Here is a 115,343-nt window from a genome sequence, read left to right as displayed (position 1 = left end):
CATCCGCTGCAGGGCATTGTGCTTCCCTTGCCGCGGATGCTCCCGTTCGAGCCAGAGGTAGAAGCGGACCATCGCCCAGGCGTCGCGCAGGGTGCCGCGCCTCGGGACGAGGTCGCGCCACTCCCCGTGCAGATAGATGAATGCCAGGTAGACGAAGGCGTTGGCGACGAGCACCCACATCATCGCGAAGTGCCAGTGGCGCGCCCCGCCCAGCCAGGCGCCGAAGGTGAGCCAAGACGGGATCGGCGTCCCCTCCCACGGATTGAGCGGGAAGCTCTCGCCGCGCCGGGCGAAGGCCGGGTAGGCATTGAAGATGCGCAACCCCGAGCCGACCATCGCCAGGAACGCGACGGCATTCACCCAGTGGGTCGCGCGCACGATCCAATGATGTCGATGCGAGATGGTGGTCACGTCGGCAGTATCGACGAGCCGGTCCGATTGTTCCCGGATCCGCTCGAGGAACTTCCGGCGGGGGGGAACGCTACTGGCGGCGTGATCGCACCCGGCGATCGTGACCTACACTCCGTCCGAGGCCTTGCCCATGTCCCCGCTCCGTCTCACTCTCGTCGTGATCGCCCTCTCACTCTCGGCCAGCGCACTCGAGGCGCAGGCCGCGCCGCGCGCCCAGCGTGCGATGATGCAGGACACCACCATGATGCCGTGCCCCAAGCCGACGCCACGCGACACCGCAACGGCGCGCGGCGGAGCCATGGGCGGGAACATGGCGGCACCGGGCGAAAGGATGGCGGCACCGACCGGCAACATGGCCGCGACCGGCGGGAACATGGCGGCACCGGGTGGCGCGATGGCGCGCCCCGCCGCCGACTCGGCCAAGAAGCCCTGCACGCCGGCGCCCGGCACGACGGATCGCGGAGGACAAATGAAGAAGCCCGATGCGATGGGCCGTCCGCCGCGTCGCTGAAATCGCGCGGTGGTGCAGGAGGTGTGACTACCGCTCCGCCTCCTGCACCGCCGCGCGCACGCGGGCCGCGAAGTCCGGGATGAAGCGCACGAAGCGGGCGGGAGCGACCGGCAGGATCTGCGCATAGAGGATCCCACCGTCATGCGTGCGCCGGTTCGACCATCCGGGCGTGTCGAGGAACTGCGGGTCGATGGCCCACTGGCGCGGCGGCGCGGTGATTTCGCCCGTGCGCGCGTCGAAGCGGGCCAGATACCAGGTGACGCCCGAGCGATAGACCAGCTCCGTGTCGGAGAGCCACTGCGGCTCGAGGCCGATCGACGCGACCTGCAGCTTGTCCGTGCGCTCCGGATAGCCGCCCACGAAGAGACCGCTCGACGAGGACGGATGCCAGGCGAGCCGGCGTCCGTTCGGAGAGACGGTCGCGAACACCGCGTCGTTGAACAGGGTGTCGATCGCCACCGGTCGCTTCGAGACGTCGATGCGATAGATGTTCGAACTGAGCGCGTCGCGCGCGATGAGCGTGCGGGCATCGGCGAAGTCGAGTGCGTCGTACGCGTCCCCTGGCTCCGTACCGCGCATCAGGGTGTCGGGCGCCGTCGCGGACATCGGCGATCCCGAGAGGAGCATGATCCCGTCCGCGGTCTGCACGTTGACGACCAGTCGCTCGCCATCCGGGCTCCAGAGCGGGAACTTGATGCTCTGCGCGCGCAGCCAGACCTGCCGTTGCCCCGTCCGCAGGTCGTGCACGCGCAGCTCGTTCCCTTCGGGTGTCGCGACCACGGCCGCGAGCCGCCGACCGTCGCGGCTCAGGTCGAAGCGGAGGTACGAGGCACGCTCCACATCGAGCGGCACGGGTGAGCCGCCGGCCCTGAGCGTCACCATCCGCGCATCGAGCGACCCCGAGGCCGGCACGAAGGCGAGCAGTCCGCTCGGCGTCAGCTCGAGCGTGGCGGCGCCCACCGCATCGCGATCGATGCCGGTCGCCATCGTCACCGCACGCCCGAGCAGGTGCGACTTTCCATCGTACCGAGCAGCGCGCAGCTCCCCGTCGAGGGAGACGTACATGATGTGCTCGCGGTCGACGAGCTGGAACGAGACACCGGACACTGGCGCCCCCGGCGACCCATCCGTCGCCCGCGTCCGGAGCGCCCACGACGCGCCCGTCCGCGGATCGACGACGACGGCGGTCTCGTTGAAGCTGCAGAGCAGGCGCTCATCCGCCGCCAGCCACTGGCCGAAGACGCATCGCGCGGAGCGCCCGAGCGACCGATCGTCCGTCTTCCCCACTTCGGGATCCAGCCAGGTCATGCTGAAGCCGCCACCGGTGATCGCGAACAGGCGCGTGGGCGAGACCCACTGGAGCGTGACGGGTTCGTCGCCCTCGAGGAGCCGGCGCGACTCACCTCCGCTCACCGGCACGAGCATGGTGCGGTCGCCGGCGATGTAGGCGATCCGTCTACCGTCGGGCGAGATGCGCGGCCGGGCCGCGCCACTCGTGCCGGGGATCGGCCGCGCACTCGCGTCCACCAGACTGCGGTACCAGAGCTGCGCCGAATCCCCGCGCTGGACCCGATAGACGAGGAACGACCCGTCCGGCGCGACGGACATGTTCATCCCCGTCGTGCCGAACCCGGTCGCCCAGACCGTGATGCGCGTCGCGAGCGGGGCACTGTCCGGGAGCGCCGCGTCGTACATCGCCGGAAGGCTCGCCGACGCGGCGGCGCGCTTGGACGCGACGATCGCCACGCCTTCGAGCAGCGCGACTCCGAGCAGCAGTCCGAACGCGACCTTGCCGCTGTTACTCGAGAGCCACGAGACGGTCGGCGACATCGGCACCGCAGCCGCGCGCGCGGCATTCGTGAACCCGGCCGCGCCCGCGGCCTGCAGCGCATCGGCGAAGGCCTGCGCCGTCGCCGGCCGGTCGGCCGGCAGCTTGGCCAGCGCGCGCAGCACCACCGCCTCCACCCCCGGCGGCACCGTGTCGCGCAACGTCGTGATCGGCGTCGGCCGCTCGGCGAGCAACCGCGCGACGATCGCCTGCACGCTCGATCCCGTGAACGGCGGGTCACCGGCGAGCATCTCGTACGTCACCGCCCCGAGCGCGTACACGTCGGCGCGCGCGTCGAGCGTGCGCTCCCCCATCGCTTGCTCGGGGCTCATGTACTGCGGCGTGCCAAGGCTCAGGCCCGTCTGCGTCATCCGCGCCCCGCCGGCGGACTGCACCGCGAGCGCGATGCCGAAGTCGGCGACGAGCGCGTGCCCGCCCTGCAGGAGGATGTTCTCCGGCTTGATGTCGCGGTGCACGATCCCGAGCGCGTGCGCGGAGTGCAGCGCGTCGGCGACCTCGCGCGCGATGCGCAATGCATCGTCGATCGGCAATTGCCGCTCGCGGGTGAGGCGCGCGCGCAACGTCTCGCCGGTCACGAGCGGCATCGCGTAGAAGAGGAAGCCGTCCGCCGCACCCGAATCGAGCAGCGGCAGGATGTGCGGGTGGCTCAGCTTCGCCGTCGTCTTGATCTCGCTCAGGAACCGTTCGGCGCCGAGCGCCGCACCGAGATCCGGATGCAGCACCTTGATCGCGACCTCCCGCTCATGACGGAGGTCGTGCGCGAGGTAGACCGTGGCCATGCCGCCCGCCCCGAGTTCGCGCTCGAGGCGGTAGCGGTCGGCGAGGGCGGCCGTGAGGCGGACGACGTCGGTCACGCGGTCACCGCGGCGTGCGCGGTGCTGCGGACGGGAGCCCGGCACCCGCCGTGGGCACCACGTACGCCCACGGCTGCGTCGGCAAGGCGCGCTGCCGCGGCCACACCTCGTCGAGCGTGTTGCCGTCGTACAGCCGCCCACCGACCATCACCATCCCCACGCTGTTCGAGTTCCGGATGTTCTCCAGCGGATCCCGATCGAGCACGATGAGGTCGGCCAGCTTCCCCACCTCGAGCGAGCCGAGGTCGGTCGCGAGCCCGATGGCCTCGGCCCCGACGATCGTCGCCGAGCGGAGCGCGTCGTGCGTCGAGAGGCCGCCGCTCTGGAGCAGCCAGAGCTCCCAGTGCATGCCGAGTCCCTGCAGTTGCCCGTGCGACCCGACGCCGATGCGACCGCCCGCCGCCACCGTGCGAGCGACATCCGCGGCGTGCTGCCACATCGCGTACTCCTCGCGGAGCGCGAACCCGGCAGGTCCGGGGGCGTTGCCGTTGCCGCGCCGACGGATCTTCCCCGCCAGGTCGATCGGGTGCGTGAAGCGGCGCAGCTTCGCATCGTTCGCCAGATCCTCCGACTGGTAGAACCACCCCTCACCGAAGGGGCCGCCGTACTCGACGATGAGGGTCGGCGAGTTGTAGGTCCCCGTCGCCCGATACCACTCGAAGACGTCGGCGAACTTCGGCGTGATGGGCAACGTGTGCTCGATGCCAGGGTAGCCGTCGATCCCGTGCGTCATGTTGAGCTTCTGGTCGAGACCGCCTTCGGTGGTCGGCATGATCCCCAGTTCGCGCGCCGCCTGGATGATCCACTGCCGCTGCTGACGGTTCCCGCTCATGTACATCTTCAGCGTCTTCGTGTCGTAGTAGGTCGCGTAGCGCTTCATGACCTGCCGTGCATGCTCGAGGTCGCGGACGGCCTCGCCCGCGAACACGCCCGGACCGGTCGTGTAGATGCGCGGCCCCACCATTTCGCCCATCGCCACGCGGTCGCCGTACGTCAGGAAGTCGGTCGTCGCGGTCTGCGGGTCGCGCGTGGTGGTCGTGCCGTACGCGAGCGTCGTGAGGTACTGCCAGGTCTGCGTGTTGTGCACGCCCGGGGTGAGCCACTGCGGGTGATAGTGCGTGTCCACCATCCCCGGCATCACGATCTTCCCCGAGACGTCGATGATCCGCGCCCCCGCCGGCACCGTCACGCTGCCACGCGGACCGATGGCGACGATCCGCTCGTCGCGCACCACGATGTCGGCGTTCTCGATGATCTCGTGCCCGCGCATCGTGATCGCCTTCGCCCCGCGGAACACGACCACCCCCTGGGGCTTGTCGCGCCCCACGGTGACCGCGATCCGCTGCTCCGCCGGCCTGTAGCCGGGCTTCTCCTTCTTCGTCGTGTCGGCCTTCGCGATCGAGTCGGCGCGCGCGAGGCTGTCCTTCTTCGTCGAATCCGCGCGGAGCAGCGCCACGCGCCGTCCGTCGGCCTTGAGCGAATCCTCGACGGTCTTCGCGCGATCGAGGTCGTAGGTCCAGACCGCGTTGCCGAGCCCCCACATGATGCGCCGCCCGTCGCCGCTCCAGGCGGGGAACTCGCCGCCCACCTCGTTCAGCTTCCGCACCGGCACCATCGCGTTCGCCGGCGCAGCCACGCTCACGGTCGGGGCGGTGGCGCCGGCCTGCGGGATGGTCACCACATAGAAGTCCATGCCGACCGCGGCCAGCGCGAGATCGCCGCGTGGCGAGATGAGGATCAAACCCGCCGACGGCGGCGTGGGATTGTTCTCCATCTCCCCATCGCCCTCGTCGAGATGCGCCGGCATCGCGGCGTTGGCGCGCACGTCGTACGGCGCGGGGTCACGCACGGCGAGCGGACGCGCGAAGCGGCCGCCGCTCATCCGCGCCGCCTGCGCGTCGAGTCCGGCATCGAGCGTCAGACCGCCGCCCGCGCCCGGCGGGAGTGGCCCCGTCACGCGCAGATGCGTCTTGAGATCGGTCCCGTCCCACCGGAACGAGGCGAGCCCCTCGCCGCGGCCGTAGGCGTAGATGCGCTCGCGGTCCATCGTGAAATGCGGCGTCGACAACCCTCCGGTCGGCATGATCGTCGTCGCCGCTCCGCCCGCGGCGGGCACCCACACGAACTCCGCCGCCACCGGACCGTTGAAGGCGCCACCCGCCTCCTGCATCTCGCGCGCGGCCGCACGCGTCACGACGATGCGATCCCCGGCGGGCGACCAGGCCGGATCGGAGAAGTGCGCGCCGCTCGCCAGCGTCGTCGTCACCCAGCCGCGCCGCGCATCGAGCGTCGCCTTCACCAGCGTGCCGCCCTGCGCATCGCTCCACGTGACCCAGGCCAGACTCCTCGAGTCGGGCGACCAGGCCGGGATGAACTCCCCCACGGTCGCCGTGCTCACGCGGCGCGGCGCACCATTCGGGAGATCCATCACGTAGATCCTCCCGACTGAAGAGAACGCGAGCTTGGTGCCATCCGGCGACGGCGCGAGGTCACGCACCTGACGCGCCGTGAAGGACGCCGAGGTGTCCACGCGATACGCGAACTTCACCTCCGGCCCCATCTCCAGCGCGACCTCGGCCTCGAACGGGATGCGCGCCGGCGCCGCCCCATCGACCGGCACACGCCAGATGCCGCCGCCGTACGACACCACCACCGCGCGCGAATCCGGCGTGAACGAGTATCCGGGATACGCATCCATCGGCGCGCGCGACTCGGTCTCGTCGCGCTGCACCGGGAACGCCAGCCACTTCTCGTCGTTGGTCGACAGGTCACGCAGGCGGAGCCCGGTCTGCGTCTCGAATCGCGTCGCGTAGACGAGGTACTTGCCGTCCGGCGAGAGCGCGGGACGGAACGCCGATCCGAACCGCGTCGTCATCTGTGCCGTGCGGCCGTTCTCGCGATCCCAGGTGTAGATCTGGTACTGCGGTCCGAGCGCGTTGTACTGCCAGTCGCCGGTGCGCGCGGCGAACCAGAGGTAGCGCGGATCCTTCCCGTACGCCGCACCCATCATCTTGAGCGCCGCCGGCGGCGCGGGGGTCGCCGACAGCGCGACGCCGTTGCCGCCGTCCACATGGTACATCCAGAGCTTCGCCGCGCCGCCGAGTCCGCCCGACCGCGACGCGACGACGTACTGGCCGTCCGGCGTCCATTCCGGCGAGACGTACAGGTTGTTGTTCCCCTTCGTCACCTGGAGCGTGTCCTTCCCGTCGAGCGACATGATCCAGACGTTGTCCCCGCCGCTACGGTCCGAGACGTAGACGATGCGCTTGCCGTCCGGGGAGAAGCGCGGCTGCACGTCGTACGCCATCCCGCTCGTGAGCCGCGTCGCCTTCCCTCCCTCGATCGGCAGCGAGTAGAGGTCACCCAGGAGATCGAAGACGATCGTCCGTCCGTCGGGCGAGACGTCGAGCGAGAGCCAGGTCCCCTCGGTCGCGGTGAATCGGTGCGTGCGCGCCGTTCGCAGTGAGAGCGTGTTCGCGGCGGGGGCGACGGGCGTCTGTGCGAGCAGCGCATCGAGCGCGGGGACCGAGACCGAGAGGACGGCGAGGAGCAGGGCGAGTGGGCGCATCGTGGGGATCGCGGGAAGGGTGGGGGCGACGGGGGACACGGAGATCGTGGTCCTCACGGTGGCGGTGGCAGGGCGTACACGCGGCCGTGGCCGCCGTGCACCGTGCGTGCCCCGAGGGCGCGCAACCGCGCCCAGCTCGCCGCGACCACGGCGGGATCCTCCTCGCCGATCATCGACTCCCGCGTGAGGTCGCCCGTGAAGCACTCGCCCGAGTCGAGCACCAACGACACGCTGTCGTCCGAATGGCCAGGGGTCGGCACCACCTCGCCCGCGATCCCGAGCGTCGCGAGCCATGCCCGCGACTCCTCGCACCGCTTCACGACATTCCCCGCCGGCATGATCTCCGCGTAGTGGTCCGCCGGCTTGATGTGCCGCTTCATCGCCGCGATCGCGGCGACCTGCGGCTCCCAGACCACGAGCGACATCCCGCGCTCCTTCAGGTCCTGCGCCGCACCGGCATGATCGATGTGATAGTGCGTCGCGAAGCCGTGCCGGACCTCGGCGAGCGGGATGTCGGCGCGCTGCAGGGCGTGCGTCAGTTCGTCGATCATGCCGGGCCAGCCGAGGTCCACCAGCAGGCGCGACCGCCCGGCGCTCACCACCCAGAAGTTGGTGGAGCGGTAGCCGACGTTCACGATCGTGAGCGGGGTGGGGCTCGTACGTGCGGTCAGGATGGGGGGTCGGGAACGGCGTTCGGGAGGAGACGTGCGGCGGCACCCTATGGTAGCCCCCATGCGGGAGCGCGGCTAGACGAACGCGCACGCTGGCGCCGCATCGCGACCCGGCCTATCCTGCGATCATGAAGGCCAAGACCGCCGCCCAGGCGCGCACCCTCGAGCAGATCCCCAACATCGGGAAGTCGATCGCCGGCGACCTGCGGGCGATCGGGATCCACGAGCCGCGCCAACTCGTCGGCCGCGATCCGTACGAGTTGTATGCCGAGAGCAACGCCTGCGCCGGCGTGCGACAGGATCCATGCCTCATCGACTGCTTCATCTCGGCGGTGCGGTTCATGGAAGGCGCGCCGCCGCATCCGTGGTGGCACTACACGCCCGAACGGAAGCGCGCGCTGGAGACCCGGTGAGGGGCTGGCCTTCTCGCGTGACCGTGCGCATCGCCTCCCTCGCGCTCGTCATCGCCACCGTCTGCACCACCGCCTGCAGCGCCGACGGCCCGGACAACGGCGGCCCGATCGGCCCGGGGCCCGTGCTGCCGCCCCTCCTGCTCGGCGGCGACATCTCCGCACTCACGCGGCTCGAGCAGGCTGGCGCGACCTACCGCACGTCAGCCGGCGTCTCGAATGCGATCGCGGCCCTGCGGCTCCACGGCGCGAACCTCTTCCGGCTGCGCCTCTTCCTCTCGCCCAATGGCGACGAGGTGCAGGTCAACGACCTGTCCTACACCATCGCCCTCGCGAAGCGCGTGCAGGCGAGCGGCGCGCAACTCCTGCTCGACTTCCATTACTCCGACACCTGGGCCGATCCCGCGCACCAGGTCACGCCGGCCGCGTGGGCCGGGCTCGGCATCGATTCGCTCGAGGCGCAGGTCGAGCGCTACACGAAGCAGGTGATGGACACGCTCCGCGTCGAAGGCGTCGTTCCACGCATCGTGCAGGTCGGGAACGAGATCGACGCGGGCCTGCTGTGGCCCGTGGGTCGCATCGGTGGCGCGGGGGACAGCGATTCCACTTCGTTCGCCGACTTCGGGCGCCTGGTGCGTGCCGGCGTCCGCGGCGTGCGCACCGCGACCACCGCCGCCGACTCGGTGCGCGTCATGATCCACTACTCGGGGGGCGCGAGCATCGGCGGGACGCAGTGGTTCTACGATCTCGTGCAGGCGCAGAACGTCCCGTTCGACCTCATCGGACTCAGCTACTACCCGTGGTGGCACGGCACCATCCAGCAGCTGCGCGACAACCTCACCGCGACGGCGAACCGCTACGGCAAGGACATCATGGTCGTCGAGACGTCCTATCCGTGGCGCGACGACTGGGTGCCGTCGGGTGCCCTCCCGTCGCCCTGGGCGTGGCCGCGGACCGCCGACGGCCAGGCCACCTTCCTCCGCGACGTGATCGCCGCGGTGGACGCCACGCCCAATGGGCACGGCATCGGCGTCGTCTGGTGGTATCCCGAGGCGATCGTCGTGCCGGGCATCTTCATGTGGGGCGGCGGGTCGCTCGCGCTCTTCGACGTGAATGGCATGATCCTCCCCGCCGCCGCCCGGTTCCAGCTCAGGAACGCCCGGCCCTAGCCTTGAGCGCGCGCCACGCCGCCAGCCGCTCGGTCGCCGCCGCGACCATCGCATCGGTCGGCACCGCATCCGCATCCTGCAGCGCGTCGATCACGGCGGAGTGCGACGCCGCCGCCCGCTCGACCTCCGTCGCGAGCGCCTGCTCGCCCTTCGCCCGCAGCGACTCCGCCAGCGCCCGGCCCTCGAGCATCGCGTCGTAGAGCGCGACCGAGAGGTCGTGCTGCTGCTTGAGCGCGGCCATCGGCGTGCGCACGCGCGGGTCCATCCGCACCGTGAAGGTCTTCGTCTGCACCGCACCGTCCACGGTGAGCCGCGCCGTGTACGTCCCCGGCATCACCCACGGACCCTCGGGTTCGCACTTCGTGTTGAAGGGCGTCGCCGAGATCGGGAGCGAACAGTCGGTCGTCGGCCGGGCGTAGTGCAGGTCCCACACGAACCGCTGGATGCCCGCCCGCTTCGACGGGGCCGCCGCGGGGCGGAACCAGTACCACGGCGCGTTGCCCGCGTCGGCAGGCGCGGGCGTCGGATCCTCGCTCGAGAACGTGCGGAGCACGCGCCCCGCCGCATCGACGATCTCGAGCGTCACCCGCTGCGCATCGCGCGACAGGTGGTAGTCGATCACCGCGCCGTCAGGCGGGTTCTCGGCGCGCGGTTCGTCCGGCGGGATCGGGGTGTCGGTGTACATCGAGTACCGCACGCGCGTCGCCGTGGCCGGCTTGAAGAGCGTGAACGCCGCCGACGCGCTCGCCGCATCCCACTGCCGCAGTGCGCTGATGTCGTCGAGGATCCAGAACCCGCGCCCGTGCGTGCCGACGACGAGGTCGTCGTCCTTGATGATGAGGTCGCGGATGGAGATCGCCGGCATGTTGAGCCGGAGCGGCTGCCAGTGGTCGCCGTCGTCGGTGGAGAACCAGGTGAGGTTCTCGGTGCCGGCGAAGAGCAGCCCGCGCCGCTTCGGGTCCTCCTTGATCGTGTTCGTCGGCGCATCGGTCGCCATGCCGGTGACGATCTCGGTCCAGGTGCGGCCGCCATCGCGCGTGCGAAACAGGTGCGGGCGCAGGTCGTCGAGCCGGAAGGTGTTCACCGCCGCATACGCCGTGTTCGCGTCGAAGTGCGACGCGTCCATGATGGAGACCTTCCACCAGGGCGCGAGTTGCGGCGGCGTGACGTTCGTCCAGGTGCGACCGCCGTTGCGCGTGACGTGGATCAACCCGTCATCGGTCCCCGCCCAGATCGTGTTCGAGTCCACCGGGCTCGGCGCGATGGTGTACACCACGCCGCGGCGCGTGGGTCTCGCGGCGGGCGTGTCGCGGTACTTGCCCACGCTCGCCGGCACCTCCCATGTCTCGCGCGAGAGGTCGTCGCTCAACCGCTTCCAGGTCTTGCCGCCGTTCACCGTCTCCCACACGACGTTGGTGCCGTAGTAGAGCTTGCGCGGGTTGATCGGCGAGAAGAGGATCGGCATCGTGCGGATGCCGCGGAAGTAGTCGGGGCCGGCCCCCGCTGCGCCGCGCCCGCGTCCCGCGTTGGGACTCACGTTCTGCGCCTGTCCCGTGCGGCGATCGAACCGCACGACCGTCCCGCCATAGAGGATGTTGGGGTCGAGCGGATCCGGCGCGACGTAGCTGTACTCGCTCCCGGCCACCGGCCGCCAATCACGATACGTGATGCTGCCGTCGTTGCCCCGGCTCCGCACGCAGGCGGAGCCCGACTCCTGCTGGCCGCCGCACACGTGGTACGGCCAGTCGTTGTCCGCCGTGACGTGATAGAACTGCGCCGTGCCCTGGTTGTACCACGAACTCCAGGTCTCGCCGCCGTTCACCGTCACCACCGCCCCCTGGTCGGCGACGAGGAGCATGATCCCCGGATGGTTCGGGTTGATCCAGAGCCGCTGGTAGTCGTCGCCGCCCGGCGCGCCGCGCAGGCTCTTCCACGTATAGCCGCCGTCGGTGCTCTTCCAAGAGACGACATTCATCGTGTACAGCGTGTTCGCGTCGCGCGGGTCCACCGTGATCGACGCGAAGTCGTCCCCGCGACCGAAGAAGCGGCTGTCCGCCGTGGTGCGCACCCAACTCGCCCCGGCGTCGTCGCTCCGGTAGATGCCACCCTTCGCGCCCGCCGTCGCCGTGATGTAGATGCGGCGCGGATCGCTCGGGCTGATCCCGATGCCGATGCGGCCGAGTCCCTCCGCCGTGGTCGGGAGGCCGCCGGCGAGCTGCGTCCAGGTCGTGCCGCCGTCGGTGCTCTTGAACAGCCCCGAGTTAGGGCCGCTCCACGCCGCGTTCTCCCACGGGCCCTGCCGCGCCTCCCAGAGCACCGCGTAGACGGTGTTCGGGTCGTTCGGGGCGAAGAGCACGTCGGCACCGCCTGTGTTCTCGTCCTTGTAGAGGACCTTCTCGAACGAGCGCCCGCCGTTCACCGACCGGTAGATGCCGCGCTCGGAGTTGGGGCCGTAGGGATGCCCGAGCACCGCGACGAGGATGCGGTCGGGATTGGTCGGGTCGATCGCGATGCGCGGGATCTGCTGCCCGTCGCGGAGGCCGAGGTGCTCCCAGGTCTTCCCCGCGTCGTTCGAGCGGTAGAGCCCGTCGCCTGTCGAGAGGTCGGGCCGCTGGAGCCCTTCGCCGCTGCCGACGTAGATGACGTTCGGGTCGGAGGGCGCCACCTCCACCGCACCGATCGACCCGCTCGCCATCGCGTCGAAGATCGGGTTCCAGGTGCGCCCGTAGTCGTTCGTCTTCCAGACGCCGCCGTTGGTGGGCGCCATGTAGAAGACGTTCGGCTGCTGCGCCACGCCAACGGCGCTCTTGGTGCGGCCGGCCCTGAAGGGACCGATGTGGCGCCACCGCGGACCGTGGATCGCATTGGCCGGGAGCGGCGCCTGCGCGACCAGGGGCGCGACCAGCGGCGCAACGGCCCCGGCGGCCGCGAGGACGACGAGCGCGGAGAGGACCGGAGCGGCGATCCGGCGACGGGGCGCGATGTGGCGGGACATGGGCACTCGGGAAGGGTTCCCCGAGGAATCTCCCGCCGACAGCCGGAAAGTCCAGCGCGCTCGCCCCCGGGAGGGAGCGAGCGCGCCGGATCCATCCACTGACCGGGGACTACGAGGGCGGGAGCTCCGCCGCCGGCGCGGCCGGCTTCGGGTCGGGGCGCTTGCCCCAGTGCGAGCCGCGACGCGTCGGCTGCGTCAGCTGGAAGAGGCGATTCAGATAGAAGGCGACGACGCGCTCCTGCACCGACGAGCGGGTGTCGCTCTTCGCGGCCACGAAAGGCGCGTAGCGCTGCCCGTCGCCCGACACGGCGAACCACCACCACGACTCGCCCGCGCCCTTCCGCTCCTCCACCGTGCACGTATAGGTGCGCCCGGCGTCGTTGAACTCGAATCCCTGGATCATCAGCTGCCCGCGTGAGTGGACTCGAAAGATACTCGGTCCCGGGCCTCAGATGTTGCGCCGACGACACGACTTCGCCCTTGCATTCGCGCCCCGGCTCGCTCCGGGCCGCACTGGGTCGGACCCACGAGGCCGCGCTACCTTTCCGCGATGGCACTCACGGCCACCCTCTATACGTTCGACGTCGCGCTCAATGACGTCGACCGCGGCGTCTATGAACAGATCGCGATCAAGGCGGCCTGCCATCCATCCGAGAGCGAGGAGTATCTCCTCACGCGCGTGCTCGCGTACTGCCTCGAGTACGTGGACGGCATCGCCTTCTCCAAGGGGGGCATCTCCGACCCCGAGGACCCGCCGCTGCTCGTGAAGGACCTGACCGGCGCCTGGCGCAGCTGGATCGAGGTCGGGGCACCCGACGCCGCGCGTCTCCACAAGGCCTCCAAGGCCAGCCCTCGCGTCGCCCTCTACACGCACAAGGAGCCGCGCCTCCTCTTCCTCGGCTACGAGGGGCAGCGGATCCACCGCGCCGAGTCCATCGAGGTCTTCGCCATGGACCGGGCACTGCTCGGCGAGCTCGCCGCTCGCCTCGAGCGCCGCATGGCCTTCTCCCTCACGGTGACCGAGGGGCAGCTCTTCCTCGACCTCGGCGGCGACTCGCTGACCGGCACCGTGGAGCGGCTCCGCCTGCTCCCCTGACCCCGATCCCCCGGGCGGGCGCCGCCGCGCCGCCGGCGCGGTCCTCTCAAGGTTCGGGCAGGGCGGACCGACAATCAGGGAAACCCGTTCACCGGTGGTGCGACCGCCGGTTGGGCCAGGCTGTGGGTCTCACTGCGTGCCAGACTAGCAGTGTGATTCCGTGACAGTGTCGTTTCTCTTTTCGCCGCTCCCCTGCGAATCTGTTGCGCACGGTCGCGCGAGTTGAGGCGCTGCACCGTACTCCCGCTCCGCCGTCGGTGAACCTGATCTCCGGAAAGACCATGCTCCAGCACCTCAAGGTCAGCACGCGCGTCTCGCTCGCATTCGGTGTCCTCATCGCGATGATCGCCGCGATCGGCATCGTGACCCTCACCTCGATGGCCGGCATCCAGGCCCGCGCCGCGACCATCTACGCCGATCGCGTGGTCCCGCTCCAGCAACTCAAGGTCGTCGCCGATGCCTACGCCGTCGCGATCGTGGACAACGTCCACAAGGTCCGCGCCGGAACGGTGACCTACGAGGACGGCGCCAATACCATCCGCAAGGCGCGTACGACGATCGACAGCGCGATGAAGGTGTACTCGTCCACGTGGCTGACGGACGAGGAGAAGGGACTCCTCGCGAAGGCGACCCTCACGACGGAGACGGCGAACCGGGCGATCGACCGGGCGCTCGTCCTGCTCGACACCCGCGACGCCGGCGGGCTCTCGGCGTTCGCCGAGCATGAGCTCTACCCGGCGATCGACCCCGTCTCCTCCGACGTCACCGCGCTCATCGACCTGCAGGTGCGCGTCGCCGGCGAGGAATACGCCGCGGCGACGGCCTCGTACACGAGCCTCCGCCTCCTCTTCCTCGTCGGCATCCCGGTGATCATCCTCCTGTGCATCGGGCTCGCGCGCTGGACCGCGGCCCAACTCACGGCCATGATCGCCCGCGTCCTCGAGTGGATGGGCGACGTGCAGCACCGGCAGATCCCCGCCGTGCGTGACGCCGTGATCGCACTGGCCGAGGGTCGTCTCGACACGCCGATCCGCATCCAGAAGCGGGAGATCGCCGCCGCGGCGCGCAACCAGGCGGGCGAGCTCGCCGATGCGCTCGATCATGTGCAGGATGCGGTCATCGAGACCGCGCAGTCCGCGGAACGGTCGCGCCTCACGCTCCACGCGCTCGTCGATGCGGCGAGCGGCCTCGTCGCGGCGGCCCGGGACGGCCGCCTCGAGCATCGGGTCGATCCGCAGCAGTTCGCCGGCAGCTACCGCACGCTCGCCGAGGGGCTCAACGCGACCCTCGTCGCCGTCGCCGAGCCGCTCCAGGAGACCTCGCGGGTCCTCCAGCGCGTCGCCGACCGGGACCTCTCCGTGCGCATCATGGCCGAGGGGGTCGGGGAGTTCCGCGAGCTCAACGCCGCCGTGAACCTCGCCATCTCGCACCTCGCCGACGCACTCCGCGAAGTGGAGAGCGCGGCCGAGCAGGTCTCGGCGGCCTCGGCGCAGGTCGCCTCGGGCGGCCAGCACCTCGCCGACGGCAGTTCGACCCAGGCCACCGAGCTCGAGCGCGCGGCCTCCGGGTTGCACGAACTCGACGAGCGCACGCGCACCAACGCGACCCACGCCGAGCATGCCCGGACGGCGATGGAGCGTACGCGCGGCGACACGCGCACCGGCGTCGCGCGCATGGAGGAGCTCTCGGGCGCGATCAGCGAGATCCGCCAGTCCGCCGACGCGACGGCGCGCATCCTGAAGTCGATCGAGGAGATCGCCTTCCAGACGAACCTGCTCGCGCTCAATGCCGCGGTCGAGGCCGCTCGTGCGGGCGATGCGGGTCGCGGCTTCGCGGTCGTCGCCGAGGAGGTCCGCGCCCTGGCCCTCCGCAGCAAGGAGTCGGCGCAGCAGACGGCGGTGCTCATCGAGCGTTCGCTCGAGAGCTCGTCGCGCGGCGTCACGCTCAATACCCAGGTCCGCGCCCAGCTCGACACGATCGCCCAGCGTGTGGAGGAGGTCAGCGAGGCCGTGGAGGGGATCGCCGCCGCGACCGCCGAGCAGACGGTCGCCGTCAGCGAGGTGGCCACGGCGATCTCGCGGGTGAACCAGATCACGCAGTCCACCGCGGCGAACGCCGAGGAATCGGCCGCCGCGGCCGAGGAGCTGAGCGGCCAGTCGGCCGTGATGCTCGGACTCGTGCGCCAGTTCTCGATCGACGGGGAGATCCACGGCGTCGGCCGGTCCACCGGCCAGAGCACGCCGCCGTCGATGCAGCGCCGACCGCGCGCGAAGACCCACGCGCACCGCTGAACGGCCGTCGGACCAGGGAGGGACGCAGGGGCGCGGCCGGCGGAGACTCGCCAGCCGCGTCCCTGCGTGCCAGTTTGGTGGGCGCAACGTCCGCGGGTTCCGCGGCGTATCTCCTCCGACTCCCAACCGCTGAGGCCTGCTCGATGCGTCGGTCGTTCCTTCTCGCTGCCGTTGTGACCCTCTCCCTCGCCGCCTGCGCCAAGGCCTCGAGCTCCGCCGCCGCCGCCCAGCCGAGCGGTCCCGTCATGCCGGCCGGCGTCACGCCGGCGAGCATCGCGATGGGCGACTCGATCTTCCACAGCGGTGGGTGCCAGCGCTGCCACGGACAGAAGGGCGTCGGCGGGCAGAACGGCCCGAGCCTCGTCGCCGGCCCGTGGCTCCACAGCACCGGCAAGTACGAGGAGATCGTCGCGACCATCACCACCGGCGTGCCGCGGACCGCGCTGAAGGACCAGGCGCGCCGCTTCCCGATGAACCCGCGCGGCGGCCCGATGAACCTCAACGACGATCAGGTCAAGGCCGTCGCGGCGTACGTCTACTCGGTCTCGCGCGACAAGAAGTGAGGCCTCATCGCGAGGACGGGCGCGCGAGCATCGCGACCGCGCCCGTCACCGCGACGTTGAGCAGGAGGGCGACGACCCCGACGTTGAGGTCCAGCAGCGCCCCGGGCAGTCCCGGCGCGACCCGCGCCAGTGTCATGCCGCTCGCCGTCTGCACCACCACCGTCGCCACCCCGGCGACGATCCCCGCCCCGGCCGCCACCGCCGGCACGCGCCATCGCGGCCCCATGAGCGCGAGCAACAGCGACGGGAAGAGCTGGGTCACGAACGCATAGCCCATCAGCAGCAGCGCCACGATCGTCGCGCCCCCGCGCAACGTGAACCAGAGCGCGACCGCGGCGACCACCGGCACGCACCACTTCGCCACGCGCGCGATCGCCGCATCGTCCGCCGCCGGCCGCAGCGCGCGATATCCCGTGTTCGCCATCGTCGTCGAGGCCGCCATGAGGATCATCGAGCCCGGAACGAGCGCGGTCAGCACGCCGGCGGCCCCGACCGTCCCCACGACCCACGGCGGCAACTCCGCCCGCACCAACCGCAGCAGGGCGAGGTCCACATCCGGACCCTCGAGCCCTGGCACCACCAGCAGCGCCGCGAAGCCCGTGAAGAAGACGAAGAGCAGCACCAGCTGGTAGAGCGGCATGAGGATCGAGTTGCGCCGCAGGGCCCCCGGCCCCTTCGCGGTGAAGATCGACGCGAAGTTCTGCGGCCAGAGATAGAGGCCGAGCGCCGACAGCAGCACCGTGCTCGCGAACCAGCTCGGGCTCTGCCCGCGCGCCGACAGCGTGAGGAACCCCGGCCGTTCGGCCTCGATGCGCGCGAACATCGGGCCGATGCCGCCGAACAGCTTCCACGGCAGGTAGAGGCCGAGCGCCACCACGACCACGAGGATCATCACGTCCTTGGCGAGCGCAGTGAGGGCGCTCCCATGGATCCCGCTCGCGCTCACGTAGGTGACGAGCGCCACGGTCCCGAGCCAGATGGCCGTCGTCGCATCCACCCGACCGTACGAGGCCTCGCTGACGATGAGCCCCAGACCCTTGAGCTGCAGCACGAGGTACGGGATGAGCGCGACGACGCCCACGAGCGCGACGAGCAGCCCGAGGCCGCGGCTCTCGTACTTCCGCGCCCAGAAGTCGGCTTGCGAGAGCAGGCGATGCTCGCTCGCGTAGCGCCAGATGGGCGGGAGCATCCAGTACGCCATCACGTACGAGACGGTCCCGTAGCAGATGATGTAGAACGCCGGCGCGCCCTTCCCGTACGCCCACCCGCTGCCGCCGAGCAGCGTGAAGGTGGTGTAGATCTCGCCCGCCATCAGCAGGAAGACGAAGAGGGTGCCGAAGCGGCGGCCCCCGACGCTCCACTCCTCGAGCTTCATCGTGCGGCCGCGCCGCGCGTACAGTCCGAGCCCGATCGCCAGCGCGAACGACGCACCGATCAGCCAGAGGGCGATCATGCCGCGCCGCCCGTGTCGGTCGGCGCCGACTCCTCGGCCGCGTGCGCATCGCGATCGAGCCGATGGATGACCGCCATCGTCGCCGAGGTGAGGAGCACCGCCCCCACGCACCAGGCGAGGAGGAAGGGAAGACCGAGGATCCGAGGCTCGACGCGGTTGGCGACGAAGGGCGCGCCGAGCAAGGCAGCGAGCGGCACCAGCGCGAGCAGATGATGCGCGCGCATCGCCTCAGTCCCCCGTGCGGACGGTCGTCGCGGGTTCGAACAGCACCACTTCGACCTCCTCGTCCGCGACCGGTCGGTGCTCGGTGCCGCGCGGCACGACGAGGAACTCGCCCGCCGCGAGCTCCACGCTGCGGTCGCGGAACTCCATGCGGAACCGTCCGCGATGCACGAGGAACATCTCGTCCTCGTTCGCGTGCTGGTGCCAATGGAAAGGACCGCGGAACTTCACGGCCTTCACCTGCTGCCCGTTCAACTCGGCGACGACGACCGGCGCCCAGTGGTCGGAGATCGCGGCGAAGGCCTCGTCAAGGGAGATGCGCATGGCGCAACTTCGCCGGTCGATGCCGCTCCTGCCAGAGGACGGCGATCGCGACCGCGTACACGGCGGCGGCGAGCAGCGGGACTGTCAGGTAGAGAGGATCGCGCGCCACCAGCACCGCCGTGGTGAGGAGCACGCTCACGCCGATCGAGAGGACCGCGTATCCGCGGCTGCGATAGAGCCAGGCGTAGCCGAGGAAGTGCGAACCGAAGAGCGTCGCCATCGCGAACGGCACCCAGAGCGGCGCGACGCGCCCGAGGAGGATGATCACCGGCCAGAAGAAGAACTGCGTCGCATTCAGCAGCAGGCCGAGCGGCGTGAGCGTCTCGCTCTTGGCGAAGAGGTCGCCGCCGAAGGCGCGCGTGAGCGCGACCCCGAGCGGGAAGACCGCGCCGGTGGAGACGTACGTCCAGAAGAGGGCCGGCCCGATCGGCAGGGCGCGCAGGAGTGCGGCCACGGCGAGCCAGTACACGAATCCCGCCATCGGCATGCCGATGCCGCGTGCCGTCGCGCGCGCGAGCCGGTCGCGCTCGCCATCGATCGCGGCGGTGATGGGGGAGTGCGACGCGTGGGCGAGCGGCGGGTCGTCGAAGCGGAAGCTCGGAGCGGCCATGGGTCCGGAGTGAAGGTGGAGTGAATACGCTCCGCTCCTCGCCGCTGTTTCGGCGGCCGGACCCCGGTCCCCGCCTCAGAGCTCCGTCAAGCTCATCGTCCCCACCGTCCCGCTCGCCGGGGCGACCATGCGCCGGTGATAGTCCACCTGCCCGAGATGGTACCCCAGGTGCGAGGCGAGATGCGTCAGCCACCGCGCCGTCACGTAGCGGTGGCCGCCCACCTCGACCGGGAACTCCGCCGCCATCCGGTCCGCCGTCAGCAACGGCATCACGCGCTCGAGTTCGGCGATCGCCTCGGTGATCTCCGCCGCGAGCTCGGCGCGCGTCAGGCCGCGCGCACCGAACTCCGCGTCCCGGTCGCGCACGTACGCGCTGCCGCCGAGGACCGCACCGACGAAGTGCCGGATGTTGCCCGCGAGGTGGCGCGCGAGCGTCCCGCCGCCGTTCGCGATGCCCGGGACCGGACGCCAGGGCGCCTCGTCGTCCGGGTAGGCCGCAACTTCACGCGCCAGCGCGCGTAGGTCCCGTACCATCACTGCCCGTAGATCGTCAGCTTGCATGGGGTCGCCTCCGCGGCGTTGGCGTTGCGATGCGTCGCGCGTCCCCAACATAGGTCCCACGCGCGTCGCGCGCGTCTCCCTCCCGAGGGCCGATCGATGCTCGTCACCCCCCGCCCCGTCAGCGTCGTCCGCACGTTGCGCGTCCACGCCTGGATCCTCGGCGTGTCGGTCGCGTCGCTCTGGGCCGTCTTCGCCGTCGATACCGTCCTCGGTGGCGCGCTGCTGCACTTCGGGATCGTCCCGCGTACCACCGACGGACTCTGGGGCATCCTCGCCGCGCCGTTCCTGCACGCCGACCTCGCGCACCTCACCGCCAACACCGCCTCGCTCCTCGTGCTCGGCTGGCTCGTGATGCTGCGCGACCCGCGCCACTTCGGCCTCGTCGCGATCTGTGCGATGGTGGGGGCCGGGCTCGTCGCGTGGCTGCTCGGGGCACCGCGCTCGGTGCACGTCGGCGCGAGCGGCGTGATCTTCGGCTTCCTCGGGTTCCTGATCTTCGCCGGATGGTGGGCACGCAGCTTCGGGAGCATCCTGCTGAGCCTCGGGACCACCGTGCTCTGGGGCGGACTGGTCTGGGGTGTCCTCCCTGGGGCACCGGGCATCTCGTGGCAGGCGCACCTCGGCGGGTTCCTTGGCGGGGTGCTCGCGGCACGGTGGTTCTCGCGCGACACGTCGACGGTCGCCCGCCTGAAGAAGCTCGGTCTGGTTTGAACGCGGGTGGTGATATCGCCCGGGTGATATTGACTTTCGATTTCACCCGGATGTAATTGCACCCCCATGCCACGCCCCGTCATCGCGTTCGCCGGCGCCAAGCGCGTCGCCCAAGGGGATCTCCCCACCGTCGCGCGCGCCATCAAGGAGTTCCTCGCGCGCGAGGACGCGCACGCGCCGTTCGTGTTCGATCTCGAGACGAGCCAGCCGGTGGAGCTCGACCTTCGCGGGAACACGACGACCGTCGTCGCACGCGCACGCGCGCAGCAGGAGGCGATCGATGCCGCGGCGAGCGCCGCCGACGAGGACGATGGCCCGCGCGGCCCGGGGCGCCCGCGCCTCGGGGTGATCGGCCGGGAGGTGACGCTGCTCAAGCGCCACTGGGACTGGCTCGGCGAGCAACCCGGCGGCGCCTCTGCCGCGCTCCGCCGCCTCGTCGACCAGGCGCGCGCCACGAATGCGGGACGCGATCGGCTGCGTCGGGCGCAGGACGTCGCCTATCGATTCGCGTCGCAGATGCTCGGCGACCAGCCGGATTTCGAGGAGGCCACCCGCGCCCTCTTCGCGCATGACCGTGACCGCTTCCTCCTCCTGTCGATGCCCTGGCCTCGGGACCTGCGCGACCACGCGCGCGATCTCGCCGAGCTCGCCTTCTCCGCCGCCCGAGCGATCGATGCATGACCTGACAGAGGGCTCCATCCCGAAGCACATCGTGCGCATGGCCATCCCGATGGCCGTGGGGATGGTGTTCCAGACGCTCTACTACCTCGTCGACCTCTACTTCGTCGGGCGACTCGGCGATGCCGCGCTCGCGGGCGTGAGCGCGGCGGGCAACATCCAGTTCATCGTGATGGCCGCCACGCAGGTGCTCGGCGTGGGCACGATGGTCCTCGTCTCCCACGCCGCGGGCCGCAAGGATCGGACAGACGGCAATCTCGTCTTCAACCAGAGCCTTCTGCTCGCGGCGATCGCCGGCGTGCTCGTGTACCTCGGCGGTCTGGCCTTCGCCGACGACTACCTGCGCACCCTCGCCGCTGACGAGGCGACACTGCAAGCAGGGACCGAGTACCTCGTCTGGTTCCTGCCCGCGCTCGGCCTGCAGTTCGCCATCATCTCGATCGGGTCGGCGCTGCGCGGCACCGGCATCGCCAAGCCGACGATGATCGTGCAGGTCCTCACCGTGTTGCTCAACGCCGTCCTCGCGCCGGTCCTCATCGCCGGCTGGGGCACGGGCCGGCCGATGGGCGTCGCCGGCGCGGCGCTCGCGAGTACCATCTCGGTCGCGTTCGCTGTCGTCGTGCTGATGGTCTACTTCGTCAAGCTCGAGCACTTCGTCGGGTTCGACGCGACGCTGTGGCGGCCGCACTTCCCCACGTGGATGCGCCTGCTGCGCATCGGAGTGCCGGCGGGCGGCGAGTTCGCGCTGATCTTCCTCTCGATGGGCATCAACTACTACATCGTGCGCGACTTCGGCGCGGCCGCGCAGGCCGGCTTCGGCGTCGGATCGCGCATGATGCAGGCGATCTTCCTGCCGGTCATGGCCGTCGCCTTCTCGGCGGCACCGATCGCCGGACAGAACTTCGCCGCGGGGAACTTCGACCGCGCGCGAGAGACCTTCTTCAGTGCGGTCAAGATCGGAAGCGCGCTCATGGTCGGCGCGACGCTCTTCGCGCACTGGCGACCGGAGTGGCTCATCGGGATCTTCGCGAAGGATCCGGCGGTCGTCGACGTCGCGGTGGTCTTCCTGCGCACCATCTCGTGGAACTTCGTCGCCTCGGGGATCGTGTTCACCTGCAGCGGCATGTTCCAGGCGATGGGGAACACCGTCCCGTCGGTCATCTCCAGCTCGGTGCGGTTGGTGCTCTTCGCCATCCCTGCCTTCTGGCTCTCGACGCAGTCGGGGTTCCAGCTGCAGACGCTCTGGTACGTCTCGGTCGCAGCCTCGACCGTCGCCGCCGCGCTCACCGTCTGGCTCCTGCACCGCGAGGCGGAGCGCCGCGTGGCGCGCGGCCTCGCGGGCGGTCCGCGCCCCGCGATGGCGACCGACCCCGCCGCCGAGGGCGCCGCGGGCTGAGAACCGGCACGGCCGTCGCGGCGTTGAGGCTCCATGCCGCACGCCGCGCCGTCCGCACGCCGCCACCTCGTCCTCGTCCTCGGGGACCAGCTCGATCCCGCCTCGAGCGCGCTCGACGGCTTCGACCCGGCGCGCGATGCGCTGTGGATGGCCGAGGTCGCGGAGGAATCGACGCACGTCTGGTCGTCCAAGCCGCGCATCGCGCTCTTCCTCGCGGCGATGCGCCACTTCCGCGACGCGCAGCGCGCGCTGGGACGGACGGTCCTCTACACGGCACTCGACGACCCGGACAACGTGGGCACGCTCGCCGGTGAGCTCGCGCGGGCGATCGCGACGCATCGCCCGGGATCACTCATCGTGACCGAGGCGGGGGACTGGCGCGTGCAGCAGGCGCTGGCTGCCGTCGCGCAGGGCGCCGGACTCCTCCTCGAGGTCCGCACCGACCGGCACTTCCTCTCGACGCGCGCGGAGTTCGACGCGCACGCGTCCGGACGCAAGCAGTTGCGTCTCGAGTACTTCTACCGCGAAATCAGGCGGAAGCACGGCATCCTGCTCGACGCCCGCGGGGCGCCCGAAGGGGGCGAGTGGAACTACGACGCCGAGAACCGCGGCGCGTTCGGCAAGGGTGGCCCGCCACCGCACGCGGCCCCGGTCGCCTTCCCGCCCGATGCGCTCACGCGCGACGTGCTCGCACTCGTGCAGGCGCGATTCGCCTCGCACCCAGGCGACCTCGCCGCGTTCGACTGGCCGGTGACACCGGTGGAAGCCACGCGCGCGCTCGACGATTTCGTCGTGCACCGCCTCCCGCGATTCGGCGAGTACCAGGACGCGATGTGGCACGACGAGCCCTGGCTCTTCCACTCGCGGCTCGCTGCGGCGATGAACCTCAAGCTGCTCGACCCGCGCGCGGTCATCGCCGCGACCGAGTCGGCATACCGCGACGGGCGCGTGCCGCTCGCCGCCGCCGAAGGGTTCATCCGCCAGGTCCTCGGCTGGCGCGAGTACGTCCGCGGGATCTACTGGCGCTTCATGCCGGGGTACCTCGAGCGCAATGCGCTCGACGCGCAGGAGGCGCTGCCGCGATTCTACTGGGACGGCGACACCGAGATGGCCTGCCTCCGCGACGCGGTCGGCCAGACCCTGCGGCTCGGCTACGCGCACCACATCCAGCGCCTCATGGTCACCGGGCTCTATGCGATGCTGCTCGGCGTGCACCCCGCGCGCGTGCACGAGTGGTACCTCGCGGTCTACGTCGACGCGGTGGAGTGGGTGGAGCTCCCCAACACGCTGGGCATGTCGCAGTACGGCGATGGCGGGGTGATGGCCTCCAAGCCGTACGCCGCCACGGGGAAGTACATCCAGCGGATGAGCGACCACTGCTCCCGGTGCCGGTTCGACCCGGCGAAGTCGGTCGGCGAGGATGCCTGTCCGTTCACGACGCTCTACTGGGACTTCCTCATGCGGCACGAACCCACCCTGCGAGGCAACCAACGGATGGCCTTGCAGGTACGGAACATCGAGCGGATCGATGCGGACGAGCGGGCGGCCATCCGCGTGCGCGCTGCGGCGATCCGATCCGATGGCGGTGCGCCGCCCCGTGCGCTCACCCTGCTCTGACCGGCCCCGCATGGCGAAGATGCGGAAGAAGTCCGAGCTTCCCGTGAAGGACTGCGTCGCGTGTGGCCGGCCGTTCACCTGGAGGAAGAAGTGGGAACGAGACTGGGATTCCGTGCTGTACTGCTCCGATGCCTGCCGCTCGCGGGGGTCCTCCTCGTCGCGGCCGCACAGCCCCGCACGCCCGACGCGGCGCTCGCCGAACTGATGAACGCCGACCGCACCTTCGGCTTCCTCGGCGAGGTGACGGGCGCGATGGCCCCCGAGGTCACCGTCCCGATGCCGGGACGCGGCCTGGTCGAGGGACTGGTCGCTGTCCGTGCCGAGTGGATGCGCGACACCCTCGAGGGCCGCGCGACGGTGAAGTGGTCGCCGATCGGCGGTGGCCTCTCCGCGGACGGGTTGCACGGCTTCACCTACGGCTACAGCACCGCGCGACGGTCGGACGGCACGGCGGTGGCGGGCAAGTACCTCGCCTACTGGGTGAAGGACGCGCGCGGCTGGCGGATGATGGCCTACCGACGCATCCGTCGCGCGGCCGGCGCGATCGACTCGACGGCGCGGCCGACGGTGCGTCCTGCGGCGCTGGTGCCACCGGTCACCGATGCCGCGGTGGTGGAGCGCCACCGCGCCTCGCTCCTCTTCGCCGAGCGCGCCTTCGCGCGCGAGTCGCAGATCATCGGACTCCAGGCAGGCTTCGAGACCTTCGGCGACCCGCGCGCGATCAACCTGGGCGGCCCGGCCACGGCGGGCTTCACGGTCGGCAACACGGCGATCGCCGCACTTGTCTCGGACGGCTCCACCGAGGCGAGGAGCCCCGTGGATTGGTGGCCCGAGCGGGCGCTCGTCGCGTCGAGCGGCGACCTGGGGATCACCTTCGGCTACATCACGCCCAACGGGGCGGCGCCGGCCGGGCAGGCGAAGCCCCGGATCCCGTTCTTCACCATCTGGCATCGCGCGTCACCGGACGCGCCCTGGCGCTACGTCGCCGAGTGAATCGCCCCTGACTCAGCGCGGCGCGCAATAACGCGTCGCGGCCTCGACGAACACCCGCACGCCGGTCGCGAACGCCCGCTCGTCCACGTCGAACTTGGGATGGTGGTGCGGATGCACCGCGCCGTCGATCGGGCGCGCCGCCCCCACGAAGAAGAAGGTCCCCGGCGCCTTCTGCTGGAACGCGGAGAAGTCCTCGCCCACCATCACGGGGCGCATCGGCACGAGCGCATCGGCGCCGCAGGTGTCCGCGACGACCTGCGCGAGCTCCGCCGTGACCGTCGCGTCGTTCACCACCGGCCGATACCCGCGCTCGTAGGTGAACTCGTAGGTCGCCCCATGCGCCTCGGTGACGCCACGGATCACACGCTCCATCCGCGCGGCGATCTCGGTCCGTACCTGCGTGTCGAGGGTTCGCACGGTGCCGTTGAGCTCGGCGACCTCGGGGATGACGTTGTGCGCGGTGCCGGAGTGGAACTGCGTCACGCTCACCACCGCGCTGTCGAGCGGATCGACGCCGCGCGCGACGAGGTGCTGGAGGTTCACCACCACCTGGGCGGCGACCGCGACGGGATCGACGGTGAGATGCGGCATGGCGGCGTGTCCGCCCTTGCCGCGGATGGTGATCCAGAAGGTGTCGGGAGCGGCACTCACCGCGCCGCTCGGCACGCCCACCGTCCCCACCGCGAGCGGCGCCCAGAGATGCGCCCCGATCACCCGCGTCACGCCATCCATCGCGCCGCGCTGCACCATCTCCTCCGCTCCGCCGGGAAAGACCTCCTCCGCGTGCTGGAAGAGGAACCGGACCTCACCCACCAATGCGTCGCGCCGCGCGAGGAGCTCACGGACCGCACCCAGCAGCATGGCGGTGTGGCCGTCGTGGCCGCAGGCATGCATGACGCCGGCGTTGGTCGACGCGAACTCGAGCCGCGTCTCCTCCGTGATGGGGAGCGCATCCATGTCGGCGCGCAACGCGAGCACCGGGCCGGGACGGCCGGTGAGGAGCCGCGCGACGACGCTCGTCGGCGTGGGCTTGGAGACCTCGAGGCCGCCCATCTCGCGCAGTGTGCGCTCGACGAACGCCGAGGTCGCGTTCTCGTGGAACGAGAGCTCGGGATTGGCGTGCAGGTGACGGCGCCAGCCGACGACGAGCTGGAGCGTCTCGGCGAGCGAGGCGGGAGCGGGGATGGTCATGGGCGCGGATCCTCTCCGTAGCATACGCCGCGTCCGCGGCAGGTCAACCGTGGGCGTCCCGCCTGCGTATGTTCCGGGCGCACCCACATCACCCTCAGTCGGTCCATGCCTACCACATCCTCGGTCCGTTGGATCGCCGGGCTCGCCGTCGCGGCGCTCGGCACGATCCCTCTCGGTGCCCAGGCGCGCACGGCGGGGTACCACACCGCCGCACGCCTCGCCGCCGTCCTCGACTCCGTCGCGCGGGCCAAGCCCGGCGTCGTGACCGTCTCCACCATCGCCACCTCGCCGGGCGGGCGCCCCGTCCACCTCGTGCGGATCGGGACCGCCGACGATCAGCCGGCGCTCCTCGTGCTCGCCGGCGCGTACGGGCCGCAGGTCGCCTCGAGCGAGGTCGCGTTGCGACTCATCCGCGAACTCGCCGGACGCGCCGGCACGGCCGACGGCCGCGGCGCCGCTCGTACGGTCTACGTCGTGCCGCGCCTCAATCCCGACGCCGCCGAGGCGTTCTTCGCGCCGGTGCGCGCCGAGCGTCGCGGCAACGACGGCAAGGACGACGACGACCGCGATGGCACGCTCGACGAGGATGCGCCCGACGACCTCAACGGCGACGGCCTCATCACCATGATGCGCGTGAAGGTCGAGGCGGGCGGGGAGTGGATGGTCGACCCGGTCGACCCCGCCCTCATGCGCCGCGCCGACGCCACCAAGGGCGAGCGCGGCACGCACCGCCTGTTCGTCGAGGGCAAGGACGACGACGGCGACGAGGCGTACAACGAGGACGGGCCCGGCGGCACCGACCTCGCGATCAACTTCGCGCACAACTACACCTTCTTCGCGCCGGGCGCGGGGCAGCACGCCTTCTCGGCTCCCGAGTCACGGGCGATCGCCGAGCTGGTGACCGCGCGCCTGAACATCGCGGCCGTGTACGTGCTCGGGATGCAGGACAACCTCGTGAAGCCGTGGGAGGGACGGACCGTCCCCGGGATCGGCGGCAATCCGCAGGGCACGAGCGCCGGTGGGCCGCTCTCGGCCACACTGCCAGCCGACAACGCGTGGTTCGCCGAGATCGCCAAGCGCGCGCCACGGCCGGTCGTGGGGCAGGATCCGGTGAGCGCCGCCGAGTCCGGCGATCCGCTCTCCTGGTCCTACTTCCATATGGGACGCTTCGCGTTCGGCTCGCGCGTCTGGTGGCCGGGGAAGGCCCCGGCCGACACCGCCGCCGGCCGTCGCGCCCCGACGCCGGATCCGCTCGCCGCCGAGCGCAACGACTATCGCTGGCTCAAGGCGAACGACCCGGCCGGATTCGTCGAGTGGAAGGTGGTCCCCGGGTTCACGATCGACGGCAAGCCGGTCGAGGTCGGCGGCATGGCCCCCGGCGCCGCGCTCAACCCCGCCGCGTCGACGCTCGATTCGCTCGGACGCAAGCAGGCGGATTGGGTGGTGGATCTCGTCAAGATGCTCCCGTCGGTCGCGCTCACCGGCCCGGCGAAGGTCGAGGCGGTCGGGCCGCGCACCTGGCGCATCAGCGCCGAGGTGACCAATGGCGGGTACCTGCCGACGAATGCCGCGATCGGCGTGCGGTCGCGACTCCCGCGTCGCGTGAAGGTCGAGATCGCGCTCGGCGCCGGGCAGTCGCTCGCCGGTGGACGGAAGGTGCAATACATCGACGCGCTCCGCGGGAGCGGCTCGGTGCAGCGGTTCGAGTGGCTGGTCGTCGGTGATGCCGGCGCCACCGTCACCCTCACCGTGGGCGCGCCGAATGCCGGCAGCGCGACCGAGACCATCACCCTTCGGGCGAGGTAAGCGAAGATGCGCAAGACGCTGTTCCTTCTCGCGGTGACGAGCCTCGCGCCGCTGGCGCTGCAGGCCCAGGCACCGACCGCGCGCGCGACGCAGGCGCCGATCGCGGGTGCGCTCGCCGCGCTCGGGTCACCGCCGGACCCCAAGGTCGCGGTCGCGTGGGATCGCTTCTACGACCACGCCGGGATCGTCGAGATCGCCCGTCGGCTCGGCGCGGCGCATCCCGGCCGCATCAAGGTCGGGTCGATCGGCAAGAGCACGCTCGGCCGCGACATGGTGCTCCTCACGGTGACGAACTTCGCCGTCGGTGACGCGGACCGGAAACCCGCGATGTGGATCGACGGCAACATCCACTCCAACGAGATCCAGGGCGCCGAGTTCTCGCTCTACACGGCCTGGTATCTCGCCGAGATGGCGGAGCGCGTGCCGGCGGTCGACTCGCTGCTCGACCAGTACACGCTCTACATCGTGCCGACGATCAACCCCGACGCGCGCGACCACTTCATGCACAAGCCGAACACGGCGAGCTCGCCCCGCACCGGGCTCTCCCCGCGCGACAGCGACGGCGACGGGCGGGTGGACGAGGACAACCTCGACGACCTGAACGGCGACGGGCACATCACGCAGATGCGGCGGCGCAACGTGAACGGGCGCTTCCGGGTCTCGCCAGAGGATCCGCGCCTGATGGTGCCGGTGCGGCCGGGCGAGCGCGGCGAGTACGACCTGCTCGGGCAGGAGGGCTTCGACAACGACGGCGACGGCTTCGTGAACGAAGACGCCGACGGCGGTTACGACCCCAACCGCAACTGGCCGTGGCGCTGGGCGCCGCAGTACGTGCAGGGCGGGTCCGACCCGTACCCGACCTCGCTCGTCGAGACGCAGCACATCATCCGGTTCGTGACCGCGCACCCGAACATCGCCGGGGCGCAGAGCTATCACAACTCGGGCGGCATGCTGCTGCGCGGCCCCGGCGTCCCGCAGGACGAGTACCGTCCGCAGGACGTGCAGGTGTTCGACGTGATCGGGCGCACCGGCGAGGAGATCCTCCCGGGCTATCGCTACATGATCGTCTGGAAGGACCTCTACACGGTGTGGGGCGGCGAGCTCGACTGGTTCTACGGCGCGCGCGGCATCCTGACGTTCAGCAACGAGCTGTTCACGCCGTTCCTCTACTTCAACCGGACCAACGCCGCCGACGACGGGCCGTTCGATCCGAACGCGCGCCGCTACCAGACCACCGAGTCGCGCTTCAATCGCCTGCTGCTGATGGGCGAGGCGTTCGTCGAGTGGACCACCGTCGACCACCCACAGTACGGGCGCGTCGAGGTCGGCGGGACGAAGAAGAACTTCGGCCGCGTCGAGCCGGGATTCCTCCTCCAGAGCGATGCGCATCGCAACATGATGTTCACGCTCTTCCAGACCTCGCAGATGCCGCTCGTCGCGGTCGACTCGGTGACCACGCGCGCGCTCGGCGGCGGGGTGACGGAGGTGACCGCCGTGGTGCTCAACACCAAACTCGCCCCGACGCACACCCAGCAGGACCTCGAGAACCGCATCTCGCGTCCCGACCGCGTGACGCTGACGGGGGGGCGCGTGATCGCCGGGTTCCTCGTGGACAATCCACTCAACGGCGACGCCACCGAGCAGAAGCGCGACCCGTCCACCCTGCTCGTGCGGAACATCCCGGGCAACGGGCTCGTGCGCGTGAAGTGGCTCGTGCAGGGGACGGGGCCGTTCACCGTCAGCGTGGTGTCGGAGAAGGGCGGGTCGGCGAGCCGGAGTTCGCGATAGGGTTCGGCGGCGCCCCGGCGTGGGCGCCGTGCACGGCGGAACGGATGAGGGGCTCGCACCTGGACGGTGCGAGCCCCTCGTCGCGATCGCGGGAGTGGCGGGTTCTCAGACGACGACGTTGAGCAACCGGCCCGGCACCAGGATCACCTTCTTCGGCTCCCCGGTGATGAACTTCCCGATCGCCGGATCCGCCTTCGCCGCCGCGAGCGCCTCGTCCTGCGTCACGGTCTTGGCGACGACGAGCTTCCCGCGGGTCTTGCCACCCACCTGCACGACGAGCTCGATCGTGTCGCTCACCAGCAGCGCGGGGTCGAAGGCGGGCCAGCGGGCGTCGAACACGCTCTCCGAGTGCCCGAGCATCTCCCACAGCTCGGCCGCGATGTGCGGCGCGAACGGCGAGACGAGCTGCACCACCGGCTCCACCTCGGCGCGATGGCAGCTGCGCTCACCCTTCCGCAGCGTGTTCATGTACTCCATCATCGCGGCGATCGCCGTGTTGTAGCTCAGCGCCGGTACGTCCTCGCCGACCTTCTTGATGGTCGCGTGGAGCTTCTTCATCACCTCGGGGTCGGGCGCGCCGTCGGACGTGCAGTCGCGCACCGAGGCCCAGAGGCGGTCGAGGAACCGCTTCACGCCGCTGATGCCCGCATCGCGGAAGTCGCCGCCCTCCTCGAAGGGTCCGAGGAACATCAGGTAGGTGCGGAACGAGTCCGCGCCCCACTGGTCGATGTAGTCGTCGGGGTTGACCACGTTCCCCTTCGACTTGGACATCTTCGCGCCTTCGCGGATGATGAGCCCGTGCGCGCGGAACTTGGTGAACGGCTCCTCGAAGTGGAGCATCCCCATGTCGTGCAGGACCATCGTGATGAAGCGCGAGTAGAGCAGGTGCAGCACGGCGTGCTCGTTGCCGCCGATGTACGTCGTCACCGGCAGCCACTTCCGCGTCGTCGCGGCATCGAAGGCGACATCATCGCGCCCCACGCTCGGATAGCGCAGGAAGTACCAGGCGCTGTCGAGGAAGGTGTCGCTCACGTCGGTCTCGCGCCGCGCCCGCTTGCCGCAGGTGGGGCACGGGACGTGGAACCACTCCTCGTGGCGCGCGAGCGGCGAGATGCCGGAATCGTCCGGCTTGAAGTCGGGGATGTTGGGGAGCACGACCGGCAGCTGCGACTCGGGCACCGGCACGGTGCCGCAGGCGTCGCAGTAGATGATCGGGATCGGCGGCCCCCAGTAGCGCTGCCGCGAGATGCACCAGTCGTGCAGGCGGTAGTTCGTCACCGACTGCCCCGCGTGCATCCCCTCGAGCCACTCGGTGAGGGTGCGCTTGGCGGTGTCGACGGGCATGCCGTCGAACTGCCCCGAGTTGACGAGCTTTCCGTCGCCGACATAGGCCTCGCCCGCGAACGGCGTGCGGGCGTCCTGCCCCTCGCCCGCGACGACGCGCACGATCGGCAGGTCGAACTTCGTCGCGAACTCGAAGTCGCGCTCGTCGTGCCCCGGCACCGCCATGATCGCGCCGGTGCCGTACTCCATCAGCACATAGTCCGCGACCCAGATGGGGATGAGCTGGCCGGTCGCGGGGTTCGCCGCGTACGCCCCGGTGAACTCGCCCGTCTTCTCCTTCGTCGTCTTGCGGCTCACGATGTCCTGCTTGGCCGCGCGCGCGCGATACTCCGCGACGACGCCCTGCTGCTGCGGCGTCGTGATCGCGTCGACCAGCGGATGCTCGGGCGCGAGGACCAGGTAGGTCGCCCCGAAGATCGTGTCGGGGCGCGTCGTGAAGACCTCGATCACGGGCTCGTCGACGCGCGTCTCCGACGTGACCGAGACGGCCGCGCTGCCGGCGTCGGCGAGGGCGTCGAGCACGCGGAAGCGGAGCCGCGCGCCATCGGAGCGACCGATCCAGTTCCGCTGCGCCTGCTTCGTCGTCTCCGACCAGTCGAGCCGCTCGAGGTTGCCGAGGAGCCGCGCCGAGTAGTCGGAGATCTTGAAGAACCACTGCTCGAGGAACCGCTGCTCGACCACCGTGCCGCAACGCTCGCAGGTGCCGCCCTCGACCTGCTCGTTGGCGAGCACGGTCTTGCACGAGGGGCACCAGTTCACGGCCGCCGCCTTCTTGTACGCCAGCCCCTGCTTGTAGAGCTGCAGGAAGACCCACTGCGTCCACTTGTAGTAGGACGGGTCGGTCGTGTCGACCGACTTGGTCCAGTCCACCATGAGGCCGGCGCGGTCGAGCTGGCGGCGGAAGTTGGCGATGTTGCTCGGGATGAGCTGCATCGGGTGCTTCCCGACCTTCAGCGCGAAGTTCTCCGAGTGGATGCCGAACGCATCGTAGCCCAGCGGCTCGAAGACCGTATGGCCTTGCAGGCGCTGGAACCTCGCGTAGATATCACAGCCAGTGAAGGCGAAGAGGTTCCCGACGTGCAGCCCTTCCGCGGAAGGGTACGGGAACATCATCAGCGCGTAGAACGGACGCTCGCCGGTGGCGATGTCCGTCTGGTGGGTGCGGCGCTCGGCCCAACGCTGGCGCCAGCGTGCTTCGACGGCCGACGGCTCGTAGCCGATCGGTTCAACGGGAGCGGTCATCGTCTGTGAGTGGGAATCTGAGCAATCTATCCGCGGCGGCACCCGGCACCAAACTGCGAGACCCCGCCACCCAGGCGCCGGTACGGGATCACATCCTCGACCGGCTCTCGGGGTGGGCGGCGATCGGCGGACTGGCCGCCTTCACGCTGCTCCTGATCGTCTTCTGGACCCGCGTCGCCGCGATGGCCCAGAGCGGTGGCTTCCTGCTGCTCCTCGCCCTCGGCCTCACGCTCGCCCTCGGCCTCTCAGCGGGCATCTTCCGCTGGTTCATCTCGCCGGCGATCGGCCGCCAGAACAAGGACCTGGCCGACGTCGCCGAGGCGATCACCGCCGGTGACCTCACGCGCACGCCCTCGGCGATCGATGCGGGCGGCCAGCTCGGACGGCTCGCCCGGGCGATGGTCGTGATGTCCGGGGAGTTGCGGCAGATGGGGACGCTCCTGCGCGACAACGCCTCGGAGACGGCGCGCCGCTCGAACGAGATCACCGGCGGTACCGAGCACATGGCCGCTGCGGCGTCGGGGATCGCCGAGACGGCGAGCGCGCTCAGCATGCAGGCGACGGACATGGCGGACACCATCCGCCTCCTCTCGCTGGACGCGGGTCGCCTCAACTCGCTCGCGTCGACCGTGTCGGAGGGCGCGGCCGACGGCATCGCCCGCAACCAGCGGCTCAAGGCCCTGGCCCAGGAGAGCCACGAGCGTCTCGACGAGAGCGCCCGGCGCCTCGATGCCCTCTTGATGGATGTGCAGGCGAGCGCCAACGCGACCGAGTCGCTCGCCACGGCCTCCGACCAGATCCGCGGCTTCGTGGTGCTGGTGCAGAAGATCGCCCGCCAGTCCAAGCTCCTCGCGCTCAACGCCGCGATGGAGGCGGCCCGCGCCGGCGAACAGGGAGAGGGCTTCACGGTGGTCGCCAACGAGGTCCGGCGACTCGCGCAGGGCAGCGCCGAGGCGGCGGAGCACACGGATCAGCTGATGCAGGAGCTGATCGCGCAGATGGAGGTCGCGCGCGAGACGAGCGCGCGGTCGCTGACGACGGTCGAGACGGTGCGCGCGGCGACGGCGCACGGGCGTCAGGCCTTCACGCAGGTGGAGGTCGCGGTGGACGGTGCCGACAAGTGGGTCGGCACGATGGCGGGCACGGCAGCGTCAGGGAAGGCGCTCGCGGCCGAGATCACGGCGAAGCTCGACTCGCTCTCGGCGGGCACCCAGAGCTTCGCGAACGCGATGCACGACGTCGCGGCGGCGAGCCAGGAGCAGAGCGCGAGCACGCAGGAGATCGCCGCGGCGGCGAATGCGCTGGTGAGCGCGGCGGACCGGGTGACGGGGACGGCGGCGGCGTTCGGGGGATGACCTCGGGATGAAGGTTGAAGGAGGAAAGGGGCGAGGCCGTTCGGCCTCGCCTTCTGCATTCCCGGGTCCCTGGATGCAAGAAGGGCAGGCCGAACGGCCTGCCCCCCTTCATCCTTCAGCCTTCATCCGCCGCCGCGCCACGATTCACCGCGCCGGCCTCGGATACAGGTGCACGCACTTCTCCAACCGCGCCCCCTTCTCGTCGCACACCGCGAACTGCGCGCCTTCGTACAGCGTCCCGGCCGCGTAGCGGCCGTCCTTGGCGACGGCGTAGAACTGGATGTCGAAGTTCGGGCGCCCGTCGGCCCGCAGCAGCCGGCTCTCGGTCATCGCGACGAGCCGCTCGAGCGTCTTGAGCACGGCGACCTCGGGCGCGAGCCCCTGCCGCATGAACTCGACGGTGAGGAAGCCGCCGCAGACCTTGATGTTCGCCTCGCCGCGTCCGGTCGAGCCCGCCGCGCCGACGGTGTTGTCGCAGTACTGTCCCGCGCCGATCACCGGCGAGTCGCCGATGCGCCCGGGGATCTTCCACGCCATCCCGCTGGTGGTGGTGACCGAGGAGATGTCCCCGGTGGCGTTGACGGCGTTCATGTTGATGGTGCCGGTGGTGAACTTGATCGCGACGTCATCATCGTGATCGAGCCAGGCATCGTCCTTGTTGAGCCGCGCCTTCCACCGCAGCCAATCCTGCCGGGTCTTCTCGGTGAGGAGCTCCTGCTCCTTGAAGCCCATCTCGAGCGCGAAGCGCTTGGCGCCTTCGCCGACGAGCATGATGTGGTCGGTGTAGTCCATCACGGCCTTGGCGACGAGACTCGGCGTCGCGATGCCCTCGATGGCCCCGACGGAACCGGCGCGCTTGGTCGGACCGTGCATGCAGCTCGCGTCGAGCTGGACGACTCCATCGGCGTTGGGGAGGCCCCCGATGCCGACGGACTGGTCGTCGGGATCGAGCTCCTGGATGTTCACGCCGGCGATGATGGCGTCGAGGGTGTCCGCGCCCTTGGTGATCCGGTCGTAGGCGACCTTCACGCCGCGGAGGCCGTTCGCGCTCGAGATGACGACCGGTCTCGGGGCCGCAGGAGTGCGGGGAGCGGACGCCTGGGCCTGGCTCGGCTTGAGGGAGAGGGCGGCGGCGGCGGCCGCGGAGGTGGTCAGAAAATCGCGACGGGTGGACATGCGATGCGGGGTTGGGGACACGGCGAAGCTATCCTCGTGGCTCTCGATGCGGAATGCGGGGGGAACGGCGATGCGGGGTGCACGGGCGGTACGGAGTACGGGATGGGGACGGGATGCGGGGCCCCTCCGCATCGTCCCTGAACGGGCGGGCATCCCTGATGCTGGATGCGGGGTGCGGAGGGGGACTACTTCTGGAAGCGCATCTGGTCGGCTCTCACGCTCGCGCGTGCGGTGCGGATCATCGTCAGCAGCAGTCGACGGATCGAGGTCAAGCGCTCGAGGCGCTCCGCGCGATCAGGATGCTCGGAGGTCTCGTACCAGACGACGCACTCGCGTGCGGAGCCGAGGGCGTATTCGAGGAACGTGCGTCGCTCGGGCGTGGTGCCTCGCGATTACCCTTCCGCGATGTTCGCGGGGATCGACGCGGCAGCGCGCAGCAGTTGAGCGGCCACCTCCCGCATCGTCGCCTGAGCCGCGATATCCCCCGCGTCGATCCGCGCCACCCGCATCGCCTCCAACCCGAGCCGGTACGCCGAAAGGCGCTCGAGCGGATCCCGGTACTCCGTATCGCTGTTGGTCATGCGCTAGGATACCGTGCGTCCGCCGGCGCCGTGTCATCGTTCGCACGCCCCCGCATCCCGCATCCCGCATCAGGGATGCCCGCCCGTCCAGGGACGATGTGGCAGGTCCCCGTATCCCGCCCCCACCCCGTACCCCGTACCGCCCGTACGCCCCGCATCGCCGTTCACACCCCCGCATCCCGCACTACCTTGATAGGATGACGATACCGGACCTCTCCCGCATCCCGTTCTTCGAAGCGATCGGAGAACAGCTGCTCTGGCACCTCACCCGCGCCGGCGAACAGCTCGACTACGCCCCCAACGAGACCCTCTTCGAATCCGGCGCCCCGCGCCGCGCCTTCTGGGTCCTCCTCGAGGGCAACATCGCCATCGAGTCCACGGTCGACGGCATCCCGCATCGCCTCTCCACCCTCGGCCCCGGCGACGTCATCGGCGAGAGCATCCTCCTCGACGAGCACACCCACAGCACCACCGGCCGCGCCACCGTCCCCACCCGCGCCATGCGCTTCTCCAAGGAAGCGCTCGAGCCGCTCCTCAAGGACCGCCCCCAGCTCTACGCCGCCCTCGTGAGCCGCAGCGCACGCGCCATCCGCGACCGCCTCCGCCAGGCCGATGCGTCCCTCACCGGGCAGGGACGCCTCCTCGGATTCGCCGCCTCCGGCGCCACCCGCCGCGAGCACGACCTCCTTGGCGAGCGCGACGTGCCCGACGCCGCCCTCTATGGCGTCCAGACGATGCGCGCCATCGAGAACTTCCCCATCACCGGCGTCACGCTCCGCGACTTCCCCGAGCTCATCGTCGCGCTCGCGCAGGTGAAGGAAGCCGCCGCGCGCGCGAATCACGGCCACCCCGACCTCCCCGAGGACGTCTTCGACGCCATCGTGCGCGCCTGCAAGGAGATCCAGGGCGGGCGCCATCACGAGCACTTCCGCGTCGACATGATCCAGGGCGGCGCCGGCACCTCGTCCAACATGAACGCCAACGAGGTCATCGCGAATCGCGCCCTCGAGCTCCTCGGCGAACCGCGCGGGACCTACACGCGCGTGCACCCCAACGAGCACGTGAACCTCGCGCAGTCCACCAACGACGTCTATCCGACCGCCATCCGCATCGCGCTGCACACGGCGATCGGCGGGCTCCAGGAACAGATGCGCCTGCTCGTGGACGCCTTCCTCGCGAAGGGCACCGAGTTCGCGCCGCACATCAAGATGGGGCGCACCCAGCTGCAGGACGCCGTCCCCATGACCCTCGGCCAGGAGTTCAACGCGTACGGGCATACGATCGCCGAGGACGTGGAACGGCTCGAGGAGGCGAAGGCCCTCATGCGCGAGATGAACATGGGGGCGACGGCGATCGGCACGGGCATCACCGCGCCGCGCGGCTACACCGAGCGCGTGCGCGCCGAGCTCTCGGCGGTGACCGGCCTCGTCATGATCACCGCCCCCGACCTCGTCGAGGCGACCAGCGACACCGGCGCCTTCGTGCAGGTCTCGGGCGTGCTCAAGCGCTGCGCCGTGAAGCTCTCGAAGGTCTGCAACGACCTCCGCCTGCTCTCCAGCGGCCCGCGCACCGGCCTCGGCGAGATCCGCCTCCCCGCCATGCAGCCCGGCTCGAGCATCATGCCCGGGAAGGTGAATCCTGTCATCCCCGAGGCGGTCAATCAGGTCTGCTTCGACGTGATCGGTGGCGACGTGACCGTCACCATGGCGGCCGAGGCGGGGCAGCTCCAGCTGAACGTCTTCGAGCCGATCATCGCCTTCCGGCTGCTGCGCAACATCAGCGCCCTCCGGAACGCCTGCCAGGTGCTCCGCGAGAAGTGCGTCACGGGGATCGTCGCCAACCCCAAGGTCATGCGCGACGCCGTGGAGCGGTCGATCGGCCTCGTCACCGCCCTCCTCCCCGAACTGGGGTACGAGGTCTGCACGCAGGTCGCGAAGGAAGCGCTCGAGAGCGGCCGGGGCGTCGTCGAGCTCCTGCTCGAGAAGCGCCTGCTCACGCGCGAACAGATCGACGAGATCCTCGACCCGTCCCGCATGACCGGGACCAGGAGCTGACCATGGCCGGCACGAAGCTCGACGGCGCAGGCGCCCAGAAGATGAAGACGCTGGAAGAGGCCCTCTCGACCATCCAGACCATCCACGGCCACGTGGAGCGGATGGCGATCGACGTGAAGAACCAGCGCGGGGCTGGGGTCATCCCCCAGCAGATCAAGCGCATCGCGACCCCTCTCCAGGGTCAGCTGAAGGGACAATTCGGCATGATCGCCGATCAGGTCTCGGCCATGATCCTCGCCGCCGGGCGCGGGGGCGGCGAGCAGACCAAGGTCCGGGCGATGCGCGAGTACGTCGGGCAGATCCGCCAGGCGCTCGACATCATGTGCACCAAGGTGAAGGAGCAGCACGCGGTGGCCATCGAGGTCTCGCCGGACTGATCGGCGGGGGCGACGGCGGGGGCGACGGCGGGGGCGACGGCGGAGGCGACGGCGGAGGCGAAGGCGGGGCCGCGGCGGGCTGAGGGCCGGGCGACGGATGAACGAAGGCGCCCCGACGGCGGGACGAAGCGTCCGATGGGACTCAAGTCTTTGCCGCACCTACGGATAATACCTGACAGGTGGTCCGCTTTATCCTTGACCCTACCCATTCGGGTGGGGTAGCTTTCCAGCGCTTTTTGTACGGCCGGAGTCAGCGTCGCAGCGGCACTCCGGCACGCCTTCCCCCCAGCCATCCCCAAGATGCCGAAGCTGCGCCTGCGCTCGGCAGCGCCCGCCCTGTTGTCCCTGGCGGTCCTGCTCACGCTCTCCGCGTGTGGATTGACGGAGTATCCGAACTCCACGTTCAACCACACGACCGACTTCAACACCTCGATCGACGCGCTCTTCTCCCGCCTCGTGTTCTGGGGGACGATCGTCTTCGTCGTCGTCGAAGCCGCGCTGATCTTCACGATCATCCGGTACCGCAAGCGCCCGGGTGGCGCGCCGGCCCGGCAGATCCACGGCAATGCGGCCCTCGAGATCACCTGGACCGCCATCCCGGCGATCATCCTCGTGCTCATCGCGGTGCCCACCGTGAAGACCATCTTCGAGACGCAGAAGCCGGCCCCCGCTGGTTCGCTGACGGTCGAGGTCATCGGGCACCAGTGGTGGTGGGAGTTCCGCTACCCGGAGCTCGGCATCGTCACCGCCAACGAGGTCTACGTCCCGGTCGGCCGCACGGTGAACTTCGTGCTCACCACCAAGGACGTGCTGCACTCCTTCTGGATCCCGCAGATGGGCGGCAAGCGCGATCTCATCACGAACCGGACCAACTACCTCTGGTTCACGCCGAGCGACACGCTGAAGAGCTCGGCGTGGAACGGCTTCTGCACCGAGTACTGCGGCGCGAGCCATGCGAACATGCGCATCCGCATGTACACGGTGCAGCCGGACGAGTTCGCGTCGTGGGCGCGGCACCAGGCGAGCCCGGCGGTCTTCAACCCGTCGGCCCCGCCGGCGACGCCGGTCGTGACGGCGTCCAATCCCGGGCAGGCCGCCGCCACGGCGGACACGACGACGGCGCTGCCGAGCGGCTACGTCTTCCCGAGGGAGCAGCTCCCCGCGCACGTCGTCCCGCAGACGCCGATCCCGGCGGGGCTCGCCTACGACGACGCGCTCCTCGCCGGTGGCGACGCGACGCGCGGCGCGACGCAGGGCTTCATGCTCGGCGGCTGCATCGGCTGCCACGCGATCAACGGGCTCCCGGGCGCGGTCTCGAACATCGGACCGAACCTGACGCACGTCGCCTCGCGGCACACGATCGCTGGCGGACTCTACAAGAACGACGGCCCGACGCTGGCGCGCTGGATCAAGAACGCGCGCCACCTGAAGCCGGGCTCGATCATGAACACGATCGGCCGCGGTGAATACGACCCCATCATGAAGATGACCGTCACGGCGGGCCTCGACGACCGGCAGATCGCGGACGTGGTGGCCTACCTGCTGTCACTCAAGTAACCGGAGCCCCCCAACATGGCCACCATCGCAACCCCGACGCATGCCGGCTCCGGCAGCGCTGCCGCGTCCGGCGAGAACACGGGGATCTGGAGCTGGATCACCACCGTCGACCACAAGCGGATCGGCACGCTCTACCTCTGGACCGCGCTCTTCTTCTTCATGGTCGGCGGGCTCGAGGCGGTGCTCATCCGCACGCAGCTCATGCGCCCCAACATGGGGTTCGTCTCGGCCGAGACGTACAACCAGCTGTTCACGATGCACGGCACGACGATGGTGTTCCTCGCCGTCATGCCGCTCTCGGCCGCGTTCTTCAACTACCTGATCCCGCTCCAGATCGGTGCGCGTGACGTCGCCTTCCCGCGGCTCAACGCCTTCTCGTACTGGGTGTACCTGCTCGGCGGCATCTTCATCACGCTGCCCATCCTGTTCCAGATCGCGCCCGACGGCGGCTGGTTCGGTTACGCCCCGCTCACGACCAACCAGTTCTCCGCCGGCCCGAACATCGACTTCTGGGTGATCGGCCTCCAGATCCTCGGCGTCTCGTCGCTCGCGGCGGCGTTCAACTTCATCACGACGATCATCAACCTGCGCGCACCGGGCATGTCGCTCATGCGGCTCCCGATGTTCACCTGGATGTCGTTCGTCGTGCAGTTCCTGCTCGTCCTCGCCTTCCCGCCGATCACCGTCGCGCTCGTCTTCCTGCTGTTCGATCGCTTCTTCGGGACGACGTTCTACTCGATCGCCGCCGGCGCCGACCCGCTGCTCTGGCAGCACCTCTTCTGGGTGTTCGGCCACCCCGAGGTGTACATCCTCATCCTGCCCGCCTTCGGCCTCGTGTCGGAGGTGCTCCCGACCTTCTCGAAGAAGCCGCTCTTCGGCTACAACGTGATGGTCTACTCGGGCATCATGATCGGCTTCCTCGGCTTCGGCGTCTGGGCCCACCACATGTTCGCCGTGGGCATGGGCGCGGTCGCCGACTCGATCTTCGCGACGATGACGATGCTCATCGCCATCCCGACCGGCGTGAAGATCTTCAACTGGATCGCCACGATGTGGGCGGGCGAGATCCGGTTCACCGTCCCGATGAAGTTCGCGATCGCCCTCATCGCGATGTTCACCATCGGCGGCATCTCGGGCGTCATGCACTCGTCGGCCCCGGCCGACCTGCAGCAGACCGACACCTACTTCATCGTCGCGCACTTCCACTACGTGCTCTTCGGTGGGTCGATCATGGGCATCTTCGCGGGCATCTACCACTACTACCCGAAGATGACCGGCCGCTTCATGAACGAAGGGCTCGGCAACGTGCACTTCTGGCTGAATCTCATCGGCATGAACCTCACGTTCTTCCCGATGCACTTCAGCGGGCTCCTCGGCATGCCGCGCCGCGTCTACCAGTACGACGCCGGCCAGGGCTGGGACCTCTTCAACCTGATGTCGACCTACGGCACCTACCTGCTCGTGGTCGCCACCGCGGTCTTCATCTGGAACTTCGTCCGCAGCCGCACCACCGGCGCGGTCGCGAGCGGCGACCCCTGGGGCGCCGCGACGCTTGAGTGGTCGATCCCCTCGCCGCCGCCCGAGTACAACTTCGCCAAGATCCCGACGGTGACCTCGCGCTCGCCGCTCTGGGACCTCAAACACCCGGAGATGTCGGCCGGCGCGGACCACTCGGCGGCGGATTCCGCGGCCATCGAGGCCGCGCATTCGACGCCGATGCATGAGGAGACGGAGACCTACACGGCGAAGGAGCTCGGCATCCCGATGCCGTTCCCGACCGCCAAGCCGCTCTTCACCGCGGTCGGCATGGTCGTGATGTTCAGCGGCCTCCTCTTCCTGCGCAACGGGATGTTCGCCGTCTCGATGACGATCACGCTGACCGGCGCCGCGATGCTCATCGGCGGCCTGTACGCGTGGCTCACCGCCCCCCTCGAGTAACCGGAGACCACGACAGTGTCCTCACACACCGCTGCCGCGCACGCCTCCGGGGCCCATGGGGCCCACGGGCACGACGACGGCCACGCGCACGTGCACTACACCACCACCGGCCTCGACAACCGGAAGATCGCGATCTGGACCTTCATCGGGTCCGAGTGCATGCTGTTCGCCTCGCTGATCTCGACCTACCTCATCTACAAGGGCAAGTCGGTCGTCGGGCCCTTCCCGCATGAGGCGTGGACGTCCGAGACGGGCCAGGTCTTCAAGCCCATCCTCGACATCCCGGTCACGTCGGCCTCGACGTTCGTGCTGCTCATGTCGTCGTTCGCGATGGTGCTCGCCCTCCAGGCCGTCCAACTCAAGGGCAAGCCGCTCGCGACCGGCGCCGGCTGGTGGGAGCGCATCCAGCGCTCGTCGCAGTTCTGGCTCGCCGCGACCGCGCTCATGGGCGCGACCTTCCTCGGCTTCCAGGCGTACGAGTTCACCTCGTTCGTCCACGAGGGGCTGACGATCAAGACGAACCTCTTCGGCTCGTCCTTCTTCACGCTCACCGGCTTCCACGGCGCCCACGTCACCGTCGGCGTGCTCTGGCTGATGACGCTGCTCTGGATCGACCGCACGCGCGGCCTCGCCGGCAAGAACGACGAGCTCCTCGTCGACATCTGCGCCCTCTACTGGCACTTCGTCGACGTCGTCTGGATCGCGATCTTCACGCTCATCTACCTCATCCAGTGACGGCGAGGAACTGACCATGTCCCACGACGCCAAGCACGACGGCCACGCCGAGCATCACCACCCGACGGGCAACCAGTACCTCACGATCGCGATCATCCTCACCGCGATCACCGTCGTCGAGGTCTGGGCCTATTACATCCCGTCCCTCGTCGCCTCGCCGCTCTTCAACCCGGCCCTGCTCTTCATGTCGGCGGTGAAGTTCGCGATCGTCTGCCTGTTCTACATGCACCTCAAGTTCGACCACAAGCTGTTCCGGGTCGTGTTCACCGGCTCGCTGATCATCGCGATGTGCACGCTGATGGCGCTGATGTTCCTGTTCGGGAAGGTGGCGCTGTAGCGCCAATCCCAGGATGAAGGAAGCAGGATGAAGGAAGAACGGGGCCTCCGCATCGGGGCCCCGTTCTTCACTTGATGCGGGATGCGGGGACGAAGTACCCGCGGGTACTATCTTTCAGCCTCACTCCTTCAGTCTCCATCGGCCTCCGTGCACCCCATTCTCTTCCTGCATCCCAAGGTCGACCTCTCCCAGGGGGGCTTCACGCTCCACTGGAGCACGGTCATCGGGCTGCTCGCGCTCTGGGGACTCTACGAGTGGCGCGCGGCGGTCCACGCGCGCACCGACGGGCGACGCCCGACGGCGCTGCAGCGCCTGTGCCTGTTGCTCGGACTCGGCGCGATGTTCGGGACGCTGAACGGGCCCGTCCACGACATCAGCGACTACTACCTCTTCACCGGCCACATGGTGCAGCACCTCGTGCTCACCTTCGTGACGCCACCGCTGCTGCTCCTCGGCGTGCCCGGCTGGATGCTCCGTCCCGCGCTCGCGCAGCGGCACGTCGCCGCCGTCGCGCGGGCCGTCACCACGCCGCGCGCCGCCTTCGCGATCTTCAACCTCACGCTCGCCTTCTGGCACCTCCCACCGAACTACAACTCGGCGATGTACTACCACGAGGTGCACATCCTGCAGCACCTCATGTTCCTCGTCACGGCCGTGCTGGCCTGGTGGCCGCTCCTGAGCCCGCTCCCCGAGCTCCCGCGCCTCAGCTATCCGGGCCAGATGCTCTACAGTTTCCTCATGACCCTGCCGATGACAGTCATATCGATCTTCATCGTCTACTCGGATCATGTGCTCTACCCGGCCTACGCCAGCGCGCCGCGGCTCTGGGGACTCTCGCCGCTCGAGGACCAGCGGCTCGGCGGTCTGATCATGTGGATCCCCGGCGGGCTGTTCTTCTACCTCCTCACGTCGGTGATCTTCCTGAAGTGGGTGCAGTCCCAGCGCGATGATCGGGCGGGCGCGCAGGCGGCTGGCTGAGCGGTCAGACCGACTGCCCGGCAATACCCCGAAGCAGCGTTGCATTCCGCGTCACCCAGGGAGGGGGATGGTCGTCATCCTCCTGCTGTCCCTGTCCCGTCCGGCGCGCTGACCCCGGCGCCACGGGGTAAGGCTTGAGGTGGGCGCGTCCGGCGCTCGCCCCGCTCCTCGAAGCCCGGTAGAATGCCCTTAATGCGTCGGCTCCTCTCCCTCCTGCTCGCTGCCCTGCTCACCGCCACGCCGGCGGGGGGGCACGCGCAGACGCCCACGGGGACGAAGGCGCCGGCCACGGCAGCGACGAAGGCACCGACCAAGGCTCCGAGCACGGCGCCCGCCCGTACGCCGACCGCGACGACCCGATCGAGCACGGCCCGACCGACCGTCGCCGCGGCTGCCAAGCGCCCCGCCCCCCGCGCCACCTCGCGGAGCACCACTGCGCGCGCGACGCTGCGCGCCGCCACGCCCACCAGCACCCCCGACCTGCGCGAGCACCTGGCGTCGCTCGTCCGCGACGCCGCGCGCTCGGGACAGTGGGGCGTCATGGTCGTCTCGCTCTCCCACGGGGACACGCTCTACTCGCACAACGCCGACGAGCTCCTGCTGCCGGCGTCGACGATGAAGCTCTACACCTCGGCGATCGCCCTCGAGCGCTTCGGGCCGGCGCACCAGTTTCGCACCGAGGTCCTGCGCTCCGGGGCCGTGGGCGAAGGGGGCGTCGTCCGCGGCGACCTCATCCTGAAGGGCAACGGCGATCCGTCCCTCGTGCCGCGCTACGTGGAGTGGAATCGCGGGGCGCGGCCACTCGACTCGCTCGCCGACCTCGTGGCGCGGGCCGGCATCACCCGCGTCACGGGCGACATCATCGGCGACGCGAGCGCCTTCGATGGCGAGCGCGTGCCGGCGGGGTGGCGCACACGCTACCTCCAGGCGAGCTACGCCGCGCGCGTCTCGGCCCTCTCCTACAACGAGAACCTCGCGCACATCACCGTGCGCCCGTCGACGCGCGGCGCGCAGGTGGCCTTCGCGCAGCCGGTGAGCGGGCTCTCGCTGCGCTCCACGGTGACGATCCGGCCCAACAGCCGCAGCGCCTCCATCCGCGTCTGGCAGGACACGCTCACGCAGCAGTTCAAGGTGAGCGGCTGGATCGGCGCGCGGAGCGTGGTGCGGACCTACCAGGTGGTCGTGGAGCAGCCCGAGCAGTACGTCGCGGCGGCCTTCCGCGCGGCGCTCGAGGCGCGGGGCGTGACCGTCGAGGGGCGGGTCCGCGGGGGCGCCGCCGCTGCCGGCGCCACGCGCGTCACCGCGTGGGCCTCGCCCCCGCTCGCTCAGCTCGTCGCCAAGATGAACGGCGAGAGCAACAACCATTTCGCCGAGCTGCTCTTCCGGAACGCGGCGCGGTCGGGCGGCGCGGTTGGATCGGCCCACATCGCCAACGAGTCGCTCCGCACCTTCATGACCGACCGCGTCGGCGTCGGCGCCGCCTCGGTCTACGCGGCCGACGGCAGCGGCCTCTCCACGCTCGACCGCGTGACGCCGCGCTCCATGGTCATGCTCCTCGGGTACAGCGCGCAGGCCCCGTGGGCGCAGGTCCTGCAAGCCTCGCTGCCGGTCGCCGGGCGCACCGAGACGCTGCGGTCCCGCATGCGCTACACCGCGGCGCAGGGGAACCTGCGCGCGAAGACCGGCACCACCGGCGAGGTCACCTCGCTCGGCGGCTACGTCACGGCGAAGAACGGCGAGAAGCTCGCGTTCTCGTTCATCTACAACGGCCGCGAACTCTGGCGCGCCCGCGCCGCGATCGACGCGATGGGCGTGACGCTGGCGAACTTCTCGCGCTGAGAGAAGGGCGCGCCGTCGGCGGCGCGCCCCGGCTGGTCAGCTGAGCAGCGGGGGCTTTCCCTTCGGATCGCTCGCCGCCGTCGCATCGAGCAGCCGCACCGCCGTGTCGACGTCGCGATGCCGCACCACCAGCCGCACCGGGTGCAGCACGTCGAGGAACGGGAGCATGCCGCTCGCGTTGTCCTTCAGCAGCATCGAGACGATGCCGTTCGCGTCGAGCACCGCACGGGCGAACTCCGCTTCCACGCTGTTCGGGTAGGTCTTCACGACGAACGCTTGCTCGGGCATCGTGACCTCCTGACGTGGGGATGAGGGACGCATCGGTGCTGGGGGCTGGATGGGTATACTCGCGGGGACACGGTCCCGTTCCCGTACTACCCCGCGGGACCGGCGGTCACCACAGCGCGCCGGACGGTGGTCCACCAAGTATCGGCGCACTTGTCCGCGGGTGAAGCGAAGGGGGCACCGGGGATTCCCCGATGCCCCCGCGCGACGCTGACGGCGTGTCGGCGACTTACGAGACCGTCTGCCGGATGAGGATCCCGCGCTTCCCGAGCTCGGTCACGTACCGCTCGCCGGGCATGCATTCGTCCGGCGTGTGCACGCCGGCCGGCTTCACGGCCCCTTCGGCCTGCAGCTGACCGGTGATCGAGAGCGAGTATCCGGTCGTCCGCATCATCGCACTGATCCCGTGCGCCGCGTCGTAGCGGTCGACGAGCTCGAACGTGTGCGTCTGCGGCTTCCCGCCCTTGGTCCCGCTCACCACCACGCGGAGCGCGACGAGGTCGGGCGAGTTCTTCTTCGTGAGGCGCGGCTGCATCTGCGCGATCGCGAGCTCGCGCGGCACCACCTTCGTGCCCTTCACGTCGACCGGCTCCAGTTCGAGCAGGCCCAGCTCGCGGATCGCTTCCATGATCCGCGCGTGTCCCGGGTACCGGAGCGTCTTGTACTCCATCGTCGGGATCTTTCCCTCGTAGCGGTGCGCCATCGTCGAGAGGCCGCCGGCCGTGTGGAACGCCTCCAGCTCGCCCACCGGCGCCTCGAACTGCACCGGCTCGATCTCGCTGAGCGCCTTCACCGTCACGCGCTTCCCGTCGCGCACGACCCACGAGAGCGTCGTGTAGTAGTCGAGCACGCCCTCGATCGAGTAGACGATCTGGTACTTGAGCGGGCCCTCGGGATGCTGCGGCAGACCGCCGACGAAGATCCGGACGGTGTCGGTCGAGTCCAGGCGGTCGATGCCGAGCTGCGCGAGGATGTTCACCATGCCGGGCGCGAGGCCGCAGTCCGGGATCACGGTCACGCCCGCGGTCGCGGCCCGCTCGTTGAGCTGCTTCTGGTGCTCGACGATCTCGGTGTTCCCGCCGAGGTCGCAGAAGTGCGCGCCGGCCGCGATCGCGGCCTCGCTCATCGGGAGGTTGAAGTAGTACGGGATGGCGCACATGACGGCCTTCACGCCGCGCATGGCGACCGACACGGCCGTGGGGTCCTTCACGTCGAGCGTGATGAGCTTCAGCCGCTCCCCGCCCACGTACGGCTGGAGGAAGGCGGGCAGGTGGTCGACGGACTTGTCCGCGAGCCGCACTTCCGTGCAGTCGGGGTTCTGGAGGAGGTCATACGCACAGGCCGAACCCTGCAGGCCGGCGCCGAGGACGAGCATCTTCATGGAGGATCTCCGAGCGGGTGGAGCCAAGGTGGACAGCCCTTGAATCTACTCGGACCGAGGGCTGATTTCACTCCATGACCACCGACTGGCGCACCCACCTGCTGGAATCCGACGAGGCCGTCGCCGCCCTGCTCGCCCGGGTCCGCTCCGTCGCGGTCCTGGGCATCAAGACGCCCGAAACGGGCGCCCCGGCGCATTTCGTCCCCGCCTTCGCCCAGCGCGCGGGCCTCCGCATCCATCCGGTGCCGGTCTACTACCCGGAGCTCACGGCGATGCTCGGCGAACCGGTCCACCGGACGGTCGCGGGGATCGGCACGCGCGTCGACCTGGTGAACGTCTTCCGGCGCCCGCAGGACATTCCGTCACACCTGGACGACCTGCTCGCGGCGAAGCCGGGGGCAGTCTGGTTCCAGTCGGGGATCCGCCATGACGCGGCGGCCGAAGTGCTGGCCCGCGCGGGGATCGATGTGGTGCAGGACCGATGTTTGATGACGGAGATGGAGAAGAAGGCAGAAGGTAGAAGGTAGAAGGCAGAAGGTAGAAGGCAGAAGGCAGAAGCCCCCACTTTCACCCTTCACCCTTCAGCCTTCAGCCTACTCGGCGCGCAAAGTACGCCCCCACGCCCTTCATCGCATGCCGCGACTCCGGCGTCAGCGGCACCGAGGCGTGCCAGTCGTGCATCATCTCGCGGAAGACGGTGAACTCCACCGCGACCCCCGCCGCGCGCGCCTTCTCCGCGAGTCGACGCGAATCGTCGAAGAGTATCTCGCTGTCGCTCGCGTGGATGAGCAGCGACGGCAGGCCCTTCAGATCGGCATAGAGCGGCGAGATCAACGGGTGCTCCACCGGATGGTCCCCGGCGTACATCCGCGCGAGCGTGAGCCCATGCCGCGGCGAGAGCACGCTGTCGGTCGCGGCGTTCCCGAGGAAGGAGGCGCCGCTGTTCGCGAGGTCGGTCAGCGGCGAGATGAGCGCCGCGGCCGCGGGGAGCGGGTCGCCGGCATCGCGCAGGGCGAGCAACGCGCCGAGGGTGAGCGCGCCACCGGCCGAGTCCCCGATGAGTCCGAGCGACGCGGGCGCGACGCCCAGGGCGTAGAGCGCGCGCACCGCCGCGACCGCGTCGTCGAGCGCCGCGGGGAACGGATGCTCCGGCGCGAGCCGGTAGTCGAGCGAGATCACCCGCGCGCGCGACCGCGCGGCGAGCCACCCCGCGAAGGGACGGAACCCGCGCGGCGAGCCGCCGATGAACGCCCCGCCGTGCAGGTGCAGGATGGTGCGCCGCGGCGCGACGTCCGCCGGCGTGTGCCACTCGCCCGGAAGCTTCGGCTCGCGGGACGCCTCCACGCGCAGTCCGCGCGGCAGGAAGGCCGGGAGCAGGAGCCGCGCGTCCATCGAGCGCCGGAAGGCCGCGACGTCGAACGTCGGGCCATCGGCGACGCGCCGGATCATCAGGCGCGACGTGAACGCGAGGAATCGGGATTCGAGGCTCGACATGCGCTCCGGGGGTCAGCGGTGCACGACGATGGTAGCCTCTGACGCGTCCCACCACCAGCGGCTCGCGCGCATGAGCGACCGCCCACGCACCGACGCGATGGCCACCGGCGGCTCGCCCACGGTCGGCACGAGCCAGACCCCGGGGAAGGCGAGCGCCAGCGGGATCTGGAACGCACCCTCCGGCGCTCGGCGGCGCCCCTCGGGCGTGAAGGAGACGGTCCCCTCGCGCTCGTCGAAGATCGGACGGAGCGGCCAGAGGACGTCGATGCCGATGCGCACCTCCCCCTCCGGCACCTCCCGATCCACGCGCGCCTCCACTCCGCGTAGGCGACGTTCGCCGATCCAGAGCTCGGCGATGAGGAGCGGCGCTCCGTGCGCGGTCGCGCCGAAGCTGCGCGGCTTGAGCGCCGGGTCGTCCGCGCGCGCGAGTCGCACGCCCTGCACGGCGGGATCGAGCACCGCGCGCGCCGTGCCGCCCGCACCGCGGACCTCGAAGCTCCCGATCGCACGCCCGTCGGTGAGGAAGATCATCGGCACCGTCACCGGCGTGCCGCTCACCGGCCCGGCGTCGCCGCGCTCGGCGCGCAACCCGAGCCGCGCGGCCTCGCGCTGCGCCTCGGCGGCCGGCAATCGCACGCCGGGGATGCGGCGGCGATCGACGTCGGGACGGAAGGCCGCGACCGCCATCATCGCCTGCGCGACGCTCGGCGTGTCGGCGCCGAAGCGCAGCGCCTCGCCGAAGAGGATGTCGGCAATCACGAACCGCGCGCGCGATGCGAGGTAGCGGCCGAGCTCCCCGCGGGCCGCCGGGGCACGCGGGGCCGCGTCCACAGCTCCGTAGAGCGCATCCTCGGCCGCGCGCAGGCGCCCGCGCGCGAGGAGCGAGTCGGCGCGGGACGGCGCGGCAACGGGCAGTTCGCGCGAGGTCGTCGGCCGCTCCGGCGAGGCCGTCCGCGGCGCCTGCCCCGCGGCGGTCGGCGCCGTCGTCGCGAGGAGGCCTGCGACGAGGATCGCGATGTGCAGCGCGCGCGCCCTCACGGCGTGCGGAGCACCGCGAGCACGTCACCCCACGGATCGAACGTCACGGTACTCGGCGCGCCGGCGAGTTCGACGCGGGTGCGCACCACCGACTCCTGGGCGGCGGGGACCTCGATGACGACCACGCTGCGCGCACCGTCCGCGGCGCGCACCTCCACCGGCAGGCGGAATCGATACGTGCCGTGGCGGCCCGTCTGCCGCGCCGTGACGACGAGTTCGCCGCGCGCCGCATCCCACGCGTGCGAGAGCGTCACCTCGGCGAAGCCCGGCCGGGTGAGCCACTGGTCGAAGAACCAGGCGAGGTCGCGCCCCGCCTCGCGCTCCAGATGCTGGCGCAGCGCGCCGGTGAGCGCATTGCCGTGCCGGTGGGCGAGCCAGTAGCTCCGCACGCCGCGGAAGAAGGCACTGTCGCCCACCTCGCGCCGCAGCATGTGGAGCACCATCCCGCCCTTCTGGTAGCTGTTGGTGTTGAGGAGCTCGAGTAGCACCGTCTGCGCCGTGTCGAGCACCGGGCGGCGCGCGACCACGTCGTCCTTCACGATCTGCTCGCGGATCCGGTTCATCTCGGCGCGGAAAACGCTGTCCCCGCGCGAGTGCTCGGTGTAGAGCGCGGCGAAGTAGGTCGCGAACCCCTCGGAGAGCCAGACGTGCCCCCACTGCTCCTCCGTCACCGCATCGCCGAACCACTGGTGCGCGGTCTCGTGCGCGATGAGGCCCACCTCGAGGCCATTCGGCCGGCGGAAGAGCCGGTCGGCGTAGAAGATCACGCCGGCGTTCTCCATCCCGCCGAATCGCGTCGACGACTGCACGTGCGCGAGCTGCTCGTACGGGAACGGCGCCACGAGCGCCCCGAAGAAACGCAGGATCGAATCGGCCTCGACGAAGTGGCCGGGCATGAAGCGCGCCTGTTCCGGCGCGGTGTAGACGCGCTGGGGGACGCAGCGTCCGACGGACGCGAGTCCGCAGGCGGTCTCGCCGAGGTCGTGCGCCACGAGCGGCGCGACGCCGACGACCATCAGGTAGGTCGGGATGGGCGTGGCGCTCGCCCAGGTGGTCCGCTTCCGACCCGGCGCGCCGGGAACATCGGTGATGCTGCGACGCGTGCCGTTGGCGACCACGGTGAGGACCGCCGGGGCATCGACGACGAACTCGACGAGCGCCTTGTCCGACGGGTGGTCCACCGTCGCGAGCCAGTGGCGGCCGCGGTCGGGCCAGTTGTCGCCGAAGGCGCGCCAGCGGCCCGCGGTATCGGTGGAGATGATGAGGCCGTCCGCCGGCTCGCCCTCGTAGAACACGGTCACGCAGAGCGTGTCGCGCGCGGGGGCCGGGACCTGGACCGGATTGGCCGGCGCCATGCGTCCCGACGGGGCGACAGCGGGGAGCGCGACACGCACCTGTCGCCCATCGTGCGTGAAGCCCGCGGCGGCCGACGACGCATCGCAGCCGAGGAGGGCGCGGCTGACGCGCATCGGCGCGAGGAGGTCGAGGCGGAGCGTGTCGACGCCCTCGCCGCGCGCGAAGCGCACCGCGGAGGAGAGGCGCACCGCCCTGCCGCGATCGGGCACGCGCAGGTCGAATCGGTAGCGCAGCACGTCGACGTTCGACTGCTGGGCGGACAACGCCGCGCGGCCCACGAGGAGCAGCGCGAGGAGGAGCATCGGGCGCATCGGGATGGTACCCCGGTGAGGGGTGGGTGCGCGGCTAGAGTCCGGCGGCGGCGCGCAGGGCCTGCGCGAACTCGGGAGCGGTCTGGTAGCGGTCCTCGGGGGCGCGGGCCATCGCCTTGAGGAGCGCGGTATCCATCGCCTCCGGCAGATCGGGGCGACGATTGCGCGCCGGGATAGGATCGAGGCGGAGCCGCGCGATCATCATCTCCTGCTGGTTCTTCCCTTCGAAGGGCAGCTTGCTCGTGAGCATCTCGTACGCCATGAGCGCGAGCGAGTAGATGTCGGTGCGCGAGTCGAGCGCCTTGCCGCGGAGCTGCTCGGGGCTCATGAACTCGGGGGTGCCGAGGATGATGCCCGTGGCGGTGAGCTTCTGCAGCTCGCCGCCGGCCTTCCGCTCCTTCGCGAGGCCGAAGTCCATCACGACCGCGTACTCCACGCCGTCGGCCTTCTTGCAGATCATGATGTTCTCGGGCTTCAGGTCACGATGGATGATCGTGAGCTGGTGCGCGACATGGAGCCCGTTGGCGACCTCGTTGATGAACTTCACGCAGTCGGCGATGGTGGTCTTGCCGACGCGATAGTTGCGGTCGCTGAGGATCTCGCCCTCGACGTACGGCATGACGACATAGACGAGGCCATCCTCGGTCTCGCCCATGCGCACGATGTGGCAGACGTTCGGGTGCGCGAGGCGGATGCCGAGCGCGGCCTCGCGCTTGAGGCGGGCCATCGCGTTCTCGTCCTTGCTCAGCGCCGGCGAGAGGATCTTGATGGCGTAGCGTTCCTGCGTCGCGACGTCGTGCGCGAGGTAGACGTAGGACATGCCGCCCTCGCCGACCTTGCGGACGATGTGGTAGCGGCGGTCGAGGACCTTGCCGGCCATGTTGGCGTGGCTCGAGGCCGCGCCGGACTTCGCCGGGTCATTCGCGCGAAGCGCGGTGGGGCGGACGGCGGTGTTGCTGCCCGCCGGAGGCGCTGCGGGAGCCGCGGGCGCCCCGCCCGGCTGGAACGCCATGAGCTTGGTGCCGTCACGCGTGCAGAAGCGCGCTTCGTCACCGTACATCGTCCCGCAGGTCGGGCACCGCATGCTCACGAGCCGGGCTCTCCGTCGAAGGTCAGCGACCGGCCCAACGCTGCACCACCTGCCCGCGCGCCTGGAGCTCCATGTCGACGAGCGAGATCGCGAGGGCACGCTCGCCCTCGGGGCGACCCCCCACCGTGAAGCGCGCGGTCAGCGTGAGCGGCGTGCGGAGCACGTCGAACTGGCGCGCCGTCGCGCGCGGCACCTTCCAGAGGTCGTTCGCGTCGTACGTCATCCCCGAGTCGGGCATGCACCAGAAGACCGGTCGCGTGAAGCAGGCGACGGTGAGCTGGCTGCGGCCCTCGCGCGTGGTCGGCAGGCGGAAGCCGTCGACGTTGAACTCGAGCATCTCGGTGTCGGCGTCGTAGCGCACGTTGCGCACCGGGAGGGAGACGACGAACGAGCGCTTGGTGGTGCGGAAGTACTCGGCCTCCCGCGCCTGGTACTCGGCCATCGCCGCAGCGCGGCGCGCCTCGAACTCCGGCGTGCTCTCGTACGGGTCGCGGCGGACCTGCGGCGGCGGCGCGTCCATCACGGCGATGGCATCGCGCGCCATGCCGTTGAGGATCGTCGTGAACTCCGTCGGCGAGACGCTCTCGACGCGATCGGCGGTGCTGGTCTCGCCGGCGTCGCGGGTGATCATGCGGATGCCGGCGTTCGTCTCACGGGCGGTGCTGGCCGCGGCCGGCGTCGCCGCCGGGGCGACGACGCGGGCACGGCTCGGGGTGTTCGGGGCGGACGCCGGCGTGGTGGCCGGTGTGCTAGCCGGCGTCGTGGCCGGCGTCGTCGCGCGCGTCGGCGCCGGCCGACGCGTCGCCGGCGCGCTCGGGCGCGGCGCCGGGGTACGGATCGGCGTCACGGACGTCGTGTTCGCCACGGCCTTCGTCGGGGTGTCGACCGGCTGCTTCCCGGCATCGGCGACGCGCCCTGCCGCCGTGCCCGGCTCGGCGTCGGTGCAGAACGGCTGCGAGGTCGGGGCATCCACCGCGTCACTCGCCGAGATGATCACGAAGCACTTCACCGGCGAGAGGGCCGGGTGCGAGGCATTCGCCGCCCACGCGTTGGCCGACGCGAACGCGATGCTGACCTCGGCGCCGGAGGTCGGCGTGTAGTTCAGGTCCTTCGGATCGGTCGCGAACGTCTTGGCGCGACCGAGGTAGGTGCGCTGCAGCGCCGCGAGGCGGGTCAGGTCACGCTTGACCGCCTCCGCCACGCGAGCCTTCTCGCCGGCGAGGGCGGGCCGCTGCGCGTCGACCTGAGCCGGTGCGAGCGCGAGGAGGACAGCGGTGGCAAGGAACGCGACAGGCGAGGCGGGGCGAGCCATCTATGCAGGTCTCCGAGGACCAGCCGGCGGGAGTCAGGAGCCGCGCCTCAATTGATGGGCGCGAACGGGGGTAATCTGCCGTCCCGCAGGGACTTCCGCAACGCTCGCCCCACTCTGTCAGGGTCGCCCCGGCATGGTCGCGCAGGGGGCCGTCGGCTCCGGGTTCGGAGGACCGAACCGGGCCTCCACCATTCGCGTCGGTCCCGCGCCGATGATCACCGTGTAAAGGCCGTCATAGTGGTGGTCGCAAAGGTTCGGGCGCTCCGGGCCTCCGAGGGCGGCGATCCACGGCATCACGGTATTGGAGTGCCCGACGATCAGGACGGTCTTCCCCGCGTGCCGGGCCACCATCTCGCGGATCGCCGCGGCGACGACCGGTGCCGGGCCGTTGGGGATGATCTCGGGCGTGAGGCCGAACCGCTCGAACGTCGGACGCGCGGTCTCGCGGGTGCGCGTGGTCGCGGTGTGGAGGACGGCGCCGACGTGCGCGTCCTTGAGGAAGTCCGCGAGCGCGGCGGCACGTGCCACGCCCACCTCGGTGAGCGGCGGGTCGTTCGCCGGCTGCGCGGCCTTGTCGGCGTGACGGACGATGATGACGACCGTGGGCGCGGAGGCCTGCGCGCGCGCTGTGGCTGGAGCGAGCGCGATGGCGCAGGCGAGAAGGAGCGAGGAGCGAGGGAAAGGGAACACGGGGCGAGGGGAAGAGGGAGAGAGCGGAGGGAGGGGGAAGGAGTCCCGGACGATCACCCGGCGACCGGCTGTCCGCGGAATACGAAGTACACCGCGCCGAGCAGGCAGAGTCCGGCCCAGATGAAATCGGACCGGATGGGCTGCTTCATGTAGTACACCGCGAAAGGGATGAACACACCGATTGCGATGATCTCCTGCAGCATCTTCAGCTGGCCGAGCGAGAGTGCCGTGTATCCGATGCGATTGGCGGGCACCTGCAGGAGGTATTCGAAGAGTGCGATCCCCCAACTGACCAGTGCCGCGACGTACCACGCCTTGTTCGCCTGGTGCTTCAGGTGCCCGTACCACGCGAACGTCATGAACAGGTTCGACGCCATGAGCAGGAGCGTCGTCTTGAGGATGGTCGGCATCCCGGGAGCTTAGGCGCGGCGCTTCCACCCCGCCAGCACCGCGGGCATGATGAGCATCGCGCCGATGGTACCGGCCACGGTGCCGCCCGCCGTGGCCAGTGCGATCGAGCCGAACAGGTCATCGGTCCTCGTGCCCACGGCGAGCGGCACCAGCGACGCGATCGTCGTGAGCGTCACCATCATGATCATCCCCGAGCGATCGAGCGCCGCCCGATAGACGCGCCCGGGCGGCAGGCGCCGCGACGCGTGCGCACGCTTCCGCTCGAGCGCGTCGTCGACGAGCAGGATGCTCTGGTTCACCGCGAGCCCCACCACGAGGATCACGCCCACCGCCGCCTCGCGCGTGAAGCTGGCGCCTGCCATCCAGAAGGCGGCCATCACGCCCGCGAGGGCGATGGGGAGCGAGAGGAAGACCATCGCCGCACCCCAGCTCGAATCGAACACCATCGCCACCGAGAGGATCACGAGCGCCACGCCGATGCCGAACACGAGCCAGAGGCCGCGCTGGCTCGTGTCCTGCTCGCGCCGGAAGAGCTGCTCGTCCTGCACCGTGAACCCCGGCGGGACGGTGATGCTCTTCATGAACGCCTCGTGCGTGCGGTTCGCCAGGCGGTTCGGTCCGCGGAACTCGTACGCGACCATGCGGATGTACTGCTGGTCCTCGCGCGTGATCGCGCTCAACTGCTCGCGCTCGCCGACGTCACTCAGGTCGCCCACGCGCACGGTGGAGCCGGTGCGCGTGGGAATGAGCGCCTCGCGCAGCTCCTCGAGCGACCGGTCGCGCGCGCCCTGCGCCTTCACGCTCACCGGGATCTCCTCGCCGCCGATCTCGAGCCGCTGGCCGCCCACCGCGCCGCGCACCTCGCGCCGCACCGCGTCGGTGAACTGCGCCGCCGTCACCCCGTAGCGGGCGAGCGCCTCGCGGTCGGGGTCGAGCGTCACCGCGAACGCCTTGTCCCCGCCGAAGAAGCTCGCGCTCGTCACCGTCGCGTTCCGCACGCGCGTGATCCGCTCGAGTCGCAGCCGGATGTCCTCGGCGAGCTGCTGCACCGCGGCGTACGAGTAGCCGAGCACGCGGATGCGGAAGCTGCTCATGGAGCCCATGCCGCCGCCCGAGCTGAAGCCCTGGCCCTGCCCCTGCACGCTGATGCTCGCGCCGCCGATGTACACGGCGCGCTGCGTGAGCTCCTCCTGCAGCTGCAGGGGCACCGCGCTCAGCTCGTACGCGCGCTTGAAGCTCACGCGCATCCCCGCGCCGAACACGCCCTGGCTCTGCGCGATGACCTCCTCCACCCCTTCGCGTCCCACGACCACCTTCTCCATCTCGGCCATCGCCGCGTCGAGCGCCACCGGATCCGACCCGCGCGGGAAGCTGATGAACACCGAGAGCGTGGTGCGCTGCCCGCCGAAGCCGCCGAACGAGAAGCGCGGCACCTTCTTCACGAAGGCGTAGGTGAGCCCGCCCACCGAGAGCACCGTCACGAGCAGCGTCGCCCAGCGCCAGCGCAGCGCGCCGCGCACCAGCCACGCATAGCCGCGCTGCAGCGCCGGCCAGTGCGTCTCCCGGAGCCCGTGCCCCTTGGCGAGCGCGGGGATCATCACCACGGCGCTGAGGATGGAGCAGAAGAGCGCGAGCGTGAACGCCGCCGCGAACGGGAAGAACGCCGCCCGCGCGTTCCCTTGCAGATAGAGGAACGGGAAGAGCACCACCGCCGTCGTGAGCGTCGAGCCGAGCACCGCCGGCAGCATCCGCTCCGCGACCTCGGCGCGCCCCACCGGTGTGTCGGGGGAGCCGCGCAGCCGCTCCACGATCACGAGCCCGTTCTGCACGAGCACGCCGATGCCCATGCCGAGCCCCGCGAGCGTGAGCATGTTCGCGGGGATCTCGAGCAGGTAGAGGCCCAGCGCGGTGCCGGCGATCGCCACTGCCGCGCTCCCCATCACGAGCGCCACCGCGCGCCAGTTGCGCAGCGCGATGATGAGCACGAGGGTGACCGCCGCGAACGCGATCCCGCCGCGGAGCACGAGGTCGTTGAGCTGGCGCGCGAGCTCGACCGAGTCGTCCGAGGTGATCCGGTACCGTACGCCGGGTGGCAGCTGCTCCCCCATGGCGCGCATCGCTTCACGCACGGCCTTCGCCGTCGCGATCGCGTCGCTGCTCGGCTCGCGCGTGACGGTGAAGCCGAGCGCGGTGTTGCCGTTCACACGGAAGAACATCCCGCGCGAATCCTCCTCCGGCCGCACCCGCGCGAGATCGCCCAGACGGAAAACGCGGTTGCCGCGCCCGCGGATGGGGAGGTCGGCGAGCTCCTCGATCGCCCCCGGCTGGTCGCGCAGCACCACCTCGCGCTTGCTCGCGCCGATCCGCTCGGTGCCGAGCGCCGTCACCACGCGCGCGTTGCGGATCGCCTCGCCGATCAGGTCGGGGCTGATGCCGAGCTGGCGCAGGAGGCTCGCGTCGTACGAGACCGTCGCGCCGAACTCGGTGCCGCCCCCCACGCTCACGCCGGCGACGCCCGGCACGGCGCTGATCCGCGGCGTGAGCTGCTGGTCGGCGATGCGCTGCATCGCGCCCGGCGTATACGGTCCCGACAGGAGCACGCGCAGCAGCGGCGCCTCGCTCAGCTCCTCAGGCACGAAGTTGCTGACCCGCGGCGGGACCACGCCGATCGGATAGGTGGGCCGCAACAGCTCGAGCCGCTCGAGGATCGCGAGGCGCGTGAGCTGCACGTTCGCCGCCGGATCGAGCTCGACGGTGAGCCGCGCCGACCCGTCGCGCGACTCGCTGCTCGTCTTCCGCACATCCTTGACCGACTGCACCGCCGCCTCGATGGGCGACGCGAGGTACATCTCGACGAGTTCCGACGACGCGCCCGGCCAGGAGGCGGCGATCTGCAGTCGCGGGAGCTCCACCTCGGTCGCCGTGGCGAGCGCGAGCCGGGAGAAGCTCACCGCGCCGCCGAGGAGGATCACGCAGGTGATCGCCCAGACGACGGCGGGGCGCGAGACGGCCCAGCGGATCATCTCACGCCTCGGCGGCGCGTGGCGCGGCCGCGTCCCGCGCGGCGGCCTCGCGGGCCTTCCGCTCCGTGCGCCCCTCGAGCTGCGCGTACGCGACCGGGAGCAGGAAGAAGGTCACCACCTGCGCCGAGATCGCACCGCCGATCACCGCGGCGGCGAGCGGCTGGTAGAGCGCGCCGCCAGAGCCGATGCCGAAGACCAGCGGCAGCACGCCGAAGATGGTGGTGAGCGAGGTCATGGTGATCGCCCGCAGCCGCTGCCGCCCACCGAGGAGGACCGCGTCGTGGATCGAGTGCCCCAGCTCACGGAAGCGGCGGATGGCATCGAGCTTCACGACGGCCTCGTTGTCGGCCATGCCGATCATCACGACGATGCCGATGAGCGAGACCGCGTTGATGCTCTGCCCGGTGAGCCAGAGGAGCACGAAGCCGCCGGCCGCCGCGAGCGGCACGGTGATCATCACGACGAGCGGGATGGTGAACGACGCGAACTCGCCGGCGAGCACGAGGAAGACCAGCGCCACTGAGAGGATCGCGACGAGACCGAGTTCGCCGGTGGTGCGACGCTGTTCGATATCGGCGCCGGTGACGCGCCACGTGAGCCCCGCCGGCGGCTGGAGCGCCGCGAGCTGCGCCTCGACGTCGGTCGTCGCGCGCGCCGTCCCACCCTCCTCGATGAGGCCCTCGACGATGCTCACCGGCCGCTGGTCCACGCGCACCACCTCGATCGGCGCGCGAACCTCCTTCCAGGTGACGAGGTTGCTCAGCGGCACGCCGCTCACCGGCGTCTGCAGCGCGGTGAGCAGGTCCTCGTTGGCGTTGCCGGCGAAGCGCACGCGGATCTTGGTGCGCCGGTCGGTCTCGCGGAGCTCGCTCGCCTCGACGCCGCCGAGCCCGCCCTGCAGCGCGCGCTGGACGGCCTGCACCGAGATGCCGCGCTCGGCGAGCCGGTCGCGCTGCAGCTCCACCTCGATCTGCGGCTGGGTGGTGCTGTAGGCATCGCGCACGTCGGCGAGCGTGGTGAGCGCCGCGAGACGGCGGCGCACCGAGTCGGCCCACACCTGCGACTCGGCGAGCGTCCGCGCGCTCACCTCCACGCGCACGAGCCGACCCTCCCGCCCGATGAGCGACCCGAACTCCGATTGTCCCGCGAGGTCGAGCGCGAGCATGCCGTTGGCGAGGTCCGGCACCGCACCGCGCAGCGCACTCGCGAACTCCGCGGCATCCTTGCCGTCCGGCACGGGCACCAGCAGCTGCGCCGTCGCAGACGTGCCCGGCTCCGCTCCGGCGAGCACCTCCTCGTCGGTCGCGATGCCCACGCGCGAGTAGACCCCTGCCGACCCGAGCCCCTTCGCCGCCCCCTCCACGCGCGCCACCTGCCGCGTGGTCTCCTCGATGGACGTGCCTTCCGGCAACGCCACCGACGCCACCACCATCCCTTCATCCACCTGCGGCAGGATCTCCTTCGGCAGCGTGTACAGCAGGAGCACCATCACCCCGAACAGCGCGACCCCGAGCCCGAGCATGGCACGCGGCGAGCGGAGGGCCCACTCCATGCCGCGCTCGTAGACATGCGCGCACTGTTCGCCGAATTCGTCGAGTCTCGCTGCCCATGAAGAGGATGAAGGCTGAAGGTTGAAGGATGAAAGTGAACCACCCTCCCCTCCGCCCTTCTCTGTGTCCTCTGTGCCCTCTGTGGTGAGCGCGGTCGCCGTTCCCTTCTTCCTCCTCCCCACGATCATCACCGGCATCAGCGTCAACGCGAGGATCAGCGACCCTCCGACCGACAGCACCACCGCCAGCGACAGGTCCCGGAAGAGCGCCGCCGCCAACCCCTTCACGAACACGATCGGCCCGAACACCAGCAGCGTCGTCAGCGTCCCCGCGAACAGCGGCCCCGCGACCTCGTCCGTCGCCTCGATCGCCGAGTCCTCCGAGGACTCCCCCGTCTCCTCGCGTCGCCGCCCCGCCGCGTCCGCCACGACGATCGCGTTGTCCACCAGCAGGCCCACGCCGAGCGCGAGCCCGCCGAGCGAGAGCACGTTCACCGTCACGTCGAAGAGCTGCAGGAACACCAGCGCGATGAGCACCGAGAGCGGCAGGATCGTCGCGATCGCGAGGCTCGACCGCCAGTCGCGCAGGAAGACGAGGATCATCAGCAGCGACATCACGCCGCCGATGAGGATCTCCTGCCCGAGGTTGGAGAGCGCATCGACGACGAAGTCCGCCTGTGCCGCGACCATCTTCATGCGGATGTCGGGGAACTCCGCCTCGAGCTGCGTGATCACCTTCCGCAGTTCCGATGTCACCGCGACGGTGTTGGACCCCGCATCCTTGTACACCACGAGCCCCACGGCCTGCCCGCCATCGAGCCGCGTGAGCGTCCGCGGCTCGGCGACGGTGCTCGTGATCGTCGCGATGTCGCGGAGCTTGTAGCCCGCCGTCACTGGCCCGATCGGCGTCTCGGCGATCTCGCTGAGCGCGCGGAACTCGGTCATCGCCCGCACCGAGAAGCGGAACTGCCCGCGGCGGATCGTGCCGCCCGCCCCGTTCGCGTTCGCCGCCTGCACCGCGACCGCGACGTCGTTGGTCGAGAGTCCGAGCGAACGCATCTTCTCCGGATCGACCTCGATGCGCACCTCGTCCTCGGGCGCGCCGGTGACCGCGACGCTCGCGACGCCCTGGATCTGCTCGAGCCGCCGCGCATGCACGTCGGTGGCCGTGCGGCCGAGGAGGCGCAGGTCGTTCAGCCCGGTGAGGCCGATCACCGCGATGGGGCGTTCACCCGGATCGCTCGTGAGGAGCGTCGGACGCTGTGCCGCCTCGGGGAGCTGGCTGCGTGCCTGGTCGAGGCGCTCGCGGACCGTGAGCACCGTCGTCTCCATGTCGGTGCCCCAGGCGAAGCGCGCCGTCGTCACCGCCTCGCCGTTGCGACTCACGCTGCGCAGCTCCACGATCCCCGGCGTGGCGGCGATCGCCTGCTCGATCGGTTCGGCGATGAAGCGCGAGACCTCCTCGGCGGCCGCCCCCGTGTAGCCGGTGCGGATGGTGAGCACCGGGAGCGTGACGTCGGGGAGGAGCGTGACGGGGAGTCGCGTGAGCGAGACGCTGCCGAGCAGGACGATCGCGAGGACGGCCGCGATGGTCGTGACGGGTTTGCGGACCGCCGCGGAGGAGAGCGACATGGGAGTCGGTGGGAGTCGGCGGCTCGGTGCGTCAGTCCTGCGCGCCGGGCGCGCGCTCGCGCGACGCGACCACGCGCACCGGCGCGTCGTGCGTCAGCGTGAGGTGCCCTTCGACGATCACCTGGTCCCCCGCGTTCACGGGGATGATCCCCGTGGTGGTGTCGGGGAGGACCTCGGTCTGCCGGCCGTTGGAGCGGCCGGGCAGGATGTACGTCCACTGCGCGCGCCCGTCCTTGATGACGAAGACGAGCGGCCGGCCGTCGCGTTCGATGATGGCGCGCGTGGGGACGAGGCGGCGGTTGGCGAGGCGCTGCGCCTCGAGCCGCACATCGGCGTACATGCCGGGGCGGAGCGTGCCGTTGCCCTGCGTGCGCACATGGGCGCGCCCGGCGCGCGTGGTGGAATCGACGAGCGGCAGCACCGCCGAGACCTTGCCGGTGAACGACTGCCCCGCGAGCGCGGCCGACGTGATGACCGCCTCGCCGCCGACCTTGATGAGCGGGAGATCGTGTTCGAGGACCGCGGCCTCGATGCGCAGGTTGCGCAGATCCACCACCGAGGTGATCTCGGCGCCCGCCGAGATGCGGTCGCCGACGACGACGGTGACGCGATCGACCGTGCCGTCGAACGGCGCGACGATCGTGGCGCGCTCGCGCTCGAACTTCGCGCGCGCGAGCCGCACGCGCGCCGCCGCGAGCCCCGAGCGCGTGATGCTCGCATCGAGGCGCATCTGGCTCGGCATCTGCCCCGTCGCGACCGAGTCGGGGCGGTAGTTGTCCTGGTGCTGGAGCGTCGAGAGGTCCACCGCGACCTGCGCCTCGTCCACGGCGAGGTCGAAGGGGCGCGGGTCGAGTTCGACGAGGACCTGCCCCTTGGTGACGCGATCGCCGGCGCGGACGCGGACGGTGCGGACCTCGCCCCCGACCTCGGCGCGGAGTCGCCCCTCGGACTCGGAACGGACCTGCCCCGTGGTGTTCACCGAGAGGACGAGGTCGGCATCGGTGACCTCCTCGGCGACGACGGGGAGGTTGACCGTGGAGGAGGAGCCGCCGGTGTTGCCGGAGTCGGCGGCCGCGGCGGAATCCGCGGCGGTCGAGGTGCCGTCGGCGGCGCCGGACTTGCCGCAGGCGAGCGCAACGGCGGCGGCGAGAGCGAGGGTGACGGAACGAGGTGAATGCATCAGCGCGGAGAGGATGGCCGTCGAACGGCAGAGTCAGTCCATTGTGACCCACCGGGCGAAGCAAAGGTTGCCGGTCGGTGATCGTCGTTCACAATCTGGAGTCCAAACTGAGCGCCCACCACCTCCCCGAGCGACCTCCGCGGGCGGGGAGCCTCGACTGGCCGAGCGGCGTCCGCTGAGAGGGCAGGTCCGTCTCGTTCCTGCGGATGATTCAGGAGGGCGCCGCTCGTCGTACCCGAGCGGCGAACACCACTGCCCGTCCCGGTTGACAGCATTCTGCACCACCATTCGATTGAATCGCGATGCGTCGAGAAGCGCTCGTGATTGGCCCCGATGACTTTTCCCGCTCCCTTGCCACGTCCGTGGAACGGAGCGGGAACTGGTGCTTCACACCGGCGCGCCGGACACTTGCCCTTGAGCGGTTGAGACTCACCTCCGGACTTCCGGACTGCATGATTCTTCATGTGCGGGCGATGGATCGCGCCGCCGCGTCGGAGCTCGCTGCAGCGGCAAGCGCAGCGGATGTCCGCATCGCCATTGCCGCGGACCATGAAGTGACCCAGATGCGTACGCTCTTCGCGTTGGCGCAGACCGCCGCACTTGAATTCATCCCGAGCGCGACCAAGCGGGCAGGTGTTCATCACGCGTTCTTTTCCACGTTCCCGCGTACCAGCATCCACTCGCGATTCGTTCACGCACTCAGCCCGCGACTCAGTCAGTTGCCCGATCCGAGCTTTGCGGTAGTTTGTCACGAGCTGATTCCGCATGCTACGGGTCATGATTTCGCAGACCGGTCGCGCAAGGAGAGCTGGGAGGGGGGGGGGCGAAGCCTCTCGCGACACTTGTCCGCTCTCGGCTTGTCCTCAAGTCACCGCCTTCAGCAAGCGGGTCGCCTAGCGCTGGCTCTCGACCTGGCCCAGACGCAGCGCGCGAAGCGAGCCGCACTTGCGTTCGCGGCGGGCTTCCTCTCGGAACGCACAATGACATCTACGCTTCGCCTGGTTCTCGGAGTGTCAATGCGCGACGCGTTGATCGCATACGATGACGTGGCGCTCTCGCACATGCTAACAAGCCATTGCCTGCGAGAAGGCAAGAGACCAACGCTGTCGTAGATGGCCGACGGCGGCCGGACGCTCCGCGCCGGTGAACGGCGCACTTTCTGGCCGACCTTCCGATTGTCCCTCGGTGCATGAACTAAGTCGTTCGACGACGGTGAGGCGCACGGATGGGCACCGACTCGCCGGTTGTGGCCGAATCCTGCCGCAATTGTCCCAATCTCAGGGTGGCGGGGACTGATGCGTGGGTCGAATCTTTGGCGCGCGCACCGATCTCGTGAGCGAGTCTCCCGACAGGGGCGGGCTGGTCCGCAACCGAAGCAGGGAAGGATTTGGAGTCGGCAACGGAAGTGGTCCCGGTCCCGCTACGGTCGTCTCCGCGCACCATTGAGCACCCACCTTTCAGACTGGATGGAGGAGTACATGCTTCCGAGTGTGAAGACGCTGGTGAAGTCGGTTGTTGCTGGCGCGGCCGTCGTGACCGCGATGGCCGTGGCACCCACGCCCGCACTCGCGAATAGCGGATGCTCGGAGCCCTGGCTGAACATCGAGTGCGAGAAGGTCTATTTCACCGTGTGCATAGGTGGCGAGTGCTTCGAGAACTACGTGCAACTCTACGGCAGGAAGCTCGACGAGTAGGAAGTAGAGTCGCTTCGTGAGGGGCGAGCGCCGCTCACGGACGCGCAGGCGCAGGGTCGTTCTGGCCTTGGCCTGCGCGTTCTCAGTGATTGCCGTGAGTTGGATGTTCGGGACTGATTCGGGCATCCTGTGGATGATCGGTGAGTCATCGTCTCCTACTTCATCCGAGCGCTGGGTCATCGTTACTCAGTCCGATGACTGCGCTGGCAACCTGCGCTTGGCATCCGCGCACGCTCGCATTCGCGCGTGGCAGCGACCGAGGCATGTAGTCCACCTCGTCATTCGCGGGGATCCGTCCGGTAGTGAGGTCGAGGGTGTGCTCGAACGGAGGGTGACTCGATTGACATCGCTCCTGATCGAGTCGGCCCTGATCGCGCGTGGCGTTCGCACGACTCCGGTGTTGGTTCGCGTTCCCTCCGATAGACGCGGAGTCGAGTTGCATGACCTCAGCGCACTTCCATCGAGGGAGAGTCCGTGAGTCCTGTCCGCAGCAACTGCTCCGCCGCGGTCCTGTTGCTCGCCCTCGCGGCGTGCGCCGCCCACGTGGATGCCGATTCGGGCGCTGAACCGGACTCGGGCGTCTTCGCGATCGGGTCGGCCGAGGTTGACTCGGAGAGCACGGTGGCCGTCGTCCGCGCCGCCGCACCGAACTCGCCCCCTCCTCGCCTCGCTGCACCGCGCTTTGCATTCGATGGCCGAATCGAGTGGATGGCCGAGACACCATCGTCCCTGGCCGACTCGACGCTTCTGCTCCCGACCGACCTGCAGTTCGCCCGCGCAGGCCTTCTCGTGTTCGATGCGGGTGCATCACGGATCCGGGTGGTGAACTGGTCGCCGCGACTCTCAGTTGCCTCGTATGGTCGGGCCGGCCGAGGACCAGGCGAGCATTCCATCGCGCTTCGGTTCCAGGGGACCTACGACCGCCCGATGGCGTTCGACCGTGACAATCGTCGACACAGCCGGCTTGAGCGCATTGCGGATTCAATCGGCACCGCGCCGGCTCCAAACAGACCGATCAAGTCGAGTTGCCTGCTGGGAGACGGGATCTCACTGGGCACCATCTCCGCTAACGACATGGAGTTCTTCCGGAATCGCTCCTCTTCTGGAGATCCCATCCAGCAAGTGGACCTCGTGGCGTCCCGAGGGAGCGAGGTGATCGACTCGTCCTCGTTGCCATTGCCGGAGCTCCTCAGGATCGCACCGATCGGCCGTCAGGCCGTCACTCAACAGCTCGACGATTCGACGTGCGTCCTCATCGCATACTATCAGTCGCAGTTCGCCGTGACGGGCGCGATCCGCGCGTGGCGGACCGCGGCCTATGTTGAGGCAGTGCCACCGGTGGATCCGCAACCGGTGGTGCAGGACGAGGGGCGGTCGGCTCGGATCGGAATGCCGAGAGGGGCCAAGATCAGCGCGATCGATGCCCGGGCATGGCGAGACATGATCCTTGTGCTTTACGAAGGGAGCACACGACAAGCGGGCAAGCTGCTTGACGTCTACAGACGAAGCGATCTCACCTATCGCGGATCGTTCGTGCTCCCGGATAAGGCAGATCGGATCGCGGTCTCCGGCGACACCCTCGCCGTGATCGCAGAGCGGGGCGACACGCCAATCATCCAACTCTTCCGCTTATCGAGCCAGCACCCCTGACCCGCGGCGACGTCAACGCCCTTCCAGCCTCGATGCCCAGACAAGTGCGAAGGTGTTCCTCAGCTAGTGCGCGCGCCATCCTCGCTCTGTTCACAGTCGCCTGCTCGAGCGAACCAGCGCCTGTCGCGCCGAGCGTCACGCTCGTCTCCATCGACCGCGAGACGTACCTCGCCGCACCGCGCGTTCGGTTCATCGAAGGCGACACGATCTGTGGCGCCCGCCCCGCCTGCCCGAATGAGGAACCGTTGAGGGTAGCGGTGTCGCGCGACGGTGAAGTGGCACTGTTGACCGAACGATCAAGCGTGTTCGTTGTGTCGGCGCAACGCTCCTTGCGACAGATCGTCTTCGACAACAACCCGATCGGAAACCTCCAGTCGGAGGCAGCGATCGAAGCGACCTCGAATGGTGGATGGCGACTGCTCATTCCCGGATCGGCACGATTCATCTCGGTCGACTCGGTCGGGCGGTTGGACAACACCACGCTGATTCCTTTGGACGCGGACTTCTTCGGCGCCGCGGCCTTCGAGGGAAGCCTCGTGAAGATGCACCTGCCGGCAGCGGCGACCGCCGGGGACTCGGTCGAGGCGGAGTTCGTCGGCGTCACTCCGCGCGAGGGCTTCCGCGGTCCATGGGCGCGCCTCCGGACCGCGTCCGTCCGCTCGACGAAGAGTGATCTCATCCCGCTCCCGCCGTTCTTCCGCACGCGTCCCTTATGGACGCCCATTGCTCCTGATACGGTCCTCTACGCGGATCGATCGGCGTATCGCGTTGCCTGGGTCGGCCGCGCCGGTCCGTGGCGTGAACTGCGCGTCGACGCACCGCTTCGCGAGGTCACGCCGGAGGAGCTCAACGCGGAGAGTGCTCGATTCCTCGCGCAGATGCCAAAGAGCCCGCGATTTCGCGAGGCACTCTCGCAGGATGTTGAGCGACGGCGGAACGGCGCTCCGCGAAACCATCCTGCGGTCAGTTCGCTGCTGATCGCTGGCGATCGGCGCATGCTCGTCGCCTCCGGCGTCGACCCCGAGTCCGGGATCGTGCGTTGGGATCTCTTCGACGGGGATGGCTCGATCCTTGGACACTTCGAGATGGCGGACTACGAGCGGGTCCTCAACTTCGAAGGTCGACGCCTCATCCTCGGCTCCCGCGGAGCGGCCGACCGGAGCGTCGTCCGATGGGTCTCACTCGAGATGTGAACATCGCCCATGATCGTGAGGCGGCTCAGCGCGCGACCTGCACCCGCTGAATGACCGTCCCACCGCTCTCCGCATCCGGCTTGGCGAAGAGCAGCTCCCCATTCGGCATCCGCGCCAGCGGGAGCCCGCGCCCCGTCATCGTGCCGACATAGACCCCATGCGGCCCGAAGACATCCACCACCGACGCTGCGGCCGCACTCGGCGTCCGCAGCACCCACATCGTCCCGTCCGACAGCAGCGCCACGTCGAACGCGAACGGATACGTCTCGGCCAGCCCCTGCTGCGCGATGACCTCCTCGATCGGCGTGACGCAGGACGTCATCCGGTCGCCGAAGGAGAACTTCCACTCCATCCCGTTCGGATAGAGCGCGCGCACATCGTCCGCCGTCGGCGCGCGGGGCGTGAGCGGACGGCGCACGCTCCCCACCGCGCGCGGCCCCTCGTAGAGCCAGAGCTCGTAGCCCGAGGGCCCCGGCACGAGGATCCGCGCCCCCGCCACCGCCACCGGCAGCTCCGGCGCGAAGAGCGGCGTCGAAAACGGCATCCCCATGCACTTGAACCGCACCGGCTTGGGACGGAGCCGCACCTGCTGCAGCGGCGGTGTGCCGAGGGTGTCGGCGAAGAGGGCGATGACCACCGCCGAGTCGCTCGAGTCGTGCCGCTTGGTCCAGAGGCCGCCGGTGCGGTAGTAGAGCCCGACGGTCCCGTCGAGCGCGCCATCGAGCCGCTGGTCGGTCGTCGGCGAGAGGTCGGGCAGGAAGCGCACGAGCACACCGCGCACGTTGTCGCGCACCCAGATCGTGTCGCTCTTCGCGCCGATCGCCGTGGGGAACTCGAACTCCCCCGGCCCGCCGCCCTTCCGCCCGAACACCCGCTCCTCCTTGCCGTCGCGCCCGAAGCGCACGATCGACGGGTCGCGCGTGAGGACGTAGGTGCGGCCCGCGCGGTCGGTGAGGACGCGTTGCCGCGAGACGCCGGTGAAGAGGTACGGCTCGCCGAGCGAGTCGCGGAGGACGTCGATCTCGTCGAACGTCCACGGCAGGACCGTGTCGCGCGCACCGGAGGTGATGATCTTCACGCCGGCGGAGTCGGCGCGGGTGATGCCGGCGGCGAGGTCCGCATCGCCGGCACAGGCCATCATGGAAACGACGAACAGGACCGTAGGGAACGCGGCCGCGGAGCGGAGCATCAAGCGCATGTCCGGTAGATGCGTCAGCGGACGGAGCGGGTCAAGACTCCCGTTTACGGCCGGGTCACGGCAAGGGCCGCCGACTCAGCCGTTCGATCCCATCCTCGTCCCGCGCGACCACATAGAGCGCCGCGCGCCCGCTCCCCACCACCCGCTCGTTCGCCGGCAGCCGGAGCCGTCCGACCCGCGCCCCGCGACGATCCACCACGTCCAGCTCCGTCCCGCGGCTCCCGATCCACGGGTGGCGCGCGACGAGCACTCGGCCGTCCGGGAGCGCGAACAGGTCGCCGAAGAACGGCGGCACGGACTCGGCGAACGGAAACGTCGCGAACGCCGGCGGCAACGGCTTCCCCGAGAACTCCTCGGCGCGTCGCCGCCAATCCGCCTGCTCGGCGTCCGTGACCCGCGGCGGGTCCCCTTCGATGGGCGCGCCGAGTCGCGGCGCACCGGTGGGTGGATACCAGTCGATGCGATACGGCTCCTGCCGCCCGACCGCGATCCAGCCGTCCGCGAAGAGCAGCGCCGGGTCCTCCACCGCGAGCACGACCGTCATCGTGCGGTACGACTTCCGCTCAGGCGGCCCCACCGGCGAGACCTCCACTTCCATCCCCTTCCCCACCGCGATGGTGTCGATGGTCATCGTCCGGCGATCGAGCCGCACGAAGGCGGCGCCGTTCCGCATGCGCGGCGCCGTGATCCCCGGCGCCGCCACCTGGCGCTTCGCGAGGACCCGTCCGCGCGCGTCGGCCCCGAGGAGCGCCGAGCCGAGCAACGCGAAGGCGGAGTCGTTGACGGGCGTGACGCGCACGATGCGGTCGCCGTGCAGGAAGAGCAGGCGGCGGTTGCTCGCATCGGCCATCAGCGTCGTGTCGTCGGCGAGCGGGATGAGCGACTGGACGTCGCGATACTCGAGCGGGCCGGAGCCGCTCACGCCGATCCGCCGCACCGCACCCGAGCGCAGGTCGGCGACGAGGATCGCGTCGTCGTCACCGATCAGGAGCCGTCCGTCAGCGAGTTCGCGCACCGAGCCGATGCGCGTGAACTCGTGTGCGAGGGTGGCGGACGCCGGACGAAGCGTGACGTCGGACGTCTGGGCCACGAGGGGCGTGGCGAGCGCAACGGCGCTCAGGACTACAACGACATGGTGCGACCGATTCTTCCCCATGGCAAGGGAAACTACCATCCGCGCACCGAAGATGAGGCCCGAACTGCCGCCTCTGTCGGGTGCTCGATCAGGGATGGTCATCCGCGTCCTTGCCAGACGGCGCGCACGGGAGGGTTGTCCCCTCGCGTCCCCCCGTCGATCTTGCCCTCGCGGGAGTCATTCCTCGGATGGGCTCCCTCAAGCAGCCGACGCAGGGCCGAATCCGACGAGGACCTGGGCGCACATCTCGCCCTCTCACGCTGGAGTCTTGAATGGGCAGCTCGCCGTGCGGATCGGCTTCGTGTGCGCTGTCTCGCGGGGCGGATTCGAACGGCCGGTCGTTGGCCCGAGCGATCCTTGCCGCGACCGTGCTCTTGGTCTTGGCCGTGGCGCAGACCGGACTCGCTGCCCAATCGCGACCGAGACAGGGTATCGGACGAGCCCTCGCCGAGTCACCGGCCGAGTTCAATCGGTTGATCTCGATGCGAGAACTGGCCGACGGCAGAGTCATCGTGCTGGACGAGGGCGACCAGCGGATCGTGCTGCTGTCGAGCGACCTCTTAATCGCTCAGCCGTTGCTCCGGATCGGCGATGGACCAGGGGAGTACCGCCGCGTGGGATCCCTGCACGCGCTTCCCGGGGACACGACACTCTTCGTCGACAGCTTCAACGGCCGGATCACGATCCTGGTCGGCGTCCGGTTCGTGGGCATGCTCTCCGAGCGAGACGCGGCGATCGCGCAGTTCCAGCAGGAGGTGCTGGGCGCCGATCGATACGGACACCTCCTCGGCGCGCCGGCCCTCCTGGGGAGTGGTCGCACCGCCGTACCGCGCGCGGCGGCGGAATCGCTGCAGTTGCTCCTCTCGTCCCGACAGTCCTCTCACGTCGACAGCGTGGGTCGAATGAGGGGACGCGGCAGCGGACGGGTTCAGATGGTGCGCGAGGAAGGACGGGCGCCATTCATGTACGTCGGATCACCGCTGTCCTCCCAAGACGAGGCGATGCTCTTCGCTGACGGGTGGATCGCAATCGCTCACCTGCGACCGTATCGCGTGGACTGGCGGGATCCTCAGGGGCGGTGGCTTCGGGGAAGCCCTCTTGAGGACGCTCCAACGGCGCTGACTCGCGAACACAAGTGCGCGGCGTGGCAGCGCATCTTCTCGGGTACTCGGCCGTGCCGCCCGGAACTACTCACGGAGTGGCCTTCGACCCTGCCTCCCTTCCTGTCCAGCACCTCGAACCTCGGAGTCACGCCGCTGATAGGCGAGCCGAACGGAATGCTCGCGATCCGGCGCACACCCTCGGTGGATGGGGAGCGACCGCGTCTGGACCTTGTCGACCGACGATCCGTTCGCGTCCGACAGCTCACACTCCAACATCAGGAGTCGCTGCTGGGATTCGGCAAGGACGCCGCGTACATCGTCGTTACCGACGACGACGGCGTACAGAGAGTGCGAAGACACGAGTGGAAGTGAAGTCCATCAGGTGCGGCGCCAAGTGCTGCTTTACGGGTACCTGAGCGAAAGAGGGGCGGCCGAACGGCCGCCCCCCTTTCATCCTCCAGCCTTCATCCCGCTCAGGGCAACCGCACCATCCCCACCAGCCTCCCTTCCCCCGCCGGATGCCGCCGGAGCGTCAGCAGGTCATCCTCATCCGCCAGCGTCGTATAGATGGTGTTCGCCCCGAACCCCACGAGCGTGACACGGTCGGGCAGCCGCACCTGGTACATCACCTTCCCCTCGCCGTCGATCACATCGAAGAGCATCCCCTTCGCCCCCGCCGCCTCGGTGCGCCGCACCCAGAGGTCGCCGTTGGGACGCGCCCAGATGCTCGGCGCGCCGGGACGGAACGGCGGCTTCACCGCCGGCCAGTCGGTGAGCGGCTCGAGCGGCGGCGCATTCGCGCCGGGGCCCATCTGTGCCGACCGGCGCGTGCCCTCGGGGCCCTGCGACATCGTGATCATCATCTGGTTCGCCCGCGCCTTGTTGCGGAGCACCTCCTCCTCGCGCCGGTCGGCGTCGCCCATGCGGATGGGCGTGAAGCGGATCGCCGGCGACGACTTCTTCTGGCCGTTGGGAAGGATCCAGTCGACGTGGTAGTCGCTCGCGCGCACGATCGCCACGCGGCCGTCGGGGAAGACGGCCCAGCCGTCGCGCGGGGCCAGCGGATTCGCGCCGCCGATGCGGACGTTCATGTTCCCCTGCCCGCCGGTCACCTGCGAGTTGTTCGACGGCACCTTCACCCACGCGAGCGTGTCGAGCTGCTTGGTGCCGCGATCGAAGCGCGTGATGGCGACCGAGTCGGCCGAGACCGGCTGCCCCTGCGCGTTGATCGCGAGGGGCGAGGACTCGGAGTAGAGCCGCCCGCGCGCATCGGCCGCCTGCGCGACGGTCATCCCGCCGAACCGCACCTGCGGCCCGCGCGTCGCCGCGCCACCCGGCGGCGGCGGCGGGGGAGCGAACTCCACCATGAACGTCGTCACCGGCTTCCCGTCCGGCCCGATGACCAGGTAGCGGGTGTTGAGCGGATCGAAGAGCAGCGTCGTGTCGCGCGGCGCGGCGAAGAGCCGTGCCGGCAGCCCGAACTCGGCCGGGCCACTCCCCTCGCGGCCGATCTTCGTCGCCGAGTTGGCGCCGAAGTCGACGAGAGCGACGACTTTGTCGCGCCCATCGGCGACGATGACCTTGCCGTTCGCCAGCTCACGGAGCCCGGCGATCTGTGAGAAGGGCTCGTCGAAGGTGGCGTTGGGCGCGGGGAGCGCGCGGGGCGCGCCCTGCGCGGCCACGGCGAGCGGAAGAGCGGCGAGGAGCGAGAGGGACGAGCGGATCGGATGGGGCATGGCGAGTCGTGGTGGATGGTCCGACTGGAGTCTAGCACGGTCGGTCAGAGGGTGTGTCACGCGGGGGAGCCCCGGGGTTGCCCGGTGCGCGCCGCGCCGCGCCGGCCGTGGCATCTTTCCGCATGCCACGGCCATCCGTCCGCCCCATGCTCCTCGGCGTCCCCTTCGACGCCGAGTCCTCCTTCGCCCGCGGCGCGGCGCTCGCCCCCGCGGCCGTGCGCGCCGCCTACGCCTCGGCGTCCACCAACACCTGGTCCGAGTCCGGCCTCGACCTCGCGACGCTCCTCGAGGACGCCGGCGACGTCGACTGCACCGGCGACCACGCGGCGATCCGCGACCGCATCTCCGCTCGTGTGGCCGAACTCGTGGCCGAGGGCCGCCGAACCATCGCGCTCGGCGGCGACCACTCGGTGTCGTTCCCGCTCGTGCGCGGCCTCGCGCCGCCGCGCGACGTGACGATCGTGCATGTCGACGCGCACCCGGACCTGTATCCCGACTACGAGGGGAATCGGTTCTCACACGCCTGCCCGTTCGCGCGGATCCTCGAGGCGGGGCTCGCGTCGCGGCTCGTGCAGGTCGGCATCCGCACCATGAGCGGCGCGCAGCGCGCGACCGCCGAGCGCTTCGGCGTGGAGGTCATCGACATGCCAACCTGGGCGCGCGGTGCGCGTCCGGTGGTGCGCGGCCCGGTCTATCTCTCGATCGACCTCGACGGCCTCGACCCTGCGTTCGCGCCCGGCGTCTCGCACCCCGAGCCCGGCGGCCTTAGCACCCGCGAGGTCATCACGCTCATCCAGTCCCTCGACGGGCCGATCCTCGCCGCCGACGTGGTGGAGCTGAACCCGACGTTCGACACGCGGGATCTCACGGCGCGCGTGGCGGCGAAACTGGTGAAGGAGATCGCGGCGAGGATGCTGGACGCGTAGCGATCAGGGTACGAGCACCGTGACCAGACGATAGCCGCCGGCCCCTCGGATGGGTTCGGTGTCCTCGGCGATGGAGATCACGACACGGTAGTCGCCGGTCGATGGCAGCGTGAATGGATCCGAGAGCGAGTGCGTGCCGCCGCCCACGGTCAATCCGTCAGACAGGCGATACACGACCACGTTCCACAGTTGGTCCGTCCGGCCCTCCGAGGACGAGAGGATCGTCCGGATCACCTGCCCCTCGGTTCCGGTGAACATGAACTCGTCGCTGTCGCCAGCAAGTTCGATCCGCTCACCGTTGAGCGTGTCGCCGAAGGCGTGGCCGGTCGCTGGAAGGGATTCCGGCAGCGAATCGAGCAACGCGACGCGGAGCGCGTAGGTCCCCGTCAGTGGGACCAACGAAGTCGACGTCACGCGGAAGCGCCCAGTACCACCCGGCCCGCCCCGGAAGCGTCCAGTGGCCCCGTGGTAGTCGGTGCAGGCATAGACGAGCCAGCTCGGCTCCTCGAGGGTGGCGCACACGCTTCCCGTGCTGCCTGCACCCGAGTCGATGAAGATGTTGTACTCGCGCCCGTCGAGCATCGCGAACTCGAAGTCGTCCTCATCAGCAGCGGGCGCGAGCGGTTCCCCCTCGACCCACGTCCCGATCGGCAGGCTACGGGCGATGGCCTCGGGTGCGCGGTCGATCCGCGACATCTCCAGGCGATACGAGCCGATCGCCGACCCCGTCCCCCGGGACTCGAGCCGGTACACGCCCGGATCCCAAGCCGTGATCGAACGATAGGTCGTGGTCGCGCCTTGCATGAGGAAGTGGTCCCAGAGCTGGTCTCCGTTCGGGGCGAAGGCGCGCACCGCCGTCGATCCCTCGCGGTCGGCGCCAGAGACGATGTTGAGATCGACGACTTCCCGCTCGGCGAGCGAGACGTCGAACCGATCGACGTCCCCCGCTCGCTCGATGCCCTCGGTGACCACGGTGTCGATACCGGAGAGCGTCGCAGCCCGCGACTCCGGCGCGAGCGACACGCGGCGCAACTCCAGCCGGTACGGCGTCGTGATCGAGTCGCGCGGACCTCGCGAGCCCCCGCGCACGATGACGCGTTGACTTGCCCCGCTGGCCATCACGAACGTCGCGCCGCTCCCGTCCACACGCCTCGGCGGCGTGGCGAACGGCGCATTGCTGGGACCATCGACGGCGCCGGTGACCGTCACCAGCATCGGCCGCACCTGCGCACGCGTGAATGAGACGTCGAGGCGAAGCAGTTCTCCGGCGAGCGCTTCGAACTCATAGATGTCCACATCGCCGACATGATCGAGCGCGTCGAGGATCGTATCTCCCAACACGAAGGCCGCTGGACGGGACTCTGGACGCGGGTCGACGCGCTTGCTCCAGAATCGATACCGACCGTCGGCAACGGGCCGGGCGATCGCCGCACCCGTCGCGATGCTCTGGCCGAGGCGTACCGAATAGCCGCCATTGCCGGGAATCCGCACGCGCACGGCGTTGCGCTCGATCTCGCCGACGGTCCATGGATCGTCCGTCCCGGCAAGGACATTGCCGAGGGCGTCGGAGACCGAGAGCGCCACGGAATACGGATTCGTCGCCAGCGGCTGCAGCGCAAAGACGTACTCGACCCCCGAGTCACCGGTGAAGATGAAGCGGTCGACGTCCCACAGGGAGTCGAACTCCTCGTACGCGACGGTGTCCCCGAGCACCAGCGCGGCGGGGCCGTGCTCGACCCCCGTATCGTGCGCGAGAACGACGATCCGGAACGGTCCGCCGTCGCCGCCGGCCGCCGGGCGGGCGCGGAGGAAGTAGCGATGCGCGTCGGCGGTCATCGGGAGATGGAACACTCGCTCCGCGAGGTCCACCTGGGTGCCGATGCTGGACAGCGTTCCGATGACCGGTCCGAGCGAATCGGCGCGGATCTCAAGGATCAAGGAATCACCGGAAGACCCGCTCCGTGCCTGGAACATCACGCGCAGTCGATTGCCTTCGATCGACGTGAGGACGAACTCACGCGCCGCGTCGCCGCTGAGGGTCCCATCGAACGTCATGCCGGGAAAGAGAGAGACCGGCGGCGGCGGCGCGCTGGGCTCCGTAGGTCCTTCGGAGCACGAGCCCAACAGCAGCAGGGCGATCGAGCTCCACAGCAGCGATGACCCATGACGATTCATGGTCGATGACTCCGTCGATTCGCGAAGTGACGTGATGGCGCGCCCTCGATTCTATCCGCGGTTACATGCGGTCGCAACGGGGAAGAATGGTGGCGACATAACGCGCGCGTCCGCCAGGAGCTACCGGCTTGTGACGAGGCCGCCGATCGGTTCGTGCCGGCCCGTGAATGGCGCGACCGGTCGAGTCGAGATGACGACCGGACTACACGAGTTCGTGACCGGACAGATCGAGCTCGCAACCGGACAACTTGAGCTCGCGTTCGGACAACTCAAGCTCGCGGCCGGACAACTCGAGCTCGCGACCGGGGGAGTCGAGCTCGCGACCGGTCGTCTTGAGCTCGCGACCGGACGAGTCAAGCGCACGACCGGACAACTCCAGCGCACGACCGGACGACTCCATCTCGCGCCCGGACGACTGGAGTGAGCGACCGGGAGAGTCGAGCTCGCGACCGATCGACTTGAGTGCGCGACAGGATTGATCGAGCCCGCGACCGGGTGACTCAAGTCCATGACCGGATGGAATAGAGCCGTGGCGGGATGCAATACGGCCCTGACCGGATGGAATCGATCCACGATCGCGCGAAACAGGTCCACGACCGCGAGAGCAACGCGCGCATCGAGCCGCGATTCCCCCAACGAAAGAGGGGCCGAGCTCTCGCCCGACCCCTCCGCCGTTCTCTGTGCCCTCTGTGCCCTCTGTGGTGAAGGCTTCTAGCCGTTCACTCCGAAGGCGCGAGCTCGATCTGCTCATCCGGCCCCGCATCCCCTTCCCCACCCTCCGCATCGTCCTTGTCGTCCTGCACGACGCGCGCGATGGCGGCGACGACATCGCCCATGTCGAGGTTCTTGAGCCGCACGCCCTGCGCCACACGCCCGGTCTCGCGGATGTCCTTCACCGCGCACCGGAGTGATTGCCCACCGCGCGTGATGAGCATCAGCCCGTCCTCCGGCAGCACCTCGAGCAGGCCGACCACATCGCCGGTGCGCTCGGTGCGCTTGACGGTCAGGATGCCCTTCCCGCCGCGGCCCTGCACCCGGTACTCCTCGATGCTCGTGAGCTTGCCGAGCGCGAGTTCGGTGACGACGAGCAGCGACGCGTCGCGCTTGACGACCACCATGCCGACGACCTTGTCGCCGTCGCCGAGCGCGACGCCCTTCACGCCGGTCGTGTCGCGGCCCATCGCGCGGGCCTCCTGCTCATGGAAGCGGATGCTCAGGCCGTGCTTGGTCACCAGCACCACGTCGTTCGTGCCGCTCGTGATCTGCACGTCGATCAGCTCGTCGCCCTCCTCGAGCTTGATGCCCTTGATGCCGGTCGATCGGACGTTCGAGTACTCGCTCAGCGCGGTCTTCTTCACCGTGCCCAGGCGGGTGCAGAACATCAGGTACTCGTTGTCGGTGAACTCCTTCACCGGCACGATCGCCCGCACCGTGGTGTCGGGCGTGACGTTGATGAGGTTCACGATCGGCTTGCCGCGCGTCGCGCGGCCGCCCTCGGGGATCTCGTGCACCTTGAGCCAGAAGCACCGCCCGTCCTGCGTGAAGACGAGCAGGTAGTCGTGCGTCTTGGCGACGAAGAGGTGCTCGACGAAGTCGTCGGTGCGGAGCTCCGCCCCCTTGGTCCCCTGCCCGCCGCGGCGCTGCTTGCGGTACGTCGAGATCGAGGTGCGCTTGATGTAGCCCGCGTGCGAGATGGTGACGACCATCTCCTCGTTGGCGATGAGGTCCTCGATGGAGAACTCGCCCTCGTCGCTGACGATCTCGGTGCGGCGCTCGTCGCCGTAGGTCGTGACCAGCGCGGCGAGCTCGTCCTTCATCACCTGCATGCGCGCCGACTTGGACGCCAGCAGCGCCTCGAGCTCCTTGATCTGCCCGCGCACCTCGGCCAGCTCCTCCTCGAGCTTCTCGATCTCGAGGCCGGTGAGCTTGGCGAGGCGCATGTTGAGCACCGCCTCGGCCTGCCGCTCCGAGAGCTTGAAGCGCCGCTGCAGCTGCTCGCTCGCCTGCGGCGTGTCCTCGGCCGCGCGGATGACCTTGATCACCTCGTCGATGTTGTCGACGCAGATCTTGAGGCCCTCGAGGATGTGCTCGCGCTCCTTCGCCTTGTCGAGGTCGAACTGCGTCCGGCGGACGATGACCTCGTGGCGGTGCGCGATGTAGTGCTGGAGCACCTCGCGCATCCCCATGATCTTCGGCACGAGGCGGCGGGTCGCCGCATCGGGCACCAGCGCGAGCATGATCACGCCGAACGTCGACTGCATCGACGTGTGCTTGTAGAGCTGGTTGAGCACGACCTTCGGGATCGCGTCGCGCTTGAGCTCGATCACGATGCGGGTGTTCGCGTCCGACTCGTCACGCAGGTCGGAGACGCCCTCGACCTTCTTGTCGCGCACCAGCTCGGCGATGCTCAGCACGAGGTTGGCGCGGTTCACCTGGTACGGCAGCTCGGTGACGACGATCTGCGACTTGTTGGAGGACTCCTTCTCCTCGATCACCGCGCGGGCGCGCATGATCACCTTGCCGCGGCCCGTCTCGATGTAGTCCTTGATCCCCGCGCGGCCGTAGATGAACGCGCCGGTGGGGAAGTCGGGGCCCTTCACGATCCCGCGCAGCGCCTCGACCGAGAGCTCCGGGTCGTCGATCATCGCCATCACCGCGGCGGCGACCTCGCGCATGTTGTGCGGCGGGATGTTCGTCGCCATGCCCACCGCGATGCCCGACGAGCCGTTGATCAGCAGGTTCGGCACCGCCGACGGCAGGACGGTCGGCTCCTCGAGGCGGTCGTCGAAGTTCGGCGCGAAATCGACGGTGTTCTTGTCGATGTCGGTGAGCATCTCCACCGCGATCCGCGTGAGGCGCGACTCGGTGTAGCGGTAGGCCGCCGCGGGGTCGCCGTCGACGGAGCCGAAGTTGCCCTGGCCGTCCACCAGCGGATAGCGCAGCGAGAAGTCCTGCACCATGCGCACGAGCGCGTCGTACACCGACTGGTCGCCGTGCGGGTGGTACTTGCCGAGCACGTCGCCGACGACGGTCGCGGACTTCTTGTACGGACGCCCCGGCACCAGCCCGAGCTCGTTCATCGCGTACAGCACGCGCCGGTGCACCGGCTTGAGCCCGTCGCGCACGTCCGGCAGCGCGCGGCTCACGATGACGCTCATCGAGTAGTTGATGAACGACTCCCTGACCTCGTCCTGGATGAGACGCGGGAGGATCCGTTCGCGGTTGTTCGGAGCGGTCATTTGCAGAGGGGAACGAGGAGTCCGTGGGGCGTTCTCGTGCGACCCCCGAATTTACTCCGCGGGAGAGCTGATTTCAATCGAATTTCGCGGGATTCTCGGGGACTTGAACGGCCTCACCACAGAGGGCACAGAGGACACCGAGAACGGCGGAGAGGGGCGTTGGGGAAGGGCGGATCGCCGCGGACGACAGCGCCGCAGCAGTCCTCCGCGGTTCTCTGTGCCCTCTGTGCCCTCTGTGGTGACCGCCGTTGCAGGAGGACTCAGCCCCGCGTCCCGCTCCCCGCATCGAAGTCGTCCCGCTCGTTCTCCGCCGCGATCGCGTCCCGCTCGGCGCGCCACCGCTCGTACCAGGCCCGCGTCACCTCGCCCGCGAGGTCGCGGTTCCCCAGCCCGAACGAGAGCGCCAGCGCCAGCGCGATCGCGCCGAAGATGATCGCGAACGCCGTCGTGACGATGTCCGTCGCCACGCCCAGTTCCTGCAGCGACATGAACACCGCGAGCAGGATCACCCCGCCCTTCCCCGCGCGCGCGAGCATCGGGCCGCCGTCCAGCCGCGGCGTGCTCGCGAGGATGAGCGCCCCCACGAAATCACCGAGCACGATGCCGAGGATCACGATCACGATCGCCGCGATCACGCTCGGGATGTAGCTCACGAGCTCGCTGAACACCTGCCCGAGGTAGTCGATCCCCAGCGCGTCGGCGGCGACGAGCATCGCGGTGAAGAGCACGAACCAGAAGACGAGGTTCGCCACGACACGCGTGGGGTTCACCGGCGCGCCCGTATGGTCGCGCGCGGGGATGCCGCCGCGCTTGAGCACGTCGTTCAGGTGGATCCGCCGCAGGATGCTCCCCACGCCCCGCTGCGCGAGCTTCGCGATGAAGAACCCGATCGCGAGCACCACGCCCGCCGCGAACATCGACGGGATGAACTGCCAGATGCGCTGGAGGCTCTCGAGGAGCCGATCGTAGAACGTCACGGGATCACCGATGGGCGCTAGAAGGTGAAGCTCAGGAGGGAGTGCTTGCCGGGCGCACCCAGCGCGGCCACGGCGAGTCCGGTCGGCGTGACGCGCACGCGCTCGAGCCAGGCGAGGCGTCCCGCATCGCGATCGGGCTGGATGTAGCGCTCGGCCATCGCCACGCCGGCCACGGCGCCGAGCGTCGCGAAGCCGAGCGTGAGCGACTCGCCGCGATCGGCCTCGCCCGCGGCGAGGATGCCCACGCCCATGCCCATGAGCGCACCGGCGACACCGCCGAGCGCGACGAGGTTCGCCTCGCTGCGCGTATGGTCGTAGCGGCGCACGAGCGTGCGCTCGGTGAGGAGGATGCCGAGCCAGCCGCCGGCGAGGAGCGACGTCGCGACGGTCTCGCTGTTGGGCGAGCTGCTCGCGATCGCGGTCCCCGCGGCCATCGCGCCGATCGTCGCGCCGGTCCACAGCGTCTGCAGGTCGCCGACGGTGAGGTTGTGCGGCGCGACGCCGGCGTACCAGCGCCCGGCGAAGTAGCCGCCGAGCCCGGCGGCCGTCCAGAGGAGCGCCGAGCTGGCGCGATCGACACCGGCCGAATCGAAGGGATCGGCATCGCCCGCGAAGGTGAGCGCCACCGCGGTGCCCATCGCGAGGTCGTGCCCCATCACCGTCGCGGCGGCCTCGCCGCCGGTGAGTCCACCGCCGAAGTACAGACCCGAGCCCGCGCCGACGAGTCCGCCGAGCAGCACCGCGGCCGCGCCGGTGCGCATCTCGGTCTCGCCCTGCGTGACGATGAGCAGCGCGCCGCCGGCGCCGCGGAGCGCCATCGCGGGCGACATGAGCGCGCGCGCCTCGGTGATGCGCACGTGACGCGTCATCTCCGCCGCGGCGAAGAAGGTCCCGCCCGCCATCACGAGATAGCCCGCGCTCCCGGTGAGGCCGTCACGCCCGACCATCGTCGCGAACGCGGGCGCGTAGACCGTGAGGCCGAGGACCGTCTGGTCGCGCACGAAGCGGGCGCGCAACTCGCGACTCGAACCCCAGCGGGGCCCGAGCGTATCGGCGGCGGTGGAGCCTTGGACGAACTCGATCCGGCGCGGCGGCTCCTGCTGCGCGCCGACGACGGTCGAGAGGAACGCCAGCGCGACGAGCGCGCGATGGAGGGGTCGCATCGCAGGAAATGTAGCGTGGCGACCGGGCGCTAGTTGCGCGTCCCGCGCTTGAGGTCGAAGAGCACGCTGCGATGGCACTGCGGACAGAGGAGCCACTCGCGCTGCCGCGCGTACCCGAGTCCGAAGCTCCCGCCGCCGATCGAGCGGGGACGCATCCGCACCGCGCAGCGTGGGCAGTCGGCGTGTCCGTCGCGACCATAGGCCTCGCGCACGGACTTCTCCTCCGCCGCGTCGAACTGCGCGCGCTCGGTCATGGTGCGATCCGCACGACGACCTTCCCGAACTGCGCCCCGCTCTCGAGGCGCGCGAAGGCCGCGCGCGCGTCGGCGAGCGGATGCACCGAGTCGATCGGCGGCACGAGCCGCCCCGCCGCGAGCTCCGCGCCGATCGCCGCGAACTCGGCCGCGTTCCCCATCGTCGAGCCCATGATCGTCCACTGGTGCCAGAAGAGGCGACGCACGTCCATCGCGAGCGTGGGCCCCGTGGTGCCGCCGCAGGTGACGAGCCGCCCGCCACGCCCGAGCGCGAGGAGCGACTGGTCCCAGGTGCGCTGCCCGGTGGAGTCGATGATCACGTCCGCGCCCCTGCGGCCCGTGCGCTTCCGCACCTCGAGCCCGAGGTCCTTCATGTGATGGTCGAGGCCGTCGTCGGCCCCGAGCGCGCGGGCCCGCGCGAGCTTCGCCTCGCTCCCCGAGGTCACGATGACGTGCGCGCCGCGCGCCTTGCAGATCTGGAGCGCCGCGAGCGCCACGCCGCCGCCGATCCCCCAGATGAGCACCGTCTCGCCTGGCTGCACCTGCGCGCGCGTGACGCACATCCGCCAGGCGGTGAGCGTCGCGAGCGTGAAGGCCGCCGCGACCTCGTCGCTCACACCGTCCGGCACGGGCTGCACGTTCGTCGCGGGGAGCACGATCTCCTCGGCGAGGGTGCCCGGCGCATGCTCGCCGAGGAGCTGGAAGCGGATGCAGAGCGAGTGCTCGCCGCGGCGGCAGAAGTCGCAGGCGCGGCAGGAGAGCCCCGGATTGATCATCACGCGCGTCCCGACCGCGACCTCGGTCACGTCCGGCGAGACCTCGGCGACGACGCCCATCCCGTCGCCGCCGAGGATCCAGGGTGGCGTGATCGTCACGCCCGGCAGTCCGCCGAGCGTCCAGAGGTCGAGGCGATTGAGGGCCGCCGCGCGGAGACGCACGCGCACATGCCCCGCCTCCGGCAGCACCGGCGCGGCGAGGTCATCGCGGTAGCGGAGCTGGTCCAATCCGCCATGGGCGTCGATGGTGAGTGCCCGCACGCCTGCGTACCCCCGTTATATTCGAGGACGACCGGTCACGCGGACGCGCGACTGATCCACCCCCGACGAACCTGCCGCGATGATCCCCATCAAGGTCCCGCCGCTCGGCGAGAGCATCACTGAAGCGACCATCTCCCGCTGGAACAAGAAGGAGGGCGATGCGGTCGCGATCGGCGAGACGCTGGTCGAACTGGAGACGGATAAGATCACCGTCGAGGTGCCGGCGCTCAATGCCGGCGTCCTCGTGAAGCGCCTGAAGCAGGAAGGCGACGTGGTGCAGCTGGCGGAACTGCTCGCCGAACTCGACGAGACCGCGACGGCCTCCGCCGCCGCCCCCGCTGAAGCGCCCGCGAAGCCCACTGTGTCCCCTGTGCCCCCTGTGGTTCAGGCTGTTACCGTGCCGGCTCCCGCATCCCCCGCCCCCGACCTCCGCACCGCCCCGAGCGCCCAGCGCCTCGCCGCGGAACAGGGCGTGGACCTCCGGACCGTCCAAGGCACCGGCCGCGGCGGCGTGATCAGCAAGCCCGACGTGATCGCCGCGATGGACGCCCCGAAGCCCTCGGCTCCGCCGTCCTCTGTGCCCTCTGTGCCCTCTGTGGTGAAGGCCGTTGCCGTTCCCGCACCCGGCCTCCGCGAGACCCGCGAGAAGATGACGACGCGCCGCAAGCGCATCGCCGACAATCTCCTCAACGCCCAGCACTCCACCGCGCACCTCACGACGTTCAACGAGATCGACATGTCCGCCGTGTCGACCTTCCGCGAGCGGATGAAGGAGCGCGTCGAGAAGGAACATGGCGTGAAGCTCAGCTTCATGCCGTTCTTCGCCAAGGCCGCATGCATGGCGCTCAAGGCCTTCCCGGTGGTCAACGCGCAGATCGACGGCGACTCCGTCATCTACAAGCACTACGTGAACCTCGGCATCGCCGTCGCCAGCGACGCGGGCCTCGTCGTGCCGAACGTGAAGGACGCCGACCGGATGGGGATGATCGGCTTCTCCAAGGCGATGAATGCCGTCGCCAAGCGCGCGCGCGACGGCAAGCTGACGATGGACGACCTCACCGGCGGCACGTTCACGATCACGAACGGCGGCGTGTTCGGCTCGCTCATCTCCACGCCGATCATCAACTTCCCGCAGGTCGCGATCCTCGGGCTCCACAAGACGCAGGACCGCGCGATGGTCGTGAACGGCCAGGTCGTCGTCCGCCCGATGATGTACGTCGCCCTCAGCTACGACCACCGGATCATCGACGGGCAGCAGGCCGTGCTCTTCCTCGTCCGCGTGAAGGAGCTGATGGAGGACCCCGCCGCGATGCTGATCGACGACTGAGTCGGGGCGACGCGCCCGACGCGCCGTCCGCGTCCGGTCAGCGCAGCCCGAGCATCGCCACGGCCGCCCGCAGCCACTCCGGCTCCGGGCGGCCGTCCGCTTGGCAGGCCCCAGCGATGGCACCGAGTCGGCGCGCGAGCTCGAGACGCGCATGGCGCGGCCCGTCGATCACGCCATGCGCCGGCAACGCCGCGAGGGCCGCGCGCGCCGCATCGACGAGCGAGAGGTCGGCCTCGCCGCGCAGGCTCGCCTCGCCCGGGAAGCACTCGGCGCGCGCGATGCGCAGCGAGGCCGAGATCCCGAACTCCATCCGCGCGAGGTAATCGCCGGTGCAGCGCGACGGCGGGATGAGGTGCCGCAGCGCCTGCCGCGCGACCACGCCCACCTGCTCGCCCGCGGCCACCGCGCCGAAGATGATCTGCGCGTCGTCGCCCGCCGAGAGCGCCTCGCCGCGGCGACCGGTGAGGGTGTAGCGGCCGCTCGTCGTAGCCGTCGCCCACCGCTCCGCCGCGGCGCGGCGCGTGACGAGTCCCGACCCGACGGGGAAGTACGGTGCCCAGGTCATCGCGCGGCCGAATTCGTCGTGCCCGTGCGCGCGCTCCTGGAAGAAGGGGCGCATGTCGCGTTCGATCCAGTGCGCGACAGGCCCCGTGTACTCGACGACGATGGTGCCGGCGCCCCAGACGGAGACCTCTGGGTGCGCGGCGGCCGCGGACGCGACTTGGACGAGATAGTCGGGCTCGGGGACGTTGTCGTCGTCGAACCAGACGAGCACCTCGCCGGTCGTCGCGGCGATCCCCGCGCGCCGCGCGACCGAGAGGCCGGGCTCCTCGCAGCGCACGATGCGCGCCCAGGGCTCACGCTCGACGAAGAGCCGCTCCTCCGCCCGCTCGGCGAGGGGATGCGCGCTGGCCGAGTCGACGAGCACGAACTCGCGCGTCCAGCCGGCCGGGACCTTGAGTGCCTCGATGCCGACCAGCACCCGGCGGAGGGTGTCAGGGTCCGGGTTGCGGGTGCAGGTCAGGAGCGAGATCGTCGGCATCGTGTTCGCAAGTTACTGCAACGGCGGTCACCACAGAGGGCACAGAGGACACAGAGAACGGCGGAGTCAGACGACCAGGCGGCTGATGCCCTCCGTCAATCTCAGGACGTTGAAGTTGATGAGGAGGCCACGACGGATGCCAGTCAGTTTGAGATAGGTGATCAACTGCGCACGGTGCACCTCGAGCAGGAGATCGACTGACTTGAGCTCCACGATGAGTTGGCCGTTCACCAGCAAGTCCAAGCGAAAGGAGGCGTCCACGAGCTCGCCGGCGTACCGCACCGGGACCCTGACCTGCCGTGCGAACGGCACGCCGCGCCTTCGCAGTTCGTGGCAGAGGCAGGCAGAGTATACCGATTCCAGCAAGCCTGGCCCGAGCTCCCTGTGCACCGCGATCGCCGCCCCGATCACCGCATGACTGACCTGATCGCGCATCACCACCCTCCGCCGTTCTCTGTGCCCTCTGTGTCCTCTGTGGTGATACGCCGTTCCCCTTGCATCCCGGGACCCCGACCCCGCACCCCGCATCGTTAGATTGCGGGCGTCACCAACCCCGAGCCCATGCCCGACCCGATCCTCTCCCCCGACGTCGTCGTCATCGGCGGCGGCCCCGGCGGCTACGTCGCCTCGATCCGCGCCGCGCAGCTCGGCCTCTCGGTGGTCTGCGTCGAAGCCGACAAGACCCTCGGCGGCACCTGCGTCAACGTCGGCTGCATCCCGTCCAAGGCCCTCCTCGGCTCGTCGGAGCACTACGACTTCGCCCGGCACCACGCCGCCGAGCACGGGATCGACTTCACCGGCGTCTCGTTCGACCTCGCGCGCATGATGAAGCGCAAGGACGACGTCGTCGCGCAGAACACCAAGGGGGTCGAGTTCCTCTTCAAGAAGAACAAGGTCACCTGGGCCAAGGGCTTCGGGACGCTCAAGGCCGGCAACGCCGTCGAGGTGCGCGCCGCCGACGGCGCCGTGACCAGCTACGCCGCGAAGCACGTCATCATCGCCACCGGCTCCGTGCCGATGGAGCTCCCCTTCCTCAAGTTCGACGAAGAGCGGATCCACTCGAACGTCGGAGCGCTGAGGATCCCCGAGGTGCCCAAGCACCTCATCGTGATCGGCGGCGGAGTGATCGGCCTCGAGCTCGGCTCCGTCTGGCGCCGCCTCGGCGCGCAGGTCACCGTGATCGAGTACGCGCCGACCATCCTCCCCGGCAACGACGCCGACGTCATCAAGGACGCGACGCGGATCTTCACCAAGCAGGGGCTCACGCTCCACACCGGCACCAAGGTGACCGGCGGCCACCGCGATGGTGCGCGCGTGGTGATCACCACCGAGAGGGATGGCGCGGCGCAGACGTTCGAGGCCGACCATGTGCTCGTGTCGATCGGCCGCCGCCCGTCACTCTCCGGGATCGACGCCGTCGCCCTCGGCCTGCGGCTCGGCGCGCGCGGCGAGATCGTCGTGGATGACCAGCTGCGGACCAACCTGCCGAACGTCTTCGCCATCGGCGACGCGGTCGGCGGCAAGCTGCTCGCGCACAAGGCCGAGGACGAGGGTGTGATCGCCGCCGAGGTGATCGCCGGCAAGCGGGTGCACATGCACTACCACAACATGCCGGGCGTGGTCTACACCTGGCCCGAGATCGCGACCTGCGGCCAGACCGAGGCCGAGGTGAAGGCGAGCGGACGCGCGTACAAGGTGGGGAAGTTCCCGTTCTCGGCGAACGGCCGTGCGCGCACCATGGGCAACACCGACGGCTTCGTGAAGTTCGTCACCGACGCCGCGACCGACGAGATCCTCGGCTGCCACATGATCGGCCCCAACGTGAGCGACCTGTTGAGCGAGGTCGTGCTGGCGATGGAGTACCGCGGCACGGCGGACGACATCGGCGGGACGGTGCACTCGCACCCGACGCTCAGCGAGGTCGTGAAGGAAGCGGCGCTGGGGGCGCTGGGAAGGGCGTTGCACGTCTGAGATGAAGGCTGAATGATGAAGGATGAAGGTGGAGAGCAACACCGATCACTTCCCCCTTCATCCTTCAGCCTTCATCCTAGATATCGCTCCTGCACGACCCCCAGGTGGTGCAACAGATGCCCCGCCGTGATCCAGGCGATCGCGCGCACCGTGATCGGCTTGCCGTTGGCGGTGCCTGCGCGCGTCCACGCCTCCTCGGGGAGGCCATGAAAGAGCGTGACCGAGGCCTCGCGCACTGACTCGAGCTCGTCCATGATCGAGTCCATCGACCTCGCGCCCGCGCCGCTCATCGGGGCGTAGGTGTTCTCGTCCCAGCCCGGGAGCGGCGTCTGGTCGCCGCGCGCGATGCGGAGCGCGCGGTACACGAAGATCCGCTCGGCGTCGGCGCAGTGGAGGAGGACCTCCTTGAGCGTCCACTTCCCCGGCGCGTAGGCGTGGTCGCCGCGCTCCTCGTCGAGGTCGTGCAGGAGCGCCGCGGCGATCTCGGCGCCGCCGATGAGCGCCTCGACGACGTCGCCGTCCGGGACCTGCGAGACGTATCCGGCATAGAACGACGGGTACTCGTCCGGGGAGGGGCGCTGTGCGCGATGCGAGGTCACTGGGGCTCCTGTCGAGGCGGTGAGGGGCAGAATCTAGCGCGGCGGCACCGGCGCGCGGCGTCCGGCACCGACGCGGGAACAAGAAAGGCTGCCCTCGCGGGCAGCCTTTCGAGAGAGCGGAGCCGGGACGAACTCAATCGTCCGCGAGCTTCGCCAGGATCTGGGAGGGCAGGTACGAGGGCGTCACCATGCGGCGACGGCGACCCGTCTCCGCGCTGATGCGCTTCCAGAGCTCGATCTCGCGCTGGGCGGCGCTGAGCGCGGTCTCGTTCACCTTGTCGCCGTCGAGGTAGGCGTGCACCGCGGACGGGAGTTCCGTCCCCGGCGGCGTGACCTCGCGGTCGGCAGCGGTGGGCTCGGCCTGCTGGGCAGGACGAGCAGCGTCGGTCGCCGGCTGGCGGACCACATCACGGGGGTCGAGCGAATCTTGCATCACGAGTATCGATCCTCCAGGAGCTTCTGCAGCGCCTCACGGGCGCGATGGACACGCATCTTCAGGGCACCGACCGTCGCGTCGAGCAGCTCGGCCATCTCTTCGTACGACCGACCTTCGACGTGCTTCATCACGAACGCTTCCCGCAGTGAGGACGGGAGGGCCTGCAACGCGCCGTCGAGATCCCGGCGCATCTCCCCCCGGTCCAACTCTTCCTCGGGGGTCTCCAATCCAGACGGTTGATCGTCCTCTTCGTAACTGAGGTGCGTGCGCCGGATGTTCTTGAGCCAGTCCTTGCACCCGTTCGCCACGATCCGGAACACCCAGGCATCGAACCGGCCTCGGACCTCACCCAGGTGATGGAACGCCTTGATGAACGAGACCTGCAGGATGTCCTCCGCCACGTCCGCGCTGCCCGTCATCCCGTAGGCGTGGCGATACAGCGGATCGCTGTAGCGCTCGATCAGGATGCCGAAGGCATTGCGGTCACCGGCGAGCACGCGGTCGATGACCGCTTGATCGGCGTCGAACGATTCGTCGGGAGCAGTAGGCTCGGTGCTGGTCTGTGGCACGGTGCTAGTGTAATCCCAACACCGCGCCGCGGACAGGGCCTCCGCTACCGACGGACCGTGCGAACCCGGTTCGTCGCATAGCAGGGACGAGCAATCGTGAGGGAGGTCACAGCTTCAGAAGGCAGAAGGGAGAAGGGCGAAGGGGGACGCGGACCCCGAGGCTCATCCGCTGAACGCGCCCCAACCGGTCGCCCTGACGGCGGCGCCCTGTTCGTCGAGCCGCGGCGGTGGGCGGCGGACGCGCCCGGGGGCTTGGGGGGCGACGCCCGTCAGGGCGGAGGCCTCCACCGCCTTGAGCGCCTCAAGCACCGGCTTCACGACCCCGCAGGGGACGCCGGCGTCCTCGAGCCGCGCGATCCAGTGCGCGGCCGGGGCCGAGCGCACGCGTGCGGCGATCGCGCCCACCACCCGGGCGCGCGCGGCGAGGCGGCCCGCGTTGGTCGCGAGCGACGCGTCGTGCGCGAGCGTGTCGAGCCCGAGCGCCTGCGCGCACGAGACGAACTGCGCGTCGCTCCCCACCGCGATGACGAGCGGGCGGTCCGCCGCCTCGAAGAGCTCGTACGGCACCAGGTTGGGGTGCGCGTTCCCCCAGCGCCGCGCCTCGTCGCCGGAGACAAGCGCGTTCTGCGCCACGTTCACCAGCGCCGCCGTCGCGCTGTGCGCGAGCGAGACCGTCAGGCGCCGGTCCGCACTCGTGTGCGCGGCGCGATGGCCCGCGCCCGTCCGAGCGCGCCCGACCAGCGCCCCGAGGATCGCAAGGGCCGCGTCCTTTCCCGCGAGCACGTCGGCGAGCGCCACCCCGACCTTCATCGGCCCTCCCTCCGCCTCGCCGGTGATCGCCATCCAGCCCGATTCGGCCTGGACGACGAAGTCGTAACCGGGACGAGGACTGTCGAGCCCGAAGCCGGTGATGGTGCACCAGATGAGCTGCGGGTGCCGCCGGAGCATCTCGTCGGCCCCGAGGCCGCGACGCTCGAGGGTGCCGGGCCGGAAGTTCTCGAGCACGACGTCCGTGCCGGCGATGAGGCGCTCGAGAAGGGCCCGATCGGCCGGCAGGGCGAGGTCGGCGGCGACGCTGAGCTTGTTGCGATTGGCGGACAGGTAGTAGGCGCTTTCGCCGCGTTCGTCGAACGGCGGCCCCCAGCCGCGGGTCTCGTCACCGGTGCCGGGCCGCTCGATCTTGATGACATCGGCCCCGAGATCGCCGAGGATCATGCCGGCGAGCGGCCCGGCGAGTACGCGGGAAAGGTCGAGTATTCTGATGCCATCGAGCGGAAGATGCATTATGATGTCGTGGTGATGACTTGTTAACGACAGTACGGGCGATGTAACAGACGCGACGAAAATGCTCGAAATTCACCACTTGTACTACTTGCGTACAAGCTGAAAAATCATATACTTGCGCGCGTTCATATCGCGCAGCACCTCGCAACGGAAGCCAACATGCCTGATACCGAGAAGCCGGCCGAAGCGGCCGCCGCTCCTGTCGTCCCGCCCAAGCGCCACCCCGGCCACCGCGGCCAGGACGTCCGCGACACCGTGGCCGAGATGGCCGCGAAGGCCCACGAGATCTCGCTGGAGGCCGGCAGCAAGATGGCCGCCGCCATGAAGGACGTCGTCGGCGCGGCCGCCGGACTCGTGGCCTTCTCCATCGAATCCGCCCGCGACCTCGTGCAGTACATGGTCCGTCGCGGCCAGATGACGCAGGATGAGGCCGACAAGCTCGTGCGCGACGCCGAGGAGGCGTGGCTCAAGAAGAACAAGGGCAAGACGCTCCCCAAGGTCGCTGTCCCGGCCCCGGTCGCCAAGCCCTTGGTCGTCTCGTCGCCGCCGAAGCCCGCGATCGTCGCGAAGCCCGCGGCCGCGCCCGCCAAGGCCGCCCCGGCTAAGCCGGCCGCCAAGCCTGTCGCCAAGCCGGCCGCCGCCCCGGCGAAGGCTGCGGTCAAGCCCGCGGCCAAGAAGCCCGCGCCGGCCGCCAAGAAGGTCGTCGCCAAGAAGCCGACGCCGCACAAGTAGCGCTCGGCGGTCCCGCTCGACCCCGCGAGAGCGCACCTTTCGGGTGCGCTCTCTGCGTTTCCGCCCTGCGCACGCTCCGCCCGCTCCTCCCGCCATCGCGACCCTCCGACCCGACGTGTCCCTGATCCCCCGCGGCGACGCCCTCGCCCTGACGCGCTCGCTCGTCGCCGTCGACTCCCGCAATCCCTCACTCGCGCCCGACGGACCGGGCGAGGGGGCGGTGGCCGAGTTGCTGGCGCGCGTACTGCGCGAGTGGGGATTCGCGGTGGACCTGCTCGAGGCGCTCCCGGGCCGCCCCAATCTCCTCGCGCGCATCGGCGGCGGACATGGCGGGCGCTCGCTGCTGCTCAACGGCCACCTCGACACGGTGGGCGTGGAGGGCATGACGCACGCGCCGCACGATCCCCTCATCCGCGACGGCCGCCTCTACGGTCGCGGCGCCTGCGACATGAAGGCCGGCATCGCCGCGATGTGCGCCGCCGCCGCGCACGCCGCCGCGGCGATCGACCTCGGCGGCGAGGTGATCATCGCCGCGGTCGCCGACGAGGAGTACGCGAGCGCCGGTACACGCGCGCTGCTGGCGATGGGCATCACCGCGCACGCCGCGGTCGTCACCGAACCCACGCGCCTCGCGCTCTGCCCGGCGCACCGCGGCTTCGCCTGGGCGGACATCACCGTCGCGGGACGCGCGGCGCACGGATCGCGGTACGACGTCGGCGTGGACGCCATCACGCATGCGGGCCTGCTCCTCGCCGAGCTGCACGCCTACGAGCAGGAGGTGCTCACCACGCGCACGCATCCGCTCCTCGGGCGCGCGTCGCTGCATGCGGGCACCATCCAGGGCGGCATCGGCCCCTCGACCTATCCGGACCGGTGCACGTTCACCGTCGAGCGGCGGACGCTCCCCGGCGAGCAAGGAGCCGACCTCGGCCGCGAACTCGACGCGGCGATCGCGCGGGTGCGCGCGCGGGTGCCGGATTTCCAGGCCGAGTACGTGCTCGGCGTGGGACAGGCGCCCAACGACGTCTCGCACGAGGAGCCGCACGTGGTGGCGTTGCGCACCGCCTGCGCGGCCGCGGGCGAGGCCGCGCCGATCGAAGGGCTCTCCTGCTGGACCGATGCGGCGCTCTTCACCGCCGCGGGGATCCCGGCCGTCTGCTTCGGCCCGGGCGACATCGCGCTCGCGCACGCGGCGGAGGAGTACGTGCCGGTGGACGAGATCGCGCGCGCGACGAACGTGCTCACGCGCTTCATCACCGAGTGGTGCGGACCGAAGGGGGTCGCGTGGGGCAGTTGACGGTCAAGCAGTACGATGCGCTCGAGCGGGCGATCGTCGACGCCACGCGCGTCGCGATCCTGCGGCGTGGCACCGAGTATCTCGTGATCCCCGAGCGCCTGATCATGCAGGACGGCGCCGAGGTGATCGTCGCGCGGCACCCGACCACCGGCGCGCGCCTCACGCTGCGGCTCGACGAGGTGGACCGGATGGAGGTGGTGAAGTGAGCGCGCGCTTCCCGCTCGTCGCGATCTACGCCGACGAGTCGTGCCTCGGCAACGGCAAGGAAGGGGACAATCCCGGCGGCGCGGGCGTGCTCGCCGAGTGGCGCCACGCCGACGGCCGCATCTCGCGGCGCGACCTCTGGATCTCGGCGCGCGCGACGACGAACAACCAGATGGCGCTCCGCTCGGTGATCGAGGCCTTCGACGGCCTTGGCGCGAAGAACGGGCGATTCAGCGTGCAGTTCACGACCGATTCGCGCTACATCGTGGACGGGCTCACCTCGTGGGTCTTCGGCTGGGCGCGCAACGGCTGGAAGCGGAAGACGGGGCCGATCGAGAACCTCGCGCTCTGGCACGACGCGATCGGCGCGGTGGACGGCCACGAGGTGTCGTGGCAGTGGGTGAAGGGGCACGCCGGGCATCCGCAGAACGAGTACGCCAACGACCTCGCGGTGAAGGCGGCCACCGAGCTCTCGGCGTCGGGCGGCTTCATCGACTCGGGATTCGACGCCTGGCTCGAGGCGCGGCGGGCGAAGGGCGGCGCGCGCGCCGCGGTCGCAGCCTTCCCCGATGGCGAGCGGTTCAAGGCGGCCCCATCTTTGCCTCGCGTGTCGTGACCGAACCCCAGGCCGCCATGGACGCCCTCGACCTCCTCTTCCGCCGCATCGTCCTCGCCGCGCACGCCTCCGGCGCGCTCGAGCAACCGCTCACCGTGGGCGACCTGCTCGACTCGTTCGCGCCCTACGGCGCGGCGCGGCGCGACGGGGCGCTCGACACCCACGACGACTACCTCCACACGCTGATGCGGCTCGTCTCGGGCGAACGCGACCGGTTCTTCGGCGACGACCTCATGCAGGACGACCTGAAGGCCGAGCTCGCGACGCCCAACCCGGACCTCACGGTGTTGCGCACCTATGCGCACACCAAGCTCCGGATCTCGACGGCCGGCGTATCGGACATCCTCGCGGGTGACACGACGATCGACCTGCGCCCCCCCACGCCGATCGGGTCGCCCCGGGTCTCCGGCGCGCGCGTCGCGCCGCCGTCGGGCGGGCACTCGGCGACGCCCACGCCGGCGGGGTCCCGGCCGTCGACGGCACCGATCGTCGAGCCGATCACGGAACTTCGGCCGTCGGGCGCGATACCAGAGGCATTCGCGGCTTACGCGAGCAGTCTCTCGGCGGCCGCCGCCGAAGGGCTCGCGGCCGCCCAGGCCGCCGGCCCGAGCGGTGTCACCGCCGAGCCCGAATGCCCGTATTGCGCTCAGGCGCTCCCCAAGGGGCGCACGACCAAGTTCTGCCCGTCCTGCGGGCAGAATCTCCTTGTGAGGCGCTGCCCCGGCTGCAGCGCGGAGATCGAATCCGGATGGAAGTTCTGCGTCACCTGCGGGCGGAAGGCCTGAGCCGCCCCCACCGCCGTCCGCGCCCCCGTGCGCTCGGCGTCCTGTTCCTCGTCGTCACGACCCTCATGCTCGCCGGCGGCTGTGCCGGCACGCAGGCCACCGCTGCCCCGCTCCGCCCCGTCGTCCGCGGCCCGCAGTGGCCGGTGAAGACGCGCGAGCACGTGGACCTCTGGCTGCACGGCTTCGCGCTGCTCACCACCGACACGGCGACGGTGCCGCTCTTCGCGCGCGGCTACGCCGACCACATCACGATCGAGAAGAACCAGCGGCGGGTCTACACGGAATTCGACTCCATCCGCGTGTCGCTCCAGGCGACGGTGCGCACGCGCCCGGCGCTCGAGGGGGCGCAGTTCCTCGCGCTCTACTTCGCCTCCTGGCCGGAGATGCAGCAGGCGTTCGAGTACTTCCGGAAGGCCGAGGGGGACCCGCGCAACGCGACCAATCGCGAGGTGCAGGGGATCATCGCGTTCCTCGCGCAGCAGTTCCCGCGCAAGGAGGATCGCGAGTTCGCCCTCCGACTCGTGCATGCGCTCGGCGACGAGTCGAGCGACTTCTACCACGCCTGGTGGCTCGAGCAGCAGCGGGCGCGGACGGCGGCGCTCGCGGCGTCCGACACGCTCTGGCAATCGCGGTGGCGTCCGGCGATGCAGCCGTTCCTCAACCACACGCAGCAGGGGAACGGCGACCTCATCGTCTCGCTCTCGCTCGCGGGCGAGGGGCGCGCGGTGCCGGCCGGGAAGAACCTGAGCCAGTACGCGGTCGCGTGGCCGGCCACCGTCGATTCCGCGGCGGTGATGCTCTTCACGTTCGCGCACGAGGCGGCGAGTCCGGTGGCGACCGTCGCGGTGAACGACCATCTCACGCCGGCGCAGCAGCGCGAGGGGACCGGCGCGAAGCTCGCGGCGACGGGACTCGTGCGCGGCGGGGCGCTCATCGTCGAGAAGATCGACCCGGCGCTCGCCGAGGCGTACGCGCGGTTCTACCTCGCGCAGGCAGGGAAGCCGGTGCCGGCGTCAGGCGCGATGGCGGCGCTCGCCGCGGCCTTCCCGATGCCCGAGGAGATGGTCGCCTCGATGAAGCGGCAGATCGACCTCGCCTTCACCGGGATCTGACGTGGCCGACTCGCCGGCACCGATCCTCCCGCGCGCGGCGCTCGAGCGCGTGCTGTTGCGCGCCGCCGAGCTGCACTCGGCCCACTCGGACGTTCCCGAGACGATGAGCGAGGCGGACCTCCTCGCGCTCGCGAAGGAAGTGGGGATCTCGCCGGTGGCGGTGCGCCAGGCACTGGCCGAGGAGCGGATGCGCGTGACGCTGCCCGAAGAGCGGGGCGTGCCGGCGCAACTCGTCGGGCCGGCGCAGTTCGCGGCGTCGCGCGTGGTGAACGGGAACGCGCGCGAGGTACTCGAACGCATCGAACGGACCTTCCGGATCGAGGAGAACCTCGCCGAACGACGCCGCTTCCCGGATCGGATCGTCTGGGGGCCGATGGGCGGACTGGCGGGCGCGGCGCACGACATCGCCGCCACGTTCACCGGTCGGCCGCTCGCGCTGGCGAAGACCAACGAGGTGAGCGCGTCGGTGGTGCAGGTGGAGCCGGGGAAGGTGCATGTGCGGATCGAGGCGACGCTCGTGCCGCGCCGTCGGTGGGCGATGCGGATCGGCCTTGGCGGACTCCTCGGCGGCGGTGCGGTGGGCGCGATCCTGCTCGCGCTCAACGTCTGGCCTGCCGTGGCGATCGGGGTCGGCGGGCTCCTCGGGTTCCTGCCGGGGATCATCGCGCGGGCCATGTACCGGAGCGCGGCGAGCGGCGCGCAACTGGCGCTCGAGCAGACGCTCGACCGCCTCGAGTTCGGCGAGCCGAAGAAGCGCGGGCTGATCGACCAGCTGCTGATCGGCGATCGCTGACGCGATGGCGTGACGCGGTGGAGGCGCGCCCGCGACTGGTCGCTGGTGCCCATGCGCCCTAGCTTTCCCGCGATGCCATCCACCGTCGCGCCGTACGTCCCCGCCGCCGACCCGCCCGAGCGGATCCGCGCGGCGTCGCGCTTCTCGGTGGACGTCCTGCCGGAGGTCTCGCGCACCTTCGCGATCAGCATCCGCTTCCTGCCCGGCACGCTCGGCGTCGCGGTGAACGTCGCCTACCTGCTCTGCCGGATCGCCGACACGATCGAGGACGACAACAGCACGCCGCCGGCCAAGCGGGCCGAGCTGCTGGAGCAGTTCCTCAGGACGCTGTCCGACCGCGAGGCGGCGGATGCGTTCCCGGCGCTCGCGGCCGGGCTCAAGGGCGACGCGGCGCACCTCAAGCTCGTGCAGCACACCGACCTCGTGCTCGTGCTGTTCCGCACGCTTCCGCCCCGCACACGCGATCGCGTGGCGCACTGGGTGCGGGAGATGGGGCTCGGGATGGCGAAGTTCGTGCGCAGCTACCCGGCGGGGATCCGCATCCAGACGCTCGCCGAGTATAAGGAGTACTGCTACTACGTGGCGGGGACGGTGGGCTGCATGCTCACCGAGCTCTGGCACGAGCACGCGAGCGCGGTGGGGAAGCGCGAGTTCGAACGGCTCTGGGTGAAGTGCCAGGCGTTCGGCGAGGCGTTGCAGACGGTGAACATCCTGAAGGACATCGCCTGGGACGCGCAGCACGAGAACTCGATCTACATCCCCGAGCGCGACCTCGCGCGGCACGGGAGCGGGCACAGCACGCTGCTCTCGCCGTCGCATCTCGAGCACAACCACAAGGCGGTGGTGCACTTCATCGAGATGGCGCGCCACGATCTCGACGATGCGCTCGAGTACACGCTGCTGATCCCGCGCCGCGCCTTCCGCATCCGCGCCTTCTGCGTGCTGCCGCTGCTCTTCGCCTACGCGACGCTGCGCGACCTGAGCGGCTCGCGCGCGATGCTGCAGGTGGGCGGCCAGGTGAAGATCTCGCGTCGCGAGGTGAAGGCGCTGATGGTCGTCGGCGTGGCCTCGCTGGTGAGCAACACCGCGCTGCGTTGGCTCGTGAAGCGCGTGAAGGCGAAGCCGTTCACGCTCGCGCCGGTCGCGGGCTGACGGGCGCCGAGGCCCGGTCCGCATGTTCGCCTCCCTGATCACGGCCGCGGGATTCCGCGGCATCCTCCGCGATGACGACGCCGCGCGCGCCGTCTACAGTGAGGCGGCAGGCGTGGCGCGGATCCTCCCGCGTGCCGTCGCGGTGCCCGCCGACGCGGAGGATGTCGCGACGCTCGTGCGCTGGGCCGCGGAGCACCGCGTGGCGCTCGTGCCGCGCGGATCGGGGAGTTCGATGGCCAACGGCGCCGTCGGCGACGGGGTGATCGTCGACCTCGGTCGGCTCGTCGGCTCGCAGCCGCCCACGCCGGGTGGCCACTCGATGGTCGTCGGCGCGGCGGTGCTGCGCGACAACGTGCAGTCCGCGGCGCTCAAGGTCGGCATGCAGTTCCCCGTGGACCCGTCGAGCGGGGCGTTCGCGACGATCGGCGGCATGGTCGCCACGCACGCCGCCGGCTCGCGCACGGTGAAGTACGGCCCGCTGCGCGACTGGATCCTCGGCGTGGAGTGCGTCTTCGCCGACGGCACCCGCGCCTGGGTGCGGCGCGGCGCGCATCCGCCCGCGGTCCCCGCGGTGCGCGAGTTCCTCTCGTCGGTGGCGCCGCGCGTGCTCGATGCCGCGCCGGCGGCGCGACGGCATGAGGGCGTGCGCAAGGAATCGAGCGGCTACGCGCTCGAGGCGTTCGCGACCGGCGGCGAGGTCCTCGACCTGCTCATCGGCAGCGAAGGGACGCTCGCGATCATCACCGCGGTGGAGGTGCGGCTCACGCCCTTCCCGGCGGCGACGGCGAGCCTGCTCGCGGGGTTCCGCGACCTCGAGGGGGCCGTCGCGACGGCCACGCGCCTCGGCGAGCGCGGCGTGAGCGCGGTGGAGCTGCTCGACCGGAGCTTCCTCGACATCGTGCGCGGCAGCGGCCGCGAGCTGCCGCTGCCGCGCGACCTCGAGGCGGTGCTGCTCGTGGAAGCGGAGCGGCACGCCGAGGAGGATGCGCGCCAGCTCGTGGAGGAGCTGGCCGGCTGGTGCTACGCCGGCGGGGCGATCCACGTGGAGACCGCGATGTCGACCGACGAGGAGATCCGGCTCTGGAAGCTGCGCCACGCGGCGAGTCCGATCCTCAGCGAGCTCGCGCCGCGCCTGCTGAGCATGCAGCTGGTGGAGGACGGGTGCGTGCCGAGCGCGCGCTTCCCCGAGTACGTGCGCGGCGTGCGCGCGGCCCTCGCCCGCGCGGGGTTCCAGGGCGTGATCTTCGGCCACGCCGGCGACGCCCATGCGCACGTGAACGCGCTCGTGGACGTCACCGCCCCGGATTGGCGCGCGCGCTGCGAGCAGCTCCTCGACGAGGTGACGGCGCTCGTGGCGCGCCTCGGCGGGACACTCTCGGGCGAGCATGGCGACGGGCGTCTCCGCACGCCACTGATGTCGCGGCACTGGCCGCCCGAGGCGCTCGCGCTCTTCGCGGCGGTGAAGACGGCGTTCGATCCGCTCGGGATCCTGAACCCCGGGGTGAAGGTCGCGGCACCGGGCGCGGTCCCGCTCGGCGACATCAAGTACGACCCGGCGCTGGCGCCGCTGCCCGCGGCCGCGCGGTCGGCGCTCGATCTGGTCGTGCGGGAGCGGGGATGGGCGCGGCACCGGCTCGACCTGCTCGGATAGGATTGCGCTATCTTTCGCCCTTCATCCTTCCGCCTTCATCATCTTCGCGCATGCCGCACTTCTACACCGAACCCAAGGTCTCCGTCCTCGCTCGGCCGTCGTTCGTCGAGCCGAGCCATCTCCCGGTGCAGTGGATGGGCGACAGCACCGACGGCGAGCGCCTCGCCGAGTTCGCGGGCCGGCTCTGCTACATGAGCCAGAAGAACCCGGCGAATCGGACGACGCGGGATTACCTCGAGAACATCAAGAAGCAGGGACACGGGTCGGTGCTCGAGCACGCGACGTACTCGCTGCTCCTCGAGGGGGTGAGCCGCTCTCTCACGCATGAGCTCGTGCGCCACCGCGCGGGGTTCGCGTACTCGCAGCTCTCGCAGCGCTACGTGGACGAGAGCGATGCGGCGTTCGTCGTCCCGCCGGCGATCATCGGCGACGTGGCGCTCACCGCAGCCTGGCAGGCGCAGATCGAGAGCGCGCAGGCGACCTACATCGCGCTCGTCGACTCGCTCATGGAGCGCTACAAGTGGGTGGACGACAAGGTCCACCGCCGGAAGATGGCCCGCGAGGCCGCGCGCGGCGTGCTCCCCAACTCGACCGAGACGAAGATCGTCGTCACCGCCAACGCGCGCGGCTGGCGCACGATGCTCGAGTTGCGCGCCGGCGAAGGGGCCGAGTTCGAGATCCGGCGCATGGCGTGCGCCGTGCTCCGCGTGATGCAGCAGGAGGCCCCGGCCTTCTTCTCGGACTTCGAGATCTACACCGCCGCCGACCGCGCCGAAGCGGCACGGATCTCGTACCACAAGGTGTGAGCGCCGCGCCGGACGTCCGCGTCTGGCGCATCGCGCTCGACCCGGCGCGCGCGCCCGACGCCGAAGCGCTCGCCGAGCTCTCCCCGCGCGAACGCGCGCGGGCCGAGCAGTTCTACTCCGACGACCTCCGCTCCCGCTGGCTGCACGGCCACGTCGCGACGCGCCGCATCCTCGCCGAGGCGCTTGGCGTCGCGCCGGCGGTGATCACGTACGGCGAGGGCGCGAGCGGGAAGCCCTTCCTCGTCGCACCGGGCGGGTCGGGCCTCGAGTACAACTACAGCGACTCGGGTGAGCTCGGCCTCCTCGCCGTCTCGACCGTTGGCGCGGTGGGCGCGGATGTCGAGGCGATGCGCCGCCTCCCCGAGCTCGAGCGCATCACCGAACGCTTCTTCTCGGTGGAGGAGCGCGCGGCGATCCTCTCGTTGCCCGCGGCCGAACGGCATGGCGCGTTCCATCGCGTCTGGGCGCGGAAGGAGGCGTACATCAAGGCGGTGGGCGACGGTCTCGCGCATGGGCTGCATCGGTTCGCGGTGACGTACGCGAAGGGCGATGCGCGGTTCGTGCAGATGGATGGGAGCCGCGAGGAGGCGCGCGCGTGGACGCTCGCCGAGGTCGAGGTGCCGAGCGGGTACGAGGCGGCGGTGGCGATCCGGCGCCCGGCGGTGTCGATCGAGGTGCTGGACTACCGCTGACTACGGCCGCACGGGGACGGGCGTGTTGCGATTGGCCACCGTGCCGTCGCCGATGGCCCCTTGGCTGTTGGTGCCCCAGCAGAAGGTGCGCCCCGCGTCGCGGATGGCGCAGCCATGGAAGTTGCCGGCGCCGAAGGCGTCCCAGGTGAAGCCGCCGGCGATGGGCGTGGGGGACGTCCGCGCGGTGAAGGTGCCGTCCCCGAGCTGACCGGTGTCGTTCTGCCCCCAGCAGTACACCGTGCCGATGGCAGTGCGCGCGCAGGTGAGGACGCCCGCGGCGACGATGTCGGTGAAGGTGAGGCCACCCGCGACGAGCGTCGGGACGACGCGCTGGGCGATGGAGGTGCCATCCCCGAGCCGGCCGGCATTGGCGGCGATGGAGCCGTTCGAGCCCCAGCAGTAGGTCTCGCCACCGTCGGTGATGCCGCAGGTGTGCGAGTTGCCCGCGCTCAGCTTCACGAACACGTGTCCACCGCGCACCGGCGTGGGGACGATGCGATTATTGATCGCGCCGAAGGTGCTGTCGCCGAGCTGGCCGAAGGAGTTGAGTCCCCAGCAGTAGGCAGCACCGGCGGCGGTGAGGCCGCAGGTGTGGTTGCCGCCCACGCTGAGCGAGGTGAAGGTGTTGCCGCCGGCGACGAGCGTCGGAGCGTTGCGATTGTTCACGTTGTTGTCGCCGATCTGCCCGGAGAGCCCGAGCCCCCAGCAGTACGCCGCACCGCCGGTGGTGAGCCCGCAGGTGTGCGTGCCGCCCGCACTGAGCTGCGCGAAGGTGAGCCCGCCCGAGACCGGCTCCGGCACGGTGCGCGAGAGCGTGTCCCCCATGCCGAGGCGACCACCGGCGTTGCTGCCCCAGCACCAGGCCGTGCCGGCAGCGGTGAGCGCGCAGTTGTGCCGCGAACCCACCCGCAGCGTGACGAAGGGCGTCGAGCCGCGCACGCGCACGGGGTTGAGTCGGTCGATGAAGCTGCTGTCGCCGAGCTCACCCTCGCCGTTGCGACCCCAGCAGAAGACGAGGTTCGCCTCGGAGAGTCCGCACGAATGCCGTTCACCGCCCTGCACCGCCTGCAGGATGAGCCCGCGCGACACGACGACCGTCCCCGTGCCGGTGATGCCCTCGCTGAGCGCGGTGATCGTCGCCTCGCCCTGTGCGCCCGAACTGACGATCCCGGTGTTGAGGTCGACGGCCGCGACCCCTGCGTCAGAGGAGGTCCAGGTGACCGTGCGCCCGCTGAGCACGTTGCCGAAGCGGTCACGCATGGTCGCAGTGAGCGCCTGCTGCTCGCCGATGAGCAGGCTCGCGCGGTCCGGGAGCACCTCGACCGAATCGACCGGGCGCGGCGTGACCGTCATGATCGCGGTGTCGCTGATCGTCGCGCCGCCGGCACCCGTCGCGCTCGCGACGATGCCGACACTGCCGATCGCCTGCGCGCGCACCATCCCGGTGCCGTTCACCGTCGCGACGGCCGCGTTGAGCGTGCTCCACGCGATGGGGCGTCCGGGGAGCACGACGCCGCCCGCGTCCTTGGCGACGGCGCCGAGGAGCAGCGAGTCGCCGAGTTCGATGGAGGCCGAGGTGGGCGCGATCTCGACGCTCGCCGCATCGGCGGAGGAGATCTGCATGGTGAAGGCGCGCTCGCGCTGCTGCGCACCGCTCGTCACGCGGAGGGTGAAGCTGTTGTTGGACGGCGTGGTGGGGGTGCCGTCCAGCAGGCCCGCCGCGGAGAGCGAGAGCCCGGCAGGGAGCGCGCCGGCGACGACGGACCACGCATAGGTGCCGTTGCCGCCGCTCGCCGAGAGCGTCTGCGCGTAGGCGGCGCCGGCGGTGCCGTTGGGGAGCGTCGCGGTGTTGAGCACGAGCGCGGCGACGACGCTCACCGAGAGCGCGCGGGTGGCGACCTGCGAGCCGCTGTTCACCTGCACGGTGAAGTCGCTCGTGCCGGCGGTGGTGGGCGTGCCGGAGAGGATGCCGCTCGAGAGGAGCGTGAGTCCGGCCGGAAGTGCGCCGCTCGCGACGCCCCAGTTGGCCGCGGGGCCGGCGCCGAGCGCCTCGAGCGTATCGGCGTACGGCTCACCGACCGTGCCGTCGGCGAGCGCGGTGGTGGTGACGGTGAGCGAGGGCGTGACGGTGATCGCGAAGACCTTGGTGATGCTCTGCAGCCCGCTGGTGACGCCGAGGGTGACGGTATCGGTGCCGAACCCCGTCGGCGTGCCGGCGATCTCGCCCGCGGCGCTGAGCGCGAGGCCGGCCGGGAGCATGCCCGTGGTGACGGCCCACGCGTAGACGCCGGTGCCGCCGGTGGCGCTCAGGACCGTGCTGTACGCCTGCGACTGGCTCGCGCTCGGCAGCGTGTTGGTCGCGATGGCGAGCGGCGGGAGGATCAGGATGGTGAAGCTGCGCGTGCGCTTCTTGCCCTTGGACGTGACGCGGATGTCCACGGTGGAGCTGCCGGTGGCGCTCGGGGTCCCGGAGAGCACGCCGTTGGTGAGGAGGGCGAGACCGGGCGGGAGGGTGCCGCGGACGAGGGTCCAGGACTTGGCGCGGGCGCCGCCGGTGGCGTCGAGGGTGTCGGCGTAGGGTTGGCCGACGACGCCGGGGCGGAGGGTGGTGTCGGTGATCTGGAAGGTGGGGCCGGTGGGGCCGTCGCCACGACAGGCGAGCGCGGCCGTCACGAGGACGACCGCGCTCAGGACCGCGCGGCGAAGACGACCGGTCATGTCACTCCTGTTCTTTCTCCTTCCCCCGCGACGGCACCTTCGCCGCCGCCTCGTGCGGCATCATCTCGAACCCTTGGAACCGATACCGCACACTCCCATGACCGTGCGTCAGACTCTGCAGCTTGGTCGCATAGAGATGCAACTCCGCCTGAGGCACCACCGCCTTCACCACGGTACCGAGCCCATCTGACAGCGGCTCCGTCCCCGCGATGTGCCCCCGCCGCCCCGACAGGTCCCCCATCACATCCCCAAGGTACGCATCGGGCGTCGATACCTCCACCGACATCAGCGGCTCCAGCAACGCCGGCCGGCACTTCGGCGCGATCGTCTTGAACGCGAGGATCCCCGCCATCTTGAACGAGGCCTCGTTCGAATCGACCGAGTGGTACGACCCGTCGAACACCTCGACCGCGAAGTCCACCACCGGATACCCCGCGAGAACACCGCGTTCGGCCGCCTCCTGCACCCCGCGGTCCACCGCCGGGATGTACTGCCGCGGGATCACGCCGCCCGAGATCTTGTCCACGAACTCGTAGCCCGCACCGCGCGGCGCCGGACGGATCCGGATCCAGCAGTCGCCGAACTGCCCCTTCCCGCCCGTTTGCTTCTTGTGCCGCCCCTGCCCTTCGGCCTGGCCGAGGAGCGTCTCCCGATACGGAATGGCGGGCGCCCTCAACTTCGCCTCCACGCCGAACTGCCGCTTGAGCCGCTGCAGCGCGATGTCCAGGTGGCGCTCGCCGAGCCCCTCGATGATCGTCTCGTGCGTCTCGGGCTCGAAGTGGGTCTGGATCGTCGGGTCCTCGTCGTGCAGCCGATGCAGGCCGAGCTGCAGCTTCTCCTCGTCGGCGCGCTGCGTCGCCTCGATCGCGAACGAGACCAGCGCGTCGGGGAACGGGATGTCCGGCAGCCGGACGGGATGCTCCTTGGTGCTCAGCGAGTCGTTCGTGTGCGTGCTCTTCAGCTTCGCCACGCAGCCGATGTCGCCCGGATACAGCTTCGACACCTCGAGCCGCTCCTTCCCCTGCGGCACGGCGAGGTGCATCAGCTTCTCCGGCATCCCGCGCGTCGCGTTCCACACCTCGGCGCCGCTCGCCACGAGCCCGCTGAAGGTCCGGAAGTAGCTCACCTCGCCCACATGGTTCTCGCTCGTCGTCTTGAACACGAGCGCGGTGAACGGGTCGCCGTCCTTCGGGTGGATCTCCACCGTCCGCGAGCCCTCGGCGCCCTTGAGCGCGTGGATCTCCTCCATCTCGTACGCGTTGGGCATGAGCTGGACGAGGAAGTCGAGCACCGTCCGCACGCCCCAGGTGAGCTGGCTCGAGCAGCAGAGGAGCGGGAAGAGCTCGGCGCGCTTCATCGCCTCCTTCATCGCCTGCATCTCCACGTCGCCCGGGATCTCCTCGCCGTTGAAGAACCTCTCGAGCAGCGCGTCGTCGGTCGCGGCGACGGCCTCGACCATCTCGGCGTGGTACCGCTCGAAGCGCGCCATCTCCGATGCGGGGATCGCCGCCTCCTCGTACTCGCCGGCCTTGGTGTTCGGCTTGAAGAGGTGCGCCTTCTTGGTGAAGAGGTTGATGATCCCGGTGAAGCCGGACCCGGAGCCGATGGGGATCTCGACGGGGACGACCTTGGCGGTCAGGCGCGACTTGATGGACTCGTACGCCCGGTCGAAGTCGGCGTTCTCCTTGTCCATCATCGCGACGACGAAGAGGACCGGGTCCGCGCGCTTCACCGCCTCGCGGAACATCCGCTCGGTCCCCACCTCCACGCCGCCGGTCGCCCCGACGGTCACGAGTGCGCCATCCGCGGCGACGAGCCCGGCGATCGCATCCCCGGCGAAGTCGGCGTACCCGGGGGTGTCCAGCAGGTTGATCTTGGTGTCCTTCCATTCGGCGTAGGCGCAGCCGAGGGAGATGGAATAGCCGTGGGCGATCTCTTCGGGCGAGGTGTCGGTGAGCGTGGTCCCGTCCTTTATGGAGCCATGGCGTCGAGACGCCCCGGAAACGAAAGCGAGCGCGTCGACCAGTGTGGTCTTCCCGCTCGCTCCATGGCCCACTACCGCGATGTTGCGGATCTCCGCGCTCTTGTACTCCCGCATCGGGACACCCTCCTCCCGCCTCCAGGCGGGCGTGTTCTAGGTACCCGTGAGGGTGCGTCCGGGAGTTGCCGGATGCAAGAAGGGGGAAGCCGCAACATGTGTGCGGTCTTCCCCCTCCTCGGGTCGCGCCCGAAGCGCGACTCCGCGATCACACGCTCCTGGCGTGCTCCCGCGTCTATATGGTGGCGCTATGCGGCCTCGTCGAAGTCGGCCCCGTCGGCCTCGCGGACCGCGGCGAGCATGTCGCTCGTGCGGCTGGGCGCGCCGGCACCGGCCAGCTGGAACGAGAGCGCGCGCCGGGTCCCCTCGGGCCAGTCGGCCATGAGCAATCCGGCGAGGAGCCGGCGGATCGCCTGACCGCCCTCGGTGAGGAGTTCCTGCGCGGTCTCGCGCAGGATGGTCACCGGATGTTGAGGTCGCGACGGATGAGTTCGCCGGTGGAGCGGTCCTGGAGGGTGGAGTCACCGACCGCGCCGTCGTGCTCGCTCACGTCGAACTCGCGCGTGGCGAGGACGCCCTGTTTCCGGGCCTCCACCGCGGCGGCGAGGGCGAGCGCGAGCGACTCGGCGGTCGGCTGACCGTAGAGCGTCACGACGTCGCGCGACGGCGACTCCGCGGTCTCGGGGGACGCGACCGACCGCACCCGCGCGATCGCCGGCGCCTTCCCCTCCTCCTGGTCCCACTGCACCATCACGTCCAGCATCTGCGCGTTCGCCTCGTTGCCGTTGGTGGAGCCTCGACTAGCTCACGGAATTGATCCGCGAGTCGTCTTGCGAGTTCTACCCGATGATACACGCGCGCGTCACTGCGGAGCCCTGCAAAGTGGCGGCGAGCGGCGAGCGATACGAGATCGTTTCATCGAAGCCGATGATGCAGCCCACGTCCCGGATCGCCCGCCCTCACCATGAGTCGTTCTCGACCTGCAGCCGCCGGAGGGCCCGAGCCCCACACCCGGGTCGCGGCGGCTTAACCTTCTGCGACCTCGACACGTCGGATGGACATGCGCCCATCGTTCCGCGCCTTCGTCGCCAGCATCCTGCTCACCCTGGTCGCCGCCGCCTGCGCCCCCACGGCGCCACGCCCTGCGACGACGACCCCCCACTTGCTGTCGAGTATCGGCACCTCCGGTCCATCGGCGGATCGCGAGCAGACCGCCGACGAACAGGTCCAGCACGTGCTGAGCCGCCTCACCTTCGGTGCGCGCCCCGGGGACGTCGCCCGGGTCCGTGCGATGGGAGTCGATGCGTTCATCGCGCAGCAGCTCCGTCCCGACCGGATCCCGGACCAGCGCCTCGAGGAGTGGCTCAAGCAGTTCGAGACCCTCGACCTGACCTACGCTGATTTGCAAGAGGCGTACCCGAGGCCCAACGAGGCGCTCCAGGCACTGGGGGCGGCGAACCGTAACTCGTTGAGCCAGAGCGACTCAGCCGCCCGGCGGGTGGTCGAGGGATTCCGTCGCGCGGGCGCCGAGGTGCAGACGGCGCGCATCGGGCGGGCGCTCCTCACTGACCAGCAATTGAACGAAGTGATGACCGATTTCTGGCTCAATCACTTCTCGGTGTTCGGCGGCAAGAACGCGCTCATGCGCTACGCGATCCCGGAGTACGAGAATCGCACCATCCGTCCGCGCGCACTGGGGAAGTTCCGCGATCTCCTCGGCGCGGTCGCCAAGAGCCCGGCGATGCTCTACTACCTCGACAACTGGCAGAGCGCGGCCGACTCGGGGCGCCCGCGCCTCGATAGCCCGCGCCTCGCGCAGGCGCGGAACCGCGGCCTCAACGAGAACTTCGGCCGCGAACTCCTCGAGCTCCACACGCTCGGCGTGGACGGCGGCTACACCCAGCAGGATGTGATCCAGGTCGCACGCGCGCTCACGGGGTGGACGTTCCTGCCACAGAAGCCGAGGGAGCAGGAGCTGCGGCAGATGGCCGAGGGTGCGCGTCGTCCCGGCGCGCGGCCGGGCACCGGGCGCGTGAACCCGCAACGGGTCCAGCGCGCGATCGCGCAGCGCCTCCCCGAACCCGGTGTCTTCTATTTCAACCCGCAGGTGCACGACGCGGGCGAGAAGTTCGTCCTCGGCACCCGCCTTCGCGCCGGCCGCGGCCTCGCCGACGGCGAGGAGGTCCTCGACCTCGTCGCGCGGCACCCCGCGACCGCGCGCCACCTCGCGACCAAGCTCGTCCGCCGCTTCGTGAGCGACGACCCGCCGGAGGAACTCGTCGACCGGGCCGCCGAGGTGTTCACCAGCACCGACGGCGACATCCGCGAGGTGGTCCGGGCCATCGTGACCAGCCCCGAGTTCTTCTCGCGATCCGCCTTCCGCGCGAAGGTGAAGACGCCGTTCGAGGTGGTGGTGAGCGCCCTCCGCGCGCTCGACGCCCAACCCGACGCGACCCCGCGCACCGCACGGATCGTCGAACAGCTCGGCCAACCGATCTACGGCCGCCAGACCCCGGACGGCTGGCCGGACGTCGCGAGCGAGTGGATGGGCACCGGCGCGATCCTCAACCGCATCAACTTCGGCATCGCCGCCGGCGCTGGCCGACTTCCCGGCGCCCGCCCGCTCGCATGGCCAGGCGCCTCCGCATCGCTCTCCGCATCCCGCACCGAGCAGGTGGACGCCGTGATCCAGACGTTCCTGGGCGGCCGCGTGAGCCCCGAGACCCGCGAGATCCTCATCAGCGGCTCCAACCCGCTCCAACGCACCCCCGCAACGGATGATGAAGGCCCGATCCGCTCGGCACAGGGACTGGCGCAGTTGGTCGGACTGGCGCTGGGAGCTCCGGAGTTCCAGAGACGATGAAGGCTGAAGGATGAAGGGTGAAAGTGAGAAGCAGTTGACCCCGCCCCCCGCATCCCGCATCAAGGATCCCAGCGCGAACGCCGCCAAGTCGCAGTTCCCCGCATCCCGTCCCAGTCCCGTACCCCGTACCGCCCGTACGCCCCGCATCGCCGTTCCCCCCGCATCCCGCATCCCATGCACAGACGGATCTTCATGAAGCACGGCGCCATGGCCCTGATGACGATGGGCCTCTCCCCGTCCTTCCTCCGCCGCACCGCCTTCACCCTCCCGCCATCCGCGAAGGGCAAGGTCCTCATCTGCCTCTTCCAGCGCGGCGCAGCCGACGCGCTGAACATGCTCGTCCCTCACGCCGACCCCGACTACTACAAGCTCCGCCCCACCATCGGCATCCCCCGCCCCTCCCGCATCGCCGCCCCGTCCACCGCCATCGACCTCGACGGCTTCTTCGGTCTCCATCCCGCACTCAACGCCCTCCATCCGCTCTACCAGCGCGGCCTCCTCGCCCCCATCCACGCCGTCGGCAGCCCGAGCGCCACGCGCAGCCACTTCGACGCGCAGGACTACATGGAGTCCGGCACCCCTGACCGCAAAGGCACCAAGGACGGCTGGCTCAACCGCTACCTCGCCACCTGCGACACCTGCGAGGCCGGCCGCCCCGAACCCTTCCGCGCCGTCGCGATGACCCAGCAGACCCCCCGCATCCTCCAGGGCCCTGCCCCCGCCGTCGCGATGACCAGCATCGACGCCTTCACCGTGCGCAGCACCGGCGGGATGACCGAGCGCCTCGAGGCCCTCTATCGCACCGGCTCCGCCGATCTCATCCATGCCACCGGCGCCGAGACCTTCGACGCGGTGAAGCGCCTCCGCGAGGCGGACCCGTCCCGCTACGCCCCCGCGCGCGGCGCCGAGTATCCGCGGAGCGAGTTCGGCCAGCGCCTCAAGCAGGTCGCGCAACTCATCAAGGCGAACGTCGGGCTCGAGGTCGCCTTCGCCGACATGGGCGGGTGGGACACGCACGTGAACCAGGGGGCCGCGACCGGCCAGCTCGCCAATCGCCTCACCGACTTCGGCGCGAGCATCGCCGCCTTCGTGACCGACCTCGACGACCGCATGGATGACGTGCTGATCCTCACGATGAGCGAGTTCGGGCGGATGGCGCGGCAGAACGGGAACGGCGGCACCGACCACGGGCATGCGGGCGCGATGTTCGCCATCGGCGGCGGCGTGAAGGGCGGCCGCGTCCATGGACGCTGGCCGGGACTCGCGCGGGAGCAGCTGCACGAGGGACGCGACCTCGCCCTCACCACCGACTTCCGGACCGTCTTCAGCGAGGCCGTGACCGGGCATCTCGGCACCACGCGGCTCGACACGCTCTTCCCCGGCTTCGACGGGCCGGCGCGCGTCGGGGTGCTCGGCTGATCGCGCAAGGACGACGCCGGCAGGGCGCACGGTGCGCGCACCCTGCGAGGGCGACGCGGACCGCGAGGTGAAGCGCACCCGTTAAGTTGCGCGCATGCTGAAGTCCCCCCGTTCGCTGCTCGCGTTGGTGTCGTTCGCGACCTCGCTCGCTGCCCAGCCCGCCACGCCTGCCACGGCGTCCCGCGCACCGAACCGCCTCGGTGCGATCCCTGTCATCGAGTACCACCTGATCGGCGACCGCGAGAGCCGCTGGTCGCGGAATTGGCAGCGCTTCGCCAAGGACCTCGATCTCCTCCATGCGCGCGGCTATCGCCCCATCACCGTGCGCCAACTCGTCGAGCGCCGCATCGACGTCGGGCCCGGTCTCTCGCCGGTGGTGATCACCTTCGACGATGCGTCGCCCGGGCAGTTCCGGTTCGTCCAGCGCGGCGACTCCCTCGTCGTCGATCCCACCTCCGCGCTCGGCGTGTGGGAGGCGTTCGCGGCCCGGCATCCCGAATGGAAGGGCCGCGCCGTCTTCTGCGTGCTCCCGAGTGCGACCGAAGGACACGCCTTCTTCGGCGACAAGGGGATCCAGGGGCAGCGCACCGAGTGGCGCATGAAGAAGGTGCAGTACCTCGCGCGCGGCGGGTACGAGCTGTGCAACCACACCCTGTGGCATGCGAACCTCGCGCGCATGAGCGCGGAGGGCGTGCAGGAGCAGGTGGCGCGCGCGCAGATCGCGCTCGACTCGGCGGGGACGACCGTGCAGATGCGCACGCTCGCGCTACCGCTCGGGATCTGGCCGAAGGACCGCGGGCTGCTGCGCGCGGGCGCGTGGACCGATCCGCGCTCGAAGCGGACGACGCGCTACACGATCGACGCGATCCTCATGGTCTCGGGCGGCCCGGCGCGGAGCCCGTACGACAGCGCGTTCGATCCGCTGCGGATCCCGCGGATACAGGTGTTCGCCGAGGAGCTGGAGATGTGGCTCGGGGTGATCGAGCGGCGCGGGCGGTACGTGGCGGGACCGGCCCCGGAACCCTCCGTTCGTGCCCGATAGCGTCAATCTGTGACACCCGGCGGGAGGATCGTGCGACATCGGCCGTAGCTTCGAGGAGCGATGCCGATCCGCCGCCCCCGCACCCCGCACCCCGCCCTCCGCCACGTCTCGCTGCTCGAGACGATGGCGACGGTCGCGCCCGAGGATCCGCGATTCCGGGCGGCGCAGGCCGCGTTCCTCACCCTCCGGCTCTTCGACCACTGGGTGGCGTTCGGCTCCGTGATGACATCGGAGTCGTCGCGCACACTCGCGACCACGCGCGACGACATCGCGCGACTGGAGGTCGACGCCGAGCTGCGCGGCATCCTCGCGGCGATCACCGAGACGCTGGTCGCGCTGCCGGCGGCGGAGCCGCACCCGCTGCTGCCGCGCCTGCACGGGCTGGCCGTGCTGCTCGAGTCGCGCGGCCACCAGGCCGAGGCGGGCGACGTCTACGCGACGATCGCCCGGCACGCGGATCCGGTGACGCAGCTGGACCTCGCGTTCGAGAGCCAGATGCGCGCCGGCCGCTGCCTGCGACGCGCGGGCGAGCTGGGATGGGCCGACCAGTGCTACGCGCAGGCGGCCGCCCTCGCGGCGCGGGACCGCGATCGCCTGCGACAGCTCCTCGCGCGGCTCGGTCGGGCGAAGGTCCTCTGGGATCGCGGCGACCATGCCGCCGCGGACGCGATGATCGACGAGCTCATCGCCGATGCGGAGGACGCGCAGTCGGCGGTGGTGACGTCGATGCTGCTCTACGAACGCGCGCAGCTGAGCTGGGCGCGCGGTGACCGCGGGGCCGCGGCCCGACAGGCGTTCCGCGCCTTCGACCTCGCGCCGGGCGTCATCGAGCGCGACGAGATCCTCGTCTCCCTCGCCGGGTGGCTCGAGGTGATGGGCGCGATCGATGCGGCGCGCGTGACCCGCGGCGCGCTCGAGGCGATCCGCCTCGCCGGAACGCGGCCGTCACCGCGGCGCGCGGAATCGGATCGCGCGACGGCGATCGAGGTCGCGCGCGCCATCGCCGACGCGCTGCGCGGCGCGGGACTCGCGCCGGAGCCGTCCCCATGATCGTCCTCGCCTGCCTGCCCCCCGCGCGCCTCGACCGCCTCCGCGCGGCGCTCGATGCACCGCACCGCGTCCAGGTGGCGGCGGACTGGGAGCACGCGGAGAGCATCGTGCGCCGCTGCGCGGTGGACGTCGTGATCGCCGATCCCGCGTTCGGCGGCGGGCGCACCGACGCGGCGCCGATCGTCGCGCTGCGCGCGCGCTTCAAGTCGATGCCCTTCGTCATCTACGCCGCCCTCGGGGCCCCGACGGCCGGCGCGCTGGCCGCGCTCGGGCGGGCGGGATTCGCGCAGCTCGTGCTCCATGACCACGACGACGAACGCTGGCAGCTCGAGGCGGTCCTCGCGTCGCAGCCGGGCGTCGCGCTCGGCGCGGCGCTGCTCGCGCGCCTCGAGGCGCCGCTCGGCCGGCTGCCCGCGGAGGTCGCGCGCGCGGTCGAGCGGGTGATCCGCACGCCGGCGGCGTTCCGTGGCGTGCCCGACCTCGCGGCCGCGGCCGCCGTGTCGCGCCGCACGGTCTATCGCGAGTTCGAGCGCGCGGAGTTCGCCTCGCCGCGCGAGGTGATCGCCGCAGCGCGCGCACTCCGCGCATATGCGCTGCTCCGCGAGTCGGACGAGGCGATCGAGGCGGTGGCGGAGGCGCTACGCTTCTCGAGCGCGCATCATCTCACGAAGACGATGCGATGGGCCACCGGCATGACCACGGCGCGGGCGCGCGAACGGGTCGCGCCCGCGGAGCTGATCGACCGGCTGATGGAGCGGTTGGTCCCGACGGCGGTCAGAACGACCACTTCTTCAGGGTCGTCAGCGCATCGGTGAGCGCGGTGCGCTCGTTGGGTGCGGTGGCGGTGGCGAGGAGCATCTCGTAGGTCCCCACCGCGAGCTTGAGCGCGACCGAATCGTTCTCGGCGCTCGCCACCCCGGCCGCGTTGTCGGCCAGGGCGGCGTGGGCGAGCTTGTCCTCGGGGAAGCGCTGGGTGACCTGATGCCAGCGGTTCATGCGGCCGCGGGGCGACGGCTCGGTGAGCGCCCAGAGGTGCCAGGCCGCACGATTGGACGGATCGACCGCGAGCGCGCGCGACGCGATCGCCCCCACGACGTCGGGACCGCGGCCCGTGAGCCAGTAGGCGTTGGCGAGGGCGACGAGCGCCGTGGCGTTCTCGGGCTCGCGCTCGACGACGCGTTCGTAGACGGGGCCGGCGACCTCGTGCATCTCGCGGAAGGGCTCCACCGCCGCGACGAGCGCGGCGGTGTCGGCCGTGTCGGCGCAGATGGCGTCGAGGCGGGCGAGGAGCTGGGGGATGTCGGCTTCGGATTTGTAGTCACGAACGGCGGCCGCGACGGCGGCGCGCGCATCTGGCGCTTGGCGGACCATTGGGGAAAGTTATGCGTATGCGATCACGCTTGGCACCGGAGACCTGTTGACCACGCCGGACCGTCCGAAGGGACTGCAACACACGTTGAACAACCCGCTGGCCGCGCTCCTGGCCGAGCTGCAACTCCTCGAGATGGAGGAGCTGCCGGTGGAGCATCGGGCGTCGGTGGAGCGGGCGATCGAGCTGTGCCGTCGACTGGTGCGGATCGTCCGGGAACAGGTCCCGCCCGACCGGGTCTGACCCGGTTCCAGCCCGGGGTGCGGGGAAAGGGTTGCGTCCCGTCCCGGGACAGGTGATACTCATTCACGCTCGTCACGGCGCGGCCTTGCCCACCGGACGATCGCGCTCCCCGACGCTCCCCCGCCCCGCCCTTGAGCGCGGCGCCTCCCCGGCAGACTGACCGGGACCTGGCCGGATTCGTCTGGACGCTCGCAGCACATCGCTGGCTCTGCGGTTCGCTCCGCAACGACCCTCGTGGTCCTACACCCAATTGCATGACTGAAAGCCGCCGTCCGCCCCGCCGTGGGCGCAGCGCGCGCCCGAAGAAGGCCAAGGGCGAGGCCGCGCTGGAAGGCCAGAATGACGCCGATCCGTACCTCGATGCGAGTGCGCCCGTGGCGGCGCCGGTCGCCGAGGCGCCGCCCCCGGCCCCCGCCTACACCCCGCCGCCCGCGCCATCCGAGAGCGGCGACGGCGCCGCCCCCTCGGCGAGCGCACCCGATGCCTCGAGCAACGGGAATGCCCAATCAGCGGATGGCCAGCGACCCTGGCAGGACCGTGGCGAGCGCCCGGATCGCGGCGACCGGAACGGTCGTGGCCGTCGCGGCCGCCGCCAGCGCGGCCGTCGGCGCGGCGGGGACCGGGAGAACGAGGCCCGCGGTCCGCGGCCCGATCGCCCGGAGCGTCCCGATCGTCCGCATCGCCCCGACGGCGGGAACGTCGATCGCGGCGAACGGGATTCCGGTCCGCCGCAGATCCTCGTCATCGATGGCGAGACGAACGGCTGGTTCGATCCCGCGCGCGACGCGGGCTTCGTCCGCCGCGCCGAGTACAGCTACCTGAACGAACCCGGTGATACCTGGGTCTCGCCGCACCTCGTGCGGCTCTACGGCCTGCGCCGCGGCGACGCGATCGTCGCCCGCACCGGCCGCGACCATCGCGGCCGCATCTCCGTGGCGGAGATCGTCTCGCTCAACGGCGCCGACCCGGTCGAGGGCGCGCGCCGCGCCGACTTCCAGACGCTCACCGCGAGCTATCCCGAGCGTCGCCTGACGCTCGAGACGGGTCGGTCGGCCAAGGGCGGCCCGGAACTCACGCGTCGCGCGATCGACCTCATCGCGCCCATCGGCTTCGGCCAGCGCGCGCTCATCGTCGCCCCGGCCCGCGCCGGCAAGACGATGCTCATGCAGGCGATCACCGAAGGCATCGCGATCAACCACCCGACGGCGACGCTGCTCATCCTTCTCGTGGACGAGCGTCCCGAGGAAGTGAGCGAGGCGATCTCGTGGGGCGTCGGCGAGGTCATCGCCTCGAGCTTCGACCAGCCGGCCAAGCGCCACGTCGAAGTGGTGGAGATGGTGATCGAGCGCTCGCGGCGGCTCGTCGAGCAGGGGAAGGACGTGATCATCGTCCTCGACTCGCTCACCCGCATGGCGCGCGCCTTCAACACCGCCGAGCGCGGCACGGGCCGCACGCTCTCCGGCGGCCTCGACACCTCGGCGATGGCCAAGCCCAAGGCCTTCTTCGGCTCCGCCCGCAACATCCTGCCGCAGCACGGCGGCGGCTCCCTCACGATCATCGCCACGGCGCTCGTCGAGACCGGCTCGCGCATGGACGACGTGATCTTCGAGGAGTTCAAGGGCACCGGCAACTGCGAGATCAAGCTCGACCGCTCGCTGGCCGAGAAGCGGATCTTCCCCGCCTTCGACATCGCGACCTCCGGGACGCGGCGCGAGGAGAAGCTCTACAAGGCGGAGCAGATCGACGCGATCTACACCCTGCGGCGCGGGTTGCAGCAGATGCCGCCGCAGGCGGGGATGGAGTGGCTCATCAAGCGGATCGCGAGCACGACGTCGAACGATGCGCTGCTGGCGGGGCTCTGAACGGCGGATGAAGGCTGAAGGCTGAAGGATGAAGGATGAAGGGTGAAAGTCGAACGGCGATGCGGGGACCGGGTGCGATCTCCCGGTCCCCGCATTCCGCATCACACACTTTCACCCTCCATCCTTCAGCCTTCATCCCGCCGGCTCGAGCAACACGTCCTGCACGCCCTCTCTGACCTCCTCGAGCGCCACGAACCGCGCCGCGCGCGCATCCCACCGCCGCATCGCATACCGGTTCCGCCCCGCCCACTCCGCCACATCCACGAACGTCGCCCCGAACGTCGAGAGCCAGTACGCCTCGAACTCCCCGAAGATCAGCGGCCGCGTCGCCGCGATGAACCGCTCGGCGCCGCGCAGCATCATCAGCTCCGCCCCTTCGATGTCGAGCTTCATCAGGTCGCAGCGCGTGAGCCCCTGCTCCGCCGTCCAGGCGTCGAGGGTCACCACCGGCACCCGCAGATGACTCGGCCCATCGCCCGTGACGAGCGCGGCCGTGCCGCTGCCCGCTCCCGTCTCCTCGCTCTTGAGCCACATGCCGAGCTCGCCGGGGGCGTCGCCGAGCGCGACCGCGGCCACCTGCACCTGCGCGCCCACGGCGTTGGCGGCGATCGCCCACTCCAGGCGCGCGCGGTTCGCCGGCACCGGCTCGAAGGCGACCACGCGTCCGCCGCCGCGCGCGAGCCGGCGCGCGAGCGGAACGGTCCACCACCCCACGTTCGCGCCGACGTCGAAGACCGTCGCGTCGGGCTTCACGCGCGCCAGCAAGGCGTCGCGCACGTCGTCATCCGCCTCGCCGAGCCAGCAGGCCATCGCCTCGGCGTCATCGCGCAGGTCCCAGCGGGCGCGACTCCCGTCGCGCATCGTGACCTCGCGCATCGGGTCACGCGCGAGGGCGGCTGCGCGCAGCCGCGTGTGCAGCGCGCGCGCGAGGGTGCCCTTGCCGCGGAAGTTCGGCGTGGCGCGCCCGAGCGCGGCGAGGCGGTCGTAGAGACTCACCCGCGCGCCAGCTCGTCCCAGAGCGCCGCGATGGCCCGCATGCCGCGACGGAAGTTGTCCTGGCTGATCCACTCGTCGGGCGCGTGCGCGTTCTCGCCCGGGAGCCCGAAGCCGACGAGCAGCACCGGCGCCTGCAGCAGGCGCTCGAAGTCGCCGACGACGGGGATCGAGCCGCCTTCGCCGGTGATCACCGGGCGCCGGCCGAATGCCGCCTCGAGCGCGCGCGCGGCGGCATCGTAGATCGGGCCGGAGAGATCGGCGCGCCACGGGTTCCCGCCGTGGAGCGCCGTGACCGTCACCGTCACGCCGTCGGGCTTCACGCGCTGCACATGCGCGTCGAGCAGCGCGTGGATCGTCGCCGGATCCTGGTCGGGCACGAGACGGCAGCTGACCTTCGCCATCGACTTGCCGGGCAGCACCGTCTTCGCCCCTTCGCCGGTGTAGCCGGAGAGCAATCCGTTCACCTCGCAGGTGGGACGCGTCCAGAGCTTCTCGAGCGTGGTGTATCCCGCTTCGCCGCCCAGCGCCGCGACGTCGAGGTGGCGCATGAACTCGCTCTCGTCGAACGGCAGCTGCTTCATCCCCGCGCGCACCCCCTCGGGGAACGGCTTCACCCGGTCGTAGAACCCGGGGATCGCGATCCGCCCGTCGGCGTCATGGAAGCTCGCGATGATCCGGGCGAGCGCCGTCGCCGGATTCACCACCGCCCCGCCGTACATCCCCGAGTGCAGGTCGCTGTTGGGCCCGACGACGTCGATCTCGAAGTACGCGAGGCCGCGCAGCGAACTCAGGATGCTCGGGATCCCCGGCGCGAACATCGTCGAGTCGGAGATCACGACCGCGTCGCAGTGGAGTCGCTCGCGGTGGCGCTCGATGAACGGCGCCAGGTTCTCCGAGCCCACCTCCTCCTCCCCTTCGGCGAGGACGATCACGTTCACCGGCAGCGTGCCCCGCGCGGCGAGATGCGCCTCGAGGGCGGCGATGTGGAGCCAGAGCTGCCCCTTGTCGTCCACCGATCCGCGCGCATAGATCTTGCCGTTGCGCAGCGTGGGCGTGAACGCCGGCGAGGTCCAGAGTTCGAGCGGCTCGGGCGGCTGCACGTCGTAGTGCCCGTACACGAGCACCGTCGGCGCGCCCGGCGGCGCCTTCCGCCACTCGCCCAGGACCACGGGGTGGCCCGGCGTGGCGATGG

99 protein-coding genes (2 of these 99 running past the window's edge) are annotated in these 115,343 nt (G+C 70.3%); 50 read left to right on the top strand and 49 right to left on the bottom strand.

The genetic code is table 11. The features are described 5' to 3' along the window. Positions 1 to 411, bottom strand: the 5' portion of a protein-coding gene (locus IPJ78_11615; protein MBK7907196.1) for a cytochrome b/b6 domain-containing protein. It extends 360 nt beyond the left edge of the window; 411 of the gene's 771 nt are visible here — the first part of the coding sequence; its start codon is at positions 409 to 411; its stop codon lies beyond the left edge, outside the window. Between the two features lie 130 nt (positions 412 to 541). On the opposite strand from IPJ78_11615, the gene IPJ78_11610 reads away from it, so the two are divergent. Further along, complete coding sequence (locus IPJ78_11610) at positions 542 to 922, top strand: hypothetical protein (protein ID MBK7907195.1); 381 nt, start codon at positions 542 to 544, stop codon at positions 920 to 922. A gap of 27 nt (positions 923 to 949) precedes the next feature. Here the strand turns inward: IPJ78_11610 and IPJ78_11605 are convergent, their stop codons facing one another. The 3 genes from IPJ78_11605 to IPJ78_11595 are packed head-to-tail and all read right to left on the bottom strand — an operon-like array spanning position 950 to position 7,927. After that, the gene (locus IPJ78_11605; GenBank protein ID MBK7907194.1) at positions 950 to 3,625 is read right to left on the bottom strand and encodes a protein kinase; all 2,676 of its coding nucleotides are present in this window, start codon (positions 3,623 to 3,625) and stop codon (positions 950 to 952) included. A gap of 4 nt (positions 3,626 to 3,629) precedes the next feature. Then, a complete protein-coding gene (locus IPJ78_11600) occupies positions 3,630 to 7,193 on the bottom strand; it encodes a PD40 domain-containing protein (protein ID MBK7907193.1) in 3,564 nt (1,187 codons plus the stop codon). Positions 7,194 to 7,246: 53 nt separating this feature from the next. After that, a complete protein-coding gene (locus tag IPJ78_11595; GenBank protein ID MBK7907192.1) occupies positions 7,247 to 7,927 on the bottom strand; it encodes an MBL fold metallo-hydrolase in 681 nt (226 codons plus the stop codon). Between the two features lie 65 nt (positions 7,928 to 7,992). Between IPJ78_11595 and IPJ78_11590 the strand changes: the two genes are divergently transcribed. Continuing rightward, a complete protein-coding gene (locus IPJ78_11590) occupies positions 7,993 to 8,277 on the top strand; it encodes a helix-hairpin-helix domain-containing protein (GenBank protein ID MBK7907191.1) in 285 nt (94 codons plus the stop codon). Positions 8,278 to 8,294: 17 nt separating this feature from the next. After that, complete coding sequence (locus tag IPJ78_11585) at positions 8,295 to 9,443, top strand: glycosyl hydrolase 53 family protein (protein MBK7907190.1); 1,149 nt, start codon at positions 8,295 to 8,297, stop codon at positions 9,441 to 9,443. Here IPJ78_11585 and IPJ78_11580 read toward each other — a convergent pair. Continuing rightward, positions 9,424 to 12,438, bottom strand: coding sequence for a glycoside hydrolase (locus tag IPJ78_11580; protein MBK7907189.1), 3,015 nt, complete (start codon positions 12,436 to 12,438; stop codon positions 9,424 to 9,426). The two genes, IPJ78_11585 and IPJ78_11580, sit on opposite strands and share 20 nt — an antisense overlap. 109 nt (positions 12,439 to 12,547) lie before the next feature. Continuing rightward, positions 12,548 to 12,841, bottom strand: coding sequence for a hypothetical protein (locus IPJ78_11575; GenBank protein MBK7907188.1), 294 nt, complete (start codon positions 12,839 to 12,841; stop codon positions 12,548 to 12,550). Positions 12,842 to 12,988: 147 nt separating this feature from the next. Between IPJ78_11575 and IPJ78_11570 the strand changes: the two genes are divergently transcribed. From IPJ78_11570 to IPJ78_11560, 3 genes are all read left to right on the top strand, one after another. Further along, the gene (locus IPJ78_11570) at positions 12,989 to 13,534 is read left to right on the top strand and encodes a YaeQ family protein (protein ID MBK7907187.1); all 546 of its coding nucleotides are present in this window, start codon (positions 12,989 to 12,991) and stop codon (positions 13,532 to 13,534) included. A gap of 257 nt (positions 13,535 to 13,791) precedes the next feature. Beyond that, positions 13,792 to 15,825: a methyl-accepting chemotaxis protein gene (locus IPJ78_11565; GenBank protein ID MBK7907186.1), complete on the top strand. Its 2,034-nt coding sequence runs from the start codon at positions 13,792 to 13,794 to the stop codon at positions 15,823 to 15,825. 143 nt (positions 15,826 to 15,968) lie between these two features. Next, the gene (locus IPJ78_11560) at positions 15,969 to 16,388 is read left to right on the top strand and encodes a c-type cytochrome (protein MBK7907185.1); all 420 of its coding nucleotides are present in this window, start codon (positions 15,969 to 15,971) and stop codon (positions 16,386 to 16,388) included. Between the two features lie 4 nt (positions 16,389 to 16,392). Here the strand turns inward: IPJ78_11560 and IPJ78_11555 are convergent, their stop codons facing one another. From IPJ78_11555 to IPJ78_11535, 5 genes are all read right to left on the bottom strand, one after another. Then, the gene (locus tag IPJ78_11555; GenBank protein ID MBK7907184.1) at positions 16,393 to 17,841 is read right to left on the bottom strand and encodes a sodium:solute symporter; all 1,449 of its coding nucleotides are present in this window, start codon (positions 17,839 to 17,841) and stop codon (positions 16,393 to 16,395) included. Continuing rightward, a complete protein-coding gene (locus IPJ78_11550) occupies positions 17,838 to 18,065 on the bottom strand; it encodes a DUF3311 domain-containing protein (GenBank protein MBK7907183.1) in 228 nt (75 codons plus the stop codon). The genes IPJ78_11555 and IPJ78_11550 overlap by 4 nt, the downstream gene beginning before the upstream one ends. A 4-nt stretch (positions 18,066 to 18,069) precedes the next feature. Then, positions 18,070 to 18,387: a cupin domain-containing protein gene (locus IPJ78_11545; protein MBK7907182.1), complete on the bottom strand. Its 318-nt coding sequence runs from the start codon at positions 18,385 to 18,387 to the stop codon at positions 18,070 to 18,072. Then, positions 18,371 to 18,997: a hypothetical protein gene (locus tag IPJ78_11540; protein ID MBK7907181.1), complete on the bottom strand. Its 627-nt coding sequence runs from the start codon at positions 18,995 to 18,997 to the stop codon at positions 18,371 to 18,373. The genes IPJ78_11545 and IPJ78_11540 overlap by 17 nt, the downstream gene beginning before the upstream one ends. A 75-nt stretch (positions 18,998 to 19,072) precedes the next feature. Then, positions 19,073 to 19,558, bottom strand: coding sequence for a DUF664 domain-containing protein (locus IPJ78_11535; GenBank protein MBK7907180.1), 486 nt, complete (start codon positions 19,556 to 19,558; stop codon positions 19,073 to 19,075). 96 nt (positions 19,559 to 19,654) lie between these two features. Between IPJ78_11535 and IPJ78_11530 the strand changes: the two genes are divergently transcribed. From IPJ78_11530 to IPJ78_11505, 6 genes are all read left to right on the top strand, one after another. Continuing rightward, a complete protein-coding gene (locus IPJ78_11530; GenBank protein MBK7907179.1) occupies positions 19,655 to 20,269 on the top strand; it encodes a rhomboid family intramembrane serine protease in 615 nt (204 codons plus the stop codon). 66 nt (positions 20,270 to 20,335) lie between these two features. Then, positions 20,336 to 20,950, top strand: coding sequence for a DUF2239 family protein (locus IPJ78_11525; GenBank protein MBK7907178.1), 615 nt, complete (start codon positions 20,336 to 20,338; stop codon positions 20,948 to 20,950). After that, a complete protein-coding gene (locus IPJ78_11520) occupies positions 20,943 to 22,343 on the top strand; it encodes an MATE family efflux transporter (GenBank protein ID MBK7907177.1) in 1,401 nt (466 codons plus the stop codon). The genes IPJ78_11525 and IPJ78_11520 overlap by 8 nt, the downstream gene beginning before the upstream one ends. Before the next feature lie 33 nt (positions 22,344 to 22,376). Further along, positions 22,377 to 23,960 (top strand): cryptochrome/photolyase family protein, encoded by a 1,584-nt coding sequence (locus tag IPJ78_11515; GenBank protein ID MBK7907176.1) that lies wholly within the window; start codon positions 22,377 to 22,379, stop codon positions 23,958 to 23,960. 10 nt (positions 23,961 to 23,970) lie between these two features. Beyond that, positions 23,971 to 24,165 carry a DUF2256 domain-containing protein gene (locus IPJ78_11510; GenBank protein ID MBK7907175.1) on the top strand — a complete coding sequence of 65 codons (195 nt, stop codon included), beginning with the start codon at positions 23,971 to 23,973 and terminating at the stop codon, positions 24,163 to 24,165. After that, positions 24,165 to 24,953, top strand: a complete 789-nt coding sequence (locus IPJ78_11505; GenBank protein ID MBK7907174.1) for a hypothetical protein — start codon at positions 24,165 to 24,167, stop codon at positions 24,951 to 24,953. The genes IPJ78_11510 and IPJ78_11505 overlap by 1 nt, the downstream gene beginning before the upstream one ends. A 12-nt stretch (positions 24,954 to 24,965) precedes the next feature. On the opposite strand, the gene IPJ78_11500 is transcribed toward IPJ78_11505, so the two are convergent. Continuing rightward, positions 24,966 to 26,144, bottom strand: coding sequence for an amidohydrolase (locus tag IPJ78_11500; protein ID MBK7907173.1), 1,179 nt, complete (start codon positions 26,142 to 26,144; stop codon positions 24,966 to 24,968). A gap of 105 nt (positions 26,145 to 26,249) precedes the next feature. Between IPJ78_11500 and IPJ78_11495 the strand changes: the two genes are divergently transcribed. Both IPJ78_11495 and IPJ78_11490 read left to right on the top strand, forming a co-directional pair. Beyond that, positions 26,250 to 27,950, top strand: coding sequence for a hypothetical protein (locus tag IPJ78_11495; GenBank protein MBK7907172.1), 1,701 nt, complete (start codon positions 26,250 to 26,252; stop codon positions 27,948 to 27,950). Between the two features lie 6 nt (positions 27,951 to 27,956). Then, positions 27,957 to 29,738 carry a peptidase M14 gene (locus IPJ78_11490; protein MBK7907171.1) on the top strand — a complete coding sequence of 594 codons (1,782 nt, stop codon included), beginning with the start codon at positions 27,957 to 27,959 and terminating at the stop codon, positions 29,736 to 29,738. A gap of 105 nt (positions 29,739 to 29,843) precedes the next feature. On the opposite strand, the gene IPJ78_11485 is transcribed toward IPJ78_11490, so the two are convergent. Beyond that, complete coding sequence (locus tag IPJ78_11485; GenBank protein MBK7907170.1) at positions 29,844 to 32,303, bottom strand: leucine--tRNA ligase; 2,460 nt, start codon at positions 32,301 to 32,303, stop codon at positions 29,844 to 29,846. A gap of 26 nt (positions 32,304 to 32,329) precedes the next feature. Between IPJ78_11485 and IPJ78_11480 the strand changes: the two genes are divergently transcribed. Continuing rightward, positions 32,330 to 33,679 carry a methyl-accepting chemotaxis protein gene (locus tag IPJ78_11480; protein ID MBK7907169.1) on the top strand — a complete coding sequence of 450 codons (1,350 nt, stop codon included), beginning with the start codon at positions 32,330 to 32,332 and terminating at the stop codon, positions 33,677 to 33,679. 144 nt (positions 33,680 to 33,823) lie between these two features. On the opposite strand, the gene IPJ78_11475 is transcribed toward IPJ78_11480, so the two are convergent. Then, entirely contained in the window at positions 33,824 to 34,855 is a 1,032-nt protein-coding gene (locus IPJ78_11475; GenBank protein MBK7907168.1) for a N(4)-(beta-N-acetylglucosaminyl)-L-asparaginase, read from the bottom strand. Positions 34,856 to 35,247: 392 nt separating this feature from the next. After that, positions 35,248 to 35,436 (bottom strand): four helix bundle protein, encoded by a 189-nt coding sequence (locus tag IPJ78_11470; GenBank protein ID MBK7907167.1) that lies wholly within the window; start codon positions 35,434 to 35,436, stop codon positions 35,248 to 35,250. Between the two features lie 197 nt (positions 35,437 to 35,633). Here IPJ78_11470 and IPJ78_11465 point away from each other — a divergent pair, with 197 nt between their 5' ends. The 8 genes from IPJ78_11465 (at position 35,634) to dacB (ending at position 45,251) form a co-directional block, all read left to right on the top strand. Continuing rightward, entirely contained in the window at positions 35,634 to 37,490 is a 1,857-nt protein-coding gene (locus IPJ78_11465) for an aspartate ammonia-lyase (protein ID MBK7907166.1), read from the top strand. A gap of 2 nt (positions 37,491 to 37,492) precedes the next feature. Further along, positions 37,493 to 37,867, top strand: a complete 375-nt coding sequence (locus IPJ78_11460; protein ID MBK7907165.1) for a hypothetical protein — start codon at positions 37,493 to 37,495, stop codon at positions 37,865 to 37,867. 300 nt (positions 37,868 to 38,167) lie between these two features. Next, complete coding sequence (gene coxB, locus IPJ78_11455) at positions 38,168 to 39,424, top strand: cytochrome c oxidase subunit II (protein ID MBK7907164.1); 1,257 nt, start codon at positions 38,168 to 38,170, stop codon at positions 39,422 to 39,424. A 15-nt stretch (positions 39,425 to 39,439) separates the two neighbouring features. Then, complete coding sequence (ctaD, locus tag IPJ78_11450) at positions 39,440 to 41,362, top strand: cytochrome c oxidase subunit I (protein MBK7907163.1); 1,923 nt, start codon at positions 39,440 to 39,442, stop codon at positions 41,360 to 41,362. A 15-nt stretch (positions 41,363 to 41,377) separates the two neighbouring features. Beyond that, positions 41,378 to 42,097: a cytochrome c oxidase subunit 3 gene (locus tag IPJ78_11445; GenBank protein ID MBK7907162.1), complete on the top strand. Its 720-nt coding sequence runs from the start codon at positions 41,378 to 41,380 to the stop codon at positions 42,095 to 42,097. 16 nt (positions 42,098 to 42,113) lie between these two features. Beyond that, positions 42,114 to 42,434: a cytochrome C oxidase subunit IV family protein gene (locus IPJ78_11440; GenBank protein MBK7907161.1), complete on the top strand. Its 321-nt coding sequence runs from the start codon at positions 42,114 to 42,116 to the stop codon at positions 42,432 to 42,434. 147 nt (positions 42,435 to 42,581) lie between these two features. Beyond that, on the top strand, positions 42,582 to 43,412 hold the full coding sequence (locus tag IPJ78_11435; protein ID MBK7907160.1) for a cytochrome c oxidase assembly protein: 831 nt from the start codon (positions 42,582 to 42,584) through the stop codon (positions 43,410 to 43,412). 192 nt (positions 43,413 to 43,604) lie between these two features. After that, complete coding sequence (dacB, locus tag IPJ78_11430; GenBank protein MBK7907159.1) at positions 43,605 to 45,251, top strand: D-alanyl-D-alanine carboxypeptidase/D-alanyl-D-alanine-endopeptidase; 1,647 nt, start codon at positions 43,605 to 43,607, stop codon at positions 45,249 to 45,251. Positions 45,252 to 45,287: 36 nt separating this feature from the next. On the opposite strand, the gene IPJ78_11425 is transcribed toward dacB, so the two are convergent. Together IPJ78_11425 and IPJ78_11420 are read right to left on the bottom strand one after the other, a co-directional pair. Beyond that, the gene (locus IPJ78_11425) at positions 45,288 to 45,539 is read right to left on the bottom strand and encodes a DUF2007 domain-containing protein (protein MBK7907158.1); all 252 of its coding nucleotides are present in this window, start codon (positions 45,537 to 45,539) and stop codon (positions 45,288 to 45,290) included. 226 nt (positions 45,540 to 45,765) lie between these two features. Beyond that, a complete protein-coding gene (locus IPJ78_11420) occupies positions 45,766 to 46,917 on the bottom strand; it encodes a saccharopine dehydrogenase NADP-binding domain-containing protein (GenBank protein ID MBK7907157.1) in 1,152 nt (383 codons plus the stop codon). A 74-nt stretch (positions 46,918 to 46,991) separates the two neighbouring features. On the opposite strand from IPJ78_11420, the gene IPJ78_11415 reads away from it, so the two are divergent. Further along, entirely contained in the window at positions 46,992 to 47,444 is a 453-nt protein-coding gene (locus IPJ78_11415; protein MBK7907156.1) for a CoA-binding protein, read from the top strand. A gap of 61 nt (positions 47,445 to 47,505) precedes the next feature. Here IPJ78_11415 and IPJ78_11410 read toward each other — a convergent pair whose 3' ends face one another. From IPJ78_11410 to IPJ78_11365, 10 genes are all read right to left on the bottom strand, one after another. After that, positions 47,506 to 48,411, bottom strand: coding sequence for an alpha/beta hydrolase (locus IPJ78_11410; GenBank protein MBK7907155.1), 906 nt, complete (start codon positions 48,409 to 48,411; stop codon positions 47,506 to 47,508). Between the two features lie 12 nt (positions 48,412 to 48,423). Next, on the bottom strand, positions 48,424 to 49,449 hold the full coding sequence (locus tag IPJ78_11405; GenBank protein ID MBK7907154.1) for a hypothetical protein: 1,026 nt from the start codon (positions 49,447 to 49,449) through the stop codon (positions 48,424 to 48,426). Further along, positions 49,446 to 51,107 (bottom strand): M1 family metallopeptidase, encoded by a 1,662-nt coding sequence (locus IPJ78_11400; protein ID MBK7907153.1) that lies wholly within the window; start codon positions 51,105 to 51,107, stop codon positions 49,446 to 49,448. Before IPJ78_11400 ends, IPJ78_11405 begins: the two co-directional genes overlap by 4 nt. Before the next feature lie 43 nt (positions 51,108 to 51,150). Then, positions 51,151 to 52,206, bottom strand: a complete 1,056-nt coding sequence (locus IPJ78_11395) for a serine/threonine protein kinase (protein MBK7907152.1) — start codon at positions 52,204 to 52,206, stop codon at positions 51,151 to 51,153. Positions 52,207 to 52,228: 22 nt separating this feature from the next. Then, a complete protein-coding gene (locus IPJ78_11390) occupies positions 52,229 to 53,518 on the bottom strand; it encodes a hypothetical protein (protein ID MBK7907151.1) in 1,290 nt (429 codons plus the stop codon). 117 nt (positions 53,519 to 53,635) lie between these two features. Then, a complete protein-coding gene (locus IPJ78_11385) occupies positions 53,636 to 54,208 on the bottom strand; it encodes a histidine phosphatase family protein (GenBank protein ID MBK7907150.1) in 573 nt (190 codons plus the stop codon). Positions 54,209 to 54,261: 53 nt separating this feature from the next. After that, a complete protein-coding gene (locus IPJ78_11380; GenBank protein MBK7907149.1) occupies positions 54,262 to 54,618 on the bottom strand; it encodes a DMT family protein in 357 nt (118 codons plus the stop codon). 9 nt (positions 54,619 to 54,627) lie between these two features. After that, positions 54,628 to 57,642, bottom strand: a complete 3,015-nt coding sequence (locus tag IPJ78_11375; protein ID MBK7907148.1) for an efflux RND transporter permease subunit — start codon at positions 57,640 to 57,642, stop codon at positions 54,628 to 54,630. A gap of 1 nt (position 57,643) precedes the next feature. Continuing rightward, positions 57,644 to 60,823, bottom strand: a complete 3,180-nt coding sequence (locus tag IPJ78_11370) for an efflux RND transporter permease subunit (protein ID MBK7907147.1) — start codon at positions 60,821 to 60,823, stop codon at positions 57,644 to 57,646. A gap of 31 nt (positions 60,824 to 60,854) precedes the next feature. Beyond that, the gene (locus tag IPJ78_11365; protein ID MBK7907146.1) at positions 60,855 to 62,003 is read right to left on the bottom strand and encodes an efflux RND transporter periplasmic adaptor subunit; all 1,149 of its coding nucleotides are present in this window, start codon (positions 62,001 to 62,003) and stop codon (positions 60,855 to 60,857) included. A 1,466-nt stretch (positions 62,004 to 63,469) separates the two neighbouring features. On the opposite strand from IPJ78_11365, the gene IPJ78_11360 reads away from it, so the two are divergent. The 3 genes from IPJ78_11360 to IPJ78_11350 all read left to right on the top strand — a co-directional run bounded on the left by IPJ78_11360 (position 63,470) and on the right by IPJ78_11350 (position 66,540). Next, entirely contained in the window at positions 63,470 to 63,697 is a 228-nt protein-coding gene (locus IPJ78_11360; protein MBK7907145.1) for a hypothetical protein, read from the top strand. Between the two features lie 474 nt (positions 63,698 to 64,171). Then, positions 64,172 to 65,347: a hypothetical protein gene (locus IPJ78_11355; GenBank protein MBK7907144.1), complete on the top strand. Its 1,176-nt coding sequence runs from the start codon at positions 64,172 to 64,174 to the stop codon at positions 65,345 to 65,347. Positions 65,348 to 65,676: 329 nt separating this feature from the next. Continuing rightward, positions 65,677 to 66,540, top strand: a complete 864-nt coding sequence (locus IPJ78_11350; protein ID MBK7907143.1) for a hypothetical protein — start codon at positions 65,677 to 65,679, stop codon at positions 66,538 to 66,540. A gap of 25 nt (positions 66,541 to 66,565) precedes the next feature. Here the strand turns inward: IPJ78_11350 and IPJ78_11345 are convergent, their stop codons facing one another. Then, positions 66,566 to 67,729: a hypothetical protein gene (locus IPJ78_11345; protein MBK7907142.1), complete on the bottom strand. Its 1,164-nt coding sequence runs from the start codon at positions 67,727 to 67,729 to the stop codon at positions 66,566 to 66,568. A gap of 64 nt (positions 67,730 to 67,793) precedes the next feature. After that, on the bottom strand, positions 67,794 to 68,894 hold the full coding sequence (locus IPJ78_11340; protein MBK7907141.1) for a hypothetical protein: 1,101 nt from the start codon (positions 68,892 to 68,894) through the stop codon (positions 67,794 to 67,796). Between the two features lie 461 nt (positions 68,895 to 69,355). On the opposite strand from IPJ78_11340, the gene IPJ78_11335 reads away from it, so the two are divergent. Beyond that, entirely contained in the window at positions 69,356 to 70,348 is a 993-nt protein-coding gene (locus tag IPJ78_11335; GenBank protein ID MBK7907140.1) for a hypothetical protein, read from the top strand. A gap of 101 nt (positions 70,349 to 70,449) precedes the next feature. Here IPJ78_11335 and IPJ78_11330 read toward each other — a convergent pair whose 3' ends face one another. After that, positions 70,450 to 71,712, bottom strand: coding sequence for a hypothetical protein (locus IPJ78_11330; GenBank protein MBK7907139.1), 1,263 nt, complete (start codon positions 71,710 to 71,712; stop codon positions 70,450 to 70,452). A 122-nt stretch (positions 71,713 to 71,834) separates the two neighbouring features. Here IPJ78_11330 and speB point away from each other — a divergent pair, with 122 nt between their 5' ends. Continuing rightward, the gene (speB, locus tag IPJ78_11325; GenBank protein MBK7907138.1) at positions 71,835 to 72,638 is read left to right on the top strand and encodes an agmatinase; all 804 of its coding nucleotides are present in this window, start codon (positions 71,835 to 71,837) and stop codon (positions 72,636 to 72,638) included. Between the two features lie 3 nt (positions 72,639 to 72,641). On the opposite strand, the gene IPJ78_11320 is transcribed toward speB, so the two are convergent. Continuing rightward, positions 72,642 to 74,693, bottom strand: coding sequence for a hypothetical protein (locus tag IPJ78_11320; GenBank protein ID MBK7907137.1), 2,052 nt, complete (start codon positions 74,691 to 74,693; stop codon positions 72,642 to 72,644). 310 nt (positions 74,694 to 75,003) lie between these two features. On the opposite strand from IPJ78_11320, the gene IPJ78_11315 reads away from it, so the two are divergent. Further along, on the top strand, positions 75,004 to 75,237 hold the full coding sequence (locus IPJ78_11315; GenBank protein ID MBK7907136.1) for a hypothetical protein: 234 nt from the start codon (positions 75,004 to 75,006) through the stop codon (positions 75,235 to 75,237). Positions 75,238 to 75,532: 295 nt separating this feature from the next. Here the strand turns inward: IPJ78_11315 and gyrA are convergent, their stop codons facing one another. The 5 genes from gyrA to IPJ78_11290 form a co-directional block, all read right to left on the bottom strand. Further along, positions 75,533 to 78,052, bottom strand: coding sequence for a DNA gyrase subunit A (gene gyrA / locus IPJ78_11310; protein MBK7907135.1), 2,520 nt, complete (start codon positions 78,050 to 78,052; stop codon positions 75,533 to 75,535). A 260-nt stretch (positions 78,053 to 78,312) separates the two neighbouring features. Beyond that, positions 78,313 to 79,029, bottom strand: a complete 717-nt coding sequence (locus tag IPJ78_11305) for a mechanosensitive ion channel (GenBank protein ID MBK7907134.1) — start codon at positions 79,027 to 79,029, stop codon at positions 78,313 to 78,315. 17 nt (positions 79,030 to 79,046) lie between these two features. Continuing rightward, positions 79,047 to 80,192, bottom strand: coding sequence for a hypothetical protein (locus IPJ78_11300; protein MBK7907133.1), 1,146 nt, complete (start codon positions 80,190 to 80,192; stop codon positions 79,047 to 79,049). A 29-nt stretch (positions 80,193 to 80,221) separates the two neighbouring features. Further along, a complete protein-coding gene (locus tag IPJ78_11295; protein ID MBK7907132.1) occupies positions 80,222 to 80,446 on the bottom strand; it encodes a hypothetical protein in 225 nt (74 codons plus the stop codon). Beyond that, positions 80,443 to 81,483 carry a zinc-binding dehydrogenase gene (locus IPJ78_11290; GenBank protein ID MBK7907131.1) on the bottom strand — a complete coding sequence of 347 codons (1,041 nt, stop codon included), beginning with the start codon at positions 81,481 to 81,483 and terminating at the stop codon, positions 80,443 to 80,445. Before IPJ78_11290 ends, IPJ78_11295 begins: the two co-directional genes overlap by 4 nt. A 79-nt stretch (positions 81,484 to 81,562) precedes the next feature. Between IPJ78_11290 and odhB the strand changes: the two genes are divergently transcribed. Then, complete coding sequence (gene odhB / locus IPJ78_11285; GenBank protein ID MBK7907130.1) at positions 81,563 to 82,810, top strand: 2-oxoglutarate dehydrogenase complex dihydrolipoyllysine-residue succinyltransferase; 1,248 nt, start codon at positions 81,563 to 81,565, stop codon at positions 82,808 to 82,810. A 37-nt stretch (positions 82,811 to 82,847) separates the two neighbouring features. On the opposite strand, the gene IPJ78_11280 is transcribed toward odhB, so the two are convergent. Then, positions 82,848 to 83,852 carry a glycosyltransferase family 2 protein gene (locus IPJ78_11280; protein MBK7907129.1) on the bottom strand — a complete coding sequence of 335 codons (1,005 nt, stop codon included), beginning with the start codon at positions 83,850 to 83,852 and terminating at the stop codon, positions 82,848 to 82,850. A 66-nt stretch (positions 83,853 to 83,918) separates the two neighbouring features. Then, on the bottom strand, positions 83,919 to 84,290 hold the full coding sequence (locus IPJ78_11275) for a GxxExxY protein (protein MBK7907128.1): 372 nt from the start codon (positions 84,288 to 84,290) through the stop codon (positions 83,919 to 83,921). Between the two features lie 123 nt (positions 84,291 to 84,413). On the opposite strand from IPJ78_11275, the gene lpdA reads away from it, so the two are divergent. Further along, positions 84,414 to 85,823 (top strand): dihydrolipoyl dehydrogenase, encoded by a 1,410-nt coding sequence (lpdA, locus tag IPJ78_11270; GenBank protein ID MBK7907127.1) that lies wholly within the window; start codon positions 84,414 to 84,416, stop codon positions 85,821 to 85,823. Between the two features lie 71 nt (positions 85,824 to 85,894). Here the strand turns inward: lpdA and IPJ78_11265 are convergent, their stop codons facing one another. From IPJ78_11265 to IPJ78_11250, 4 genes are all read right to left on the bottom strand, one after another. Further along, on the bottom strand, positions 85,895 to 86,422 hold the full coding sequence (locus IPJ78_11265) for a DinB family protein (GenBank protein MBK7907126.1): 528 nt from the start codon (positions 86,420 to 86,422) through the stop codon (positions 85,895 to 85,897). 133 nt (positions 86,423 to 86,555) lie between these two features. Then, entirely contained in the window at positions 86,556 to 86,855 is a 300-nt protein-coding gene (locus tag IPJ78_11260) for a hypothetical protein (protein ID MBK7907125.1), read from the bottom strand. Further along, complete coding sequence (locus tag IPJ78_11255; protein MBK7907124.1) at positions 86,855 to 87,427, bottom strand: RNA polymerase sigma factor; 573 nt, start codon at positions 87,425 to 87,427, stop codon at positions 86,855 to 86,857. The genes IPJ78_11260 and IPJ78_11255 overlap by 1 nt, the downstream gene beginning before the upstream one ends. Positions 87,428 to 87,589: 162 nt before the next feature. Continuing rightward, positions 87,590 to 88,711 (bottom strand): CoA transferase, encoded by a 1,122-nt coding sequence (locus tag IPJ78_11250; GenBank protein MBK7907123.1) that lies wholly within the window; start codon positions 88,709 to 88,711, stop codon positions 87,590 to 87,592. 159 nt (positions 88,712 to 88,870) lie between these two features. Between IPJ78_11250 and IPJ78_11245 the strand changes: the two genes are divergently transcribed. The 11 genes from IPJ78_11245 to IPJ78_11195 all read left to right on the top strand — a co-directional run bounded on the left by IPJ78_11245 (position 88,871) and on the right by IPJ78_11195 (position 98,551). Then, a complete protein-coding gene (locus IPJ78_11245) occupies positions 88,871 to 89,443 on the top strand; it encodes a hypothetical protein (protein ID MBK7907122.1) in 573 nt (190 codons plus the stop codon). A gap of 115 nt (positions 89,444 to 89,558) precedes the next feature. Beyond that, the gene (locus IPJ78_11240) at positions 89,559 to 90,740 is read left to right on the top strand and encodes an ArgE/DapE family deacylase (GenBank protein MBK7907121.1); all 1,182 of its coding nucleotides are present in this window, start codon (positions 89,559 to 89,561) and stop codon (positions 90,738 to 90,740) included. Next, entirely contained in the window at positions 90,728 to 90,946 is a 219-nt protein-coding gene (locus IPJ78_11235; protein MBK7907120.1) for a hypothetical protein, read from the top strand. The genes IPJ78_11240 and IPJ78_11235 overlap by 13 nt, the downstream gene beginning before the upstream one ends. After that, positions 90,943 to 91,560 carry a ribonuclease HI gene (locus IPJ78_11230; GenBank protein ID MBK7907119.1) on the top strand — a complete coding sequence of 206 codons (618 nt, stop codon included), beginning with the start codon at positions 90,943 to 90,945 and terminating at the stop codon, positions 91,558 to 91,560. Before IPJ78_11235 ends, IPJ78_11230 begins: the two co-directional genes overlap by 4 nt. Next, entirely contained in the window at positions 91,557 to 92,345 is a 789-nt protein-coding gene (locus IPJ78_11225; GenBank protein ID MBK7907118.1) for a zinc ribbon domain-containing protein, read from the top strand. Before IPJ78_11230 ends, IPJ78_11225 begins: the two co-directional genes overlap by 4 nt. After that, entirely contained in the window at positions 92,309 to 93,457 is a 1,149-nt protein-coding gene (locus tag IPJ78_11220) for a hypothetical protein (protein ID MBK7907117.1), read from the top strand. Before IPJ78_11225 ends, IPJ78_11220 begins: the two co-directional genes overlap by 37 nt. 1 nt (position 93,458) lies before the next feature. Further along, positions 93,459 to 94,250: a hypothetical protein gene (locus IPJ78_11215; GenBank protein ID MBK7907116.1), complete on the top strand. Its 792-nt coding sequence runs from the start codon at positions 93,459 to 93,461 to the stop codon at positions 94,248 to 94,250. 72 nt (positions 94,251 to 94,322) lie between these two features. Further along, entirely contained in the window at positions 94,323 to 95,402 is a 1,080-nt protein-coding gene (locus tag IPJ78_11210) for a phytoene/squalene synthase family protein (protein MBK7907115.1), read from the top strand. A gap of 22 nt (positions 95,403 to 95,424) precedes the next feature. Beyond that, positions 95,425 to 97,053, top strand: a complete 1,629-nt coding sequence (locus IPJ78_11205; protein MBK7907114.1) for an FAD-binding oxidoreductase — start codon at positions 95,425 to 95,427, stop codon at positions 97,051 to 97,053. Between the two features lie 50 nt (positions 97,054 to 97,103). Then, a complete protein-coding gene (gene thyX, locus IPJ78_11200; protein MBK7907113.1) occupies positions 97,104 to 97,859 on the top strand; it encodes an FAD-dependent thymidylate synthase in 756 nt (251 codons plus the stop codon). Beyond that, positions 97,856 to 98,551, top strand: a complete 696-nt coding sequence (locus IPJ78_11195) for a 4'-phosphopantetheinyl transferase superfamily protein (GenBank protein ID MBK7907112.1) — start codon at positions 97,856 to 97,858, stop codon at positions 98,549 to 98,551. Before thyX ends, IPJ78_11195 begins: the two co-directional genes overlap by 4 nt. Here IPJ78_11195 and IPJ78_11190 read toward each other — a convergent pair whose 3' ends face one another. The 4 genes from IPJ78_11190 to IPJ78_11175 form a co-directional block, all read right to left on the bottom strand. Then, on the bottom strand, positions 98,552 to 101,269 hold the full coding sequence (locus IPJ78_11190; GenBank protein ID MBK7907111.1) for an Ig-like domain-containing protein: 2,718 nt from the start codon (positions 101,267 to 101,269) through the stop codon (positions 98,552 to 98,554). 1 nt (position 101,270) lies between these two features. Continuing rightward, positions 101,271 to 103,367: an elongation factor G gene (locus IPJ78_11185; GenBank protein MBK7907110.1), complete on the bottom strand. Its 2,097-nt coding sequence runs from the start codon at positions 103,365 to 103,367 to the stop codon at positions 101,271 to 101,273. 188 nt (positions 103,368 to 103,555) lie between these two features. After that, positions 103,556 to 103,771: a hypothetical protein gene (locus IPJ78_11180; protein ID MBK7907109.1), complete on the bottom strand. Its 216-nt coding sequence runs from the start codon at positions 103,769 to 103,771 to the stop codon at positions 103,556 to 103,558. Next, positions 103,768 to 104,070, bottom strand: a complete 303-nt coding sequence (locus IPJ78_11175; protein ID MBK7907108.1) for a hypothetical protein — start codon at positions 104,068 to 104,070, stop codon at positions 103,768 to 103,770. Before IPJ78_11175 ends, IPJ78_11180 begins: the two co-directional genes overlap by 4 nt. A 297-nt stretch (positions 104,071 to 104,367) precedes the next feature. On the opposite strand from IPJ78_11175, the gene IPJ78_11170 reads away from it, so the two are divergent. The 5 genes from IPJ78_11170 to IPJ78_11150 all read left to right on the top strand — a co-directional run bounded on the left by IPJ78_11170 (position 104,368) and on the right by IPJ78_11150 (position 110,496). Next, positions 104,368 to 106,170 carry a DUF1800 domain-containing protein gene (locus IPJ78_11170; protein MBK7907107.1) on the top strand — a complete coding sequence of 601 codons (1,803 nt, stop codon included), beginning with the start codon at positions 104,368 to 104,370 and terminating at the stop codon, positions 106,168 to 106,170. A gap of 174 nt (positions 106,171 to 106,344) precedes the next feature. Then, positions 106,345 to 107,589, top strand: a complete 1,245-nt coding sequence (locus tag IPJ78_11165; GenBank protein MBK7907106.1) for a DUF1501 domain-containing protein — start codon at positions 106,345 to 106,347, stop codon at positions 107,587 to 107,589. 94 nt (positions 107,590 to 107,683) lie between these two features. Further along, on the top strand, positions 107,684 to 108,631 hold the full coding sequence (locus IPJ78_11160) for a polysaccharide deacetylase family protein (protein ID MBK7907105.1): 948 nt from the start codon (positions 107,684 to 107,686) through the stop codon (positions 108,629 to 108,631). A 60-nt stretch (positions 108,632 to 108,691) separates the two neighbouring features. Then, positions 108,692 to 109,681, top strand: a complete 990-nt coding sequence (locus IPJ78_11155; GenBank protein ID MBK7907104.1) for a hypothetical protein — start codon at positions 108,692 to 108,694, stop codon at positions 109,679 to 109,681. After that, positions 109,678 to 110,496 (top strand): helix-turn-helix transcriptional regulator, encoded by an 819-nt coding sequence (locus IPJ78_11150; protein ID MBK7907103.1) that lies wholly within the window; start codon positions 109,678 to 109,680, stop codon positions 110,494 to 110,496. Before IPJ78_11155 ends, IPJ78_11150 begins: the two co-directional genes overlap by 4 nt. Here IPJ78_11150 and IPJ78_11145 read toward each other — a convergent pair. Next, complete coding sequence (locus IPJ78_11145; protein ID MBK7907102.1) at positions 110,456 to 111,052, bottom strand: hypothetical protein; 597 nt, start codon at positions 111,050 to 111,052, stop codon at positions 110,456 to 110,458. The genes IPJ78_11150 and IPJ78_11145 overlap by 41 nt on opposite strands. A 46-nt stretch (positions 111,053 to 111,098) precedes the next feature. Here IPJ78_11145 and IPJ78_11140 point away from each other — a divergent pair, with 46 nt between their 5' ends. Together IPJ78_11140 and rho are read left to right on the top strand one after the other, a co-directional pair. Further along, positions 111,099 to 111,293 carry a hypothetical protein gene (locus tag IPJ78_11140; protein MBK7907101.1) on the top strand — a complete coding sequence of 65 codons (195 nt, stop codon included), beginning with the start codon at positions 111,099 to 111,101 and terminating at the stop codon, positions 111,291 to 111,293. A gap of 254 nt (positions 111,294 to 111,547) precedes the next feature. Then, the gene (rho, locus tag IPJ78_11135; protein MBK7907100.1) at positions 111,548 to 113,155 is read left to right on the top strand and encodes a transcription termination factor Rho; all 1,608 of its coding nucleotides are present in this window, start codon (positions 111,548 to 111,550) and stop codon (positions 113,153 to 113,155) included. Between the two features lie 132 nt (positions 113,156 to 113,287). Here rho and IPJ78_11130 read toward each other — a convergent pair whose 3' ends face one another. Beyond that, entirely contained in the window at positions 113,288 to 114,151 is an 864-nt protein-coding gene (locus IPJ78_11130) for an FkbM family methyltransferase (GenBank protein MBK7907099.1), read from the bottom strand. After that, positions 114,148 to 115,343 carry the 3' portion of a dipeptidase gene (locus IPJ78_11125; GenBank protein ID MBK7907098.1) on the bottom strand. The gene runs 181 nt beyond the window's last position, so the window shows 1,196 of its 1,377 coding nt (coding positions 182-1,377); its start codon lies beyond the right edge, outside the window; its stop codon occupies positions 114,148 to 114,150. Before IPJ78_11125 ends, IPJ78_11130 begins: the two co-directional genes overlap by 4 nt.

The organism is Gemmatimonadota bacterium (assembly GCA_016714015.1).
Lineage (GTDB): Bacteria > Gemmatimonadota > Gemmatimonadetes > Gemmatimonadales > Gemmatimonadaceae > Pseudogemmatithrix.
Note: the sequence above shows the minus strand (reverse complement) of the source record. Positions and strands in the feature narration are given on the sequence as shown.

Excerpts from the sequence above, each read along its gene's own strand:
- IPJ78_11610 (MBK7907195.1), top strand. The coding sequence starts at position 542 with ATGTCCCCGCTCCGTCTCACTCTCGTCGTGATCGCCCTCTCACTCTCG.
- IPJ78_11600 (MBK7907193.1), bottom strand. The coding sequence starts at position 7,193 with ATGCGCCCACTCGCCCTGCTCCTCGCCGTCCTCTCGGTCTCGGTCCCC.
- IPJ78_11595 (MBK7907192.1), bottom strand. The coding sequence starts at position 7,927 with ATGGGGGCTACCATAGGGTGCCGCCGCACGTCTCCTCCCGAACGCCGT.
- IPJ78_11590 (MBK7907191.1), top strand. The coding sequence starts at position 7,993 with ATGAAGGCCAAGACCGCCGCCCAGGCGCGCACCCTCGAGCAGATCCCC.
- IPJ78_11580 (MBK7907189.1), bottom strand. The coding sequence starts at position 12,438 with ATGTCCCGCCACATCGCGCCCCGTCGCCGGATCGCCGCTCCGGTCCTC.
- IPJ78_11575 (MBK7907188.1), bottom strand. The coding sequence starts at position 12,841 with ATGATCCAGGGATTCGAGTTCAACGACGCCGGGCGCACCTATACGTGC.
- IPJ78_11570 (MBK7907187.1), top strand. The coding sequence starts at position 12,989 with ATGGCACTCACGGCCACCCTCTATACGTTCGACGTCGCGCTCAATGAC.
- IPJ78_11560 (MBK7907185.1), top strand. The coding sequence starts at position 15,969 with ATGCGTCGGTCGTTCCTTCTCGCTGCCGTTGTGACCCTCTCCCTCGCC.
- IPJ78_11555 (MBK7907184.1), bottom strand. The coding sequence starts at position 17,841 with ATGATCGCCCTCTGGCTGATCGGTGCGTCGTTCGCGCTGGCGATCGGG.
- IPJ78_11550 (MBK7907183.1), bottom strand. The coding sequence starts at position 18,065 with ATGCGCGCGCATCATCTGCTCGCGCTGGTGCCGCTCGCTGCCTTGCTC.
- IPJ78_11545 (MBK7907182.1), bottom strand. The coding sequence starts at position 18,387 with ATGCGCATCTCCCTTGACGAGGCCTTCGCCGCGATCTCCGACCACTGG.
- IPJ78_11540 (MBK7907181.1), bottom strand. The coding sequence starts at position 18,997 with ATGGCCGCTCCGAGCTTCCGCTTCGACGACCCGCCGCTCGCCCACGCG.
- IPJ78_11535 (MBK7907180.1), bottom strand. The coding sequence starts at position 19,558 with ATGCAAGCTGACGATCTACGGGCAGTGATGGTACGGGACCTACGCGCG.
- IPJ78_11530 (MBK7907179.1), top strand. The coding sequence starts at position 19,655 with ATGCTCGTCACCCCCCGCCCCGTCAGCGTCGTCCGCACGTTGCGCGTC.
- IPJ78_11525 (MBK7907178.1), top strand. The coding sequence starts at position 20,336 with ATGCCACGCCCCGTCATCGCGTTCGCCGGCGCCAAGCGCGTCGCCCAA.
- IPJ78_11520 (MBK7907177.1), top strand. The coding sequence starts at position 20,943 with ATGCATGACCTGACAGAGGGCTCCATCCCGAAGCACATCGTGCGCATG.
- IPJ78_11515 (MBK7907176.1), top strand. The coding sequence starts at position 22,377 with ATGCCGCACGCCGCGCCGTCCGCACGCCGCCACCTCGTCCTCGTCCTC.
- IPJ78_11510 (MBK7907175.1), top strand. The coding sequence starts at position 23,971 with ATGGCGAAGATGCGGAAGAAGTCCGAGCTTCCCGTGAAGGACTGCGTC.
- IPJ78_11505 (MBK7907174.1), top strand. The coding sequence starts at position 24,165 with ATGAACGCCGACCGCACCTTCGGCTTCCTCGGCGAGGTGACGGGCGCG.
- IPJ78_11500 (MBK7907173.1), bottom strand. The coding sequence starts at position 26,144 with ATGACCATCCCCGCTCCCGCCTCGCTCGCCGAGACGCTCCAGCTCGTC.
- IPJ78_11495 (MBK7907172.1), top strand. The coding sequence starts at position 26,250 with ATGCCTACCACATCCTCGGTCCGTTGGATCGCCGGGCTCGCCGTCGCG.
- IPJ78_11490 (MBK7907171.1), top strand. The coding sequence starts at position 27,957 with ATGCGCAAGACGCTGTTCCTTCTCGCGGTGACGAGCCTCGCGCCGCTG.
- IPJ78_11475 (MBK7907168.1), bottom strand. The coding sequence starts at position 34,855 with ATGTCCACCCGTCGCGATTTTCTGACCACCTCCGCGGCCGCCGCCGCC.
- IPJ78_11470 (MBK7907167.1), bottom strand. The coding sequence starts at position 35,436 with ATGACCAACAGCGATACGGAGTACCGGGATCCGCTCGAGCGCCTTTCG.
- IPJ78_11465 (MBK7907166.1), top strand. The coding sequence starts at position 35,634 with ATGACGATACCGGACCTCTCCCGCATCCCGTTCTTCGAAGCGATCGGA.
- IPJ78_11460 (MBK7907165.1), top strand. The coding sequence starts at position 37,493 with ATGGCCGGCACGAAGCTCGACGGCGCAGGCGCCCAGAAGATGAAGACG.
- coxB (MBK7907164.1), top strand. The coding sequence starts at position 38,168 with ATGCCGAAGCTGCGCCTGCGCTCGGCAGCGCCCGCCCTGTTGTCCCTG.
- ctaD (MBK7907163.1), top strand. The coding sequence starts at position 39,440 with ATGGCCACCATCGCAACCCCGACGCATGCCGGCTCCGGCAGCGCTGCC.
- IPJ78_11440 (MBK7907161.1), top strand. The coding sequence starts at position 42,114 with ATGTCCCACGACGCCAAGCACGACGGCCACGCCGAGCATCACCACCCG.
- dacB (MBK7907159.1), top strand. The coding sequence starts at position 43,605 with ATGCGTCGGCTCCTCTCCCTCCTGCTCGCTGCCCTGCTCACCGCCACG.
- IPJ78_11425 (MBK7907158.1), bottom strand. The coding sequence starts at position 45,539 with ATGCCCGAGCAAGCGTTCGTCGTGAAGACCTACCCGAACAGCGTGGAA.
- IPJ78_11420 (MBK7907157.1), bottom strand. The coding sequence starts at position 46,917 with ATGAAGATGCTCGTCCTCGGCGCCGGCCTGCAGGGTTCGGCCTGTGCG.
- IPJ78_11415 (MBK7907156.1), top strand. The coding sequence starts at position 46,992 with ATGACCACCGACTGGCGCACCCACCTGCTGGAATCCGACGAGGCCGTC.
- IPJ78_11410 (MBK7907155.1), bottom strand. The coding sequence starts at position 48,411 with ATGTCGAGCCTCGAATCCCGATTCCTCGCGTTCACGTCGCGCCTGATG.
- IPJ78_11400 (MBK7907153.1), bottom strand. The coding sequence starts at position 51,107 with ATGCTCCTCCTCGCGCTGCTCCTCGTGGGCCGCGCGGCGTTGTCCGCC.
- IPJ78_11390 (MBK7907151.1), bottom strand. The coding sequence starts at position 53,518 with ATGGCTCGCCCCGCCTCGCCTGTCGCGTTCCTTGCCACCGCTGTCCTC.
- IPJ78_11380 (MBK7907149.1), bottom strand. The coding sequence starts at position 54,618 with ATGCCGACCATCCTCAAGACGACGCTCCTGCTCATGGCGTCGAACCTG.
- IPJ78_11375 (MBK7907148.1), bottom strand. The coding sequence starts at position 57,642 with ATGATCCGCTGGGCCGTCTCGCGCCCCGCCGTCGTCTGGGCGATCACC.
- IPJ78_11370 (MBK7907147.1), bottom strand. The coding sequence starts at position 60,823 with ATGTCGCTCTCCTCCGCGGCGGTCCGCAAACCCGTCACGACCATCGCG.
- IPJ78_11365 (MBK7907146.1), bottom strand. The coding sequence starts at position 62,003 with ATGCATTCACCTCGTTCCGTCACCCTCGCTCTCGCCGCCGCCGTTGCG.
- IPJ78_11360 (MBK7907145.1), top strand. The coding sequence starts at position 63,470 with ATGGAGGAGTACATGCTTCCGAGTGTGAAGACGCTGGTGAAGTCGGTT.
- IPJ78_11345 (MBK7907142.1), bottom strand. The coding sequence starts at position 67,729 with ATGCTCCGCTCCGCGGCCGCGTTCCCTACGGTCCTGTTCGTCGTTTCC.
- IPJ78_11340 (MBK7907141.1), bottom strand. The coding sequence starts at position 68,894 with ATGGGGAAGAATCGGTCGCACCATGTCGTTGTAGTCCTGAGCGCCGTT.
- IPJ78_11335 (MBK7907140.1), top strand. The coding sequence starts at position 69,356 with ATGCGAGAACTGGCCGACGGCAGAGTCATCGTGCTGGACGAGGGCGAC.
- IPJ78_11330 (MBK7907139.1), bottom strand. The coding sequence starts at position 71,712 with ATGCCCCATCCGATCCGCTCGTCCCTCTCGCTCCTCGCCGCTCTTCCG.
- speB (MBK7907138.1), top strand. The coding sequence starts at position 71,835 with ATGCCACGGCCATCCGTCCGCCCCATGCTCCTCGGCGTCCCCTTCGAC.
- IPJ78_11320 (MBK7907137.1), bottom strand. The coding sequence starts at position 74,693 with ATGACGTTCGATGGGACCCTCAGCGGCGACGCGGCGCGTGAGTTCGTC.
- IPJ78_11315 (MBK7907136.1), top strand. The coding sequence starts at position 75,004 with ATGACGACCGGACTACACGAGTTCGTGACCGGACAGATCGAGCTCGCA.
- gyrA (MBK7907135.1), bottom strand. The coding sequence starts at position 78,052 with ATGACCGCTCCGAACAACCGCGAACGGATCCTCCCGCGTCTCATCCAG.
- IPJ78_11300 (MBK7907133.1), bottom strand. The coding sequence starts at position 80,192 with ATGCGACCCCTCCATCGCGCGCTCGTCGCGCTGGCGTTCCTCTCGACC.
- IPJ78_11295 (MBK7907132.1), bottom strand. The coding sequence starts at position 80,446 with ATGACCGAGCGCGCGCAGTTCGACGCGGCGGAGGAGAAGTCCGTGCGC.
- odhB (MBK7907130.1), top strand. The coding sequence starts at position 81,563 with ATGATCCCCATCAAGGTCCCGCCGCTCGGCGAGAGCATCACTGAAGCG.
- IPJ78_11280 (MBK7907129.1), bottom strand. The coding sequence starts at position 83,852 with ATGCCGACGATCTCGCTCCTGACCTGCACCCGCAACCCGGACCCTGAC.
- lpdA (MBK7907127.1), top strand. The coding sequence starts at position 84,414 with ATGCCCGACCCGATCCTCTCCCCCGACGTCGTCGTCATCGGCGGCGGC.
- IPJ78_11260 (MBK7907125.1), bottom strand. The coding sequence starts at position 86,855 with ATGCAAGATTCGCTCGACCCCCGTGATGTGGTCCGCCAGCCGGCGACC.
- IPJ78_11250 (MBK7907123.1), bottom strand. The coding sequence starts at position 88,711 with ATGCATCTTCCGCTCGATGGCATCAGAATACTCGACCTTTCCCGCGTA.
- IPJ78_11245 (MBK7907122.1), top strand. The coding sequence starts at position 88,871 with ATGCCTGATACCGAGAAGCCGGCCGAAGCGGCCGCCGCTCCTGTCGTC.
- IPJ78_11220 (MBK7907117.1), top strand. The coding sequence starts at position 92,309 with ATGGAAGTTCTGCGTCACCTGCGGGCGGAAGGCCTGAGCCGCCCCCAC.
- IPJ78_11210 (MBK7907115.1), top strand. The coding sequence starts at position 94,323 with ATGCCATCCACCGTCGCGCCGTACGTCCCCGCCGCCGACCCGCCCGAG.
- IPJ78_11205 (MBK7907114.1), top strand. The coding sequence starts at position 95,425 with ATGTTCGCCTCCCTGATCACGGCCGCGGGATTCCGCGGCATCCTCCGC.
- thyX (MBK7907113.1), top strand. The coding sequence starts at position 97,104 with ATGCCGCACTTCTACACCGAACCCAAGGTCTCCGTCCTCGCTCGGCCG.
- IPJ78_11190 (MBK7907111.1), bottom strand. The coding sequence starts at position 101,269 with ATGACCGGTCGTCTTCGCCGCGCGGTCCTGAGCGCGGTCGTCCTCGTG.
- IPJ78_11185 (MBK7907110.1), bottom strand. The coding sequence starts at position 103,367 with ATGCGGGAGTACAAGAGCGCGGAGATCCGCAACATCGCGGTAGTGGGC.
- IPJ78_11175 (MBK7907108.1), bottom strand. The coding sequence starts at position 104,070 with ATGCTGGACGTGATGGTGCAGTGGGACCAGGAGGAGGGGAAGGCGCCG.
- IPJ78_11170 (MBK7907107.1), top strand. The coding sequence starts at position 104,368 with ATGCGCCCATCGTTCCGCGCCTTCGTCGCCAGCATCCTGCTCACCCTG.
- IPJ78_11165 (MBK7907106.1), top strand. The coding sequence starts at position 106,345 with ATGCACAGACGGATCTTCATGAAGCACGGCGCCATGGCCCTGATGACG.
- IPJ78_11160 (MBK7907105.1), top strand. The coding sequence starts at position 107,684 with ATGCTGAAGTCCCCCCGTTCGCTGCTCGCGTTGGTGTCGTTCGCGACC.
- IPJ78_11155 (MBK7907104.1), top strand. The coding sequence starts at position 108,692 with ATGCCGATCCGCCGCCCCCGCACCCCGCACCCCGCCCTCCGCCACGTC.
- IPJ78_11150 (MBK7907103.1), top strand. The coding sequence starts at position 109,678 with ATGATCGTCCTCGCCTGCCTGCCCCCCGCGCGCCTCGACCGCCTCCGC.
- IPJ78_11145 (MBK7907102.1), bottom strand. The coding sequence starts at position 111,052 with ATGGTCCGCCAAGCGCCAGATGCGCGCGCCGCCGTCGCGGCCGCCGTT.
- rho (MBK7907100.1), top strand. The coding sequence starts at position 111,548 with ATGACTGAAAGCCGCCGTCCGCCCCGCCGTGGGCGCAGCGCGCGCCCG.